This is a genomic window from Curvibacter lanceolatus ATCC 14669 (assembly GCF_000381265.1).
GTDB classification, from domain to species: Bacteria; Pseudomonadota; Gammaproteobacteria; order Burkholderiales; family Burkholderiaceae_C; genus Curvibacter; species Curvibacter lanceolatus.
The window spans coordinates 1-111,921 of sequence record NZ_KB906265.1 but is presented as its reverse complement, the minus strand read 5'-3'; the positions used below and the strand labels follow the sequence as shown (position 1 = coordinate 111,921).

Here is a 111,921-nt window from a genome sequence, read left to right as displayed (position 1 = left end):
ATCGAGCCATTGCCCGACGAGGCAAAGTTCAGCTTGCCCGGGTTGGCCTTGGCATAGGCGATCAGCTCCTTGAGGTTGTTCACCGGCAGCTTGGGGTTGATGGCGATCACCTGCGGGGCGCGCGTCATCATGGCCACGGGTGTGAAGTCCTTGATCGGGTCCCAGCCCGCCTGCTTGAACAGGTGCGGGTTGCCCACGTGGTAGCCGCTGTACGACACCAGCAGGGTGTAGCCGTCGGGCCGGGCCCGCGCCACGATCTGGTTGCCGATGTTGCCCGAGGCCCCGGGCTTGTTGTCGACGATCACCGGCTGGCCGAAGGCTCGGCTCAGGGGCTCGGTGATCAGCCGTGCCGTGAAGTCGGTGGTGCCGCCGGGGGCGGTGGGCACCACCAGGGTGATGGGGCGCTGCGGGAAGCGGCTCTGTGCCCAGGCCTCTGTGCCCAGGCCCGAGAGGGCCGACAGTGAAGTGAGTGAGGCGATCTGCCCCAGGACATGGCGTCTTTGCATGGTCTTGTCTCCGTTTTTGTTCTGTGTCGCTGCACTGGCCCCGTCAGGCCAGCTCTGAAATCTCGATCAGGTTCAGATCCGGGTCGCGCACATAGACCGAGCGGATCTTCTGGGTGGCGCCGGTGCGCATCACGGGGCCTTCGACGATGGGCCAGGCGGCGGCCTGCAGGCGTTCGATCACCTGGGCCAGCGGCACGGTGGCAATGAAGCACAGGTCCAGCGCGCCGGGCACCGGCAGGTGGGCCTTGGGCTCGAACTCGCGGCCCCGCACATGCAGGTTGATCTTCTGCTGGCCGAACTTGAAGGCCTTGCGTTCGACCGGCGGCGTGCCGCCGATGAAGCTCTCGAGCTGCATGCCCATCACACGGGTGTAGAAGTCGACGCAGGCGGCCTCGTCGTGGGTGGTCAGCACCAGGTGGTCCAGGTGGTCGATCATGCTCAGGCTCCTTGGTTGGTGTTGAAGTGTTGGCGCAGCTCGGCCACGCTAGGGGGGGCGGGGTGCAGGTCGGAAATGCGGCCGGCCTTGGCCACCTGGCCGGGCACCTCGTGGCCCACGATGGCGGGCATCTGGCGCGCCACGGCCAGCAGGCGCGGCAGGTCGATGCCGGTGTCGTAGCCCATGGCGTCCAGCATGTGGATCGCGTCCTCGCTGCTGATGTTGCCGCTGGCGCCCGGGGCGTAGGGGCAGCCCCCCAGGCCGCCCAGCGAGCCGTCAAACCGGGTGATGCCGCTTTGCACGGCGGCCAGCACATTGGCCAGCCCCATGCCGCGGGTGTTGTGGAAGTGCAGGGTCAGTTGCAGGTGGGCAAAGCGTGCCTGCAGGGCCTCGCACACCGCCTGCACCTGGGCCGGGTGGGCCATGCCGGTGGTGTCGCAGATCGTCAGACCCCGCACGCCCAGGTCGGCAAAGCGGTCGGCAAAGCGCAGCACCTCGGTCAGTGGCACCTCGCCCTCCATGGGGCAGCCGAAGCAGGTCGACAGCGACACATTGATCGGCGTGCGGCCGTCCACCCGCCGCACCACCTCGGCCAGTGCGGCAAAGCTGTGCTCGCGCGGCATGCGCAGGTTGGCCAGGTTGTGCGTCTCGGAGGTGGACATCACCAGGTTCAGCTCGTCCGCCCGCGATTCCAGCGCGCGCTCGGCGCCGCGCAGGTTGGGCACCAGCACGGTGTACTCCACCCCTGGCACGCGGCGGATGCGGCCCATCACCTCCTCGGCGTCGCGCAGCATGGGGATCGCCTTGGGCGAGGTGAACGAGGTCACTTCGATCTTGGCGTAGCCGCACTCGCTCAGCGCGTCCACCAGGGCCACCTTGGTGTCGGTGGGGATGAACTTGGGCTCGATCTGAAAACCGTCGCGCGTGGAGACTTCGTTGAAGTGGATGCGGGTCATGGGGCGTGTCATGTGGGTTCTCCGGCGACGATGCCCCGCTCTTTCAGGGCCTGGATCTGCTCGGCGCTCAGGCCGATGTCGCGCAGCACGGCGTCGGTGTCCTGTCCGATGCCCAGCGGCGCATTGCGGCGGTGCCCGCCCGGGGTGCGCGACAGCTTGGGGATGATGCCGGGCACGGCCAGGGTGCTGCCATCGTCCAGCCGCACCTGCTCGATCATGCCGCGTGCCTGGTAATGCGGGTCGGCGGCGATGTCGGCCACGGTGTAGATGCGGCCTGCCGGCACCGAGGCCCGGTCGAGCGCGGCCAGCACCTCGTCCACCGTCAGCTTCTCTGTCCAGGCACCGATGGCGGCATCGATCTCGGCCACCCGGGCCACGCGCCCGGCGTTGTCGCCCAGGGCCGGGTCCTGGCCCAGGTCGTCACGCCCCATCTCGTGCATCAGGCGCTTGAAGATGCTGTCGCCATTGCCCGCGATCAGGGCGTAACCCCCGTCGGCACAGCGGTAGGCGTTGCTGGGCGCGATGCCGGGCAGGGCGCTGCCGGCCGGGCCGCGCACCGCACCAAAGGCGCTGTACTCGGGCAGCAGGCTTTCCATGCAGTTGAACACTGCCTCGTACAGGGCCACGTCAATCACCTGGCCCTGGCCGCTGCGCTGGCGCTCCTGCAAGGCCATCAGGATGCCGATCACGCCATGCAACGAGGCCAGCGTGTCGCCGATCGACACCCCCACCCGCACCGGCACGCGGCCGGGCTCGGCGGTGAGGTGGCGCAGCCCGCTCATGGCCTCGGCCACCACGCCGAAGCCGGGCTTGTCGCGGTAGGGGCCGGTCTGGCCGTAGCCGCTGATGCGCAGCATCACCAGGCGCGGGTTCAAGGCCAGCAGCTCGTCAGGGCCCAGGCCCCAGCCTTCCATGGCGCCGGGGCGGAAGTTCTCGATCAGCACATCGGCCTCGGCGGCCAGCTGGCGCACGATGGCCTGGGCCTCGGCGGCCTTCAGGTCCAGGGCCAGCGAGCGCTTGTTGCGCGACTGCACCTGCCACCAGACCGAGGTGCCGTCCTTGAGCAGGCGCCATTTGCGCAGCGGGTCGCCACTGCCCAGGGGTTCGATCTTCACCACGTCGGCGCCGAAGTCGGCCAGGGTCTTGGCGGCAAAGGGGCCGGCAATCAGCTGGCCCAGCTCCAGCACCTTGAGGCCGGCGAGCGGGCCGGTGGCCGGGAGGAATTCAGAGGGGCTTGTCATGGCGCGCAGTGTGCCGCCGCCCGGGCGGCCCTGTCCATTTCTGTTGCTGCAAGCCCTGTTCGCGTTTTGCGAAGTCAGGGTATGTCTGGCGCCCCTGGGGCGCGCCGTCGGCCCAGGCGCCGGTCGGCCTTGGGGCGGTCGGGGTCCTGCGCCTGGTTCAGCGCCAGGGCCTGTTGCTGCAGGCGGGCCAGCGCCTGGTCCAGGGCGTCGACCTCGGGCGTGCTGAGCACCTGCAGCAACTGCGCGTTGAGCTGGTGCACCTGGGGCAGCAACTCGGTCACCAGGGCCTCGCCCGCCGGTGTGAGCCACAGCAGGGCGCGGCGGCGGTCGCCCGGGCGGGGCTCGCGCCGCACCAGCTGCTTGGCCAGCAACTGCCCCAGCGCCTTGGAGGTGCGGGCCCGGTCCAGCTGCACCCGGTCGGCCAGTTCGGACGGCCCCAGGCCCTGTTGCTGCCACAGCAGCGACAACACCGCCCACTCGCGCCGGGTGATGCCGTAGCGCCCCTCGCACAGGCGCACCACGGCCGCGCCGCCCACCGCCAGCAGGCGGCTCAGGCGAAACAGCAGCATGTCGTCGATGGCCTGGGGTTGGCGCAGGCGGGTGGGGGCGGGGGTGGGGGGAGTGGCAGGCATCAGCAGCGATTATTTCGGTTGCCGAAGCGAAAATCAGAAAACATACCGAGAACCTCACAAAATCAAAGACTTGTCGAGTGTTTCAGGGCGGGCCCCAAGGCGGGTTGGCCCGGCTGGCGCTGCAGTCTCAGGGTTTTCCGGGGCATGGATTGATTTCAACAACTGATGGGCGCCCTCCTACAGTACAGGCACCCCGCTCCGCGGCCCCGTGACCCCTGACGCCGAGTCTGCCCATGCCGAATTCTCAAGCCACCCCGCCCCACCTGGCGCTCAGCCGCCGACATCTGCTGGGGATGCTCCCGGCCTTGCCTTTTGCGGCGAGGGCTCAGGGCAGCGACTTCGCGTCTCGCCCCACCCGGGTGTTGGTCGGCATTCCGGCCGGCGGCACCCAGGACGTGCTGACACGGGCGCTGGCCCAGGCGGTGCGAGGCACCCTGGGCCCCTGGGTGCTGGAGAACAAGGCCGGGGCGGCCGGGCGCATTGCGGTCGAGACCGTGAAGAACGCCGAGCCCGATGGCCACACCCTGTTGCTGGGCACCGCAGGCCTCATGACCATGTTTCCCCATGCCTACCCCAAGCTGGCCTACGACCCCTTCAAGGATTTCGCGCCGCTGGTGAATGCCGCCAGCTTCGATCTGGCCATGGTGGTTCACCAATCCGTGCCGGCGAACACCGTGGCGGAGTTTGTGGCCTGGGCCAAGACCCAGGGCTCGCAGGGTGAGCAGCTGAGCTTTGCCTCATACGGGTCGGGCACACCCTCGCACTTCCTGGGCGAGATGCTGAACCGGGCGGCCGGTCTGCGCATGCTGCACGTGCCCTACAAAGGCTCGACGCCGGCCCGGCAAGACGTCATGGGGGGCACGGTGCCGGTCTATTTCGACACGGTGGGCGGTGCGCTGTCGATGCTGCCCTCTGGGCGTGTCAAGCTGCTGGCCACCAGCGGCAGTCGCCGCTCACCGGCCTTGCCCAGCGCACCGACCTTTGTCGAACTGGGCTACCCCGATGTGATTGCCTCGGCCTGGTTTGCCTATTACGCGCCGGCACGCACCCCTCAACCCGTGCTCGAGCTGCTGCGCCGAGAGCTGCTGAAGGCCGTCAACAGCCGCGAAGTGCGCCAGCAACTGCTGCCCAACGGCATGTACCCGGTGGGCGAAGGCCCCGAGGCCTTGCTGCAGACCATGCGCGACGACAGCGCCCGCTGGGGCCGTATCATGAAGTCGGTTGGCTTCGTGGCGGCCGATTGAGCGCCACCTGATCCACCCCAACCGAATGACCCCCTCCATGTCTGCTTCGTCCCAACGCCCCAACATCATCTTCATCGTCGCCGACGACCTCGGCTATGCCGACCTGGGCTGCTACGGCGGCCGCGAGCCCGTCTCGCCCGTGCTCGACGGCCTGGCCGCGCAGGGCCTGCGCTTCACCCAGGGCTACTCGAACTCGCCGGTGTGCTCGCCCACGCGCTTTGCCATGATCACGGCGCGCTACCAGTACCGGTTGCGCGGGGCGGCCGAAGAGCCCATCAACAGCAAGAGCCGCGGCAGCACCACCCTGGGCTTGCCCACCGAGCACCCCACGCTGCCCTCGCTGCTCAAGGCCAGCGGCTACAACACCGCGCTGATCGGCAAGTGGCACCTGGGCTACCCGCCGGTGTTCGGCCCGCTGCGCTCGGGCTATGACGAGTTCTTCGGGCCCATGTCGGGTGGCGTCGACTACTTCACCCACTGCGATTCGCGCGGCACGCACGACCTGTGGTTTGGCGAGGAGGAACACCAGCAGGAGGGCTACCTCACCGACCTGCTGTCCGACCGGGCGGTGGACTGGGTGAACCGCATGGCCCCGGCGGCCCAGGCCGGCCAGCCCTTCTTCCTGAGCCTGCACTACACGGCGCCGCACTGGCCTTGGGAGACGCGCGACGACGAGGCCCTGGCGCAAGAGGTCAAGGACAACCTGTTCCACCTGCATGGCGGCAACATCCACACCTACCGCCGCATGATCCACCACATGGACGAAGGCATCGGCCGCGTGATGGCCGCGCTGCGCGCGCAGGGGCTGGCGGACAACACCCTGGTGGTCTTCACCAGCGACAACGGCGGCGAGCGCTTCTCCGACAACTGGCCCTTGGTGGGCGGCAAGATGGACCTCACCGAGGGCGGCATCCGCGTGCCCTGGATCGCCCACTGGCCCGCCGCCATCGCCCCGGGCCGCGTCAGCGAGCAGCATTGCCTGACCATGGACTGGTCGGCCACGATGCTGGCCGCGGCCGGCGTGGCGGCCCACCCGAGTTACCCGCTCGATGGCGTCTCCCTGCTGCCCGTGCTGCAGGGCGACGGGGGCGAGTTCGAGCGCCCCATGTTCTGGCGCATGAACCACCGCGGCCAACGCGCCGCCCGCCTGGGCGACTGGAAATACCTGCGGGTGGATGGGCACGACTACCTGTTCAACATCCCGGCCGACGAGCGCGAACGCGCCAACCACGCCAGCCGCCAGCCCGAGCGCCTGGCCGAGCTGCGCGCCGCCTGGGAGGCCTGGGAGGCCACCATGCCCCCCATCCCCGAAGACGCCACCGTCAGCCTGGGTTACGGCGCCAAGGACATGCCCCAGCGCTGAGCGGCTGACCCGCGTTTCAGGCTGGGGTTTTCTCTGCAGTGAGGGCCGCCAGCACGCGCTCCAGCCCCGTCAGCGCCTGTTCCACGGCCGCGCCGCCGGTCTGGGCCCGCACGATGGCCCCGTCCGCCGCCAGCCCGGCCGCCTCGGCCAGGGCGCGGGCCTCGGGCTGGCCCGGCAGCAGGGCTTCGATGGCGCCCACCATGTCCTGCTTGTGGGCCGCTGAAATCGCCAGAGCATCGCCCAGGCCCCCACCCAGTTCCGCCACCGCATTGATGAAGGCGCAACCCCGGAAACCCGGCTCACGCAGCCACTCGCTCAGCGCGCCGGCCAGCGGCTGCAGGGGCTGGCGCTGGCGTTCGCCGGTGCTCTGGGCGGCCTGGTGCCGGGCCAGGGCGGCCTGGAACCAGGCCATCCAGCGTTCGTGGCGGTAGGCCAGAAAGGCGCGGATCAGCTCGTCCTTGGCCGGAAAGTGCCGGTAGAACGTGACCTTGGTGACCCCGGCCGCCGCAATCACCCGGTCCACGCCGGTGGCGCGCAGACCCTCTCGATAGAACAGCTCATGAGCCGCCAGCAGAATCCGCTCGCGGGCCGGCAGGCTGGGGTCGAGCACAAAGGGGGTGAAAAAAAGGGCGTCGGTCATGGAGGTGATTGTAGACAGATCTGTCTACATGGCTTAGAGTGCGCGTAGACAGATCTGTCTACATGCAGGATTTCCTGCCTGACCTTTCCACCGACGGAGCCCTTTCATGGAAACCAAGCCCCCACTGCCCCCCTTCACGGCCGAGACCGCGGCCCAGAAAGTCCGCCTGGCCGAAGACGCCTGGAACTCCCGCGACCCGGCCCGTGTGGCCCAGGTCTACACCGAAGACACGGTGTGGCGCAACCGCGCCGAGTTCCCGGTGGGGCGCGAGCAGGCCCGCCAGTTCCTGGAGCGCAAATGGGCCCGCGAACTGGACTACCGCCTGATCAAGGAGCTGTGGGCCTTCACCGGCGAGCGCCTGGCCGTGCGTTTTGCCTACGAGTGGCGCGACGATTCGGGCCAGTGGTATCGCAGCTATGGCAATGAAAACTGGGAGTTCAACCCCCAGGGCCTGATGCAGCGGCGCTTTGCCAGCATCAACGACCTGCCGATCCGGGCGGATCAACGCCTGTTCCACTGGCCGCTGGGCCGCCGGCCTGACGATCACCCCGGCCTGAGCGAACTGGGGCTCTGAGCCGGAACGCCGGCGGGTGACCATGCACCAGATTGGCACAGGCGTTGCTTGATGCCGTGGCATGGTCGCCCGCTTCAACATCCCCCCCGGTACCGATGCCTTGTGGCAGCAGCGCCTGAGCCTGCTGCTGGATTCGACCGACGAAGGCATGTTCGGCATCGATCTGCAGGGCGACTGCGTCTTCATCAACCGCCCCGGGGCCAGCCTGATCGGCTACGAGCCGGCCGAGCTGCTGGGGCGCAACATGCACGCGCTGACCCACCACAGCCACCCCGGCGGCCGCCCTTACCTCGACAGCGACTGCCCCATCTTCAATGCCTTTCGCCAGGGCCTGCCCTGCCGCATCGACTCCGAGGTGTTCTGGCGCCGCGACGGCAGCAGCTTCCCGGTGGAGTACTCCAGCCAGCCCATCCTCGACGGGACCGAGGTGCGTGGCGCCGTCATCACCTTTGTCGACATCACCGAGCGGCGCCGGGCCGCCGAGGCGCTGCAGCGCGCCCACGACGCCCTGCAGCGCAGCAACGATGTGCTGGAGCAGCGCGTGCAAGAGCGCACCCTGGCGCTGAGCGAGGCCCTGGGCCGCCTGCGTGAACTCTCGGCCTACTCCGAACGCGTGCGGGAGGACGAGCGCACCCGCATCGCCCGCGAGGTGCACGACGAACTCGGCAGCCTGCTGGTGGCCCTGAAGATGGACGTCAACTGGCTGCACAAGCGCCTGGGCGAACAGGCCGCCCGCGAGCCCGAGGCGGCGCAGGACATGCGCGGCCAGATGCGCTGCAAGTGCCAGAACATGAGCCGCCTGATCGAGAACGCGGTCGACAACGTGGGCCGCATCATCACCGACCTGCGCCCCAGCATCCTGGACCACCAGGGCCTGTGGGCGGCCCTGGAGTGGCAGGCCCATGAGTTTGCCCAGTCGGCCGAGCTGGCGCTGGAGTGGTGCATGAGCGTGCCCGAAACGCTGAGCCTGCCCGAGCCGGCCGCGATGGCGGTGTTCCGCATCTTCCAGGAGATGCTGAGCAACGTGGGCCGCCACGCCCGGGCCAGCGCCATCGACGTGCTGATCGAGCTGCGCGACGCCCAGCTGCACCTGCGCGTGCAGGACAACGGCGTGGGCGCCAGCCCGCAGGCCCTGGAGGCGCCCACCGCCTATGGCGTCATGGGCATGCGCGAGCGGGCGCGCCACCTGGGCGGCGTGTTGTCGATCCAGAGCGCGCCAGGCGAGGGCTCGTGTTTCCACCTGCAGATTCCTCTGGAGACCCCATGAACCCGGCTGCGACCGTTCCCGCCCCGATCCGCGTGCTGCTGGCCGATGACCACCTGATCGTGCGCCAGGGCCTCAAGCAGGTGCTGGGTGACCCGGCCAATGGTCAGCCCGAGATCACCGTGCTGGCCGAGGCCGCCAGCGGGCCCGAGGCCCTGGCCCAGGTCGAGTCGCTGCAGGGCCCGGCCGGGCTGGACCTGGTGCTGCTGGACATCGCCATGCCCGGGCTGGACGGGCTGGAGGTGCTGCAGCAATTGCGCCGCCTGTGGCCCGCCTTGCCGGTGCTGATGCTCAGCACCTACCCCGAGAAGCAGTACGCCGTGCGCTGCATCAAGCTGGGCGCGGCCGGCTACCTCAACAAGAGTGCCGACCCCGACGACATGGTGGCGGCCGTGCGCAAGGTGGCCGCCGGCGGGCGCTACCTCAGCGAGGCCACGGCCGAGGCCCTGGCCGGCGCCTTGTCGCGCACCACCTTGGCGCCCAGCACGCCGGCGGCGGTGATGGCGGCCATCGACGCCCTGTCGCACCGCGAACACCAGGTGTTCCGCCTGCTCACCAGCGGCCATTCGGTGAGCGAAATTGGTGCACAGCTCAAGCTCGCGCCCAACACCGTGAGCACTTACCGGGCGCGCATCCTCGAAAAGACCGGGGCACGCAACGATGTCGAGCTGGCCTTGCTGGCGCGCAGCGCCTCGGGCAGCTGAAAACAGGGCCGGCATCACCTCCTGTGTAGGGCTGCCCCTACACGGTGTCGACATGCCGGGCACGAAATGCGGCCTGACGCTGTACTGGGCGCTTCCAGGCGCCAAGCTGGCCCGCGCTTTGCGTGGTGGCTGGCGTCCTGATCAACGAGGTGTGCCATGTCCGAATTCTTTTCGCCCTACGATGCCGACCGCCCCCTGATGCTCAAGTGCAGCTGCGGGCGCGAGCACAGCGCGGCCGACCACCAGGCCGAGCTCAGCGCCGAGGCCGCAGCTGCCACGCTGCGCCAGCGCAGCCTGAGCAGCGAGTTCGAGGCCTACAGCAACGAGTTCATCGAAGCCACCCTGGTCAAGGCCTTGTTTCCGCAAGACGCGCTGCGCCGGCGCTTTCTGCGCGCGGTGGGCAAGGGCACGGCCATGGCGGCCATCAGCAGCGTGCTGCCGGTGGCCAGCCTGCAGGCCATGGCCCAGGAGGCCGGCAAGGGCGGCACCAACCTTGAGAAGAAAGACCTGAAGATCGGCTTCATCCCGATCACCTGCGCCACCCCGCTGATCATGGCTCACCCCCTGGGCTTCTACAAACAGCAGGGCCTGAATGTGGAGGTCACCAAGACCGCGGGCTGGGCGCTGATCCGCGACAAGATCATCAACAAGGAATACGACGCCACCCACTTCCTCAGCCCCATGCCCCTGGCCATGTCGCTGGGCCTGGGCTCCAACGCCACGCCCATGAACGTGGCCACCATCCAGAACATCAATGGCCAGGCCATCACCCTGGCCCTGAAGCACAAGGACAACCGCGACCCCAAGAACTGGAAGGGCTTCAAGTTCGCCATTCCCTTCGAGTTCAGCATGCACAACTTCCTGCTGCGCTACTACCTGGCCGAGGCCGGCCTCAACCCCGACACCGATGTGCAGCTGCGCGTGGTGCCGCCGGCCGAGATGGTGGCCAATCTGCGCGCCGGCAACATCGACGGCTTTCTGGGCCCCGACCCGTTCAACCAGCGCGCCGTGTACGAAGAGGCCGGCTTCATCCACCTGCTGACCAAGGATCTCTGGAACGGCCACCCCTGCTGTGCCTTCGGCACCAGCGCCGAGTTCATCCAGAAGAACCCGAACACCTTTGCCGCCCTGTACCGCGCCGTGCTCACCTCGGCGGCCATGGCCCGCGACCCCAAGAACCGCGAGCTGATCGCCAAGGTGATCGCCCCGCAGGCCTACCTGAACCAGCCCGAGGTGGTGCTGCAGCAGGTGCTGACCGGCAAGTTCGCCGACGGCCTGGGCAACATCCGCAACGTGCCTGACCGGGCCGACTTCGACCCCATGCCCTGGCAGAGCATGGCCGTCTGGATGCTGACCCAGATGCAGCGCTGGGGCTACATCAAGGGGGCGGTCAACTACAAGCAGATCGCCGAGAAGGTGTTCCTGCTGACCGACGCCAAAAAGCAGATGAAGGCCCTGGACCAGAAGGTGCCCGAAGGCAGCGCCTACCCCAAGTTCAACATCATGGGCAAAGAGTTCGACGCCGCCAAGGCCGAGGCCTACGCCAAGAGCTTTGCCATCAGCAAGGGGGCGTGAGCCATGAGCCCTTTCAAATCCCTGGGCTTTCGGGCCGGTGTGCTGTCGGTGCTGATGCTGGTGGTGTTGCTGGCGGTCTGGCGCACGGCCACCTTGCCCGATGCGCCGGCGCCAGCCCCCGCCAAGACCCTCAGCGCCGAGCAGATCGAGTACCTCAAGATGATGGGCAAGGACCCCGGCGCGCCGGCCCCGGCCGAGGCCGGGGGCAGCACCAGGTCGGGTGGCTTTCCGACCCCGCTGCAGACCGCCACCGCGGCCTGGCAGCATCTGCGTGACCCGTTCTACGACAAGGGCCCGAACGACAAGGGCATCGGCATCCAGCTGGCCTATTCGCTGGCGCGGGTCGGCCTGGGCTTTGGCCTGGCCTGTCTGGTGGCCATCCCGCTGGGCTTTGTGATCGGCATGTCGCCCCTGCTGCGCCGGGCCTTCGACCCCTTCATCCAGGTGCTCAAGCCCATCAGCCCCCTGGCCTGGATGCCGCTGGCGCTCTACACCATCAAGGACTCGTCGATCTCGGGCATCTTCGTGATCTTCATCTGCTCGATCTGGCCCATGCTGGTCAACACCGCCTTCGGCGTGGCCTCGGTCAAGCGCGAGTGGCTCAATGTGTCGGCCACGCTCGAGGTCAACCCGCTGCGCCGCGCCCTGCTGGTGATCCTGCCGGCCGCGGCGCCCACCATCCTCACCGGCATGCGCATCAGCATGGGCATCGCCTGGCTGGTGATCGTGGCGGCCGAGATGCTGGTGGGCGGCACCGGCATCGGCTACTTCGTCTGGAACGAGTGGAACAACCTGTCGCTCACCAGCGTGATCTTTGCGGTGCTGGTCATCGGCGTGGTCGGCATGTTGCTGGACCTGGCCTTTGGCCGCTTGCAGAAGGCGGTGACCTATGTGGAGTGATTCCGGCAGCCGTGCCGCGACCGCGGCGCTGGCCATCCCCCAGCCCTCTGAAAGGAACCCCAAGGTGGACGGATTTCTAAAAGTCGAAGCGCTGAGCAAGGCCTACGACCCGGCGCGCCCGGTGTTCTCGGACGTGTCCTTCTCGCTGGCGCGGGGTGAGTTTGTCTGCATCATCGGCCATTCGGGCTGTGGCAAGACCACCATCCTCAACGTGCTGGCCGGGCTGGACCAGGCCAGCTCAGGCTATGCCTACATGGATGGGCGCGAGATCGCCGGGCCCAGCCTGGAGCGTGGCGTGGTGTTCCAGAGCCACGCCCTGATGCCCTGGCTCACCGTGCGGCAGAACATCGCCTTTGCGGTCAAGTCGCGCTGGCCCGAATGGAACGCCGCCAAGGTCAATGTGCACCTGGAGAAGTTCGTCGAGATGGTGGGCCTGAGCGCCGCCATCGACAAGAAGCCCTCGGCCCTGTCGGGCGGCATGAAGCAGCGCGTGGGCATTGCCCGGGCCTTCAGCATCAGCCCCAAGATGCTGTTGCTGGACGAGCCCTTCGGCGCGCTGGATGCACTCACCCGCGGCACCATCCAGGACGAGCTGATGGGCATCGTGCGCCAGACCCAGCAGACCGTGTTCATGATCACCCACGATGTGGACGAAGCCATCCTGCTGGCCGACCGCATCCTGCTCATGAGCAATGGCAACGACACCCCGCAGGGCTACCGCCCGGGCGGCTTGGCCGAGGTGGTGGTCAACCCCTTGCCGCGCGAGCGCAACCGGGCCAGCCTGCACCACCTCGACGGCTACTACGAGCTGCGCAACCACGTGGTCGACTTTCTGGTCAGCCGCGCCAAGGCGCACTGATTTCCCTCGCCGACCAGCCCTTCAGACCGCCGCCCGCCGGGCTGCGGCCGGGGCGGGGCTCGGCCCCGATTTTTCAACCTGCTCACCCCGTTCTTTTCAAAGGAGCCAACATGAACCGCAATGACGTCACCGAGAAAATCATCGGCACCAAGGTGCAAAAAGGCATCAAGTGGGAGGCCGTGGCCAAGAAGCTGGGCCAGTCCAAGGAGTGGACCACCGCCCTGTGCCTGGGCCAGATGACCGCCACGCCCGAACAGGCCAAGGTGCTGGGCAAGATCTTCGGCCTCACCGCCGACGAACAGAAATGGCTGTGCGTGGTGCCCTACAAGGGCTCGCTGCCCACCCCCGTGCCCACCGACCCGCTGATCTACCGCTGGTACGAGATCGTGAGCGTCTACGGCAGCACCATCAAGGAGCTGATCCACGAAGAGTTCGGCGACGGCATCATGAGCGCCATCGACTTCAGCATGGACATCCAGCGCCAGGCCGACCCCAAGGGCGACCGTGTGAACGTGGTGCTGTCGGGCAAGTTCCTGCCCTACAAGACCTACTGAGCCCGCCCGCGGGGCGGGCGCAGGCGTTAAGCTCGGGGCCGTTTTCTTCTGAGGCCCCGGTTTTCTCCATGCGCATCGAATCCATCCGCCAGCAACTGCGCGCCCACGGCGCCGGCCCCGCCCACGAGCAGCGGGTGCTGCGCCTGTGGGCCCAGGCCAAGCCGCAGGACAGCGGCCGCCGGCGGCTGGAAGACTTCATGCCCGCCACGGTGCGCGATAGGCTGCCCGCCCTGAGCGCCGAGTTGGCCGGCCTGGCCACGCTGCGCTCGCAGCACCCGGGCGAAGACGGCTCGGCCCGCCTGCTGGTGGCGCTGGCCGACGGCCAGACCGTGGAGAGCGTGCTGCTGCCGCGCGACGGCCTGTGTGTGTCCACCCAGGTGGGTTGCGCCGTGGGCTGCGTGTTCTGCATGACCGGGCGCGAAGGCCTGTTGCGCCAGGTGGGCAGCGCCGAGATCGTGGCCCAGGTGGCCCTGGCCCGCACGCTGCGGCCGGTCAAGAAAGTGGTGTTCATGGGCATGGGCGAGCCGGCCCACAACCTGGACAACGTGCTCGAAGCCATCGAGCTGCTGGGCACGGTGGGCAACATCGGCCACAAGAACCTGGTGTTCTCGACCGTGGGCGACCCGCGCGTGTTCGAGCGCCTGCCGCAGGGGCGGGTCAAACCCGCGCTGGCCCTGTCGCTGCACACCACACGGGCCGAGCTGCGCGAGCAACTGCTGCCGCGCGCGCCCCGCATCAGCCCCGACGAGCTGGTGGCGCAGGGCGAGCACTATGCCCGCACCACCGGCTACCCCATCCAGTACCAGTGGACGCTGATCGAGGGCATCAACGACAGCGAGGAAGAGCTCGATGGCATCGTGCGCCTGCTGCAGGGCAAGTACGGCGTGCTCAACATGATCCCTTACAACAGCGTGCCCGATCTGGCCTTCAAACGCCCCAGTTGGGAGCGCGCCGCCGAGATCGCCCGCCAGCTGCACCGGCGCGGCGTGCTGACCAAGCTGCGCCAGTCGGCCGGGCAGGACGTGGACGGCGGCTGCGGCCAGCTGCGGGCGCGCAGCCAGGACGCGCCTGCCATTGAAGCGCCTGCCATTGACGTGCCAATTCATTGGGCACCCCGTGCCGGGGGCGCAGCGGGCCCCGGCTGAACCGATCTGGCGGAGCGCGGCCCGCGTTCAGTGGCGTGGCGCCTGCATCGGGTCCAGCCGCTCGCCGCGCAGCAGGGCCACCGGCGAGCGCCAGTAGATCTGCACGTTGTGGATCGGGTCGGTGATGATCTTGAAAGCCCAGGCCAGGCCCCAGGCCGGGCTGCGCAGCACGAACAGGTGCAGGGTGCGCAGCAGCAGCCCGGTGACCCCCAGAGCCAGCCACAGCAGGCCCACATCGTGGGCGTAGCCGGCCAAGCCGGCATCGGGGTGGATCAGCCCGAACAGGTCGCGGCGCCAGGCCAGCACGGCCGGCAGCGCCAGCCACACCCCGATCAGGATGGCCTTGCGGCGCATGTTGTAGCCCACCTTGATGGCCTCCTTGTGGGCGTCGGTGGCCTGGTTGACGCTGTCGTAGCCGCGCGGCTCGAAGAAGATATGGCCCGACTGGCGCGTCACCATGCCCACCAGCCAGCCCACCATCGCGGCGGCCGCCGGGTCGACGAACAGCAAGGCGTAGGCGCACAGAAAGCTGATGGCGCTGATCAGGTGCAGCGTCTGGTTGATGCGGCACTGGTGGTAGTAACGGTGGTCGTCCCAGCGCAGGGTGTCGACTTTCTGCAGGAAATCACGCACGGCAAACTCCTAGGTCATGAAAAAGGAATGACCGCAGCGTGACCGGCCCGCATGAAAGTGATTTGACAGCGGCGTGGCCGGGCCGTGTCACGGCGCTGTTCCTTGATCTGGATCGAATCCCGTGCGCGTTGGCCTTCAGTGCAGCGTCAGCGGGTGCGAGCTGGTCTTGACCCGCACCAGCGCCGGCCTGGCCTCGTAAGGCACGGCGGCCTGGCCCAGCAAGGCCGCTGCCAGGGTGCTGACCTGGCGGGCAATCGGCTCGATGTAACGGCTGGCCACCCCCTCGACGGTGATGCAGTCGCCCAGGGCGTGGATGCCGGGCTGGCTGGTGGCCAGTGTGGCCGGGTCCACCGCGATCCCATCGCGCCATTGCAGCCCGGCGCTGCGTGCCAGGCGGCCGGGGGTGTGCAGGCCGGCGGCCACCACCACCTGGTCCACCTCGTGGTGCTGGCCGCCCGCGGTGTGCACGTGGTAGCGCCCGCTGTCGGCCGAGCGTGTCACGCTGGCCACGGTCTGCCCCCCCTCGAAGGTGATGGCCAGGCCCTGCCAGGCGGCCAGCAACTGGGCCCCGGCTGCCTGGGCCTGCCAGCGGGCCAGGGGTTCGCTGGCGGTGTCCAGCAGGCGCACGCGGTGGCCGCCCAGGGCCAGGTCGTTGGCCAGTTCGCAACCGATCAGGCCGGCGCCCAGCACCAGCACGTCACGCGGGCTGTCGCCCAGGGCCTGGCGCAGGCGCTGGTAGGCCGCCAGGTGGTTGATGCGCCAGCACAGACCGGGCGCCAGCCCCGCCGGCAGCTCGGCCTCGGCCCCATGGGCCAGCACCAGCTGGCGGTAGCCCAGGTTGCCCCGGGTGGTGCGCAGTTGCCGCGTTTCGGCGCAGATGCGCACCGCCTGCGTGTGGGGCAGCAGGCGCAGGTTCAGGCGCCGGGCCGCATCGGGCCCGCTTTCCTTGACCAGGCCTTCGGGGGGCAGCTGGCGCGCCAGGGCGACCGAGAGCAGGGGCTTGTCGTAACGGTCGCCGGCGCAGGCGCTGACCAGGGTGATGGGCAGGTTGGCATCGTGCTGGCGCAGGGTTTCGGCGAGTTGCCAGCCCGCTTTGCCGGCGCCCACGATGACGATGCCCGCATCGCCCCGACGGGCACGGCCCTGGGGGGCAGGTGGCTGCGGCAGAGGCTGACGCAGGCGCTCCGGGCTGGGGGCGGTGTAGGGCGAAAAGTCGCTCTTGGTCACCCCGCACAGCGGGCAGGCCCAGTCGTCCGGGATGTCGGCGAAGCGGGTGCCTGGGGGCAGGCCGCTGTCCGGGTCGCCCAGCGCTTCGTCATACAGGTAACCGCAGGCGTGGCAGATGTAGGTCTGCCACGCCGGGGCCAGGGCCTCGATGGCCAGGCCCACGGGGCTGGGGCGGGCGTCGGGCCGGGGGGCGGTGGGGGCGGAGGGGCCGGTGGGGCCGGAGGGGATCATGCCGGCAGCTCCTCGGCGCTCAGCCGTGCGATTTCCTTGCGCAGGTGTTTGATGGCGGGCGTGACGATGGCCACGAAGTGCGATTCACGCACCCGGCGTTGCACCTCCGAGCTCATCAGGTAGCCGCGCGCGCCCTGGTGCATCAGGGCCGACTGGGCCGCACGCAGGCACAGTTCGGCCCCATGGGCGCGGGCATCCAGCACGTCGATGAAGAAGTCCTTGTCGGTGTTGTAGGGGGTGCGGGCCAGCTGCATGACACGCTGGCTCAGGCCGTCGAGCTCGGCCTGCAGCGCGTCGGGCCGGTCTTCCAGGTACTGGTTGACGTGGCCCAGCTGGGGTTCGACCTCCCACATGGAGTCGATGGCGCCCTGGGTGATGCCCACGGCCATGCCGCATTGCAGCATCACAAAGGCGGCCCGGATGCGGGCGATGAAAGGGCGTGCCGGGTCGGCCATGAGTTCGCCCTCGCCCACGAACAGGTCTTTCACGCGCAGCGCATAGGTGGCCGTGCCCTCCATGCCCGAGAACGAGGGGCACTCGCGCAGCGTCACTCCGGGCGCATCGCAGCGCAGCAGGAACATGATCTCGTGCGGCGCGGCGGCGGCGGCATCCCCGGTCTGTACCGCAGCGATGGCGCCGCAGTAGTGGTCTGGGCCCAGGTTGCTGACCCAGGGCAGGGTGCCGCTGACCCGGTAGCCGCCGGGCACCGGGGTGGCCTTGAGCAGCAGGCTTTCGATCTGCGCAAAGCTTTTCATGGGGTTGGACAGGGCGGTGCCACCCAGGCGCTTGCCGCTCACATGGGCCGCCAGCACCTCGCCGCTCAGTGCCGGCTGGCCCGACTGCTGCAGGTACAGGCCCGCCACAGCCTGGCACCACATCATGAAGCCGGTGGCGCCGCACACCCGCGACACCTCGGCCATGGCCTGGATGGCCAGCGCGTAGTCGCCGGGGCCCTGGTCGCTGTCCAGGTGGGCGCTCATGGCCCCGGCGGCGGCCAGGGCCTGCAGCAGTGCCTGCGGGTACAGGCCTTCGCGGTCGATGGCCTGGACCTGCTCGCGCAGCGGGCCCTGGGCCAGGACGCGGGTGGCTGCCAGCAGGTCGCCGGCTCGAACTTCGGGGGGCAGGTCAGCGGGGTTCATGCTCAAGTCCTTGGGTGGCTGGAGGGGTGGGGGCAGCGGATGGGCGCCGGCGGAGGGCGATCGCTCAATCAGCCAGGCTGATCGTGAACGGGATCGGGTTGCGCAAGGTGTTGGCCACCGGCGAGTAGAAGTTGGCGTGCTGCACGATCTCGTCCAGCACTTCACGCGGGGCGTCGCCTTCCACCACCACCTTCACGCGGATGGCCTGGAAGCCCATTTCGGGGGGTGTTTTTTCGAGCGCGCCGCCGGCTCCCCAGGCGGCCGGGTTGCCGATGTCGCCCTCCAGAAACACCTCCAGCTTGCTCAGCTTGACCTGCTTCCAGGTGGCCACGGCGGTGATGCCCACGGCCAGACAGCCGCCCAGTCCCGACAGCACGATCTCGCCCGGGGCGGGCGCGGTGTCCTGGCCGAACAGGTGCAGGGGCTCGTCCACCACCACCGGGGTGTGCTGGCCCACGGTGCTGAGCGAGCGGTACTGCCCCTCCATCACGGTGTGGACCTTGTTGGTGCCGCGGCTGGCGGGATTGGCCCGGCCCTTGGCGGCAAAGGCGGCGAGGCCTTCGCTGTCGATGGGGCGCAGGTAGGCCTTGACGGTGGTGGGGGTGTCGAGGGCGGAGGCTTCGGTCATGGTGCAGGTCCTTGGTGGGGGGGAAAGCGGAGGGCTGACAGCCCAGGCATGCCTGCTTCTTTGCAACCGCTGTGCCAGGCCTGGTCAAGCCTTGCCTGGCAGCGGCTGAATCGTCTGAGGGTATTGACGAGATTGGTAAGTTTGCTATCAATAGAGAAGCAAATGCAGGCGCGATACCTTGATTGACATTGCGCCTGTGTCGACCCAATGTCGACAATTTGTCGACCCTGGTTCAGCGCAAGCCGGCCTTGCGCAGGCGGTAGGCAAACTGGCGCAGGGTCAGGCCCAGGCTTTGGGCCGCGCGCGACTGGTTGCCGTGGTGCCGCTGCAGGGCCTCCTGCAACTGGGCCACCGGGTGGGCGTGGGTGCTCTGGTAGTCGCGCACCAATGGAGCGGGCGCGGCATCGTCGGCCGGCCTGCCGGGCCAGGCCCGTGCCGGGGCGAGGGCGGGGGTGTTGTCGGCCTGGGCCCCGCTCTGGCTTTGGCGCAGCAGGCGCAGCAACTGGGCCTGGCTCACCGAGCTGTGTCCGCTCAACAGCACCAGGCGTTCAATGAAATTGCCCAGCTCGCGGATGTTGCCGGGCCAGTCTTGTTGCGCCAGGGCTTGCAGTGCCTCGGGCGTGAGGTTCACGTTGCGCTGGTGGGCCTGGTTGGCGCGGCTCACGAAATGCAGGGCCAGGGCCTGGATGTCTTCGCGCCGCTCGCGCAACGAGGGCAAGCGGATCGGGATCACATTGAGCCGGTAATACAGATCCTGGCGGAAGCGGCCCGCCTGCACGTCCGCCGACAGGTCGCGGTGGGTGGCGGCCACCAGGCGCACGTCCACCCGCTGTTCGCGCCGTCCCCCCAGGCGCACCAGGGTGCCCTCCTGCAGCGTGCGCAGCAGTTTGGATTGCAGGCCCAGGGGCAGCTCGCCCACCTCGTCCAGGAACAGGGTGCCGCCATCGGCCTGCTCGAACCAGCCCGGGCGCGCCGCCACGGCGCCGGTGAAGGCGCCTTTCTCGTGTCCGAACAGCTCGGATTCGAACAGCGTCTCGGGGATGGCGGCGCAGTTCACCTTGATGAAGGGCTGGTCACGCCGCCCGCTGGCCAGGTGCACGGCGCGGGCGAACAGCTCCTTGCCGGTGCCCGATTCACCCAGCAGCAGCACGCTCACGCTGGCCTGCGAGACCTGCTCAAGCTCACCCAGCGCCTGCAGCAGGGCGGGTGAACTGCCGATCAGGCCGTAGCGTGCCGCCTGGGTTTGCAGGGCGCGCGCCAGCTGGGTGTTGCGGGCTTCGAGCTGGCGCGTCTGCTCGCTCACCAGTTGCTGCAACTGCAGCAGCTGCCCGGCCAGGGTGGCCAGCACGCGCAGCAGCGCCAGGTCATCGTTCAGGTGGCGCTGGCGGCTGCGGAGCCGGTGGCAGGCCAGCACGCCCAGGGTCTGGCCGTTGGCCGTGATCGGCAAGGCGATGAAGGCCACGGTTTCGGGGGGCAGTTCGGCGCGTTGCACCGAGCGGAACAGGAACAAGGGCTCATGGTCGATGTCCTGCACGATGGCGGCTTGCCCGCTGGCCAGCACCCGCCCGGTGATGCCTTCGCCCAGCGCATATTGGCCGCGCTGACATTCGGCGGCTGTCAGGCCGTAGGCATGCTGGATGCTGGCCTGAGTCGATTCGGGCTCGCGCAGCACGATGCGGCCCCGGTTCAGGCCCAGCAGCTCGCTCATCAGGTGCAGCATCTCGCGCAGCACGGTCTCGGGGCTGAGGCTGCGGCCTACCAGGCGCATCACCTCGTGCATCAGCAGCAGTTCCTGGGCGTGCCAGTCGGTGGCCGTTGCCCGGCTGGAAGGAGGGGGCGGTTGGGGAGGCTGGGCCATGCCGGTCGCCATGCAGTTGCCGTGCCAGCCCGCAGAGGTTCAACGCCGCCGGGTGGGCTCAGAGCGCGATGTCGCTGCTGCCCGGGCACAGCAGGCGCGGAAACTCGCGCATGGGTTGCCAGTGGGCGGTGTGCTCCGGGCTGTGCCAGGGGCGCTGCTCGCTGAGTTTGACCGGCAATTCAAACTCACGGTAATGCCCCTGACCCAGGTAGATGGCCCAGCGCCCGCCGATGGGCCGGTCTGTTTCAAGCCCCCCGGGGCCGGGTGGCGGGCGCAGCCAGACGCGGTCGCCCGGCACGGCAAAGCCGCTGGGCAGGGGGGCGTCCGGGCTGCCGATCTGGCGCATCAGCGCCTGGTGGAAATCGCAATCGCGCACCGGTCGATGCTGGAAGCGGGTCTGCAGGCGGCTGTACAGCGCCGGGTGGTGGCGCCGGGTTTCTTCGGCCAGGCCCAGCAGCAGCACGTACTCCGAGGCGCGGTAGGGTGACAGCGCAAACCCCGGGCCCTGGGCGGGCTGCAGCAGGGCCTGCAGGGCGGCCGTCAAGGGGCGCTCGGGGCGCAGCAGAGGGGGGCGGCCCGGCTGCAGCAGCCAATCCTCGGCGGGATGGCGCGGCCCGGTCGGGTCGGGGTGGAGCCGGGTGTCGCGTGCCGCCTGCACGATGCCCTGGCGCACCCGCACGGCAGCCGCCCACTCGGCATGGCTGGGAAATGCGAAGGCCACCGGGCTGGCCAGCAAGGCCACGATGATCTCGCGCGCCAAGTCGTCGGCGTGCCGGGTGTCCAGCGCCAGGGTTCTGGACAGGGCCCGGGTGTCATGGCCCGGGGCCCAGTGCTCGATCAGGGTGGGTTGCAGCGCCACCTGGAGTGCGGGCGCCGTGGTGGCGTCGGCAGGCAGCAATTGAACGTCGACCAGGCTGGCCAGGCCCAGCTGCTGCAGCTGTTCCATCAACTGCCAGTGGCCCTGCTGCAAGGCGGCCTTGCTGCCCCCTTGAAACACCACGCCGCAGGCCCCGGGCGGCAAAGCACCGGACGGCTCAGGGGCCAGTGGGGTGAGGGGGGCAGGGGCGCTCAACATGCTTTCAGTATCGGCAGGCAGGTCGCCGCCGTACAACCGTGAAAACCCGCCGCCGAGCGCGGACAAACCCGGGGGGCGTGTTCAGCGCTCGAACACACGCTCAGGCGTGGGTGATCCAGCTGGCGTGGTCGGGGTGGTCCAGGTGGGGCAGGGTGTTGTAGGTGACCAACGAATGCCGCTTGGGATTGAAGTGGAATTCGGTCACCGAACTGTTGCGGATGCGCAGGTTGAGCTCGATCGTGGCCTCCGGTGTGGTGCCCAGGATGTGGCCCACCGCGGTCGAGATGGGCCCGCCGCTGGAGACCAGCAGCACGTTGCCCTCGCAGTTCTGGCGCACGTGGTCCAGGGCACTGCTCACGCCGTGCACGAAGTCGTTGTAGCTGGGCATGCCGCGCGGGCTGACCACGCCGGCCATCCATTGCGTCAGGCCATCGCGCAACAGGCGGAAGTGGTGCCGGTACAACTCAGGCGTGTCCGGCTTGGGCAGGGGCATGGGGTGGATGGCGTGGATCACCGCCTCGCTGTCGTACTCGTTGAGGCCGGGCCAGAGCACGGGCTGGGCCTGCCAGTCCAGGCCGCGGGCGATGCCGGCAAAGGTTTCCTGGTGGCGGCGCAAGGTGCCGGTGATGACGGCCTGGAATTCCAGACCCTTGCCTTTGAAGTACTCGCCCAGGCGTTCGCTTTGGCGGTGACCGAGCTCGCTGAGGCGGTCGTAATCGTCGGCACCAAACGAGGCCTGGCCATGGCGCACAAGGTAGAGGGTTCCCATGGGCGGATTCTGTCAAGCGCCCTCAGACCGCACAGTCGCCGCGGCGACCGATTCGTCGGAAAACCGTCACCTGGGTGACGGCACTGGGTGGGACTACGCGTGGGCCGGGTGCACCCCAGGTGGGAACGCCGTGGCCTTCAACTGTTGTGCCGACAGGGTTTCAACGCCCAGGGTGCGTTCGCTGGCGTCGAAGAACTCCACCTCGTAGGCCACGCCCTGGCCATGCACATGGATCACTACCCCCAAAGCGCCTGCAGGCAGGCCCAGGTGGGGCAGTGGGCTGGACAGGGCAACCTGACTGTGTTCCTTGAACATGGATGGCTCCTGTTGGGCTTAGCTGGGGTAAGCCGTGATGAGTTTGGCCCAGTGCTGGCTGTGTTCACGCATCCAGACGGCGGTCAGCAAGGGGGGCGGCACACGTCCGATGGGTGTCAGCAGTGGACCGCTAAGAATGTAGCGTTCCCCATACGGCCCGGCAAGCACGTCGATCAGGGTGGCTGATTCGGCATGCATCAACAAGGCCTGCTGCAGTGCAGGCCAGTTTTCCAGACTGAAGCCCATCCGCTGGAAGAAGGCCGCTTTGCCCTGGCTGTTGCTGGGGTGGAGCAGGTACCCGGTCAGTTTCGAGGGGGCGATCCTGCGTTCCTGTGGCAAGTGGATGGGCCGTTGTGACATGCCCAGCACTGCAACATGGCCAAAGCCCCTTTTCGGGAGGTGGCCCTTGGTCGGCCGATCTCCGGCTGACTCGGCGTGACTGACGCTGGTCTCAAGCGCTGCCCAACACCCCAGCCATGACACCGGCATCGACATTGCCTCCCGACAGGGCCAGGCCCGCGGTCTGGCCGCGCAGGGTGCTGCGTTCTTGCAGGGCAGCGGCCAGGGCCGCGGCGCCGGCGCCTTCGGCCACGTTGTGGGTGTCGGTGAACAGGGCCCGCATGGCCTGGGCCACTTCGGCATCCGTGACCTGCACCAGGTGGTCCAGGCCGGGAGCCAGCACGGCCAGGGCGGCGGCATCGGCCACGCGGCAGGCCATGCCGTCGGCCAGCACGGTGCTGACCGGGGCTTCGACCACCCGGCCGGCCGCCAGCGAGTCGGCATAGGTGGTGGCGTGGGCGCTCACCACACCGACGATGCGCACCGGGTGGCCCAGGGCCTGTTTGGCGGCGATGGCCGAGCAGGCGCCCGAGCCCTGGCCGATGGGCACATAGACCACATCCAGGGTGGGCACGGCGCGCAAGAACTCCCACCAATAGGTGCTGACGCCGCGCAGCAGATCGGGGTGGAAGCTGGGCACCATGTGGGCCCCGCGGGTTTGCGCCAGGGCGATGGCGTGTTCGCGCGCGGCCTGGAAGTCGTCACCGTGCTCGATCAGGTTCACCCCCAGGCAGCGCATGGCGGCGTTCTTTTCGGTCGAGTTGCCATGCGGCACGACGATGGTGCAGGGCACGCCATGGGCGCGGGCGGCCCAGCCGATGCTCTGCCCGTGGTTGCCTCGGGTGGCGCTGATCACCTCGTGCGGCAGTTCGCCGCGCCGGGCGAGCTGGTCGAAGTAGGTCAGGCCGCCCCGTATCTTGAAGGCGCCCACCGGCGTGTGGTTCTCGTGCTTGAGCCAGCAGGCAGTGCCCAGGCGCTCGCTCAGCAGGCCCCACTGATATTGGGGCGTGGCGGGGAAGGCGCGGTACACGACCTCGGCGGCCGCTTCGATGTCGGCCAGGCTGGGCAACCCGGTGGGGTGCAGGGCGGTGCTCACAGGTCCACCGTGCCTTCGATGCAGGTCACGCTGGCGCCGCCGACCCAGACCTGTTGCTGGTCGTCGCAGTCGATGTGCACCCGGCCGGCGCGGTCCAGGCAGGTGCCCTGGGCGGCCACGTAGTGGCGCGGGGCATGGCCGTCGGCGATCAGCCACTGGGCCAGGCTGGCGTTCAGGCTGCCGGTGACGGGGTCTTCCAGGATGCCGATGGGGGCGGCAAAGGCACGCACTTCCAGCGTGGGCGCGGTGGCATCACCGGCGGGGGCCGGGCTGCTGCGCGGGGTGGCGCCAAAGGCCCGGGCTTCGCGGTTGGAGCGGGCGATCAGGCCGGTGCGCACCTCGGGGTGGTCGATGGCCACCACCCCCACCTTCTGGCCCAGGGCCTTGAGTTCGAGGTGGTCGGGCTGCAGGCCCAGCACGGTCTGCGGGTGGTCCAGCAACAGGCCCATCCAGACCGGGCCGTTGTCCAGCACCTGGGCCGCCAACACCTGCTGGGGCTTCAGGCCCAGGGCCCGGGCCACCTGGGACAGCACGGTGGGGCTGGGGTCGCTGCGGCGCAACGTGGGGGCGGCAAAGGCCAGGCGCTGCTCGGCGCCGCTGCCTTCGCGCCGGATGCGTACCAGGCCAACACGGCATTCCTGCACCACGTGGGCCGCCGAGCGCGGCTGGCCGCCGGCGCGCAGCCAGGCGTGGCAGCTGCCCAGCGTGGGGTGGCCGGCAAAGGGCAGTTCACCGCCGGGGGTGAAGATGCGCACCTGGTAGTCGGCCCCCTGGGCGCGGCCCGCCTCGGTGGGGGGCAACAGAAAGGTGGTCTCGGACAGATTGGTCCAGCGCGCAAAACGCTGCATGGCTTCGTCGTCCAGGCCGCGGGCATCCAGCACCACGGCCAGCGGGTTGCCGTAACCGGCGGTTTGGGTGAAGACGTCGACTTGTTGGAAAGGGCGTTGACTCATGGGGCACTCGGGGATTCTTGGGGTGAGAAGGTGCCTGCCTCGGGGCAGGGGCTTCATCCCCGAGGCCAGGTGGTCACGTCAGCCCAGCGCCTGGCGCAGGGTCTTGGCGAGGGCGGCGACGCCGATGTTGATCTGCTCGACGCTGGCGGTCACGAAGGACAGTCGCATCGTGCGCGGGTCACCGTGGTCGGCATAGAAGGGGGCGCCGGGCACGAAGGCCACGTTGTTCTCCACCGCCAGGGGCAGCAGCTTCACGCTGTCCAGCCCTTCGGGCAGGCGCAACCACAGGAACATGCCACCCACCGGGCGGTTCCACTGCACGCCCAGGCCGGCGAACTCGCGGTCCAGGGCGGCCAGCATGGCTTCGCACTGGGCCTTGTAGAGGGCGCGGATCTTGGGCACGTGGGTGTCCAGGAAACCGTCCTTGATCACCTCGGCCACCATGCGCTGGTTGAAGGTGGGCGTGTGCAGGTCGGCTGCCTGCTTGGCCTGCAGCAGCTTGGGGTAGATGGCCTTGGGCGCCACGATGTAGCCCAGGCGCAGGCCCGGGGCCAGCACCTTGGAGAACGAGCCCAGGTAGATGGTGTTGTCGGGGTTGCGGGCGGCCAGGGGCAGGGCCGGTGGGGCGTCGAACCACAGGTCGCCGTAGGGGTTGTCCTCGACGATGGGCAGGCCGATCTCGGCGGCCTTGGCGGCCAGGGCGGCGCGGCGCTCTTCGGTCATGGTGCGGCCGGTGGGGTTCTGGAAGTTGGGCAGCAGGTAGACAAAGCGGGCGCGGTCGGCCGCGCTGCCGTCACCGAGGGCCTGGCGGGCCAGGTCTTCGGGGTCTGGGCCTTGATCGTCGCAGGCCACGTTGGCCACCCGGGGCTCCATGGGCGTGAAGGCTTGCAGTGCACCCAGGTAGGTGGGGGTTTCGACCAGGATGCGGCTGCCGGTGTCGATCAGGATCTTGGCCACCAGGTCCAGGCCCTGCTGGCTGCCGGTGGTGATCAGCACCTGGTCGGGGTCGACGTTCCAGGGCAGGTGGTCGGCGATGAACTGGCGCAGTACGGGCAGGCCTTCGCTGGAGGCGTATTGCAGCGCGGCGGCGCCATCTTCGCGCAAGACCTTGGCGCTGGCGGCGGCAAAGGCTTCGATCGGGAAGGTCTTGGGCGACGGCAGCCCACCCGCAAAGCTGATGATGCCGGGCTTTTCCGTGACCTTCAGGATTTCACGGATGGCCGAGGGATTCATCTTTTGGGCGCGTGTGGACAGCGTCCAGCTGGGGGTGCTCATGAGGCGTTTCCTTTCGTTGGCAGGGAGCTCAAAACGTGATTGTCGGTGTTTGTGGGCGCGTTCACCGGCGACTTGCGCCCCAGGAACACGGTCAGCACCACGGCGGCGGCGAACAGCGCGGTGCCCAGGTCCAGCCGCTCGCCCAGCAAAGGCACGGCAAACAGCATGGACAAAAAGGGTTGCAGCAGCTGCACCTGGCTCACGCGCACCGTGCCGCCCAGGGCCAGGCCGCGGTACCAGGCGAAAAAGCCCAGCCACATCGAAAACAGGGCCACGTAGCCGAAGGCCAGCCAGGCCGAGGTGGGCAGGGCCTGCTCGGGCCGGCTGCCCCAGGCCAGCGGCAGCGTCAGGGGCAGGCCCAGCAGCAGGGCCCAGCAGATCACATGCTCGGCCGGCATCTGGCGCGACAGCCGCCCGCCATAGGCATAGCCCACGGCGGCGCAGGCCATGGCCAGCAGCAGCAGGCCGTCGGCCGGGCTCAGGCCCAGGCCGGATCCCCCGGCATGGGTGAGCGCGAACACCACCACCAGGGCACTGCCCAGGCCGGCCCAGGCCCAGAACTGCCACGAAGGGCGCTGCCGGTGCAGCACGGCGCCCACGGCGGCCGTGGCCAGGGGCAGCAGGCCCACGATCACGCTGGCGTGCACGGCCTGCACATGGCGCATGGCCAGCGAGGTGAACAGGGGGAAGCCGAACACCACGCCCAGCGCCGTCAGCAGCAGGGGCACGCGTTGTGCGGCGGTGGGCCAGCGCGCCCGGGTGGCCAGCAGGTACAGGGCCGACAGCGCGGCCGCCACCACGGCGCGGCCCATGGCCACGAACAGGCCGGACATCAGGGGCGCCTCGGGGCTGCCCACGGCCAGCCGGGTCATGGGCAGGGTGAGGGCGAAGATGGCCACGCCCAGGGCGCCCAGCCAGAGGCCGCGGCGCAAGGCCAGATCAGGTTGGGCGGTGGGGCTGCTCACAGCGCGCTCCAGAGCAGCCAGGCCGCCGTGCCCGCCAGGGCCGTGGCCATGATGCGGTTGAACACCAGCAGGCGCTGGCCCTGGGCCAGCCAGTGCCGCAGCATCGAGCCCACCAGGGCGTAGGCCAGGTTGCTGAAGAAGGCAAAGCACAGCATCACCGGCAGGATCAGGAAAAAGCGCTGCAGCGGCTGCGCCTGGCCGGCCACAAAACCCGCCACGATGGACAGGGCCAGCATCCAGGCCTTGATGTTGAGGAACTGCAGCATCACGCCCTGGCCGAAGGTGACCTGCAGGCGCGAGGCGTCGGCCTGGGTCAGCTGGCGGCTGTTCATCAGGCGCGAGGCCAGCCACAGCAGGTAGGCCACACCGGTGGCCAGGATGGCCCAGCGCAAGGCCGGCAGGGCCAGGATCACGGCGCCCACCCCGGCCGAGCACAGTGCCAGCAGCAGCGACCAGCCCACCGGAACAGCCAGCACGAAGCGCATGGCCCGGCGCAGGCCGAAGTTGGCGGCCAGGGCGGTCGACAGCGTGGTGTTGGGCCCGGGGGTGAAGCTGCTGGCGGTGGCCAGCAGCAGCAATGCGGAAAATTCTTGCCAGCTCATGTCGGTCACTTTATAGTTTTTGACCAACACAGACCCAATACAGTTTTGCTGACATTTTCACAATCTGTATTGGTCAAACCTTCAATACAGTTTTGCCCATGCTGACGCGCCACGCCCAACAATCCCTGACCGAACAACTGGTCGAGCGCTTTGCCGAGCGCATCCGCGCCCGCCTGCTGGCGCCCGGGGCACGCCTGCCTTCGGTGCGCGAATGTGCCCGCCAGCAGGGTGTCAGTGCCTACACCGTGGTGGCCGCTTACGACCAGCTGCTGGCCCAGGGCCTGGTGGAGGCGCGGCGCCAGCGCGGCTTCTTTGTGCGCGATCTGGTCAGCCCCGAGCCGCCGGGCCCGACGCCGCAGCGCAGTGTGGCCGCCGGGGTGCTGGGTGAGGGGGTGCAGGCCTTGCCTTCGGGCTCGCATGTGAATGCGGCGGCGCTGATCCGCGGCATGTTCCACCAGGCCTCGAACAAGCCCCAGCCGGGCTCGGGCGTGCTGCCGCCGGACTGGCTGGAGACCACTTTCATGCCGGCGGCCGTGCGCAAGGTGACCAGCACGCGCGCGCTGCAGGAGAGTTCGCTGCGCTACGGCGACCCGATGGGCGATGCCGAGCTGCGCCGGGTGCTGGCGCAGCGACTGGCCGCGCTCAACATCCGGGTGCTGCCGCAGCAGATCATCACCACGGTGGGGGCCACGCACGCACTCGACATCGTGAGCCGCACCCTGCTCAAGGCAGGCGACCCGGTGATGGTGGAAGAGCCGGGCTGGTCGGTCGAGTTTGCCCGGCTCGATGCCCTGGGCATGCGCATCCTGCCCGTGCCGCGCCTGGCCGATGGCCCCGACCTGGCGGTGATGCAGCGCTACTGCGAGGTGCACGCGCCCAAGCTGTTCGTGAGTGTGAGCGTGTTCCACAACCCGACCGGCCACTGCCTGACCCCGGGCAGCGCGCACCGGGTGCTGCAGCTGGCCACCCAGCATGATTTCCACATCGTCGAAGACGACACCTATGGCCACATTGCACCCGACCATGCCACCCGGCTCACGGTGCTCGATGGCTTGCAGCGCAGCATCTACGTGAGCGGCTTTGCCAAGATCCTGGCACCCAACTGGCGGGTGGGTTTTCTGGCCGCGCCGCCGGATCTGGTGGAGCGCCTGCTGGATACCAAGCTGCTGGCCACGCTGACCACGCCTTCGCTGCTGGAGAAGGCGCTGGCCCTGTGCATCGAGCAGGGGCAATTGCGCCGCCATGCCGAGCGCATCCGCACCCGGCTGGATGCGGCCCGGGCCCGCACGGTGAAGCTCGCGCTGCAGGCCGGCTGCACTTTTGTGGCCGAGCCGGCCGGCATGTTCGGCTGGGTGGACACGGGGGTGGACACCGACGTGCTGGCGCAGCGCATGCTGGACGAGGGCTACCTGCTGGCACCGGGGGCGCTGTTCCACGCCAGCCGCAAGTCGGGCACACTGATGCGCATCAACTTTGCCACGGCGCAGGACGCGGCGTTCTGGAAGGTGTTTGCCCGCGTGGTGGGTGAGAGCCGCTGACGCGCTGAGGCGCTGAGGCCTCAGGTGCGGGTGGCGGCGTTGGCCGGCACGTGCTGGCTCAGCAAGGTGTGCAGCAGGGCTCGGTTCAGGTCTTCGGTGTCGAGTTCATGGGCGTGGCGCAGCGCGCGCACGGTGGCCGTGTCGGCGCTGTCCATGGCGCGCGCCAGGTCGAGCGCCGGCTGGTAGGGGCCCGACTGGGTGACATTGGCCGCGTAGATGCGATCGGACAGCGGCAGCCGGTGCAAGATGGTGCCCAGGGGCTCGTTCATCAGCACGTCGAGCTGCGAGAACAGGCCGCACAGGTAGACCTCGCGGCGCAGGTCTTCTTCGATGCCCGCATCCAGGATGTGTTCCATCAGGCGGGCCCGCAGCACCATGCCCTGGCGCACGGGTTGCAGGTTGAGGTCGGTGCCGGCGTGGGGCAACTGGCCGACCAGCCATTTTTCCAGCTGGGTGTAGCCCATCATCATCAGCCCCCGGCGCAGCGAGTCGATGCCGGTGCGCAGGCCCAGAGCGGCCGAGTTGGTCAGGGTCAGGAAGCGGTAGCTCAGGATGGGTTCTTCGCTCAGGATGTCTTCGATGACGTCCATGGACTGGTCTTGCCCGATGGCGCGCAACAGGCGCTCGATGATGCTGCGCGCGGGGGCCAGTTCACGCCCGCGGTGGCCGTACAGCACGTCGTCGTCGGGCCAGCCCAGCAGGGCCAGACCGTGCTTCTGGTCCAGGCAGTGGTCGATCAGGGCGGCGCTGGCGATGTTCTCGTAGTAATGCCCGGGCTGCACCGGGCTGCGCAAAAAAGCCGTGGACGGCGCGTTGGGCTGGCGCTTTTGCTGCAGCGCGGCTTGCAGGGCGGCGGCGGCGTCTTCGGGTTGCAGGCTCAGCAGGCAGCGGTGCACGGGGCGGTCGGGGGCCGGCGGCGGCATGTGGCGCACATCGCCGCGCCAGATCACGCGCAGCCCGCGGCGGTGGGCCTGTACCACGCGGGTCTGCAGGCCTGCATCGGCCTCCAGCCAGTCGCCCGACACCTCGATCTGGGGCGACTGGGCGTCGCCGTGTTCCAGCAGGCCCGCCAGCAGGGCCGGGGTTTCGGCGCTCAGCAGCAGGGGCGGGGCGTCGGCGCTCCAGAGTTCGTCGAGGGTGCGCAGCAGGTGCGGCGCATCGACCGGCATGGCCGGCTCGGGCGCCACGCGCAGCTGCACGCCCGCCAGCTCGCGGTTGCGGCCCCACAGGGGTCGGTAGCCGAGGGTGATGCTGCCGAGGACGGATTGGACCATTCGGTGTGTTACTTCAGAAAATCAAACAAGGACATGCTCTGGATTTGCGCATACGACTTCAGCGCCGCCTGGTAGCCGGTGGTCTGGTTCTGGAAATCCGAGATGCCCTGAAGCATATCGAGATCTTCGGCCCTTGAGCGGTCCCCTTCCAACTGCACCGCCTTGGTCTGCTGGTTCGAGTCGATCACATCGGCCTGGTTCAGGTAGTCGCCGGCCAGGCCTCGAGCGGCCTGCACGGCCACATAGGCGTTGTCGAGCGAGGCCAGCGAGCCGCTGACCGAGGCCTGGGCGCTGGTGCCGCTGCTGGCGTGCTTGATGCCGGCGATGGCGCTGTCCATGACGTCGAAGATCGAGGCCTTGGGCTTGACCGTGAAGCTGTCGCCGGCCGCCGGCGTCCCGGTCAGGGTCATCTGCTGATCAGCATTGCCTGCCCCGCCAAAGGTCACGGTGCTGCCTGACATGGTCAAGCTGCCGGAGGTGGTAGGGGGGCTGGTCGACAGGTTGGTGACGGTGTAGTTGGTACCGGAGGTGAAATTGATCTGGTAGCTGTTGCCGGCCAGCACATTGGGCGAGGTGGGGAGCAGGATGGTGCCGGCGCTGGCCGTGGCGGTACCGGTGTTGCCGGACTGCGCGCTGATGGCAAAGGCGCCTGTGGTGGGCGTGACGTTGGCAAAAGCGGCCTGGCCATCGATGGTGTTGGGGATGGTCAGGTCCGTGCCGTTGGTCTGCCCGCCCAGGCCCGCAAACACCACGCCGGCCGTGGCGTTGGGTTCGATGAAGGGGGTGCTGGTGCTGCCCAGCCCGCCGAACAGGGCCTGGCCGTTGGCGTCGGTGCTGTTGGCGTAGGTGAGCAGCTGGTTGCGCAGCGTGGTCAGCTGCGAGGTGATGGTGCCCAGGTCGCTGGCGGTGTTGGCACCGTTGCCGGCCTGCACCAGCAGTTCGCGGAAGGACTGGATCGCATCGCTGGCCTGGCCGAGCACGGTTTCGGCCTGCGACATATTGTCTTTTTGCAACGACAGGGCCCGTTGCTGGATCGTCACCTGGGCTGAGCGGGTGATGGCGCGCTCGGCCTGGGCGGCGGCCGTGGGGTCGTCGCTGGGCTTGAGCACGCGCTTGCCGGCCGTCAGGTTGCCTTGCAGTTGCGTCAGGCGAGATTGGCGCCCGCCGATGTTGTTGATGGCGGATGCGTAGGCGTCGGCAGATCCGACGCGGGCGAAGAAGTTGGACATGGTGTCTGCCTTTCAGCCACTCAGTGGGTTGGGTCAGCGCATGACCTGCAACAGGGTGTCGAAAATGCTCTGGGCGGTCGACACGATCTTGGCCGAAGCCTGGTAGGCCTGCTGGTATTGAAGCAGGTGGGCGGCCTCTTCGTCCAGATTGACGCCCGAGACCGAGGTGCGCGCGGCTTCGGCGTTGGCTGCGATCGAGCCTGACACATCGGCCGCGTACTGGGCGCTTTGCGCCCGAACGCCGATCTGGGCCATCAGGCCGGCGTACAGGTCCGACATCGGCGTCTTGTCGGCCGTGACGCTGCGCGAGGACAGCCCCAGCATGGACTTGGCGTTGCCGCCGTCATTCTTTTGGATGCCCGTGGTGGGCTGCTTCACCGTGACGCTGTCGCCGGTCTGCGGCGTGCCGTTGAGGGTCAGGTTCCAGCCGTTCCAGCTGATGGGCTGGCCCGGCGTGTAGCTGGCACCCGTGGCCAGGGTGGTGCTGGTGGTGGTGTCCACCACGTTGTACTGGTTGGCACTGGTGAAGGTGATCTGCACCGTGTCGTTCAGGTTGGCGTTGTTGCTGTAGTAGCTGGCCGGACTGCCCGTCTGCAAGGCCCAGCTGGCGGGCGATGCCGGAGAGGCCGCGATCGTCTTGACAGACAGCGTGCCCTGGTTGGCCGCTGCCGGTGTGGCCACGACCGGGTTGGACACCGCCAGCGATGCGGGGGACGACAGGGCCACGCTCATGGCGCTGGCGGCCGTGTCATAGGGGCGCAGCAGGAAGGTGTCGCCGGCGGCACCACCGGCGCTGCTGGGCAGGGCATTGATGGACAGGCCGCCCACGGTGTAGGAGGGCGGTGGCCCCGCGGTGGTGACCATGCTGCTGGTGACGTCGATGGGGCCGTTGGCCGTGTTGGCAATCACTTTGGCGATGGTCGGGCTGCCGCCGGAGGGGGCCCCCAGCGTGATGGAGTAGGTGGCAACGTCCAGGGTCTGGTCGTTGGCCACATAGGCGCCCAGTGCCGCCGCAGGCGCGCTGTTGTTGGCGCCCGCGATGGCGGTCATGGTGATCGGGGCAAACAAGGCCTTGCCGGTGTTGCCGTTCAGGTCCACACCGGCAAAGTGCTGCTCGTTCATGTCGGTGGTCACCGCCACTGCCATGCGACCCAGCAGGTTGCGCGCCTCCGCCAGGTCGGTGTTGTGGAAGCGCAGCAGGCCCACGGCCTCGCCACCGCCCAGGGTGTTCTCGTCGACCTCGGTGGTCTGACCGTTGCCAGCCTGGGTGATCTTGAGCTTGAGTGTGTTGCCATCGCCCGGGAATTCATTGGGCTGGGTGAAGTTCACCGTCGCGGCCTGGGCCCCCAGTACCAGGGGCTGGTTGGCCAGGAAGATGCTGAGGGTGCCGTCGTTCACCTTGACGGTGGTGGTCTGCACCTTCTGGTTGAGCTGGGTGAGCAGGTTGTCGCGCTTGTCCAGCAGGTCGTTGGGCGGCTGGCCCGAGCTTTGGGCGAAGGAGATCTGCGCGTTCAGGCTGGCCAGCTGCTGAGCCAGCGAGTTGATCACGGTCTGGTCATCCTTGAGCTGCAGCTGGGTGTTCTGCTGCAGGTCGCTGAGCTGGGTGCTGGCGCTCTGGAAGCGCGAAGCCATTTCCTGGGCCTGGGTGATGGCCACGGTGCGGGCAGTCAGGTCGGTGGGCGCGTTGGCCACGTCAGAGAAGGCGTTGATCGTGTTGTTGATGGCCTGCCCGAGGCCATTGGTGCCACCCAGGAAGATGTTCTCCATCTGCGACACCTTGTCGGCCCGTGCGGCGTCCAGCGACTTGATGGAGGCGGTGGCGGTGGCCTGCTTGGTCAGGAACTCGTCGTACACACGCTGCACGGTCGAGACTTCGACGCCCTTGCCGATGTAGCCGCTGCCGGTGAAGTCGCCTTGCACCGCGCTCATCACCGCGGTCTGGCGTGAGTAGCCGGCCGTGTTGACGTTGGAGATGTTGTTGCCGGTGACCTGCAGGGCCACCTGGTTGGACATCAGGGCGCGTGCGCCCAGGTTGAGCAGGCCGCCACTCATGCGACACCTCGCCAGGGTTGGTTGCGCTGCAGTTGCTGCGTGGTGTTGATGGCCTTGCTGAGCTTGCTGGCGTAGGACGGATCGGTGGCGTAGCCGGCGCGCTGCAGTTCGTTGGCAAAGGCGACCACCGAGCCGGTCTGCTGGCGGGCGTTGGCGTAGCGCGGGCTCTGGTTGATCAGCTTCGCGTAGTCCTGGAACGATTGCTCGTAATTGTCGTAGGCGCGGAACTTGGCGGTGGTCTTGCGGGCCTCGCCGTTCACGTACTCGGTGGTGGTCACGGTGGCCACTTTGCCGGTCCAGCCCGGCCCGGCCTTGATGCCGAACAGGTTGTACGAGGGGCTGCCGTTGGCGTTCTTGATCTCGTGCTTGCCCCAGCCGGTCTCGTGGCCGGCCTGGCCCAGCATGTAGCTGGCCGGAATGCCGCTTTGCTGCTCCACCTTGGCGGCGGCACCCTGCAGGCGTTGCACGAAGGCGGCCTGGCTGGCGGTGGTCTTGACCGGGGTCGTTGACGTGGCCGAGGCCGGGGCGGCGCCCTGCGACTTGCCGGGCAGCACGCCGCTCATGCGGTTGCCCAGCGACAGCGTGCTGGGGGTCTCGAAGGCCGGGGTTTCGGGCACGCCCATCTGGCGCGACAACTGCTTGGCAATCAGGTCGGACAGGCCGCCGGGCTTGCCCGACATTTGCACCGAGAACTGCTGGTCGAGCATGTCGGTGCCCATGTTCTCCTGGGCGCTGTCGAGCATGCCTGACTTCATCGTGGCCTCGCGCATGCTCTTGAGCATCTCTCGCATGAACAGCGATTCGAACTGCTTGGCCGCCTCCTGGATCGCGGCAGGATCTTTTTGCCCGGCCTGGAGCTTGAGGTTGTCGAGCGACCTCGAGTCCGTGGCGAGCTGGTTGTTGACCAGCGGCGAGAGTGCCATGTCAGATCACCTCCAGCTCCGCGTTCAGGGCCCCTGCGGCCTTGATGGCTTGCAAAATGGCCAGCAGGTCCTGCGGGGTGGCGCCCAACGCGTTGAGGGCGCGCACCACATCGGCCAGTTGCGGCGAGGCCGGCAGGTTCATGATGATGCCCGGATCCTGCTTGATCTGGATATCGGCTTTCTGGGCCACCACGGTCTGGCCGCCCGACAGGGCATTGGGCTGGCTGATCACCGGGGTCGAGCTGATGGTGACCGACAGGTTGCCGTGCGCGATGGCGCAAGGGCCCAGGGTCACGGCCTGGTTGAGCACGATGGAGCCGGTGCGCGTGTTCATCACCACCTTGGCGGCGGGCACCATGGATTCGATCGACAGCTCTTCCAGATCGGCGATGAAGTTCACCCGGGCATTGGGGTCGTTGGGCGCCTTGACCTGCACGGTGCGGCCGTCCAGGGCGCGGGCGATGCCATTGCCCAGCTTGTTGTTGATGGCCGCGGCCACGTGGCGGGCGGTCTGGAAGTCGGAGGCGTTCAGGCCCAGGCTGATGGTGTCGCCATCCTGCAGCGGGGTGGGCACCGAGCGTTCGACCTGGGCGCCGCCCGGGATGCGACCCGCGCTCAGGTGGTTGATCTGCACTTTGCTGCCGCCGGCCGAGGCGCCAGCGCCGCCCACCACCAGGTTGCCCTGGGCCAGGGCGTAGATCTCGCCGTCCACACCGCGCAGCGGGGTGGTGACCAGGGTGCCGCCCTTGAGCGACTTGGCGTTGCCGATGGAAGAGACGTTGATGTCAATGGTCTGGCCGGGCTGGGCAAAGGCCGGCAGCTGGGCGGTGACGATCACCGCGGCCACGTTCTTGAGTTGCAACTGGGCCGAGCCGGCGGGCAGGGTGATGCCCAGTTGCTGCATGTAGTTGGACAGGCTCTGGGTGGTGTAGGGCATCTGGGTGGTCTGGTCACCCGTGCCATCCAGCCCCACCACCAGGCCATAGCCGGTCAGCGAGTTGCTGCGCACGCCCTGGATGGCCGCCACTTCCTTGATGCGCACCGCCTGGGCGGGCAGGCCGGTCAGGGCCAGGGCGATCAGAACCAGGGTCGCCAAGCCGCGGACCCAGGGGCGGGCGTCTGGCCTGGCGCTTGTGAATGCGAGCATGGAGTTCATGCTTCACATTCTGGGAGCTTTCAGAACGGGCTAAGCGTCGAAAAGAATCGGGACAACCAGCCAATTGTCTGGGCTTCGTCGGCGCCGCCGCGGCCCCGCGAGTGGATGCGCACATTGGCCACCTGGGTGGAGGCCACGATGGAGCCCGGCTGCAGCGAGCGCGGATCGACCGTGCCCGAGAACTTCATCACGTCGACCGTCTGGTTCAGGCCGATCTGCTTTTCGCCACTGACCACCAGGTGGCCGTTGGGCAGCACGTCGATGACGGTGGTGGTGATGGTGCCGGTGAAGGTGTTGGCGGCTTCGACATCGCCCTTGCCGGAGAAGGTGTTGTCGGTGGTGGCGCCCAGGTTGAGCTTGCCGGCCGTGGAACTGGACAGGAACGGGAAGGCCGAGATTCCCGACGAGGTGTTGGACTTGCGCGCCGTGTCGGTGGACACCTTGGTGCTGGCCGTCACGCTCTCGACGATCTGGACGGTGACCACATCGCCCACCAGACGGGCGCGCCGGTCTTCGAAGGCGGGGCGGTAGGCCGAGGTGCGGAACAGGCTGCCGGCCGAGGCGGGTGCCGCGTGGGCCATGGGGGCCAGGTCGGGTGGGGTGGTGGGCAGCACATCGACCTTGGGCACGGGCGCCAGGGTTTCGCAGGCGGTGCACAGGGCGGCCACGCAGGCGAGCAGGGTCAGGCGCAGGGTGGGCCGGCGGGCCAGGGCGGAAAGGGGGGTGTTCATGGCAGTCCTTCAGGCGGGGCAGAGGGCTTGGCGCAGGCTCAGACTCAGATCTGGCTGAGCTTTTGCAGCATCTGGTCGGTGGTCTGCACCGCCTTGGAGTTCATTTCGTAGGCGCGCTGGGTCTGGATCATGTTGACCAGCTCTTGCACGATGTTCACGTTCGAGGTTTCGACAAAGCCCTGCATCACGGTGCCCAGGCCGTTGGCGCCCGGGGTGCCGGTGGCGGGCTGGCCCGAGGCGGCCGTCTCGGCATACAGGTTGCCGCCCTTGGGCTCCAGGCCGGCGGGGTTGACGAAGTTGGCCAGGGCAATGGTGCCCATGGGTTGGGGCGCCGTGTTGCCGGGGATGGTGGCGGTGACCACGCCGTCGGCGCTGATGGACACGCTTTGGGCTGTGGCCGGGATGGTGATGCCGTTGGCGATGGGCAGGCCGGCCGAGGTGACCAGGCGGCCTTGCGAATCCAGCTGGAACGAGCCGTCTCGCGTGTAGCCGATGGTGCCGTCGGGCATGGTGACCTGGAAGAAGCCATTGCCCTTGACGGCCACATCGAGCGAATTGCCCGACTGCTGCATGCTGCCCTGGGCAAAGGAGCGGGCGGTGGCCACGGTGCGCACCCCCAGGCCGACTTGCAGGCCGGTGGGCAGTTGCGATTGTTCGGTGCTGTTGGAGCCGACCTGGCGCAGGTTCTGGTACATCAGGTCTTCGAACACGGCGTTGGCGCGCTTGAAACCGTTGGTGGAGACGTTGGCCAGGTTGTTGGAAATCACGTCCAGCTGGGTTTGCTGGGCTTCCATGCCGGTCTTTGAAATCCAGAGCGAATTGATCATGAGGGTTCTCCTGGTGCGCTGTCGGCTCAACCTTGCACGTTGAGCAACTGGCTGGCGGCCTTGTCGTTGCTCTCTGCACTGGTCAGCAATTTCATGTTGTTTTCGAACTGGCGGGCGGCCTGGATCAGGCCGACCATGGCTTCGACCGAGTTCACGTTGGAGCCTTCGAGGGCGCCGGTCTGCAGTTTGGCGGTGGCGTCGGCGTTCAGCGGGTTGCCGGAGGCGGCACGGAACAGGCCGTCCGCGCCGCGGCGCAAGGGGTCGTCCGCCGTGGGCGTGACCAGCTTGAGCCGACCCAGGGTGTTGGGCGGCTGTCCGGCGGTCTTGGCCGAGATGGTGCCGTCGTTGCCGATTGACAGTTCGGCATTCGGCGGTACGTCGATGGGGGCCCCCCCGTCTGACAGGATGGGCAGGCCGGCGGTGTTGACCAGGGTGCCGGTGGACGAGATCTGCATGGCGCCGTTGCGCGTGTAGGCCTCGGTGCCATCGAGCCCTTGAACCGAGAACCATGAGTTGCCCTGGGTCATGGCATCCATGGTGTTGTTGGTGCGCTGGGCTGGGCCGGCGCTGTTCTTGTAACCGGTGGTGGTTTCCAGGGCGAACACCCGGGTGCTGGCCCCCGAACCTTCCAGAGGCACCGAGCGGTACGCCGTCATCTCGGCCCGAAAGCCGTTGGTGGAGGCGTTGGCCAGGTTGTTGGACAGCACGCTGGTCAACTGCGTGGCCGCGTTGGCGCCCGTCATCGCGGTGTAGATCAAACGGTCCATGGTGGGCTCTCAGGGGGGCGGGGTGGCAGCGCTGACGTCAGGATCAGCGCAGGTTGACCAGGGTGTTCATGATCTGGTCTTCGGTCTTGATGGTCTGGGCGTTGGCCTGGTACGAGCGCTGCGCCGTCATCATGTTGACCAGCTCCTGGGTCAGGTCGACGTTGGACTCTTCCAGGGCGCCGGCCTGCAGGGCACCGAAGTTGCCACTGCCAGGGGTGCCCTGGGTGGGTGGGCCGGAGGCGAAGGTTTCCTTCCAGTCGCCGCCATTGACCTGCATCAGGCCCTGGTTGTTGCGGAAGCTGGCCAGGGCCAGTTGACCGGCCGACTGGGTGGTGCCGTTGGAATAGCTGGCCGTCAGGGTGCCGTCGGCACCGATCTTCACGCCCGTGAGCTTGCCGTCGGCATAGCCGGTCTGGGCCACGTTGTTGGTGGCGAAAGCCGAGGCGAACTGGGTGGTGCCCGTCAGATCCAGGGTGAACTGCACCTGGTTGGCCCCATCGGCCGGGGTGGCCGGGCCGCTGATGGCGATCTGGCCGTTGCCCGCCACCGTGGTGTCCAGCGCGCCGCTGGCGGTGAACTTCAGGGTGGCCGGGGTGGCGGCGGTGATCGCGCCGGTGTCGGTCTTGGTGTAGACGTTCCAGGTGCCGGCCGTGGCGGTCTTCTGGAAGTAGACGGAGACCGGCACCGTGTTGCCCAGCGAGTCGTAGGCATTGAAGGTGGTGCTGTACTGGCCCAGCAGGGGGTCGGCTGCGGTCAGCGTGGTGTCCACCGTGGCGTTGGCCGGCAGGTTGAACTTGGCCGTGGCGCCGTAGGTGGTGGGCGAGGTGCTGGTGTCGTCGGCCGTGGCCTTGGCTGCGATCGAGCCTGAGGTGGGCAGGGTCAGCGGGGTGGGGCTGGTGCTCAGGGGCTTGCCGGTGGTGGGGTTGGTCTGGTAGCCCAGCACCTTGGCACCGTTGTTGGTGACGATGTAGCCGTTCTTGTCGAGTTTGAAGTTGCCGGCCCGCGTATAGCCGGCAGAACCATCGGCCTCCTGCAACTGGAAGAAACCATTGCCGTTGATGGCGGCATCGAGGTTGTTGCCGGTGATGTTCAGCGTGCCCTGCGAGAACTGCTGCGACACGGCGCCCACGGTGACGCCGATGCCTGCGTTGTCGCCGCCCGACACCCCGATGGCCGAAGAGACAAGCTCCGAAAATTCGGCGCGCGAGGCCTTCATGCCGTAGGTGTTGGCGTTGGCGATGTTGTTGCCGATGACGTCAAGGCCCTTGGAAGAGGCGTTGAGTCCCGAGAGTCCTGCTTGAAAGCCCATGTTGTGCTCCTTGGATGCGAGAGGGGGGACGTGGATCAATAGACCGAAACGATCTTGTCGTAGCTCACCGTGCCGCCGTTTTGCAGCGAGATGGCCAGGGCGCCGTTGCTGGTGCCCACTGAGCTGACCACGTCGTGCGAGTAGGTGGTGGGGGTGACGCTGGCGCTGCCGTTCTTGGCCGTGACCGAGAACTTCAACGGACCGGTGCCCTTGTAGGAAGAGGCATCCCAGGTCACGTCGTGGCGACCGGCGCTCTGGGTGCCCATGGGCACCGTGGCCACCAGCGAGCCACTGGCGTCGGTGATCTGCACTTTCACATCGGCGGCATTGCTGGGCAGATCGAAGGTGCCGGTGGCGGTGGCCTTGCCTGCGCTTGTGCCTGTGCCGGCGGTGATCGTCATGGTGTCGCCTGCCGTGAGCACCTCATGGCCGATCAGGCCACCCCCCTGCATCAGCTGCATGGACGAGAACTGGCTGGCCATGGTCTGCATGGTGGTGTTGAGCTGCTGGATGCCGGTGACGGTGTTGATCTGTGCGATCTGCGAGGTCATCTGGGCGTTGTCCACCGGGTTCATCGGGTCCTGGTGGGTCATCTGGGCCACCAGCAGCTTCAGGAAGCGGTCTTGCTGGTCGGCCGCGCTGGTGGTGTTGATGCCATTGGCACTGGTGCTGCTCGACGTTCCGCTGGTGGCCTTGGCCCCGGTGCTGGTGGCGTACGAGTAGCCGTTGGTGGCGTCAAAGGAGATGGTCATGGTGAAAGTCCTGTTGGCCGGTGTTTAGGAACCCATTTGCAGGGTCTTGAGCAGCAATGACTTGGCGGTGTTCATCACTTCCACGTTGTTCTGGTAGCCGCGCGAGGCCGAGATCATGTTGACCATCTCTTCCACCGGGTTCACGTTGGAGTGCGCGACAAAGCCCTCGGCATCGGCCATCGGGTGGTAGGGGTCGAAATCCTTGCGGCCCGGGGTGTTGTTTTCGGTGATGGAGGTGACCTTGACCCCGGCGGTGGTGCCGTTGTCGGCCATGGGCACGGTCTGGAACACCACCTGTCTGGCCTTGTAGGTCTGGCCATCGGGTCCGGCCACGGCATCGGCGTTGGCCAGGTTGCTGGCCACCACGTTGAGGCGCTGCGACTGCGCGCTGATGGCGCTGCCGGAGACGTTGAAGATCGAGAACATCGACATGGTGGTCTTTCCTGTTCAGTTCAGCCGTTCACTGGCCCTGGATGGCGCTCAGAATGGTCTTGGTGTAGCCATTGATGAAACGCAGCGTGGCCTCGTAGCGGACCGAGTTGTCGACAAAGTTGGCGCGTTCGCGGTCCAGGTCCACCGTGTTGTTGTCCATGGCGGGTTGCGAGGCCACGGTGTATCCCTGTTGCAGCGAGGTGGTCGACAACACAGGCAGCGGGATGTGCCCGGGCTGGCTCATGCCGGCCGCGGCGGCGGCGCTGCCGGCACTGGCTGCGGCGTCGCCCGACGGGCTCATCTTCAGCGTCAGGTCCGACATGGCGTTGATGTCACGCATGGCATCGGCGAACTTGAAGTCACGGGCCACGTAGCCGGGGGTGTCCGCGTTGGCGATGTTGCTCGCGATCGTCCGTTGACGTTCGGAGCGCAGGGACAGTGCCTTGGCCTGAAAGTCGATGGGTTGGGTGATCTTGTTGAGCATGTCGGGTCTCGCGGGGTTGGCGGTCTGGGTGGCGGTGGGTTCTCCGGGTTGCTGTCGATTATGGAAATCCGGCCTGTTGCCGATCAGCCGATGAAGCCGCGGAAAGGCCTGTTGTTTGATCGATCCGTGCCGGGGCCGCGCCCTACAGTTGCCGTGTCAAAAGGCCGTCAGGCCGTGTCCGGAGAACGCCATGAACCCATCCCCAGCCCTCAGCCCCCGAGTCACCCGCAGCTGTCTGCAACGGCTGGCCGCCTGTGTGCTGCCCCTGGCCGGCCTGCTGCTGGGGGCCTGGAGTGCCCCGGCCGGGGCGCAGGCCAATCTGGACAGCGAGGCCACCCGCCTGACCCAGCAATGGATCGACCAGGAACTGGCGCGCAGCCAGTCCACCCAGGCCATGCCTTTGCGCATGGAGGTGGTGGTGGGCTCGCTCGATGAACGTCTGCGCCTGGCGCCCTGCGCCAAGGTGGAGCCCTATCTGCCGGCGGGGCAGCGCCTGTGGGGGCGAACCCGCCTGGGTTTGCGCTGCACCGATGGGGCTGTGCGCTGGAATGTGTTCCTGCCGGTGCAGGTCAAGGCTTACGGGCCGGGCTGGGTTCTCAAGGGCAATGTGGCTTCGGGCGCCGTGCTCAACCCCGGTGACGCGATGGAGGCTGAGGTCGACTGGGCGGCCGAGAACGCCGCCATCGTGTCCGACCCTGCGCAGTGGGTGGGTCAGGTGGCTGCTCGCATGCTGCTGCCAGGGCAGGCGTTGCGCCAGTCCATGGTCAAGCCGCCGCAGGCCTTCGCTGCGGGCACCCAGGTGCGCGTGGTGGCCCAAGGCCCGGGGTTTCAGGTCACGGCCGATGGCCAGGCCCTGGGTGCAGGGGTGGTGGGGCAGTTGGTCCGCGTTCGCATGGAGAACGGCCGTATCATGAATGGCACGGTGTTGGATCGAAACACCGTTCAGGTTGAGATCTGAAGGTCTTCTGCACTCTTTTTTCAGGCGATTTTGACAATTGGGCTAAAGTTTCTCTGCCGCAGGTCGAAGAAAAGGCCACGGTACTCCATCAATAGGGGTCTTGGAGAGAACGATGAAAATTGGTCAAACGCCAGACATCCCTGTTGCACTCACATCAACAGGGACGCAAGTCACAGGTCAGGGGTCGGCGGCCCCTCCGGTCAAGAAGCCCAGCAACTCGACCACGGGAACCTCGGTTTCGGTGTCCAGCCTGGCTCAGACACTGGGGTCGGGTTCGACCGACGGTGACATCGACATGGACAAGGTCAACGCAGTGCGCTCGGCCATCGACAACGGCACCTACAAGGTGAACGCCGGTGCGATCGCAGACAAACTGTTGTCCAACGCGCAGGAAGTCCTGCAGCGTGGAGCTTCTCAGTAAGCACATGCTTACTTAACTTGAATTGGAATCGCGGTGACGAATCGGCTTGCGTTTGACGCCTTGCTCTCCGGTGTGGAGGTGCAGCTGGACGCGATCGCCCAAGCCTTGGGTGGGCAAGACCCTGATCAGCTGGAGGCCAGTTCGCAGGCCTTGCGTGATGTCACCCTGCAGTTGACCCGGATTGCTCTGCCCACGGCGCAGGACAGAAGCCCGGAGCTGAACCAGCGCATGCAAGCCATCAGCGCTCGATTGGCCGTGCTGCGGGAGAGTCTGCAGCGTTTGGCGGTGCATGCAGAACGGGCTGTGACCACGCTGCTGCCCCGTGCGGGCGACGGGGCCACCTACGGCAAATCCCTGGGTCGGGGCCCTGCGGGCCTGACCAAAGCCTATAAATCCTGAGAATTCGATGACGCGCGGGCTGTTGTGAGCCCGCTCAGGCCAGGCCTGATGCGTCGTTGCGCCACGCGCGTGGCCTGAAAGAGGGCTGGGTGCCGCCTCAGTGGCTGCGCATCTTGGCGCGCAGCCGGGCGATCGACTGGCTGTGCAACTGGCACACGCGCGATTCGGTGATGCCCAGCACGGCGGCGATTTCCTTGAGGTTCATGTCCTGCTCGTAGTACATGCTCATGATGTACTGCTCGCGCTCGGGCAGGCCTTCGATGGCGCTGACCAGGGACTGGCGCAGGCGCTGGTTGCGCAGCAGTTCAAGCGGGTTGGCGTCTTCGTCGGCCACGTGGCGGTCGAGAAAGCTGTCGTCGTCGTCGTGTCCGCCGGTCATGTCTTCGATGTAGACCAACTGCGTGCCACGCACCTTGCCGAGCAGGCTCTGGTAGTCGCCCAGGCTCATGTCAAGCTCGGCGGCGATTTCGGATTCGATCGGGCTGCGGCCCAGCTTCTGCTCCAGCCGGTGCACGGCGTGCTCGATGTCCTTCTGGCTTTTGCGCGAACCGCGCGACATCCAGTCGCCTTCGCGCAGCTCATCGAGCATGGCGCCGCGGATGCGCTGGGTGGCAAAGGTCTCGAACTGCACGCCCTGGCTGGCCTGGTAGCGTGTCAGGGCCTCGGTCAGACCGATCATGCCAACCTGGATCAGGTCGTCCACCTCCACGTTGGGGGGCAGCTTGGCAATCATGTGGTGCGCCAGTCGGCGCACCAGGGGCACGTACTGCTTGAGCAGGGCGTCCCGGTTGAGCTGACCTTTTGCCGTGTACATCAGTGGCTCCGAACCAATTGAACCTCTTCGTCTGCGGGGCGGTGAAGCAGGGAGGCCGGGGCTGCGCCAAGGGGAATCGCATTCTCCATCAGTCGCAGGGCCAGCATCTGGATGTCGCGCCCTGCCACCTCATCGTCAGTGAAAGACTTTACTGTCATTGAATCGAGGTAGCAACCCATGTGACGGGTGAAGCAATTCTGCAGTGTTTTGCGGGCCTGCAAGGCGCGCATCACCATGTTTTGTGTGGGTTCCGTCACCATGACGGCCACCGACGGCATCAGCAAGGCCTGCTCCATCAACACTTTCATCGCCTGGTAGGCGCTGAGCATGTGGCGCGGCTCGGGGGCGACGGGCACCAGGGGGCGCACGCCCGTGCTGGCCAGCGCCGGGCCCAGCCGGGCGGCGCTGCCATAGACCAGCAGCATGCCGAAGGGGCTGAAGTGCTCGCCCAGGCTTGCGCGAGCGTGGGCATCGAGCTGGCCGCTGCGCGTCAGCTCATGCCAGCCCAGGGCTGCGGGCACGATGGTCCAGGGCAGTTCCAGGTCGGCCACTTCAGAGGGGCTGCACTGGTCGACGAGGATCTGCTGCAGGCCCGGTGCCTCTTCGGTTTCGAGGCTGTCCGTGTCCAGCACCGCCACCGACAGGCCTTGTTCGACGAAGCCCTGGCAGAGCTGCCACAGCAGCCGCAGTTCGGCCTCGCCGCTGCTGTGCCGGATCACCGGGACCAGACGCAGCACCGGCTGGGGCATCTGCCGGCGCAGGCCGGCGCTTTGGTCAAGACCCGCTTCAAACATGGGCACTCTCCGAAACGGCCATGTTGCTGTTCGAGAAGAAGTAGTTCAGGTCGACGGCCTTGGGGTCGAAGGCCGACTTGCCCGGGGTGCGCATGGAGGCGCGCACCAGCTTGCCGGCGTCGGCGGCTTCCCAGTCTTCAGGCACGCGCTGGCCATTGGTGACCCCGCGCAGCACCACCTGGTGGCGGATCAGGGCGTCGAGCGCCGGGCCCAGTTTCACGGCCTCGTCCACCTTCGAGAGAATGGTCTGTTGCACGCCGGTGGTCTTGAAGCACGACAGGGTGTCATCGATGGTGTCGCCGTGGCTGCCGGCGTTGACCACCAGCAGCTTCTGGATGCCGGGCAGATCGAGCACGTCGAGCATCTCGCGCTTGCGCGGATCGCGCGGGGCCAGGCCGGTGGTGTCGATCAGCACCATCTTCTTGTTGCCCAGCAGGCCCAGCAGGTCTTGCAGAGCGGCGCGGTCGTGGGCCAGGTGGGCCACCACGCCGAGCATGCGGCCGTAGGTGCGCAGCTGTTCGTGTGCGGCGATGCGGTAGGTGTCGAGCGTGATCAGGCCCACGCTGCCGGGGCCATGCACACGGGCGCACAGGGCGGCCAGCTTGGCGGCGGTGGTGGTCTTGCCCACACCGGTGGCGCCCACCAGGGCAAAGATGCCGCCTTCTTCGTACAGCGGGTAGCTGTCGGCGTCGGTCTTGAGGTTGCGCTCCAGCACCTCCATCAGCCAGCGCACGGCTTCAGCCGGGCCGGTCTCGGCGGGCAGGCGCTCCAGGATGGCACGGGCCAGGGCGGGCGAGTAGCCGGCGCGGATCATCTTGAGCATCAGGTTGGACTGGATCGGGTCCTGCTTGGCCTGGCCCAGCCAGGCCAGGGTGTTGAAGCGCTCTTCGATCAGCTCCTTCATGGCCTGCAGCTCGTTGACGATGCCTTGCTGGTTCACGGCCGGGGCTGCGGCCTGGGCCACCGGGGCCTTGGCACGGGACGGGGTGACGTCTTCGAACACCGGACGGGTGACGGCGGGGCGCGGGGCCGGGGCCTTCTTGAAGGCGATCGGCTGGATGTCCTTGGGGGCCGGGGCGGGCATCTCGCGCTGGGTGCGCGGGGCCATGGGGGCATTGTCTTCGGCGGCCATGGCCTCCTGACGACGGCGCAGCATGCGTTCGCGCACATAGTCCTGGAAGGACAGGGTGCTCATGGCCAGTTCGGCGGTGTCTTCGCGCACGCCGCGCGGGCCCAGCTCGGGCGGGTTCATGGTCGCCAGCTTGCGGCTCAGGCTGGAGCCGGGCACCTGGGTCAGGCCGTGGCCTTGCGAGGGGCCGCCTTCGGTGTGCTGTTCCAGGGCCGACAGGGCGTCTTCGCCGGTGGCCATCACCTCGACGCCATTGGCGGTGGGGCGGTTGGACAGGATCAGCGTGCCCTCACCAAAAGCCATTCGTGCCTTGGCCAGTGCTTCGCGGGACGTTGCGGCGTGAAAGCGCTTGATGTTCATGATGCGGCACCTCTCAGGATGGGACCAATGCGGATCGTGTGTGTTTCAGGGATTTCGCTGTGCGCCAGGACTTGCATGCGGGGCGCCAGTCGGCGCACCAGGCGAGCCATCGCACCGCGGATCTGATCGGGGACCAGCAAGCAGGCGGGCAGGCCCATTTCTTCTTGCTTGTTGGCGATTTCGGCGGCGCTGCGGGTCAGCGCGTCGGCCACGCCCGGGTCGAGGGCGGTGCCGTTGTTGTTGCCCAGGGCCTGCACCAGCAGGCGCTCCAGGCCGGGTTCGATGGCGATGACGTTGAGTTCACGCGCCGGGCCATAGATCTGTTGCACGATGGCCGGCGACAGGGCAATGCGCACGCGGCGGGCCAGCTCGACCGGGTCGGTGATGGTGCCGGCGTACTCGGCCAGGGTTTCGATGATGGTGCGGATGTCCCGGATGTGCACAGCCTCTTCCAGCAGCAGCTGCAGCACTTTCTGGAAGTTGGCGATGGTGACCATTTTGGGGACGACTTCTTCAATCAGTTTCGGGGCCAGTTTGCCCACATGCTCGACCAGTTGCTGGGTCTCCGTGCGGCTCAACAACCTGGCGGCCTGTGTTTGCATCAAGTGTGACAAATGAGTGGCCACCACGGTTTCTGAATCAACCACGGTAAAACCGGCCATTTGCGCCGCTTCCTTCTGGCGATCGTCGATCCAGTGTGCTGGGAGGCCAAAGGCCGGGTCGGTGGTGGCGGTGCCGATCAAGGGGGTGGTGATGCCGCCCGGGTTGATGGCCAGGAACATGCCGGGGAAGGCTTCGCCTTCGCCCACCATCACGCCGCGCAGGGTGATGCGGTAGGCGCTGGGCTTGAGTTCGAGGTTGTCGCGCACGTGCACGGCCGGGGGCAGAAAGCCCACTTCCTGGGCGAACTTGCGGCGCACGCCCTTGATGCGGGTCAGCAGGTCGCCCTGGCGCTTCTTGTCCACCAGGGAGATCAGGCGGTAACCCAGCTCCAGCCCCAGCAGGTCGATGGGCTGCAGATCGTCCCAGCTGGCCTCGCCATCGTTGGTGGCGGGTGGCGGGGGCGGGGGCACGTTCTTTTCGCGCTCCAGTCGGCGCGACAGGCGCCAGGCGCCGTAGCCGATGGCCGAGCCCATGCTGAGAAACACCACATGGGGCATGCCCGGCACGATGCCCAGCAGCATCAGGATGGCGGCGGTGATGCCCAGCACACGGGGCGAGCCCAGCATCTGGCTCATGATCTGATTGCTGACGTCGTGTTCCTTGCCCACACGCGAGACCACCATGGCTGCGGCCACCGAGATCAGCAGGCCCGGGATCTGCGCCACCAGCGCATCACCGACGGCCAGCAGGATGTACGAATTGGCAGCCTGGCCGGCGCTCAGGTCGTGCTGCACCATGCCGACCGTGAAACCCCCGACGATGTTGATCAGCAGGATCAGGATGCCTGCCATGGCGTCGCCACGCACAAACTTGGAGGCACCGTCCATGGCGCCGAAGAAGTTGGCTTCTTCGCCCACTTCGAGGCGGCGGCGGCGCGCTTCGGCTTCGTCGATCAGGCCGGCATTGAGGTCGGCGTCCACCGCCATCTGCTTGCCGGGCATGGCGTCCAGGGTGAAGCGGGCCGACACTTCGGCAATCCGCTCGGCACCCTTGGTCACCACCACGAAGTTGATCACCACCAGGATGGCAAACACGATCAGACCGACCGCAAAGTTGCCGCCGATCAGGAAGTGGCCAAAGGCCTCGATCACGGCGCCGGCCGCGCCTGCACCGGTGTGGCCCTCCAGCAGCACCACCCGGGTGGAGGCCACGTTGAGCGACAGGCGCATCAGCGTGGTCAGCAGCAGCACCGAGGGGAAGGCCATGAAGTCGAGCGGGCGCACCATGTAGGCCGCCACCATCATCACCATCAGCGCCACCGCGATGTTCAGCGTGAAGAAGGTGTCCAGCAGCCAGGCCGGCATGGGCAACACCATCATCGACAGGATCATCACCACCAGCAGCGGGGCCGACAGGCCCTGGATCAGGTGGGCGTGCGGGCCCAGGCGTTGTTGCAGGTTTTTGAGCAGTTCGTTCATGCGTCAGCTCCGGCCCGGGTGGGCTTGTTGAGCGGATCGAGTTCAGGCGGCACGTGCGGATCGGGCTGCTGAGGCATCGGGCCCTGGCCCCGCATGGCGGCCTTGAGGCGGTAGACATAGGCCAGCACCTGGGCCACGGCGGCATACAGGCTGGAGGGGATGGTCTGGTCCAGCTCGGCATGGGCGTACAGGGCGCGCGCCAGCATGGGCGACTGCAGCACCGGCACCGAGTGGCTGTTGGCCACTTCGCGGATCTTGAAGGCCAGCAGGTCGGCACCCTTGGCGATCACTTGCGGTGCGGCCATGGTGGCTTCGTCGTACTTCAGGGCCACGGCAAAGTGGGTCGGGTTCATCACCACGAAGTCGGCCTTGGGTACGTTGGAGATGCTGCGGCGATGCGATATTTCGCGTTGCTTGGCGCGCAGCTTGCTCTTGACCTGGGGGTTGCCCTCGGCGTCCTTGTTTTCGCGCTTGACTTCGTCGTGCGACATCTTCAGCTTGTCCATGAAGAAGTGCTTTTGCAGCGGGACATCGATCACGGCCGCGGCGAACACGATCAGCAGCAGCAGCGACAGGCCCTTGACGATCCAGTTGACCAGGTGCATCACGGCGGCGGCGGAGGGTTGCATCAGCAAAGAGGCGATTTCCTGGAAGCTGTTGGACAGGTAGTGCCAGCCGGTCCAGCCCATGATGGTCGACAGCAGCGTCAGCTTGAGGATGTTGACGACCTGCTGTTTGGAGAAGAGGTTGCCCATGCCCGAGATCGGGTTGAGGCGGCTCAGGTCGGGCATCATGGGCTTGAAGCTCATGACCCAGCCGCCCGAGGCCACTTCACTGGCGATGGCTGCACAGGCGATGACAGCCGCAAACAAGAGCGATGCCCCGACAGCGATGGCCGTCATGTGCTGCAGCTGGTTGATCATGTTGGCCGGCCGCAGCAGGGTCTCGGCATTGAAGGTCAGTTGCTGGATCAGGGCCTGCTTGAGGTGTTGCACCAGCGGAGGGGTCATGACCCACAGGGCGGCGGCACCGGCACCCAACACCACCATGTGGGACAGGTCCTTGGAGCGCGAGGCCTGACCATCACCACGCGCTTGGCTGAGCTTGCGCTGGGAGGCGGGTAGGGGGCGGTCTTGGTTGTCCATGGTGACGGTACGAGGCTGTAACCGTCATTCTGAAAGCCCGCAGAAAAATCTAAAGTCTGAAAAGCAGGGACATTCTGGCTTGTTCCCTGCAGGGCGGGCTGCTGTTCGTGCCCGTGGCTTTGGCTGGCAAAAATGACACCCCCGCTCACCGGGGGTGGCCCTGTGTCCGGCGGGCCCCTGAAAGTTCAGAAGCCCAGGCTGGCCAGCAGATCGTCTACCTGCGATTGGTCGGTGACGATGTCGGCTGTGTGCTCGGGGTCGACCACCGGCCCGGCCAGATGTTCACGCGGCGCAGCGACCGGTGTTTGCAGGGCCACCGAGTTGGGGGCTGTCTGTATCACCAGTTGCACCAATTGCTCTTCGATGGTGGCCGCCAGGCTGACCACGCGGGCAATCACCTGTCCGGTCAGATCGTGAAAGTCCTGGGCCATCATGATTTCGGTCAGATGGCTGTCGGCTACACGGGTGCGCTTTTCCACATCCGCCAGGTAGTTGAGCAGGCGCCCGCTGGCCACGGCCCGAACCGGGTCCTTGATCAGGGCGGCCTTCACGGCCTGGGTATCGCTGGCCAGCTCATCCTGTTCGCTCTTGGCCAGCTCCACCCGGTTGAGCACCTTTTCGGCGGCCTCACCGGTGAGGCGGGCGATGTAAGGCAGTCGGCTTTTGGCGTCCGGCAGTTCACCCATGGTGCCCCGCAGGCGCTCGGTGTAACCCAACTCGTTGAGCGCGTTGTGCAGCTGCCGGGTCAGGTGGCCGATTTTTTGATGGACGTCTGTGACGTCGCCATGGCTCGCAGACTGGGTGGAGTCGCTGGTATCCATGGTGATCTCACAGGCCCATTTTCTTGAGGATGTTGGCCACCTTCTCTTCGAGAGTGGCTTTCGTGAAGGGCTTCACGATGTAACCGGCCGCCCCGCCTTGGGCCGCTGCCACGATGTCTTCCTTGCGGGCTTCTGCCGTCACCATCAGCACCGGCAGGTGCTTGAGTTTTTCATCCGACTTGATCTCGGCCAACAACTGGAAACCGTTCATGTTCGGCATGTTGATGTCCGTGACCACAAAGTCAAAACGACTGTTGCGCAATTTGTTCAGTGCCGCGACGCCGTCTTCGGCCTCGTCAGCTTCGGTGTACCCGCTTTCTTTGAGCAGGTTCCGCACGATTCTTCGCATCGTCGAGAAGTCGTCGACGATGAGAAAGCGAAGGGTGTTTGCCACAGGTGACCCTTTCGATCTTGAAATTCTGTGTAAAAAGTCTTTGGGAGCGCTACCGGGATGTTAAGGTTTTTTTCCGCTCAAAACCTCAGTTTCTTTCCCGTTCTCGGTTTCTGTTGTGTTGGGAGGCACTTTTATTGAACTCAACAGTCGTTCTTCAGCCTCTCGCGTCATCACTGTGATGCTGATGCGCCGGTTGACCGGCGCCCTAGGGTTGTTCTTGTCCATCAGGTCGACGGCGGCCAAGCCGACCACCCGGGCCAGTTTGTCGTCCGGCATGCCTGCTGACACCAATTCGCGGCGCGAGGCGTTGGCCCGGTCGGCCGAGAGTTCCCAATTGCTGTAGCCCCGTTCGCCATTGCCATAGGGTGCGGCATCGGTGTGGCCGGCCAGGCTGATGCGGTTCTCCACCCCGTTGAGGGCATTGCCGATCTCGCGCAGGATGTCGCGCATATAAGGTTTGACCAGCGCGCTGCCGCTGTCGAACATGGGGCGGTTCTGGTCATCGACGATCTGGATCTGCAGCCCGTCGGGGGTGATCTCGAGTTTGATCTGCGACTTGTACTCGTTGAGTTTGACACTGTCCGTGATCAGCGCCTCAATTTTGTTCTTCAGGTTGGCCATGCGCTTGGCATCTTGCTTGGCCAGTTCGGCGCGGACAGCCTCAGGATGGTTCTTGGCGGCCGATTTGGCATCGGCGGCTTGGTCGGCTTTCATCACCTGGCCCACCGATTTGCTCAGGTCGGTGCCCCCGCCCGGGATGATGCTGGAGCTGTTGCCCGCCCCGGAGCCACCCGCCATGGCCACCTTCATGGGGGAGGCAAAGTAGGAGGCGATGCCCTGCAACTCGCCCTTGGCTGTCGAGCCCAGCAGCCACATCAGCAGGAAGAACGCCATCATGGCCGTCACAAAGTCGGCGTAGGCGATCTTCCAGGCGCCCCCGTGCGCAGCGTGGCCACCCTTCTTGACCCGCTTGATGATGATCGGCTGTAGCTTTTTGGCGTCTGCCATGGGAGAACGGTTGCCTGCCTGTTATTTATTTCTTGCCGCGCACGTGGGATTCCAGCTCGGAGAAGCTGGGCCGGTCGGTCGAGAACAGCACCTTGCGCCCGAATTCGATCGCGGTGGTCGGGTTGTACCCCTGCATGCTGGCCAACAAGGTGGTCTTGATGCACTGCAGTTCCTTGGCCGCATCTTCCATCTTCTGCTCCAGCAGGCCGCCCAAGGGCTCCATCACGCCATAGGCCAGCAAAATGCCCAGGAAGGTACCGACCAGTGCCGAGCCGATCATGCCTCCCAGAACCGCTGGCGGCTGGCCCACCGAGCCCATGGTGTTCACCACCCCCAGCACGGCTGCCACAATCCCGAAGGCCGGCAGGGCGCCCGCCAAGCGACCCAGTGCCGCCACCGGGGCATGGGCTTCTGCGTGGTGGGTGTCGATTTCGGAGTCCATCAGGGCTTCGATCTCGTGGGCATTCAGGTTGCCCGACACCATCATGCGCAGGTAGTCGGTGGTGAATTCGATCACATGGTGGTCATGGCCCACCACCGGGAATTTGCTGAAGATGGGCGAGTCGTGCGGCGATTCGACGTCTTTTTCGATCGCCATCAGCCCCTCTTTGCGCGCCTTCTGAAGAATTTCATAGAGCATGGTCAGCAACTCCATGTAGCGCGCCTTGGTGTACTTCGAGCCCTTGAGCGCATCGGGCAGCGCCTTCATGGTGGCTTTGAGCACCTTGGGTTGGTTGTTCACCACAAAGGCGCCCAGGGCGCCGCCAAAGATGGTGATCATCTCGAAGGGCAGGGCATGCAAGATCACGCCGATATTGCCGCCGTGGGCAATGTAGACGCCAAAGATGCAGCCTAGGCAGACGACGTAGCCGATGATGACGAACATGCGGGGTCAGGTGTTTTTGCGGCTGGGCAGGGCCGGTTGGTCGGGTTGGTGCCAACCGCTGCAGAGCGGATGGCACCATTGACAGCGCTAAATGTATCGGATTGCTGCGGGGCTAAGGGGGGCAACAGAGGCCGGAACGGGGCCTTTCTCCTCTTCGTTGATCCCGTTCAGGCCTGTTGCACCCGCTGTGGGGCGATGCAGTACAGAACCGTCTCTTCCTGGTGGATGGTGTAGTGGTCCACGTAGAGCTGGTAGAAGGGGTAGGTCTGCTGGATGTGGAGAACGAGCTCGAACAGGTCGTCGGGCTTGTGGTACAGGGAAATCCCCAGTTTGGGCTGAAAGCGCAGGATGCTCTCGTGGGCACCTCGCAAGGCATCCATCTCGGAGCCTTCGATGTCCATCTTGATGTAGTCGACACGAGGGATGCCTCCCGACTTCACCAGGCTGTCGATGCTTCGCAAAGGCACTTGCTGCTGATCGACGCGGAAACCCGGCGAGTACTTGTTCACGACGATGGGGGCGCAATCGACGTCGATGTTGGCCAGGCCGTAGGGCATCAGTTCCACGTTGGCGATCGGAAACTGCTGGCGGTTGTGCTCCATCAATTCCAGGTGCTCGGCCACCGGGTCGAAAGCGAAGACCTTGCCCGTGGGCCCCACCGCGTTGGAGAACACCAGGGCCGTGTCTCCGGTGCAGGCGCCACCGTCGATGACGTAATCCCCTGTTTGGGGAGCCACCACGATGCCATTTTTGTCGTAGAAGTACTGGCGGCGGAACAAATAATATTCAAGCCCCAGACAGTCGATCTTGTATGGATGCCCTTCATACTGAAAGTCGAAATGCTTCAGTTTGCCAAACATGCCGGTCAAGGCGAGCTGGCTTTCAGATCCTTGTTCAAGCGCTTGATAGGCTGCATATTCCTGAGGCTTGAAGAGAAAATCCACCGGTATTTTGACGCTGTGGTGACCCGCCAGACGGTAACCGATCAAAAATAAATACAGGAGTTTGGAGTCGTCGTTGCCCAAGGCGGCATACGCCCTGAACAAATCATCGTGGTGCCGGAAGAACCAATCGAAATAAAAAGTGCGCTGACCGACTTCAAAAACGCCCGATCGATCAACCCCATCCGAGTTGTAGCGCTGTTTGTCGAAGTTATCGAAATAGGTGTTCATCTTCAAAGCCTGGATGGAGGCCGAGAGGATGGAGACGTAAAAATCCTGGCTGGTACTGGGAAGGGCATTGAACATGGGGGCTGCTCCTGTTGAGGCCGTTGCCTTGGGGAAACGCCAAGGCTTGACACTAATGTATCGAGAGAGCCTCACGGGTGATGTGCACAACAGCCGGGTCAATCCCAGTCTTTACAACCCTTGTCTTGGTCGGAGTGGGGTAATTTCACAGCCTGTCACCCTCGAGCGGGATGGCATGGTGGTTTGCAGGGACGGCAGATGTGCGCCCCGTTGAGTCAGTGTCTGATGGGCCGCAGGAGCCAGAAGCCAAGGGCTTGAAAACACGACCAGACTCATTCTTCCTGAGTACTCGGCATGGATTGCCAAGGGCAATCACTTCGTCGGGAATGTCGTTGTACACCGCGGATTGCATTCCAATCACAACGCCTTTTCCAATGACGGTTCTCTCTTTGACTGCGCAGTTCAGCCCAATGAATGAGCAGGTGCCAATCTTTGCAGCACCACCGAGCACCGTGCAACTGGATATGACGGAGTGGCTGCCGATCACAATGTCGTGGCCCACAATGGTGTTGATCTCCAGCATCACATTCTCTTCGAGAATCGTGTTGCTGGAGACAAAAGAGCCTGGTCCAACAATACACCCAGGTCCGATTTTGGCCGTGGGTGAAATGCGTGCGCTGGGGTCAATAAGGGTCGCCAAGGTGAAGTTTTTTTGGCTCAGTCGTTGATGCATTTCCAAGCGAAATTGTGGTTCGCCAATCGCAATAACGCACTCGAAAGATGCTGGCCAAGCGTTCAAGTCTGTCATTTTAAGAACGCCAAGGCCATAATGCTCCTGATCCTGGCGCAGATCATCCAGAAAATGAAGGGTGCCCCATCTGTTTTCTGAGCGGTTGATCAGTTGCGCCATGTCGGCGATCTCTCGCCCGGTGCTGCCCGAGCCGTAGATCATCAGGTCCATGTTGAATGACTTCAGTGGTTCTGGTGCCAGGGAAAGGCAATGCCTTTGACGTCCTTGAGTTCGCTGGGCGGCGGAAACTGCTTGTCACGCTCGAGCATCCTCTTGATCAGTTCGGACAAGGTCAACTCGCCTTCTCCAACGCAAACGGCCTGGATGTTGTTGTTCAGAAGAACGTCTTCGGCCGCAATGGTGGGGTGGGGGCCGCCAGCGATGATGGGAACGGCCGAGTCGAACTCTCGAACGGCTTTGACCACGGACACGAAGAAGTTCTTGTAATACGACATGGTCCGAACACAAATGAGGTCGGGTTTGAAGTCGGCAAGAAGGGTCTTCAGGCCTTCATCGCTGTCGAAGTCAACATAGGATTTGATGATCTTGCCGTTGACTTTGTCGCCAAAGTCCCGGTCGATGTACGACTGGAGTGCCAGCATGCCCAGGGGCGCTTCGACAATCTTCAGTTCGGCGTTGTCGTCTTTGGAGTAAAACTGCGTGGCATCAATGAACAGCACGTTCAGTGCGTCGGGCTTTTTCTCGACAGGCGCGCCCTGCATGGTTTCATAATCAATCCTAGAGGGGTTCGGGCTGGGTTGAACCGAAAAATCGATTTCTGAGCGATCGATTTTGGCCAGCCGCAGGATGTCATCCATCGTGTTGATCTGGCTTGGAAAATACGATTGATACTTGAAGATCAACTCTTCTTCGTTGAACGTCGACAATTGCTTCTGGATGATGTACTTCAGGCGGTCCTTGTTGAGAACGTAATTCCTTACCAGGTCCAGTCGCAGCTTCATCGAAAATGCCGGGTCGAAATGCATCGTTGTCGGCATCAGGTGGTAGGGAATGGTCAGTGACTCATTGATTTGCTCAGGGGTCACGCCATTCTCGAGGGCCACCTTTTCCAACAAGGAACCAGGAAATATTCTGACATTGTGGAAGCCGATGAAGTGCAGCCACTTGATGTCCTTGATGAAGTCAACCGTGGAGCGGGCCTCTTCCTCGGTTTCGGTCGGGAAGCCATGCATCGCATTCAAACCGAGAACAACATGGGGGTACTGTGTGGCGATGTATTGAAGATTTTTCAGGAACTTGTCAATGTTCAAAAATTTCTTCATCATCTTCTGAAGACGCGGAGAAGCACTCTCCAAAGAGATGTTCACGCTTTTGACGCCGCCTTCCACCATGGCGTCGGCAGCCGACGCATCCAGTGCATCCCCACGCAATCCGCTTTGAAAGTAGAAATTCATGTTCAAGCGGTTGTCTTTCACCATCTTGAAGAAATTGATGAATTCCTTTTTGTTGATGTTGAAGATGTCATCCACAAATTCAATGTCACGCACGCCGAGTGATGCCAGGTGCTCAACTTCGGCGTAGATGTTTTCGGAAGTCCTGCGGTACAAATTCGGCGTCAGCTTCTGCACATCGCAGTAAAAGCAGCGGTAGGGACAACCACGACCGCCTTGGATCGTCATGCAGTTTCGAATGCCACTTTGCCCGATGAATTGATGGTATTTTTTGTAATCAATCAATGACCGGTCGATCAATGGCAGGGTGTCCAGGTCTTCAATCTGTTCGCGCTGATCCGTGAAACAAATTCCGTTGGCAGTCACCTTGTGCTTGACGTGCTGTTTGATGTGCTGCGTCGAAGGGTTGTGGAAGATGATCTGTGGGGAAATTTGTTGAAGCATGACGGATCTCCGTGGCGGCGAGGTTGTTCGGGCGTGGGTTGTTTATGGATTCAACGGCTGAGAAAAATATTCATGCATTCCGGGCCCATCGTTGTGGGGCGCTGCTGAGCCAGTGTCGCCAGAGTCACCGGCCTGCCAGCGTACTCACTCGGACGCCTTGGGCCAAGTCAGTATCGACGATGGCTTGGATGTCAAAAGGGGCAAATTGGGGGGGGAACGGCTGGCTGTTCGTGGGTAAAGCGGCGTTTGTGCGCCAGATGCTACGCCGGATCTCGGAGGGCAGGAACCCTGGCCGAATGCCTCTTTGGTCCGGAGTCTTGAGTGGCGTGCCCGATGCGACTGTCTGGCGTGGGGTGTTTGTGCCGTGCAGGGTTGGTTGCGCCCCAATCTCCATCCTTGATGCCGTGGCCCGTTTGAGAGTGCGGCACCTCGGTTTTCGTGCCGGCCTTTCAGGCGTTCTTTCTGGCTTTAATTGCGACGCAAATCGGTGTCATTACGGCTCTTAGGGGCCTGAGCGCTCTGCTAGCATCCATGCGATCAAGTCGGGGCGATTCCGGGCGCCAATGCAGCGATCGCGTGGCTTTCAAATGAAACGAGGTGGACGATGTCCAACAAAGAACGGTACGACCAAGTGTTCGAGAAGTGCTTTTCTGTCCAGCCGGGTGTGCTGGATGAGAAGTTTGTCTACAACTGCATTCCCGCCTGGGACTCGGTCGGCCACATGGGCCTGATCGCGGCGCTCGAAGAAGAGTTCGACATCATGATGGACACGGAAGACATCATCGAGTTCGGCTCCTACACCGTGGGCATCGAGAAGCTGAAGAAGTACGGCGTCGACATTTCGGCATGAACCTGCTTTGCCCCCGCTTTCCGCAGCGGCCAGCGCTGGTGCTGGACGGGGGGGCAGTGCTGAGCTACTCGCAGCTGCAGCAGGCCGTGCAATCGTTCAAGTTGCACTGGCAAGCCCGAGAGCTGGTTTTTCTGCTGCTGGACAACGACCTGAGCTCCATGGTGAGCTATTTGTCTGCCTTGGCCGCCGGGGCGGTGCCCTTGTTGCTGGCGGCGGGCTTGCCTGAGCATGCGTTGCGCAGCCTGCTTGACCGGTACCAGCCTGAGTGCGTTTGGCTTGCGGCCTCTCGGCAGGCCGAACTGCCAGGCTTCGACGCCGTGTTGTCGCAGGGCGGCTATGGCTTGTGGCGGCGGCGCCAGCCCATGTCACCCCCACCGGGGCCGCTCCACCCCGATCTGGCGCTGTTGCTGGCCACCTCGGGATCGACCGGCACCCCCAAGCTGGTCCGGCTTTCGGCGCAGAACCTGCTGTCGAACGCGGACTCGATCGCGCAATACCTTCAGCTGGATGAGCATGACCGGGCGATCACCACCCTGCCGTTCAATTATTCCTATGGGCTGTCCGTGATCCACAGCCACCTGCGCGTGGGGGCCTGTGTGGTGTTGACACGCCTGGGCTTGTTCGATGGGGCGTTCTGGCCCTTGCTGAGGCAGCAGCAGGTGACCCGTTTCCAAGGCGTGCCCTTCACCTACGAGATGCTGCTCAAGTTGCGGCTGGACCGGCTCGACATGGGCTCTGTGCGCAGCATGACCGTGGCCGGTGGCCGGCTGGCGCCCGAGCGGGTGTTGCAGGTCCATCAAAGCTGTCAGGCCAAGGGCATCGATTTTTACGTGATGTACGGGCAGACCGAGGCCACGGCGCGCATGGCCTACCTGCCGCCGGCGCAGGTCGGGCTCAAGCCCGACAGCATCGGACGCGCCATTCCCGGTGGCCAGCTGGGTTTGATCGATGAACAGGGCGAGGCGGTGTCGGAGGCGGGCAAGACGGGGGAGCTGATCTACCAGGGGCCCAATGTCAGTCTGGGCTACGCCGAATCCAGGGCGGATCTTCAGTTGGGCGACACCCACCAGGGTGTTTTGCGAACGGGCGACCTGGCTCGCTTTGACGCAGAAGGTTGCTTCTACATCGAAGGCCGCCTGCATCGTTTTCTGAAGATCCATGGGGTGCGTGTGTCGCTGGCGGCTGTTGAACAGTTGCTGGAGCAGCGTGGGCTGGCCGCGGCGGCCTGGGGTGTGGATGATCGCCTTTGCATTTCGGTTCAAGCCCCCGATGCCGCCGGGCTGCCGGTGCTGCGTGATGAGCTGGCCGGCCTGTTGAATGTGAATCGCTCGACCTTGTCGCTGCACGCGCTGCCCGCGTTGCCACGCCTGGACTCGGGAAAAATCGACTATCCACGCCTGAGTGCGGCAGTTTGATGGACCTGTCCTCAATCCCACCCTATGGCTTGGCCTCGGCGGCCAAGCGCGAGTTCCTGGGCGGGCAACTGCAGCAGTTGCTCGACTGGCACCGTGCGCACTGCGAGCCCTACGCCAGGGTGCTCGACCGGCTGTGGTCACCGTCTCCCGTCGCTCCAAGCCTGGAGGATCTGCCTTTCCTGCCGGTTCGACTGTTCAAGGAAATGGAGCTTCTGAGCGTGCCGCACAGCGACATCGTCAAGACCATGACCTCGTCGGGCACGGGGGGGAAGTTGTCCAGGATCTTTCTGGACAAGGCGACGGCCGCCTTGCAAATCAAGGTGCTGGCCAAGATCATGGCCGACTTCATCGGCCCCCAGCGCCTGCCCATGCTGGTGATCGACAGCCGCTCCACCGTGTCGGACCGGCTCAAGTTCTCGGCGCGCACTGCCGGCATCCTGGGCTTTTCCATGTTCGGCCGCGAGGTGGAGTTTGCGCTCGACGACGACATGCAGCTGAATCTGCCGCGGGTGATGCGCTTTCTCGAGAAGTACCCGGACGGCCCGATCCTGCTGTTCGGCTTCACCTTCATGGTCTGGCAGCACCTGGTGCTGGCGCTGGAGGACCAGGCACAGCATCTGCCGCTGGAGCGTGGGGTGTTGATCCATGGCGGGGGGTGGAAGCAAATGCTCGCCCAGGCCGTCGATGCGCCTGTCTTCAAGGCCCGGCTGGCCCAGGTCGCCGGGCTGCGTCGGGTTCACAACTACTACGGCATGGTCGAGCAGACCGGCTCGATCTTCATGGAGTGTGAGGCCGGGCAACTGCATGCTTCGTCGTACTCCGAGCTCATCATTCGCGACCCGCATGATTTTTCAGCGCTGGGCCCGGGCAAGACGGGGCTGATTGAAGTGCTGTCGGTGATCCCCCGCAGCTACCCCGGCCACATCCTGCTGAGCGAAGACCTGGGCGAGTGGGGCGGTGAGGACGATTGCCCCTGCGGCCGCATGGGGCGTCATTTCAAGGTTCATGGCCGCATCCAGCAGGCCGAAGTCAGGGGTTGCAGTGACACCTATACCCGCTGAATTGCGTGCCCGGATCGATTTTCTGGTCGGGCAGCCCGACAGCCTGTGTGAGCTGCCGGTGCCCGTGTTCGATCCGGCGCGGCTGGCGTTTCTGGCCGACCTGTCGAGCCAGTTGATGCAGGACGTGCGCCATCTCGATCTGCCGGATGTGGTCACCTTTGCCTTCTGGTGCCGCAAAGCGAATCTGGCGCGCCTGGCTTTGGCGGCGCAGGACGATCGTTTGCGCGTCGGGCTGGGCCTTGTCTTTCACATCTGTCCGTCCAACGTGCCGGTGAACACGGCCTTTTCGCTGGCCTTCGGGCTGCTCAGCGGCAACAGCTGTGTGTTGCGCCTGCCCTCGGCCGCAAGCCCGACGCTGGATGTGTTGCTGGCGGCGATCGCCACCACCTTGGCCCGCCCCGAGCATGAGTCGGTGCGCTCGGCCGTGGCGCTGTTGCGTTACGCCCATGACGATGACATCAATGCCTGGTGGTTGTCCCAGGCCGACGGCCGCGTGATCTGGGGGGGCGATGCCACGGTGGCGCACATGCGCAGCTTCCCCACCCCGGCACGCTCACGCGAGGTCGCCTTCGCCGACCGGTACTCGTTTTGCGCGCTGGGGGCGCCGGCATTGAACGCCTTGCCCGAGGCCGAGCTGAAGGGGCTGTGCTCGCGCCTGTTCAACGACCTGTACCTGATGGACCAGAACGCCTGCTCGTCGCCGCACCTGCTGGCCTGGGTGGGCACGGCTTCCGAGGTCGAGGCGGCCCAGGCGCGCCTGTGGGCCGCGTTTGAGCGCGAGGCACTGGCGCGCTACACCCTGGCACCGATTGCGGCGATGGACAAGTTTGTCGAGGCCTGCGCCCGCAGTGTCCAGGATGAGGAGGTGCTGCGCATCCATCGTCATGGCAATGGCCTGTATCGGTTGGCGCTCAGCGGCCTTCACTCTTCACCCACCACGCGCCGGGGGCACCACGGCATGGTGTACGAGGTGGCGGTGGATTCGATTGACGCGGTGGCCCCGTGGGTGGATCCGCGCTTTCAGACGCTCACCTACTTCGGCCTGGACGTCGCACTGCTGAGGTCGTTTGTCGTGCGCCATCGGCTGCGGGGCATCGACCGGGTGGTTCCCGTCGGGCGGGCCCTGGACATGGGCATGCATTGGGATGGCTACGACCTGATGTCGTCCCTGTCCCGATGGGTCGATATTCAATGAATGAAATGAGGTTTTCCGTGGAGAAATTCAGTCTTGATTGCGTGCAGCTGCAGGCCTACCAGCCCAACCGCTATCCGTTCCTGATGATCGACCATGTCGACGAGGTGGTGCCGGGTCAGTACGCCCGCGGCTACAAGAACCTGAGCCTCAACGAGTGGTATTTCCCCGTGCATTTTCCGGGCGCGCCCAACATGCCGGGGGCCTTGCAACTCGAGGCCCTGGCCCAGATGTTGACGGTGGCGATCACCACCTTGCCGGGCTTGCAAGGCAAGGTGACCCATGCCCTGTCGCACACGGTGCGTTACCGCAAGGAAGTCCTGCCCGGCAAGAAGTTTGAAATCCACACCGAGGTGTTGTCCTGGAAGCGCGGCATCTGCAAGGGCAAGGGCGTGGCCTATGTCGACCAGGAGGTGGCCTGCGAAGCCGAGATGATGATCACCATCCCGGACATCCTCAAACAGTACCTGCCGACTCGACCGGCTTGAGGCTGCGTGGTGCAAGAGGCGGACGTTCTGATCATCGGCTCCGGCGCCTGCGGGGCCGCCGCCGCCTGGCGCTTGAGCCAGGGGACGGCCTTGCGCATCGTCTGCCTGGAGCAGGGGGCTGCGTCGGTGCCCGAGCGCTACCCTTCGCACACCGCGAGCTGGGAGCTGAGCCGACAAGCTGATTTCAGCCCCAATCCCAACGTGCGGCAGCGGCCTGGCGACTACCCCGTCGATGATTCGCAATCGCCCATTTCGCTGGCCAATTTCAATGGTTTTGGCGGCAGCACGATCCTGTACTCGGGGCACTTCCCGCGATTTCATCCTTCTGATTTCAAAGTCCGTTCGCTGGACGGTGTGGCCGACGATTGGCCGCTGAGCTACGAGCAACTGCGGCCGTACTTTGCGGAGAACGAGCGGCAGATGGGTGTGGCGGGGCTGGTGGGTGATCCGGCCTATCCCGACTACGAGTCCCTGTTGCCACCTGTGCCGCTGGGCGAGATGGGGCGGGCGCTGGCCCGGGGCTTCAATCAACTGGGTTGGCATTGGTGGCCGGCCTACAGCGCCATCAACACCCACCGGCATCTGAACCGGGCCCCGTGTGTCAACCTGGGGCCCTGCAACACGGGTTGCGCCCAGGGCGCCAAATCCAGTGTCGATGTCACCTACTGGCCTCAGGCTCTGCGCCAGGGGGTGGAGGTCCGCACGGGTTGCCGTGTCGTCGAGATCTGCCTGGACAGCACGGGCGCCGCCAACGGGGCGCTGTATCTGGATGAGCAAGGCGCCTTGCACCGGCTTCGGGCCCGTGTGGTCGTCGTGGCCGCCAGCGGTCTGGGCACCCCCCGCTTGTTGCTCAATTCGGTGTCCACGGCCTTCCCGGACGGCCTGCTCAATGAGCAAGGCCTGGTGGGCACGCATCTGATGCTGCACCCGCTGGCCTATGTCGAGGGGGTGTTCGAGCAGGACCTGCGTTCCAGCATCGGCCCGCATGGTTGCTGTCTGCTGAGTCAGCAGTTTTATGAAACCGACGCCCAGCGCGGCTTTGTGCGGGGTTACACCTTGCAGGCTTTGCGGGGGGCCCCGCCTGTGGAGACCGCGGTCAACGGGTATTTCATGCGCCGCATTCCGCTGGGCCCGGACCATCACCGCGAGTTCATGCGCACCTACAACCACACCGCCGGGCTGGCCGTGATCACAGAAGACCTGCCCGAGGCGCACAACCGCATCGTGCTGGACCCCGAGCACCGCGACAGCAGCGGCATGCCGGGGGTCAAGGTGCACTACACCCTCAGCGACAATACGCGCAGCATGCTCAAGCACGGCGTGGAAGCCAGCAAGCAGTTGCTGACGGCTGCCGGGGCCCGGATCAGCGCTTCGTTTGCGCCCATCAGGCATGCGGGTTGGCACATCATGGGCACGGCACGCATGGGGCAGGATGCCGCCACCTCGGTGGTCAACCCCTGCGGGCAGGCGCATGCCGTCAAGAACCTCTTCATTGTGGACAGCAGCATTTTCGTCACCGCCGCCGCCGTGAATCCGGTGGCCACCTCGCAGGCGCTCACCTTGTACCTGTGCGATCACATCAAACGGCAACTCCACGAATTGGGTTAACGATCATGTTGAATCTGGTTCTTGACACCTTGCTGCCAGGCGACGAGGCGCTCCATGCACCGCCTGCGTCGTCGATCGACTTTGCGGCCTACCAGCAGCGCTTCGGCATCGAGCAGCAGGTGGCCGATTTTCTGCAGGGCCTGAGTGATCTGGCGCAGCAGCACCATGCACAGCGGTTTGAAGCGCTGGACATGGAACAGCGCCTGAAGCTGGTCGATGCACTGCGTCGGCAGGACCTGCGCTTGTTCACCAGTGTGGTCACCCATTGCCTGCGCGCCTATTATTCGAGCGAGCGGGTGTTGCGCGGCCTACCGTCCGGTGCCGTGCCCCCGTTTCCCGAGGGCAACCCCATGCCTGAGGATGACTGGTCTTTGTTGGAACCGGTCTATTTGCGTGGCCCCATTGACCGTCCTGTGGACACCCCATTGAAATGAACACCCTTCTGCTGCAAGGAAAAGTGGCCGTCGTGACCGGTGCCAATCGGGGCATCGGCCGCGCCATCCTGACGTGTTTTCGCGCCCATGGATGCAGTGTCTATGCCTGTGCGCGTCAATTGGATGCGCTGCCCGACATCCCGGTCGACCCGCCGTTGGGTGCCGACGCCGGGTTCCTCGAATGGGTGGCGCTCGATCTGGCTTCGGAGGCGTCGATCCGTGAGGCCTCCCGGCGCATCCTGGCCGACAAGCGAAAGATCGATGTGCTGGTGAACAATGCCGGCACCGCCAGCGGCGCTTTGTTCCAGATGACCACGATGGCCGAAATGCGGCGGACCTTCGAGGTCAACCTGTTCGGCCCCTTGCAGTTCAGCCAGGGGCTGGCTCGCTGGATGGCGCGCCAGGGCGGCGGCTCCATCATCAACCTGGCATCGACGGCGGCCTTCGTGGCCGATGCGGGCACGCTGGCCTATGGCAGCAGCAAGGCCGCGCTGGCCCGCGCCACCCAGAGCATGGCCACGGAACTGGGGGCTTCGGGCGTGCGGGTGAATGCCATCGCGCCAGGCCTCACGACAACCGACATGTACGAGCAGATGGACCCCGCTGCCCGCGAGGCGCTGCTGGCGGCCAGTGCCCTGAAGCGCCCCGCCTCGCCCGAAGAAATTGCCCATGTGGCCTTGTTTTTGGCTTCCGATCTGTCCTCGTACGTGACCGGCCAGGTCATCCGTGCGGACGGGGGCCTGGTTTGACCCTGGAAAGCTTATGAGTACCGAGCACATCGAGCAGATGGCCCGCCTGATGCGGCGCAAGATCCTGGACATCAGCCACAGCTGCAACCTGAGCGCCCATCTGGGCGGCGGGCTGTCGATGGTGGACATCATGGCCACCCTGTACGGATCGGTGTTGCGCGTCGACCCGGCCCAGCCCCGGTGGCCCGAGCGCGACCGTTTCATCCTGAGCAAGGGGCATGGGGTGCTGGGGTTTTTCAGTGCGCTGCTGGCCGCCGGTTTCATCACCGAGGCGCAGTTCCAGTCCTTTCAGACCAACGAGAGTGACCTCATCGCCCACCCGGTGATGAACCTCGATCTGGGCATCGAATCGTCCAACGGCAGCCTGGGGCAGGGCCTGTCCATGGGCGTTGGCCTCGCGCTGGCGGGGCGCAAGAAGGGGCTGGGTTACAAGACCTACGTCATGCTGGGCGACGGCGAATGCAACGAAGGCTCGGTCTGGGAGGCGGTCATGTCGGCCGCGCAACTGCGTCTGGACACGCTGGTGGCCATCGTTGACTACAACAAGCTGCAAAGCGACGGCGACAGCCGGGTGATTCTTGACCTGCAGGACCTGGCTGCCAAGTTCCGCAGCTTTGGCTGGCATGCCCTGGAGGTCGACGGCCACGATGTGCCTGCCTTGCAGGCCGCGTTTGCTGCGCCCACGCCGCCCGGCCTTCCCAAGGTCCTGGTCGCGCACACCGTGAAAGGCAAAGGGGTTTCCTTCATGGAAAACAACAATGAGTGGCACCACAACCGATTGACCAAGGCCAATTACGAGCGTGCCCTGGCCGAACTGGAGGAGGGCGGACATGCTTGAAATCACTCCCAGCAATGCCCGGCAGTGGTCTCGCCTGGGTTCCCGTGGCGTGTTCGGCCAAGCCATCCTGTCTTTGGGGGCGGATCACCCCGATCTGATGGTGATGTCGGCCGATCTGGGCAACTCCTCGGGTCTGGACCGTTTCAAGGCCTCCTACCCGGATCAGTTCCTCAACATCGGCATCGCCGAGCAGAACCTGGTCGGGGTGGCCGGCGGTCTGGCCAAGGAGGGCTACAACGTGTTTGTGACCTCGTTTGCGCCCTTCATCTCGATGAGAGCTGCCGAACAGGTGCGTATGAACCTGGGCTACATGGCATTGAACGTGAAGGCCGTCGCCATCGGCAGCGGTCTGGCCATGGCCTTTCTGGGCAACTCCCATTACGGCATCGAAGATGCGGCCGTCATGCGCGCGATTCCGAACCTGACCGTGGTGTGCCCGGCGGATTGTGCAGAGATCGTCAAGACGGTGCAGGCGGCAGCCCACTTTCAGGGCCCGATGTACATCCGGCTCACCGGCGCGGTCAACAACCCGGTGGTCTATTCGGAAGACTACGAATTCACCATCGGCAAGGCGATCTGGTTGCGGGAGGGGCGCGATGTCACCTTGATCGCCCACGGCACCATGGTCTACGAGTCGCTGGAGGCGGCCAAGCTGCTGGAGGCCGAGGGGGTGTCGGCCGCCGTACTCAACATGCACACCCTCAAGCCTTTGGACACCGAGGCGCTGGACAAGGCCCTGGCGGGTTCGCGTGCCATCGTGACGGTGGAAGAACATTCGCTCATCGGTGGCCTGGGCGCCGCCGTGGCCCAGCACAAGGCCCCGCTTCGCCAAAGCCCGCCCCAGTTGGCATTGGGTCTTCCGGATGAGTTCGTGGCGGCTGCCGACTATCGCTTCATGCTGGAAAGGCACGGCCTGGTCGGCGCATCCATCGCGGCGCGGGTGCGTGAGTTTCTGGCCTGAACCTGGGTGCGCGCCTGGCCAAGCGTTCAGGCTTGCGTGATGATCCCGGCGATGGTTTCTACCTCGGCATCGCTGAGATCCGGGTAGATCGGCAGGCACAGGATCTGGCTGGCCATTCTGCGGGCCACGGGCAGAAGATGGGGTTGCGCCGAGGGCAGCCCTTTGTACATGGGAAAGTCGCTGATCAAGGGGTAGAAGTAGCGCCGGGCGTGGATGCCGCGACTGGCCAGAAGGTCATACAGCGCGTCGCGGCTGATCGGGAAATCGCTGCCGACCAGGATGGGGAAGTAGGCATAGTTGGCGGTCTCGCCGGCCACCCCGTCGACACACTGGATGCCTGGGCAACGATTCAGCAGTTCTCGATAGCGTTGATCGATGGCCTGCCGGCGCTCGATGGCCTGCTCGACATACTTCAGTTGCAAAAGGCCGAGCGCGGCATTGAACTCACTCATCTTGCCGTTGATGCCGGTGGCCACCACGGTGGTTTCGTTGGCGAAGCCAAAGTTCTTCAGGTGGTTGATGCGCTCCTTGGTCTTGGCATCCGGGCAGACGATGGCTCCACCCTCAAAGGTATTGAAAACCTTGGTGGCATGAAAACTCAAGACAGACAGGTCGCCGTGTTTGAGCACACTGCCGGTTCCGGTTTTCACGCCGAAAGCATGGGCGGCGTCGTAAATCACCTTGAGGTTGTAGTCATCGGCAATTTTCTGGATGCTTTCAACGTCGCAGGGGTGCCCGTAGCAGTGCACGGGCAAGATGGCCGTGGTCTGGGGGGTGATGGCGGCTTCGATTTTGCTCGGGTCCAGGTTCAGCGTTTTTTCGTCGATGTCCACGAACACCGGCTTGATCCCGTTCCAGAGCAGCGAATGCGCTGTGGCCACAAAGGAGTACGGGGTGGTGATCACCTCCCCGGTGATGCGCAGCGATTGCAGCGCGGTGACCAGGCCAATGGTTGCGTTGGCGAACAGCGCCACATGGGGAACGCCCAGATACCGGGCCAGTTCAGCCTCCAGTTGCTGGTGATACGGGCCGCCATTCGTGAGTTGGCCGCTCGCCCAGATTTGCTGCAGGTGCGGAATCAACTCCTCCAGCGGCGGCAGAAAGGGGCGGGTGACGTAAATCTTATGGTTGCTCATCGTCAAACCTTGTAGGTGTCGCCTGCCTTCTGGCCTGCTTTTGGAATATCGGTATCCAGCTTATAACTTCTGGATCAATCCACGCAATTCTTCCAGATGCGCTTGGGGTGTCACAAGAGGGCGACCCCGGTCGGCCAAATCAAATATCAAGGTACTCAGCGCCTCATAGGTGCATTGCAGCAGTTCTTTGGCAATCGGGCGCAATTCCCGGCCCAGTTCACTCGACTGGAGCATGGTCAATACCGCCTGAATGACGCCCATGTCGCTGAGCAGGCGCCCCGTGCAGTTGGCCTTGCTCAGGTAGCGCTGGGGTTTTGTGAAGAAGGTGTGCTCGTCAAAGATGAAGTCGTAGGTGCGCACGGTCTCTTCAGCCCGTCTGGACAGCCCCACCGTCTGCGCGGTGCTGCTGGAGCCATGGATGCGGTAGACGCCCTGGGACTCGTTCAGCACATAGCCTGCCGAGCGGGCTGCCAGCCGGGCAAAGATATACAGGTCCACATACCCGTAAGCCGGCTCTCCGACGAGTTCATTGCGGGCGATGTGGCGCAGCAGGCCTCCCACCTCGTCAAAGGTCGAGCGCCGGATCACGGCAAACGAGGTGATGATCCAGTTGGTGATGCACAGGGAGTTGACCAACTGGTGCGGGCCGGTGGGCAGATCCGGTCGATAGACCCCCATGTCGGGCAAGATCTGACCGTTCTGGAACCGATCGTAGAGGCTGTAACCGAAGCCACATTCAGGGTGCTGCATCATGCCGTTCAGCACCAGTCGTTCCAGAAACTGAGGCTTGATCACGTCGTCGTGGTTCAGCCACACGACATATTCGGCCTGCGTCTGGGCGTAGATTTTCTGCAGGCTGCGCACGGCGCCGATGTTTTTCTCGTTCTGGGTGAAGTCGATGGGGAGGCCCAGTCCGCGCCATTTGTCGATCACGGCTTGCACAGGGTTGCCCGGGCTGTCATCCACCACATGGACTCTGAAGTCTTGCCAGGTTTGACGGGCGACGGATTCGAGGCACTCGTCCAGGTATTCCGGCTGGTAGTAGGAGGTGATGAGGATGTCGACGGCGTGTGTCATGGTGCGGCTCGTTCTCTAAGTCGTGGCGCTGCGGGGCTCAGTTGAGCCACCCGTCTGTGTTGAATTGACCAAAGCGGATCGGATCGGTTTGCAGCAGGCGTAAGCGGGGGTGTACCCCCTCCAATGCGATGGCATCACTGGCGCTGCTCAGCAGCACCGTGTGGGCCGGGGCCAGCAGGGGGCGCAGTCGGCTGCGCAGCAGGCCCGGGTGGGCCGGGCACAGGAAGTTGTCGGGCTGGTTGAACTTCTCGGGCTCGTCCAGCAGCACCAGACAGGGCAGGCTAGGCAGGTGTTGGGCCAGCGCAGCCAGCAGGGCCTGGGCCAGCGGCAGGTGGATGCCGTGGATCAGCACCCGCTCCGGGGCGGCACGCAACACGTCCATCAGCCACTCGGCCAGCGGCCCGGGCTGGGCACCGATCTCGAAGCGGCTGAGCTGGGCGTCGTTGGCACCACGCAAACTCTGCTGCACGCGGTGCACGACCGACAGCGGGCCGGCGGCCGGGCCGACCAGCAGCCAGCGCTGGCGCCGGGTGTGCGTGCGCACCCAGTGGGCCTGGCGAGCGGTCTCGGGCAGGCCAGGCTGGCTCAGGCTCAGCTGGCGGTGGTGGTTTGGGTCCTCGGCCAGGGCGCGCAAGGGCAATGCCGGCCAGACGGGCGGCGTCTGGTTCAAGGTGGCCGATTCGGTGGGGGCACGCGGATGCTGCAGCACCACCGAGTGCGGGGTCCAGACCACAAGCCTGTTCTGGGCCCGCAGGCGCAGACCCAGCTCGATCCAGGCCGCACGCTCGGGCAGCGCTTCGTTGAGCCAGGGCTGGCCGGCCAGGGCCGAACGCTTGACCAGCAGCACCGAGGCATTCACGGCCAGAGCGCTTTGCTCGCACAGGGCCCGCTCATGCAGGCCCGGCGCGTCCAGCGCCAGGTCGCGGAAAGCGGGGCCGGCCAGGCCTTGCAGGCCGCCCACCCAGTAGCTTTCTATGAGCAGTGAGTTGGCCGGGTTGACCAGTCGGGGGGGCCACCGCACCGACTTCGGGGCGTTGGGCGATGCCCAGCAGGCGCTCCAGGCAGTCGGCCTGGATCAGGTGGCTGCGCACATCCAGGCACAGCAGGTGTTCGGCGCTGCTGTGGCGCAGGCCCAGGTTCAGCGCCTGGGCAGGGTTCAGGCCGCGCGCGTCCAGCCGGTGCACGCGGCCTTGCCAGAACGCGTCTTGTGCCAGGCTGTCCAGGTAGGCCTTTTCATCGGGGTCTTCGCAGCCCAGGTCCAGCAGCAGGATCGTCGTGCGGTCGTCAGGCCGCAGTTGTTGCCAACTGGCCAGCAAAGGTTGCAGGTATTGGCGGTCGTGGCGCACCGCGATCAGGGCGGTGAGGTCACTGGCCTCGGGTGCGGCATACCGCACCTGGTGGGTGTGGGGGCTCAGGCCGGGTAACACCTCGGCAGCGAGGCGCTGGCGGGCCAGATGCTCGGCCAGGTCGGTGCGCTCGGCCTGTCCGTCGCCGTGGCGGCTCTCGGCACTGGGCCACAGCCACAACAGCTCGCTCAAATGACCGATGGCAGCAGCGCCCGCCTGGTCGTGCAGGCGCAAGGCCAGGTCATAGGCCGTGGCGCCGGCCTGGGCGCCCAGACCGCCACAGGCGAGCAAGGCCTGCTTTTCCACGAAGACGGCGCGCCCGATGTAGGCGCTGGAGCGCAGCAGGTCCAGGTTGAAGTCGGGCTTGAAGTGCGGGTCGGGCGAGTGGCCCGCCTGCTGTACCGCGTCGTCGCCATAGACCAGACGCCAGGCGGGCTGGGCATTGAGCTGGTCGGCCAGCACCTGCAGGGATTGCGGCTCGGCCAGGGTCACCCCCGCGGGCAACAGGCCCAGCCAGTCGGCTGGCGAGGCCTCGGCCAGGGCCTGCAGCACGATGGGGGCGGAGCTGGCCTCGCGCAGGCACAGCCATTGCAGGCGCGGGTTGGCGGCGATGGCGCCGGGCGCATCGGCGGTGCTCAGCACCGTCAGGATCCATTCGGGGTAGAGCTGGGCATCCAGGCTGGCCAGCAAGGCCTGCACCGCGTTCTGCTCGTTGGGCGTGCTGTTCAGCAGCAGGTGAAAACGGGGTTTGTGCGGCCAGTCCACCATCATGCGTTCGGCCAGCGCCTGGGCCGTGAACTCATTGAGTGACTGGGCCTGGCGCCATTGGACAAAGGCCACGTCGGCGGCGCTGGGCTGGTAGACCGCAGCTTGAGGCGCAGGCTCGATCAGCGGCAGGGCCTGGCTGTCGCGGATGAACTGCTGCAGCTTGACCCAGAACGCTTCCTCCAGCCGCTGGTACGTGGCCTGCATCTGGCCCACGGTGCGGCGGGCATAGTCGATTTCTTCGGGCGCATCGCTGAAGGCCATGCCTTCGCGGCCCAGTTCCGCCGAACTGATGGCGTTTCCGTCAAACAGTGGCGAGCGCAGTACCACGGCGGGGCACCCGCACAGCACGGCCTCCAGGGCGATGGCGGTGGACTCGAAGCAGTACAGCATTTCGCTGCGCCGCATCAGGGCCGCCAACTCGCTGCGGCTGGCGGGCCAGGTCGAGGTGATCACCGTGCCGTGGGCCAGCTCGGGGTGCTCCTTGAGCGCATTCAGATGGCGGCCAGGGTAGACCAGAATGCCCTGGCGCTGTGCGTCCAGCGGGTTGTCGCGGTTGTTGAACAGACTGGAGTCCACCGAGGGGAAGAACAGCACGTTGTCCGGCGGTGCGTTGGCGGGCAGCAGGTTCTGGCCGTAGGCGTAGATCAGCTCGGTGTCGGCAAAGGTCTTGTCGCCCCCGATCAGCCCGGGCACATTGAGCACGTAGCGCACCACCGACTTGGCGCGGCGTGGGTTGCCGCTGACGATTTCGGGGTAGACCACGATGGGTTCGCGCCCGGCCTGCAGGTGGCGCCGCACCACGTCTTCGGTCACGGTGGGGGTGTTCAGATCGGGGTTCACCTCCGAGGTGAAGACATAGGCCTCCTCGCCCAGGCGATTGAGCACGTGGCAGAGCATGTGCATGACGCGGATGCCGGCCGAGGAGCGCCGATACGGCGGCGTCTCGATGTAATAAGGGCGGCGCAGCGATTCGTACAGTTGGGGCATGGTCAGTCCTGGGCGAGTGGCTGGCTGGGGTCGGCCGTGCCCGCGATGGCCTGGGCCAGCGGGGTCCAGACGTCCAGCTGCAGCTCCTGACGGGCACGTTTGATGGAGGGCACGTAGCAAGAGCGAAGGGGGTTGTCGACGGGCTGGCGCGCCAGTGTGACGGCCTGGTCGGGGCTGAGCTGGCGGTTCACCTGGCGGGCCAGTTGTTCGATGGTGATGGCCTGGTCCGAGCCGACGTTGTAGGCCCGGCCGTGCTCGCCGCGCAGCAGCAGTTGCAGCAGCCACACGGCCAAATCGGCGCCATACAGGTAGCTGCGCACCGGCGTGCCGTCGCCTTGCACCCGCACGCCTTGGCCGGCCAGGCCGTCGCGGATGAAGTTGCCGATCGCGAAGTGCCCGTCCAGATCCAGGCCCGCGCCCACAAAGGCAAAGCAGCGCGCCACCGGGATGCACAGGCCATGGGCCGCACCGAAATGCTGGCTCCACAGCTCGGCCGTGGCCTTGGCTTCGCCATAGGGGTCGGGCTGCTCCAGGCTGCGCTGCAAGGGCGTGGTCTCGGGGGTGTGGCTGGCGGCACGCGCGGCCGGGCCGTAGACCGCGCCAGAGCTGACAAACAAGGCCCGCTTGACGCCCTGGGCCAGGGCCTGCTCCAGGGTGTTGCGGGTGCCCAGCAGCACATCGTCCATGATGGCCAGCGGCCGGGTGTGGGCCTGGGTGTGGGTGTCCGTGGCGGCGTGGATCAGCAAGTCGGCCTGGCGCTGGTCCGTGAAGTGACGCGCGTCACCGGTGACGAAGTCGACCCAGGGCTGGCCGGCAAAGAAGGGTGCCACGGCCTGGAAGCGCCCCGGGTTGCGCGACAGCAGGCGCACCTGAAAGCGATGGCCACCTTGCTGCAACAGGTCCAGCAGGCTGAGCAGCCAGTAGCCAAAAAAGCCGGTGCCGCCCGTGATGAACAGGGTTTTACCCTCCAGCGCCGAGGCGTCCAGGTGCGGCAGCAATTGGGTCAGCCGCCCCTGGATGGCGGGCAGCCCGGGGGCGGGGTAGGGCTTGCTCACAGGGCGCTCGACGTCTGGCGTCAGAGGCCTCGGTCGTAGATGGCCTGGCGCAGCGATTCGTGCTGGGCGTAGGGGCTGTCCACGTCGTCGATGGTCAGGGCCGAGTCGCGTGCGACGGGGCGGGTCAGTTTCAGGCCGTTCATGGTTTCGCGGCAGGACAGCTGGCCTTTTTGCAGCGGGATGGCGAGGTAGAAGTCTTCGTCATTGCCCGGGTGCTTGAACTCGTAACCTGCCGGCAGGTCGCGCTTGACGTAGACGCCGCGCACCAGCCCGTCGAGGTACTCGGTTTCCTTCTTCTTGGGCAGGCGCTTGGATTGGCCCGAACCGCCGCACATGGCCACAGCCTTGTGGTAGGCCTTGAACCAGGCGTCGATCTGGTGCGGCAGCGAGCAATAGGGCGAGACCGGGATGCCGCCTTCCTCGATGTCGATGTGGCGTTCCCAGGTGCGCGCACCCTTGGCATAAGACAGCAGCATGGACGAGGTCCAGTCGGTGTACTCGTGGGTGGAGAAGCCGATCACGTTCTTGGGGTAGAGCTTCTTGAGGTAGTCGATCTGGTTGATCTCCAGTTCGTCGTCCTCGCTGGGGTAAAGCGACACGCAGTGGTTGATGGCCAGCGGAATGTTTCGATTGGCGAAGAAGGTCACCATGTCGTCGATGTCCTTCTGGCTGGAGCCGCCGGTGGAGACGATCACGGGCTTCTTGGTCTCGGCGATGCGCTCGATCAGGAACCAGTCGTTGATGTCCGAACTGGCGATCTTGATCAGGGGCAGGTCCAGCTCTTCGCACAGATCGACCGAGCGCTCGTCAAAGGCCGTGGCCATGGGGATGCAGCCACGTTCCTTGATGGTGCGGGTCAGGGTCTTGTACTCGGCCTTGCTGAGCTTGGTGACCTCGGTCTTCTTGATGTAGCGGATGTCTTCGCGGCCGCGGAAATCCTTGTGGATGAAATGGTCCACTTCGCGAAACTGCAGCTTGATGGCGGCACGCACATTGTTGAAGCGCACCACCTGGGAAAAGTCATTCACGATGCGCAGGCCCCGGTCCAGCCGCCCCCAGTGGTTGTTGGCAAGCTCCAGAATGAAGAGGTCTTCGAAAATGCTGTTGGGATGGGTGTTAATAGGCATAAAAAACCCCGTCAAATGAGTTTCTGGAATGGCTGCGGTACGCTAGCTTGTAGTCGAAGGCCAGTGCGGCCACAAAAGCCGGTATACGCCACATATCATCCCAGCGATGGTAGGCAGCGATGGCCAAAATAGGCCGGCTTTTCAGGATCAAATCCCGGCCCCCGTGAAGCGTGGGGATTTCTTGACCTTCGACATCGAGCTTCAGATAGTCGATGGTCACGTTTTGCAGGCAGTCGTCGAGGCGCACCACCTGGATGATGCTGTCACCGTCTTCCTTGACGGCACTGGCTTCACCTTGTCCGGTGGAAAAGCGCAGTTGTTCGTTTCGTCCTGAGAGGCCGCAGGGGTAGTTGGTGGCACGGAGCCCCAGTTGCCTGGTTCGTTGGGTCAGCAGCTCATAGTTGCCCAAGTCGGGCTCAAAAGCATAGGTCTGCTGGAACGGCAACTGGCTCAGCGCGGCTTCCAGTGTGTCGCCGTTGTAGGCGCCACCGTCCAGAAAAGCCTGCGCACCGCGCTCGCGCGCCCGGCAGGCCGCCACGGCAAAATCCGGAAAGTAGTGCACTACCCCGGCGTCGGGCAAGGGCGCAGCCAAGGTCTGCCCCAGCCGAAAGGCCAAGGTTTGTGCCATGGCTTGCCGGCTTGGCTCATCAGCCAATTGATCAAATGCGGCGCGCAAATCGCTTGCGTGGGCTGCGTAATCTGCTCTGGGCGTGAGCCAATAGCGCCACCCCAGCGCGTCAGCGACCACCTCAAAATAGTGCTGAGGAAATTGCGCTGCAAATCCCGCCGCGCGACAGGTCTGATCAATCAGTGGGTAGTCTGAGTGGGCGAGGTGGTTGTAGACGCCGACCCACAGCGGCTTGTCCTTGTAGGCCTCGGGCAATTGGCTGAGCTGCCAGACCGGCAGTGCGCTGCGGGCAGCGGGAGGAACCCCAGAAACGACAAAGCCCAGGACAGGTATTGCGTTTTTCTGCGCTGCCGCAGCCAGATCATGGGCGAACGAGCCATATCCGAAAATGAGGAGACCCTGTCTTTGCACGGTCTCCAAGTCCACCTGACCCACGGCTTCCAGGGATGGGAATGAGGTCGTTTTCATGGGTCAGTGCCCTCCATGAGAAACGAGGCGGGCGGCCTCGGCGCGTACCGCCGCGACTTCCTCTGCGGGCAGGAAGGGGAACATGTCGTCCAGCTCGGGGGTGGCAAACCCCCCCTCGGGCAGGGCGCGCGACTTGATGCGGGGCTCGAAGCCGGGCTCCGGGTCCACCGTCACGGCCAGCAATTGCGGGCCGTTCTGCTGCAAGGCTGCGTCCAGGGCCGGCAGGTCGGCACTGCTGCGCACGTCGACCGTGCGCAGGCCGAAGGCCGTGGCCAGGCGGGCGAAGTCGGGAAAGGCCACGCCCGAGGCCGGTGTGGCGCCCACGATGCGGCCGAAGAAGTTGTCGTGCGTGAGCCGGATCGACAGGTAGCCGCCGTTGTCGATCACCACCACCAGCACATTCAGACCCAGGCTCTTGAGGCTTTGCAGTTCTTGCAGGTTCATCTGCAGGCTGCCGTCGCCAGCAAAGCAGATCACGCGGCGCTGGGGGGCTGCGGTGGCGGCCCCCAGGGCTGCGGGCAGGTCGTAGCCCATGGAGGCCGAGCCCGAGTTGCTGAACAGGCGCTGGCCTTTTTTGAGCGGGGCGAGCTGGAAGGGCAGGATGCAGGCCGAGGCATTGCCGCAGACCAGGATGTCGTCCTCGCGCAATTGGGCGCAAACCCGCTCGACCAGCGCATACGGGTGGATGGCGGGGCCCTTGGGCTCAGGTGCTGCGAGACCGTAACGCCGACGAATGTCCTGGCACCAGGCGACCCAGGCCGCATAGCTGGGCAAGCCGCCTTGGCAGCGCTCGCGCAGGGTTTGCAGGAAGACGCGCGCGTCGGCCGTGATTTTCAGATCGGCCTGCACCAGGGGCTTGGTCAGCTCGGCGGGGTCCACGTCGACCTGCACCACGTAGGCGTTTTTGGCGAAGGTGTCCCAGTTGTAGCTGACCTGGCGGATGTTCAGGCGTGAGCCGATCACGATCACGAGGTCGGCCGCCTGCAGGCAGAAGTTGCCGGGTCGGGTGCCGATGGTGCCGGGGCGGCCGGCAAACAGGGGGTGGTCGCTGGCGATCAGGTCGTGCGTCCAGGCGGTGGCCACGGGAATGCCGTGGGCTTCGGCAAAGGCCAGCAGGTCTTGTTCGGCCTGGGCCAGGCGTACGCCTGTGCCGGCCAGGATCAGCGGGCGCTGGGCGGTGGCCAGGCGTTGGGCGATCTGATCGCCATCGGCCTCCAGGGTGGCCGGCGTCAGCGGCGGGGTGAAGACAGGGGCTGGAATGGGGCCGCATTCGGCCGACTGCACATCCAGGGGAATGTCCAGCCAGACCGGGCCGGGGCGCCCCCCCACGGCGGTGGCCAGGGCTTGCGGCAGCAGGGTCATCAAGGCCTCGGGGCTGCCCACGCCTTCGGCCAGCTTGGTCACCGGGCGGGCCATCTGCAGCACCGGGCCTTCCTGGTCACCGAGTTGGCGCAGACCGGGCACCGGGGTGTAGTCCAGGCAGGTGGCGCGCTTGACCTGGCCGCTGATGACCAGCATGGGAATCGAGTCGGTGTAGGCCCCGAACACACCGTTGAGCGCATTGATGCCGCCAGGCCCGGTGGTCACCATCACCACCGCCGGCTTGCCGGCGATGCGGGCGTAGCCCTCGGCGGCCATGGCGCAGGCCTGTTCGTGGTGCAGGTAGGTGCATTGCAGGCCCGGGTGGGAGCCCAGGGCCTGGTTCAGGTACATGGCGCCGCCGCCCGTGACGGCAAAGACCTGGGTGATGCCTTGCTGGACCAGCCAGTCGGCGATGCGTTCGGAGAGGTTCATAGCGGGTCGCTCAGAAAGTGGAGTCGTTGCCGGGCCCCGGGATCCAAGGCGTCGAGGGCAGTGGCAATTTGCTGCGGGTCGATGGCCACGCAGACCAGGATGGCCGCCTGCGGGTGCTGTTGCAGGCCCAGCGCAGGAGGCACGATGGGCAGGCCGTCGAGTTGCAGACCTTGTTTGTTGGGGTCGTTGTCGAGAAACGCCACCAGGCGATCGCGCGGCAACTGGCCCTGGCCCAGCAGGCGCTGGGCCCAGGAGCCCGCACCCCAGGCCAGCACCGGGCCTTGGGCGGGCAGGGGCGGCTGGGGCACGAGGGTGGCACCCTGGGCGCAGTCGGCCAGGTAGCGCTGAACCGCATGCACGGTCGAGGGCTGAGGGGGCAGTGCTGGCGTGGCCCCCCGGCCGGCCACCACGGCCAGCGCCGGGTAGTGGCCACCGTCGGACAGGGTCAGGCTCACCGCCTCGGCACTGTGCAACTGCAGCCCCGCCGGGGCCAGCAGCCGGGCCAGGGCCTGGGCGCTGAAGTGGTTGATGTGTTCGCTGTCGAAGTAGTAGTAGGGCGGGCGCTCGCCGCAGGCGTAGCCCACCGGGTGGGGGACCTCGATGTAGAGCTTGCCCTCAGGCGTCAGCAGCCGGGCCAGGCCCGGCAGGCCCTGGAGGTCGCGCAGGTGTTCGGCCACATGTGAGAGCACGATCAGGTCGTAGCGCTCGCCGACGCAGCGCGTGGCGGCTTCGTGGATCAGGCCTTCGCGCAGGCGCAGGCCGCGGGCCTGCGCCGCTTGCACGGCACTGGGGTCGGGGTCCAGGCCTTCGACCTGAAACAGGCCTCGCGCCTGCAGAACCGCCAACAGACCGCCCGCACCGCAGCCCAGGTCCAGCACGCGGGCTTGGGGCCGAGGCAGGCAGCTCAGCAGCCGATCGGCCAATTGCTCCAGCCGGGCCTGGTCGGCAGGGTGCAGGCCGGCGCCGGTGCCGGTGGGGCCGCCGTACTTGGCGCAGCGCTGGTAGTAGAGGTCGTAGGCAGATTGCGGCGCCGGCGTCTCGGCAAACACCAGATCGCAAGCGTGGCAGGCCATCAGCCGGTAGCCGCCGGGCAGTGGCGAGCCCGAAGGCTGGGGCAGGGAGAGCGTTTTGAGGGCTTGCGCCTCGGTGCTGCCACAGACCGGACAGGGTCGCAGGCAGGCCCGGTCCTCACCAGGAAGGCCTGGCCCTGTTGCGGTCGGGGCGCTGTCGAGGGTGGACATGACCTGGTGCTCAGAAGTTGAGGCCCAGCACCTGCCGGAGCTGGCTCACCATGTAGTCGAGCTGGGCCCGGCTCAGCCCGGGCCAGACACCGATCCAGAAGGTGTCGTTCATGATCTGGTCGGCGGCCTTCAGCGAGCCCACGACGCGGAAGTTCCGGTCTTGCATGTAGGGCTGGTGGATCAGGTTGCCGGCAAACAGCAAACGCGTGCCGATGCGGTGCTCGTCCAGGTACTGCAGCAGGTATTGGCGGTTGAGCCCGGCCTCGGGGCGCAGGGTGATCGGGAAGCCGAACCACGACGGGTCGCTGCCCGGGGTGGCCTCGGGCAGCACCAGCAGGTCGGCGCAGTCTTTCAGTTGCTCGCTCAGGTAGGCGAAATTGTCCTTGCGCGCCTGCACAAAGCCCTCCAGGCGATCCAGCTGGGCCAGGCCGCAGGCGGCCTGCATGTCGGTGATCTTGAGGTTGTAGCCCAGGTGGCTGTAGGTGTACTTGTGGTCGTAACCGGCCGGCAGGCTGCCCAGTTGCCAATTGAAGCGCTTGCCGCAGGTGTTGTCGCAGCCGGGCTTGCACCAGCAGTCGCGGCCCCAGTCGCGGAACGATTCTGCAATCTGGCGCAGCTCCGGGTCGCTGGTCAGCACCGCGCCGCCTTCGCCCATGGTGATGTGGTGGGCGGGGTAGAACGACAGGGTGGCCAGGTGTCCGAAAGTACCCACCTTGCGGCCCTTCCAGGTCGAGCCCAGGGCATCGCAGCAGTCTTCCACCAGCCACAGGCCATGGGCTTGGGCAAAGGCGCACACGGCATCCAGATCGAAGGGGTTGCCCAGGGTGTGGGCAATCATGATGGCCTTGGTGCGGGGCGACAGGGCCGCCTCCAGCTGCGACACGTCGATGTTGTAGGTGGGCAGCACGGCATCGACGAACACCGGCACGGCACCGTTCTGGATGATGGGGTTGACGGTGGTCGGAAAGCCGGCGGCCACGGTGATCACCTCGTCGCCGGGGCGGATGGCGCGGATGCCCAGGCGTGGCGAGGTCAGGGTGGAGAAGGCCACCAGATTGGCCGAGGAGCCCGAGTTGACGGTCAGCGCGTGCTTGACGCCGACAAAATCGGCCAGGCGTTTCTCGAAGGCGTCGTTGAATCGGCCCGTGGTCAGCCAGGCGTCGAGCGCGGCATCGATCATGGCGTTTTTTTCGGGATCGCCCACCACCTTGCCCGAGGGCGGGATGGCGTCGATGCCGGCGCGCCAGGCCGGGGCTGTGGCTGCGGCGCGGGCCGGGCGCACGATGATTTCGAGCTCCTGGCCGGCCAGTTCCGGCAGGTTGAGGTGGACCTGGCCATCGGCGGCGGCGGTCAGCTGGTGTCGGGTCAGGCTCATGCGGCGCTTTCGAATTCGGTGATTTGGTCCAGGGTCTGCTGGCGCATGTCGGCGCCGGCCTGCCAGGCGCGGTGCCAGTCCAGGGTGCGTTGCAAGGCGGTGTCGGCGCGCCAGCGGGGTTGCCAGCCCAGGCGGCTGTGGGCCTTGCTGCAGTCCAGCTTCAGGGTGTGGGCTTCATGGGGCTGGGCCTGGGTCTCCGTTTGCCAGCGCGCATCCGGGCCCCAGCGGCGTGCCAGCTCCTGCACCACCCAGCCCACGGTGCGGGCGTCGGATTCGTGCGGGCCGAAGTTCCAGCCTTCGGCCCAGGCCATGCCTTGCTCGTGCAGGCGTTGGGCCAGGGCCAGGTAGCCGCTCAGGGGCTCCAGCACATGCTGCCAGGGCCGGATCGCACCCGGCTGGCGCAGGGTGACGGCCTGTTGCGCCGAGAAGGCCGCCAGCACGTCGGGCACCAGGCGGGTGGGCGTCCAGTCGCCTCCGCCAATCACATTGCCGGCGCGGGCACTGGCCACCGGCACGTTGGCCGCGTTCAGGAAGGAGCGCCGGTACGAGGCCACCACCAATTCGGTGCAGCCTTTGCTGGCCGAGTAAGGGTCGTACCCGCCCATGGGGTCGGTTTCACGGTAGCCCCACACCCACTCCTGGTTTTCGTAGCACTTGTCGCTGCTGATGGCCACCACCGCGCGCACGCCGGGGGTGCGGCGCACGGCTTCCAGCACGTTGGCGGTGCCCATCACATTGGTGGCAAAGGTGTCCAGGGGCTGCTCGTACGACAGGGGCACCAGCGCCTGGGCGGCCAGGTGCAGCACCACGTCCGGTCGGGCCTGGGCCATGGCTTGGCTCAGCGCATCGAGGTCGCGGATGTCGCCGAAGCGGGACTGCATGCCCTGGGCCACTGAGGCCAGCTCGAACAGGTTGATGGGGGTGCCGGGCGGCAGGGCAAAGCCCCAGACTTCGGCCCCCAGGGCCTGCAGCCACAGGCTCAGCCAGCTGCCCTTGAAGCCCGTGTGACCGGTCAGAAAGACGCGCTTGCCGGCCCAGAAGCGGCGGTTCACCAGTTCTTCCACGGCGCGGCTCCGCTGGCCCAGAGTTCTTCGAGGTAGGTCTTGTCGCGCAAGGTGTCCATGGGGCGCCAGAAGCCGGTGTGCTGGTAGGCGGCGAGCTGCTGCTGGTGCACCAGGGCGTGCACGGGCTTGTCTTCCCAGATGCTGTCATCGCCCTCGATCAGGTCCAGCACCTGGGGCGACAGCACAAAAAAGCCGCCATTGATCAGGTTGCCATCGCCCAGGGGCTTTTCGGTGAAGGCCTGCACTTGACTATCGGCGATCTCCAGCGTGCCGAAGCGACCCGGAGGCGCCACAGCGGCCACCGTGGCCAGCTTGCCGTGGCTGCGGTGAAAGGCGATCTCGGCGCTGATGTCGATGTCGGACACCCCGTCGCCGTAGGTCATGCAAAAGAAGGGCTCGTTCTCGACATAGCGGCGGATGCGCCGGATACGTCCCCCGGTCTGGGTGCTGTCGCCGGTGTCCACCAGGGTCACGCGCCAAGGTTCGGCATGGTGCTCGTGGATCTCCATCTGGTTGGTCGTCATGTCGAAGGTGACGTCCGAGGTGTGCAGGAAGTAGTTGGCGAAGTACTCCTTGATCACATAACCCATGTAGCCGCAGCAGATCACGAAGTCGTTGATGCCATGGCTGGAGTACATCTTCATGATGTGCCAGAGGATGGGTTTGCCGCCAATGCTGATCATCGGCTTGGGGCGGGTCAGGGTTTCCTCGCTGATGCGGGTGCCCAACCCGCCGGCCAGGATGACTGCTTTCATGTCGGATGCTCCAGGCAGATGGAAATTGATGTGCGCCGTCAGCACAGCGCTTTGATCAATTCTAGGGGCCCCGTCCTGACTTCGCTCCGAATGGAAGGGCTGATTCCCGGTGCAAATGGGTCAATCAAAAATGGCTGAAAACCATTTGTCCGTGTTCTTGGACAAGTAGAAGTTGTCGCTGACCCACTGATTCAATTGCCGACCCATCTGATGGCGCAAGGTGCTGTCGTCGATCAGGCGCCGCACCGATTCGATCCAGGCCTCTTTTTCGTTGGGCACGTGCATCACCGGCGGGTTCTCGGTGCGGAAGGGGTACACGTCCGAGCACACCACCGGCCAGCCCATGGCGCCGTACTCCAGCAGGCGCAGATTGCTCTTGCAGCGGTTGAAGGGGTTGTCCTCCAGCGGGGCGATGGCAATGTCGAGGTCCAGCGAGGCCAGTTTGGCCGGGTAGTCCACATACGACACGAAGGGGTGGTATTCCTTGATGTAGGGGCGCAGGCTGTCGGGGCACATGCCCATGAAGATCCAGTCGACCTCGTCCTTGAAGCGGGCCACCACCTCGCCGATCATCTCCAGATCGCCCAGGTGCTGCGCTGCGCCGGCCCAGCCCACGCGCAGGCGTGACCGAGGCGTTGGTGCCTTGTAGAACTGGCCCCAGACCCGGTCATCGAGGCAGTTGGGCATCACGCGAACGTCGCGGCAGTAGTCACCATAGACGTCGACCAGGGGCTGGGTGGAGACGATCACGCGGTCGCACAGGCTCATGGCCTCGCGCATGCGCACATAGCCTTCACGCTGATGGTAGTTGTGCAGGTGGTGCTTCTGCGGCAGGTCGTGGAACAGGTCGTCAACCGTCTGGATGGTGAACAGGTTCGGGTTGGTCTTGCGGTAGTCGCGCAGCAGTTGCAGGTGGGCGTCGCCGATCGAGTGCTGCACGATCATGCGGTCCGGATTGACCCGCGTGATCTCGAGTGCTGTCGGTGTGCGGTACAGGCTGTGGGTGACCGGGAACACAATGCAGGACTGCGCCAAGCCGGCGTGCTGCAGTGCGTTCAAGGGCTCGACCACGCGGTACTGGCCCGAGCCGCTCGAGATGGGGAAGGCCATGGCCCGCGGCCGGTCCTTGCGCGAGCTCATCCAGTCGACCACCAGATCGGCTTCGACGTCGTAGGGGGTCTGCAGCGACAGGTGCCGGTTGTAGCCTCGGTCGTGGGCAATGTGCTGGACCCAGCGGGTCAGGAAGGACTGCTTTTCGCGCAGCGCTGCCGACTTGATCTCGTAGGCTCGGCCGGCTTCGCGGCCCAGGGCCTCCACCGTCTTGCCGCCCTGGTGCAGCACGTTGCTGACCGGGGTCCAGATGTGCCGGCGCCCGGCCTGGCTGGCGCGGATGCAGAAATCATGCACCGTGGTGAAGGTGTGGCAGTCGTCGGTGTTGAAGCCGCCGATTTGCTGCCAAAGAGAGCGTTGCAGCAGGAAGAAATGCCCCGCCACGGTGGACACGTCCTGCGATGTCTGCAGGCGTGAGAAGACGCCTTGCTCGTCGAGCAGCCGGCGCTCGCCGTTGTAGCTGGCCGCCCAATCCCCGATGCCCAGGGTCATGGGACCGCTTTGCAAGGTGGGTTTGTCGCCCACCTGCAGCACCAGACGCGGGGCCACACAACCCACGTCGGCTTGATCCAGGTAAGCGGTGAGGCTGCTCAGCCAGGTGCGCTGGATGGCCTCGGTGTCGTCGTCGGCGAACAGCAGCACGTCGCCGGTGGCCACTGCGGCCCCGGTGTTCAGGGCCAGGCCGTGTTGGTAGGGGCCGGCCGGGGTGGACACGATGTGCAGCGGAACCGGCAAGGTGACGGAGGTGGCCGCGTTGTGTGCGGCGGCCTCGTGTTCAGGCTGGGTGACCAGGATGATCTCGTGCAACTCGGGCTCGGCAAAGAGCTGCAGCGAGCTCAGCAGGCAGCGCAGGTAGCCGAGTTGGTAGCCCGTCGGGATGATCACCGAGACGCGCCGTGCTTGGGCGCCCTGGTAATCGAGTTGCCGGCAACCGGCAATCTTCTGGGCCTGCACACGGGCGGGCAAGGCACGGCTGTTCAGGTGCGCCTGAAGTTGCTGCAGCTCTGCCAGCTCACGGGCCGGGGACACATGGCCGTCGCTCTTGAAAAGCACCGTGTCGACATGGTGGATGCTGCCTCTGTTCTGCGACAGGTTCAGCGCCAGGCCGTAGAGGCGGTCGAAATCCAGCGTCAGGCCCTGTTGACGCCAATCCGCCGTGCGCACGGCCACGGCCGAGCCCAGGTAGTTGGTGCTGCGCAGCCACTCGATGTTGAGGTCGGGCTTGAAATGAGGGGTTTCCTGGCCATGGGCTGCGATGAAGGCCTCGTCGGCATACACCAGTCGGGCCTCCGGGTTTTTGGCGGCCAGGGCGAATTCGACCAGGGCCTGGGTGGCCAGCGTGGTGCCTGACTCGATCAGCAGCAGCCATTGCGGCAGGGTGTGCGCAAAGGGATCCTGCGCGGTGGGCAGGGTGTGCCAAACGCACTGGGGGCCCAACTCAGCCGGGTTGATCGGGCAGTCGAAGCCCGCCAGGATGTGCAACTGGCTGGCTTGGTAGAGGTTCTGCTCCAGGCTGTCCAGCGTCTGGGCCAGGCCATCGAGGTCACCTTCGCGAACGTAAACATAGACTGCCAAAGCGGGCAGATCACCGCGGGCCACATGTTCGCCGTAGATCTCGCCATCGATTTCCCGCAGGGTGCTGCGTTTGCTCCAGGTTTGAAACTGTCGCTGCAGTCGGGTGTATTTCGCCTGATCCGCGTGGGAGGCCAGGTCTTTGCCATCGATCACGAGCTCGCCCATCAGCGTGACGGACTCGTGGGACCAGGCGTCTTCGAAGGGCATGTCCCTGAGTGCACGCTGGGTGGCTTCAATGAACTGGTCCAGTTCGGCCGCGCTGTCGCGGAAATTGGCGAGGTGCTGTTGCTGGTAGCTCGGGAGTTCGCTGCGGGCTTTGGCCAACTCGGCCGGGTCGTCGCCCCAGGCCGTGGCCAGGCTCAGCCAGGGCGATGCCGCAGGCAGGGCCAAGGTGCGGTCATTCTGGATGTAGACCACTGGGCAGCCGCACAGCAAGGCCTCGGCGGTGATGACACCCGCCTCATAGCAGTAGATCAGGCTGGCCGAGCGCAAGGCCTCGGCACGGTCTTCGGCCTTGGTGAAGGCGTTGGACGGCGCGCCCAGGTTCACCAGGTCGGCATGGCTGGCTTGCAGGCTGCCGCCGGCCTTCAGGTATTTGTCGGCGTAGACCAAGGCTGGGCCGTCGGGTCGGGTCGCCGCAGGGCTGAAGACGGTGCTGTCCACCCAGGGCAGGGCCAGGGGCAGGCTGAGGCTGGCGGCCTTGTCGCCTTGGGCCAATTCGATCCGCCCCTTGCCCATCTGCGATTTGTCACTGGCATGGATTTCGGGGCTGTAGGCCAGTGTCCGGTGGGATTGCTGGCGCAGTACCCCGTCGAGGGCAAGATGGATCCAGACCGGCTTTTTGCCCGCCTTGTAGTGTGCGGCTCGCTGCTCCAGCGACAGCTGGGGTGTCCACAAGTGGCCATTGAGGGTTCTCGCGCCCCAGACAAAGGCTTCGAAGCCTCGGGTGTTCAGCTCATGGCACAACTGATGCAGTTGCCGGACGTGGATCTGGCGGCCGTCGTAATCAGCAGTGGCAATGTAATAGGGGTGCTTCTCGGCGGCGGTGCGTGAGGTTCCGTGCGCATGCATGGTGGGTGAACACTTTCTGCTTGAGCCCATGGGCAGCCTGGGCAAGGAGTTCGTCGAGGCAAGGGGCGGACATCCATGAGACCGTGAGCCGGTCCGCGGGTGACCTGGCCATACTCGCAGCTTCAGCTGGTGAGTTTAAGCCTGCCTTCAGACCGCGGCAGTCAGTCAGGGGTGTGGCGTAGGGTGTTCTGGACAGGGCTGGGCGGATCCTGTGGATCCAGGTTTCAATCACCCAGAGGGTGATTGATCCTCAGCCCTTCAGCAGCGACAGAACCTGCTGCGGCAACTGGTTGGCCTGGGCAATCATCGCAGTGCCGGCCTGTTGCAGGATCTGGGCGCGGCTCAGGTTCGAGGTTTCCGTCGCGAAGTCGGCGTCCAGGATTCGGCCCTTGGCAGCCGTCTGGTTTTCCACTGCACTTTGCAGGAAGGTGATGGTGTTCTGGAAGCGGCTCTGGGCAGCACCGAGTTGGGCGCGGCTGTCGTTGATGGTCTGCAGGGCCTTGTCGATGGCGTCGATGTTGGCGGCGTTGGAACTGTTGCTGCCAGCGGCCGTGGTCAGGGCGCTGGTGGTGCCCCCGAAGACGGCCGACACGTTACCAGCCTGGTCGAGGTTGAGGGTGCCCGACGCCACGGTGATGGTCTGACCCGAGTTGGCGCCCACCTGGAAGTCGTAGCTGGCGGTGGTGGTCAGCACCGAGGTGCCGTTGAACTGCACGGCGCTGATGGTACGACCGATTTCCGAAGCCAGCTGGGTGTATTCCTGGTTCAGCGAGGCGACGTCGGACGAGGTGTTGGTCGAGTTGGTGGCCTGCACGGCCAGTTCACGCATGCGCTGCAGCATGTCGGAGACGGTCTGCATGCCGCTTTCTGCGGTCTGCAACATCGAGATGCCGTCGTTGGCATTGCGAATGGCCACGCCCATGCCGCGGGCCTGGGCGTCCATGCGGGTGGCGATGGCCAGGCCGGCGGCATCGTCCTTGGCGCTGTTCACGCGCAGGCCGGAGGACAGGCGCTGGATCGAGGTGGACAGGCTCATCTGGGTGGCCTGCGCATTGCGCTGGGCGTTCAGTGAGTTGATGTTGGTGTTGATGGTCATTGCCATGGGACGGCTCCTTCAATGAATGCAAGATGAACGATCCACACGGTGCGATGTCTGTACGAAATACAGCGACCGATCCCAGCCGAGTGTTAGGAAAATTATTCGGCTTGGGAGAAAAACAGAAGCTTGGAAAAGCGGGCTTCTGGCCGCTCAGTTCAGGACTTTTGCCGAATATCGGCGTCTGCTGAGGGCACGGCCTGTGTATCGCCCGGGGCAGATCGGGCGATGGGGCTGAAGAAGCGAGGCGCAGGCGGGCTGTTGCCGCCTTGGCTGAAAAAGGAAGGCTGAGCCAGGGTCAGGCGGACGATTTGTTCCAGGTGGTGATCTGCTGGTTCACCAGGCTGCTGAGGCTGTTGAGGCTGGTCAGGTTGGTGTCCAGCGAGTTGTACTGCTTGTAGAGGCGGGCCTGGATCACCGCGATACGGTCTTGCATCTTGGTGACATCGGTGTTGTTTCGAGTCAACGAAGTTTGCAATGCGCTTGTCCGATTGGAGACCGTTCCGCCCACGTTGTTGGCTGCCATGGCGAAGTCTCGGATGCGGCGGGCGATTCCATTGGTGGCGCTGCTGCCCCCATTGGCGTCAAAAAGGGACTCGAGATTGCTGGGGTTGGTGGTGATGGCGGTGCTCAACTTGGAACTGGTGACCGATAGCGTGCCGTCTTGCTGCATGGAGATGCCCACGGCGCTCAGGCTGCTGTAGCTGCTGCTGGCGGGGCCATTGCCCACCACCAGCTGACGCAGCGCATTCTGCAAGCCGATGGCGGTGCTGTCGCCCTGCAGGGGCGAAGCTGTCTTGGTGCCTGGATCGTACTTGGTGAGGTTGCGCATGGTCGCGATCGCCTGGTTGTAGGCGGTCACGAAAGCGTTGACTTTGTTGGTGGTTGTGGTGGTGTCTGCCGTCACGCTCATGGTGACGGGCGATGTGGTGACCTGCTGCAAATTGAGGGTGAGCCCGGTGACCGCGCCCGTGATCTGGTTGTTGGCCGAACTCACGGCCACGCCATCGACCGTGGCGGCTGAATTCTTGGCGGCCTGCGACAGGCCCATGCCGACAATGGCACTGCCGGTGCTGGCATAAGCCAGCTTGCCCGTGCCCGTGCTGCCATCGGTGATGGCCGTGCCACCGCTGTCGAAGGCCTGAATCTGGAAGCCATTGCTCTCACCGGTGTTGGCGCCGCGCACCACCAGCTTGTCCTGACCACCCGAGGTGACGACCGAGGCGCTGACGCCCGAGTTGGAGCCATTGATGCGGGTGGCGATGTCGCTGAGGGTGTCGGTGGCGTTCACCGCAACGCTCACCGTGGAGCCGCTGCCCTGGGTGAAAGTGTTGCCACTCCAGGTTCCGACCTGGATGTCCAGGCGCCCGTCCGAGCCGAAGGTACTGCCGGAGGTGATGCCGCTGGACAGCGTGGTTTGCGATTGCGCCAGTTGGGTCACCGACACGCTGTAGTTGCCGGCCAGTGCGCCTGTGGTCACGGACCCGGTCACGGCGCTGCTGTTGCTGGAGCTGACCGTGCGCGATGCCCAGGTGGCCTTGTCCAGCAAGGCCGAGGCGGCATCCTGGATGGCCGAAAGTTGTGATTTGACCGAGCCCCAGGTCGAAATCGTGCTCTGGATCTTGGTTCCCTTTTGCTGCAGCAGGGTGACAGGCTGACTCTCAACCGCCACGAGCTTGGTGACAATCGAATTGACGTCAAGGCCGTTGCTGCCAATGCCGGGTGAAGAAATGGTCATGTTGGTATCCCCTGGTGCAGACAGAGAGCCTGCGCTCTTCTACTCTAGCAAGCGAACCTCCAAATGAAAAGCCACAACTCCAGTAGAAAACCCCGGCTTATGCCGGGGTTTGAAGGTTCAACTTGAAGCGGGCGATGGCTTAACGCAGCAGAGACAGCACACCCTGCGGCAACTGGTTGGCCTGGGCGATCATCGCGGTGCCAGCCTGCTGCAGGATCTGGGCGCGGCTCAGGTTGGCCGTTTCAGAGGCGAAGTCAGCATCCATGATGCGGCCCTTGGCAGCCGTCTGGTTTTCCACGGCGCTCTGCAGGAAGTTCACCGTGTTCTGGAAGCGGCTCTGGGCAGCACCGAGTTGGGCGCGGCTGTCGTTGATGGTTTGCAGGGCCTTGTCGATGGCGTCGATGTTGGCGGCGTTGGAGCTGTTGCTGCCGGCAGCCGTGGTCAGGGCGCTGGTGGCTCCACCCACGACGGCCGACACGTTGGAGCTTTGATCCAGGTTCAGCGTGCCCGAGGCGATGGTGATGGTCTGGCCGGAGTTGGCACCCACCTGGAAGTCGAAGCCGGCGGTGGTGGTCAGCACCGAGGTGCCGTTGAACTGCACGGCGCTGATGGTGCGGCCGATTTCCGAAGCCAGCTGGGTGTATTCCTGGTTCAGCGAGGCGACGTCGGACGAGGTGTTGGTCGAGTTGGTGGCCTGCACGGCCAGTTCACGCATGCGCTGCAGCATGTCGGAGACGGTCTGCATGCCGCTTTCAGCAGTCTGCAGCATGGACACCCCGTCGTTGGCGTTGCGGATGGCCACGGTCATGCCGCGGGCCTGGGCATCCATGCGGGTGGCGATGGCCAGGCCGGCAGCGTCGTCCTTGGCGCTGTTGACGCGCAGACCCGAAGACAGACGTGCGATGGAGGTGGACAGGCTCGACTGATTGGTGGCTGCGTTGCGTTGCGCCGTCAGCGAGTTGACGTTGGTGTTGATGGTCATTGCCATTTTGAAGCTCCTTCAAGTTAAAAATCAGCCTATCGCTGATGTCAAACCTGCGGTGTCGCAGGCTTGGCAACGAACCCTTCTTGAAGCCCGTTGCATTGTTTTTCGGGTCGGGCGCAGAAAACTTTAGGTTTACTTGTGAGCGAGAGTGCAAACAAGTTGGCAATCGGGGTGCAGGCGGGTCTCGCCCAGGGGGGCGTGTGGGATCCGGGGAGTTCTTGATCCTTCTATATAGAGCGTGAATCCGGCTTGTTCCAGGGTTTGCGGGTGCCTCTGGGAATAGCCTGCCAAATGTCTTGCTATTGAGGCCTTCAGAACCGGGCTGGGCTGCCGATACACCATTTGTACCGTGCGACAATTTGCGAGGCCAAAAGAATGTTTACACCCGTGAGTACCCGAGCTGCATCTGCCTATCAACGTGTTGGCGTCGAAACCAGTATCACTGGTGCGGATCCGCATCAGTTGGTGGTGCTGTTGTTTGATGGCTTGCTGGACAGCCTCACCAAGGTGGCGGGTGCCATGAGCCGCGGCGATATCCAGGAGAAATCCCGGTATCTCAACAAGTCCATCCAGATCCTCGAAGACGGTCTTCGGGCTGTTCTCAATGAAAAGGAAGGTGGCGATGTGGCCAAGAACCTCGATTCGCTCTACAGCTACGCGGTGTTTGAACTGACCAAGGCCAATTTGAGCAACAGTCCCGAGGCTGTCCAATCCGTGATCGAACTGATCCGACCCGTCGCTGAGGCCTGGAAGGCCATCAGACCTCAAACACGTTGAATAGCAAGGGGGCATAACGTGCAGCAACAATCTCTGCTTGATTACTACAAGGCCATCGAGGGCGCCAGCCAGCGCATGTTGATGGCCGCACAGCGTGAAGACTGGGAGCAGGTGATGCAACTCGAGGGTGCCTGTGCGGTGCTGATCGAGCAATTGCACCACCAGTCCCAGGTGGAGCCTCTGGCCAGCGAGGATCGCAGCGAGAAGGGCAAGATCATGTTGCGCATCCTGCGCAATGACGCCCTGATCCGCAATCTGGCCGAGCCTCGGCTTTCTGACATTCAGCGCCTGCTGGATGGCGGTTCCCGACTGCTCCACTGATGGGGTGGGCCTGCTTCGGCGGGCTCCATCGATGCTTCTGGGGCCTGAAACCGGGCCCTCGATGACAAAAAGCCCGCTTCGGTCAACGAAGCGGGCTTTTTGCTTGGGGGGTGGGCTGGGCCGGCGTGCTCAGACCTGCATGTTCATGATGTCGGTGTAGGCCTGAACCATGCGGTTGCGCACGTGCATGGTGGCCTGAAAGCCGATCTGGGCCTTCTGGATGGCGATCATGGTGTCTTCCAGGCTGACGTTGGGGTTCTCCATCTGCACTTCCTGCTGCATCTGGGTGGCTTTGTTCTGGGCGGCGCTCACGGATTTGAGGGCGTTGCTCAACTCACCCGAAAAGCCGGCGCTGCCGGTGGACGAGGTTTGGCCTGCCGTGCCGGTGGCTGCCTTGCCGACTTGCGGCGTACGGGGGCTGAGTGGGCTGAGGGTGGCGGTTGAGGGGAATCGCAGATCCATGGCGCTTCTCCGGTGAGATCATTGGCGCCGATGTTAGGGGCTCGGCCAGGAGGCAGACCTTTGAATTGAGGTCCAAAGAGCTGGTTTATCCTGGCGATGGCGTGGCGGTCTGGCTGAATAATCGTCTCCAACCTGAGGTGTATTGCCACCCCTTTGACCTGGAAACAAGATGTCTGCCGTCGCTGAAATTACCGCTACCCCAGTGGCCCCATCGTGGACACAAAAGCTCGCCGAGCTGGATCGGTCGCAGAAGATCAAGCTGGCGCTGGGCATTGCCTTGCTGGTGGTGGTCGCCCTGGCGGGCACCTTCATGACGCGCCAGGCCGACTGGAAGGTGCTTTACGCCAACCTCAGCGACAAGGATGGCGGTGCGGTGGTGGCGCAACTGGCCCAGATGAATGTGCCCTACAAGTATTCCGAGGGCGGTGGTGCCATCATGGTGCCGTCAGACCGCGTGCATGACCTGCGCCTGCGCCTGGCCTCCCAGGGTCTGCCCAAGGGGTCGGTGACTGGCTTTGAGTTGATGGAGGGCAACCGCTTTGGCGTGACCCAGTTCCAGGAGCGCTTGAATTTCCAGCGTGGCCTGGAAGGCGAGTTGACCCGCTCCATCCAGGCGGTGGCGGCCATCCAGAGCGCCCGGGTGCACCTGGCACTGCCCAATCAGAATGGTTTTTTCCGTGAGCAGCTCAAGCCTTCGGCGTCGGTGCTGGTCACCCTGTACCCAGGCCGCATCCTGGACCGTGCGCAATTGGCGGGCATTGTGCATCTCGTGGCGTCCAGCGTGCCAGATCTGAACCCGGCAGCCGTGAGCGTGATCGACGACAACGGCAAGCTGCTGTCGGCCACCCCTGAGGCCGCCGGCGCTGGTGGAGATGTTCAACAGCTTCAATATGTGCAGCAGATCGAGCAGCTCTACAGCAAGCGCATCATCGACATCCTCGAGCCGGTGGTGGGGCGGCAGAACGTCAAGGCGCAGGTGACGGCTGAAGTTGATTTTTCGCAGACCGAATCGACTTCGGAGTTGCACAAGCCCAACCAGACCCCTGACACGGCGGCCGTGCGCAGCCAGCAGGTGGTGGAAAGCGGTGGCGGCAGTGCCGCCACCCCGCCCACCGGTGTGCCTGGCGCCACCAGCAACCAGCCGGCTGCCCAGGCCAATGCCCCCATCAACGGGGCCGCCCCGACCCTTTCGGCCGGCGCCGCAGGCACCGGCAGCGGCACCCCCAGCAAGAAGGAGTCGGTCACCAACTACGAGGTGGACAAGACGGTCAAGGTGGTCAAGGGCGGCACGGGGGCGGTCAAGCGCCTGAGCGCGGCCGTGGTGGTCAATTACCAGAGCGGCCCGGAAGAGAAGGGCAAGCCCGTGAACAAGCCCTTGACACCCGAGCAGCTGGAGCAGATGACGGCGCTGGTGCGCGACACCATCGGCTTCAGCAAGGAGCGCGGCGACTCGGTCAACCTGATGAACACCCCCTTCATGGCCATGGCCACGGACAACACACCGGTGCCGCTGTGGAAGCAGCCCGAGATGCTGGAGTTGGCCAAGAGCTTTGCCTGGCCCGTGGGCATGGTCTTGTTTGGGCTGATTGTGCTGATGGGCATGGTGCGCCCGGCTGTGAAGGCCATGAACGCGCCCAAGGTCGAACCCGTGGTGCCTGCCGTGGCGGGCACCCAGCTCGATGCCATCGAGTCCGAGACCCCCAACCGGCCTGACTTGCTGCCCGCTCCGGTTGCAGACAATTCGCCGGTACCGCCGACCAAAGAGCAGCTGCGTCTTGAGGATGCACGCCAATTGGCCAAGCAGAACCCGATTGCGGTGGCTAATATCATCAAGACCTGGGTCAACGGCGAAGCGCCGGCATGATCAGGCACTCTCCGGAGAGATGATATGGACGAACAAGGTCTGAACGACGCAGCGATTTTTCTGATGTCGCTGGGTGAGGAAGAGGCGGCCGAGGTGTTCAAGCACCTGTCGCCCAAAGAGGTGCAAAAGCTCGGCGAGACCATTGCCCGCACCCGGTCCGTCTCGCGCGACCGTGTGGACGACGTGGTCAACAAGTTCACCGAGGCCGCAGCCCAGCAAAGCCTGCTGGTGTCTGACACGGGTGACTATGTCAAGGCGGTGCTGCGCCGCGCCCTGGGTGACGACAAGGCCTCGCTGCTGATCGATCGCATTTTGCAAGGGGGCGATGTCTCCGGCATCGAAAGCCTGAAGTGGATGGACCCCTTGTCGGTGGCCGAGTTGCTGCGCAACGAACACCCGCAGATCGTGGCGGCCATCCTGGTTCACCTGGATTACGAACAAGCCGCGGCCGTGCTGTCCCAATTGACCGAGCGCCAGCGCGGTGAAGTGCTGTTGCGCATCGCCACCCTGGAGGGCATCCAGCCGACGGCGTTGAAAGACCTCAACGAGGTGCTGTTCAAGGTGCTGGCTGGCGGCGACAAGATCCGCAAGACCTCGCTGGGCGGCATCAAGACGGCGGCCGAAATCATCAACCTGATGGGCAGCAACATCGAAGGCACCGTGCTCGAGTCGATCCGGGGCTACGACCCCGACCTGGCGCAGAAGATCATGGACAAGATGTTCGTGTTCGACGACGTCATGAAGCTCGACGACAAGGCCATCCAGATGGTGCTCAAGGAAGTGGCCTCGGAGACCCTCATCGTGGCCCTCAAGGGCGCGGCGCCCGAGCTCAAGGAGCGTTTCCTGTCGAACATGTCCTCGCGGGCTGCTGAAACGCTGCGTGAAGACCTGGAGTCCCGTGGCCCGATGCGGCTGTCCGAGGTCGAAGCCCAGCAGAAGGAAATCCTCAAGACCGTGCGACGTCTGGCCGACGAAGGCCAGATTGTGATCGGAGGCGGCGGTGACGACCAACTCGTCTAATCGCTCCCGTCAGTACGCCCGCTTCATCCCAAGCGAGGAGATTGGCGACGTCGCCCAATGGCAGTTCACCGAGGTGGATGAAAACCGGCGCGTCGCCGCCATGCTGGCCGCCCAGACCCCTGCCGAGCCCGTGATCAGCCCGGCCATGCTGGAGGCCTCGCGCCAGGAGGGCTTTCAGCAGGGCCTGGAGCAGGGCCGGCTGGAAGCCTCGCTGGAAGGGCAGCGCCGGCTCGATGAATACATCGCCCAACAGGGGGCCGAGGCGCGTCAGCGCGTCGAGGCCTTGCTGACCTCGCTGGAGCAGCGCTTTGCCGATGCTGAGCAGGTGGTGGCGCAGGGCGTGCTGGACGTGGCCTGTGAACTGGCCCGCCAGGTGGTGCGGCGCGAACTGGCCCAGGATGCCGAGGCTTTGCGCCCGGTGATCCGGGAAGCCCTGGGGTTGTTGTCGGTGGACGCCCGCACCGCGGTTGTCCGGCTCAACCCGGCAGACCACGAGGTGTTGGCGAATGCCCCGGCGGGCGAGTTCGGCAGTGTCGAGATCAAGTGGGTGGCCGACCCTGCGGTCGAGCCCGGTGGTTGTTTGCTGGAGGCCGCCGGGGCCCAGGTGGATGGCAGCCTGTCGCGTCGCTGGGCCCGTGCCGTGGCGAATCTGGGTTTGGACCGACCCTGGGTCGATGATGCGGAGGTGGCCGATGTCGACTGAGCACGACAGCCTGCCGCGCTGGGACGTTTACATGCAGGACCTGCGTCAGCGGGTCTCGCGGGGCATGGCGCTGGAAAGCCGCGGCACGCTGACCCGCTTGACCGGCCTGGTGCTGGAGGCCACGGGCATCCGCGTGCCGGTGGGCTCGCAGTGCTGGATCACCCAGAAAGATTCGGAGCCCGTGCTGGCCGAGGTGGTGGGTTTTTCGGGCGAGCGGGCATTCCTGATGCCGGCCGGCGATATCCACGGCTTGTCCAGCGGTGCGGTGGTGACACCGGCCTTGCCCTTTGTGCCTGTGCCTCGCCTGGGCGACGAGCCCTTGCCCGCCTCCGCCTTGTCGCTGGGGGTGTTGCGCTTGCCACTGGGCGATGGTCTGCTGGGGCGCGTGGTGGATGCCTCGGGTCAACCCCTGGATCACCAAGGGCCGGTGCTCGATGTGGTGGCCGAACCCCCGGGCCGGCGCCAGATCAACGCCATGGACCGCGATCCCGTGCGTGAGCCGCTGGACACCGGTGTGCGCGCCATCAATGCCTTGCTGACCGTGGGCCGTGGTCAGCGCTTGGGCCTGTTTGCGGGCTCTGGCGTGGGCAAGAGCGTGTTGCTGGGCATGATGGCCCGCTATACGCAGGCCGACGTCATCGTGGTGGGCCTGATCGGTGAGCGCGGTCGCGAAGTGAAAGAGTTCATCGAGGACATCCTGGGCGACGATGGGCGCGCCCGCTCGGTGGTGGTGGCGGCCCCGGCCGACGCGCCGCCTTTGCTGCGCATGCAGGGGGCCGCCTACGCCACCGCGGTAGCGGAACACTTTCGCGACAAGGGCAAGCATGTGCTGTTGTTGATGGATTCGCTCACCCGCTATGCCATGGCGCAGCGCGAGATCGCACTCGCCATTGGCGAGCCGCCGGCCACCAAGGGCTACCCGCCCTCCTGTTTTGCCAAGTTGCCCCAGTTGGTGGAGCGCAGTGGCAATGGCCTCAATGGGGTGGGGTCGATCACGGCCTTCTACACGGTTCTGTCCGAAGGGGATGACCAGCAGGACCCGATCGCCGACGCGGCCCGGGCCATTCTGGATGGCCACATTGTGTTGTCACGCACCTTGGCCGAGGCCGGACATTACCCGGCCATCGACATCGAACAGTCGGCCTCCCGCGTGATGCACAACGTGGTCAGCCCGATCCACATCGAGGTGGCCCGGCGCTTCAAGGCCATGTATTCGCGCTATCAGAAGAGCCGCGATCTGATCCAGGTCGGCGCCTATGTACAGGGCAGCGACCCCGATCTGGATGAAGCCATTCAGTTGCAGCGGGGCATGGCCAGCTTTTTGCAGCAGGACATGCACGATGCCGTCAACCTGCAACAGGCGCTGGACCAGATGGCAGCCAGCCTGGGCCTGCAGATCAACCCCTGACCCAGGAGCACCACGATGGCAGCGTCTCACGGATTGCAAGTGGCCATGGAGCATGCGACACGGCTGCGCGATGCGGCTGTCCAGCGCCTGGCCCAGGCCCGCCTGAACCGCCAGCGGGCGCAGCAGCAAATGGACCAGTTGACCGGCTATTCTGGCGAGACCGAGCAGCGGTGGCTGATCCGGGGGCAGTTGGGCATCGCTCCAGAGGTGATGTTCCATCACCGCCAGTTCATGGACCGCCTGGACCAGACGATTGAATTGCAGAAGACCCAGATGGCGCGCCATGACCAGTTGGTGCAAGACGCCGAGCGCGAGCTGACCCAGGCGGAACTGCGCCTGGTGAGCCTGCGCCAGGTGGTGCAGCGTCGCCAGCACGATGCGGCGGTGGTTTTGCAGCGCCGCGAACAGAAAGAGGTGGACGAGCTGGCAGCATCGCGCCACCGCCTGAAGATTCAGCCCACAGCCTGACGAGGTAGACCATGGTAGAACAAGTCAAATCCAGCAGCACATCGGCCCCTGCGTCGGCATCCGCAACCCATGCCAGGGGGCATGGCAAGCTTGCGGCAGGCGCTGGCGCCGGATTCACCGGACTGCTGGACGATTTTTCGACGGCCTTGGCCGACGGCTCCGACGCTTCGACAGCCTTGGGGGCCGACGGGCTGGGCGACCTGGGGGCGCTGCTGCCGGGCGGGCAAGGTCAGGCCCGACGCAAGCCGGGGGTGCAGGTGCCGGGCGACGACGGCGATGCCTTGACTCTGGGGGATGGGGCCTTGCCCACAGACTTGGTCTCTCAAATGGCCTTGTTGGCCGAATCGGCGCGCCAGGCTGCGGCGGTGGCAACGGCAGACACGAAGGAGCCAGCCACCGGAACGTCCGCGGGCGCCGGGCTGCCTGCGGGCGTGGCGGATGTGACCAAGGCCACGACCGACCCGGCCGTGTTGGCGCAAATGGCTGCTGCGGCACAGAAGGACGCTGGCGCGGGCGCTGTTTCGGCGGCAGGCCCCGGTGTGCCGGGTGACGCGGGCCGGGTTTCGCTGGAGTCGGGCGCCATGGCGCGCAAGGGCCATCGCGATTTGCTGGCGCAATTGCAGGCGCAGGCCGCTGGCGGCACCGAGGTCGGCAAGGCTGCCTTGACCTCGGATACCGGCGCTGCAGGTCAGTTGGTGCCCTTGGCCAAGGCCGACGTCGATTTCAAGGACATGGCCACCCGAGTGCTTGACAACACCCCTTTGGCCGCCGCCGCTGAGGAGGCCGGCAAACTGCTGGGCCGCCTGGCTGGTGCGGATTCAAGCTCATCCAGTGAGCACAAGTCTTTGCAGGCGCAGGATGATCGGCAAAGTGTCAGCCTGCAGCCGCTTTCGGACGGGCAGGACCGAAGCCAGAGCCTGGGCGTGAGCGCGGCCACGCCCGGTGCGGCGGGCGGAGGTCTGAACGACTCCAACGCGCGCAGTTCGGAGGAGGTGGTGGCTGAGCAGGTCAGCTACTGGATCCACCAGAAGCGCCAGGCCGCCGAGCTGACCCTCGATGGTGGCAATGGACAGCCGGTGGCGGTGAGCATTTCCATGAACGGCAATGAGGCCAGCGTGGCCTTTCGCTCCGATCAGGCCGCTACCCGCGACATGCTCAACGGGGCCTTGCCTGAGCTGAAGACCCTGCTGCAGGGCGAGGGCCTGGTCCTGGCCGGGGTGTCTGTGGGCGCTGGCAACGGACAGTCAGACAGTTCGTCCTCGTCTCGCCCGGGGAGCGATGCTGCCTCGGGCATCCGTCGGGTGGGCGCGCGGGCCTCGGCGGCACAGGATTCCGACGCGCCAGCCACTGTGGTGCGGCGTGCGGTCAGTACCAACCGCACGCTCGATCTGTTTGTCTGAGCTCGGTGGGCCGTTTGGCCCGCAGCGGCTTGGATCGCCCGCCCTGACCCAGGGGCTTGAGCCTGTTTAACCCCGTTTTAGGGCTTCTATTCTGGCTATTATTGGGCTCGATTGACCCAATAATCACCAACATGCATCTACTGCCAGCCGTCCCGGCATGCAGCAGGGTGATCGCCAGAAGGAAACAACGTGTCTGATGCTCCCGCAGCCGATGCCAAGGAAAAGCCCAAAAGCAAAAAGATGCTCATCATCATCGTCGCGGCCGTGTTGTTGCTGGGCGGTGGCGGTGCGGGCTACTTTTTTCTGATGAAAAAGAATGCCGACGAGGACGGTGATGAAAAGCCGGCCGCAGCGGCATCGCATGACGCTAAGAAAACGCCGCCCACCTACCTGCCGCTGGAGAACATGGTGGTCAACCTGGCCGATCAGGGGGGCGACCGGTTTGCCCAGATCGGCGTGACCTTCGAGATCGAGGATGCGCATGCGGCCGATCAGGTCAAGGCCTACCTGCCCAAGATCCGCGACATGATTCTTCGCCAGTCCTCCCAGCGCACCTCGGAAGAGTTGTTGACCACTGACGGCAAGGAAAAACTGGCCGGCGAGATCCTCAAGGAGTCTTCGCGCATTCTGGGCTACGAAGTCGAAGAAGAGGAAGAGGCGCCCAAAGCCAAGAAAAAGAAGAAGGTCAAACGAGCTGAAAGCCCGCTCACGGCGGTGCTGTTTTCCAACTTCATCGTCCAGTAAGGAGCCCTCATGAGCGAATCCTTTCTCTCCCAGGAAGAAGTCGATGCGCTTCTGGAGGGGGTCACGGGCGAGAGTCAGAAGATTGTTGAGGACATCCCCGAGGCGGGGGCGGTTCGCAGCTACGACATTTCCAGCCAGGAGCGGATTGTTCGCGGGCGCATGCCGACGATGGAAATCGTCAACGAGCGCTTTGCCCGCAACTTCCGCATCGGCCTGTTCAACTTCATCCGCCGCAGCCCTGAGATCTCGGTGGGCACCGTGGCCGTGCAGCGATACAGCGCCTTCTTGCGTGAACTGGCCGTGCCGACCAACTTCAATATTGTGGCCATCCGCCCCTTGCGTGGCAGTGGCTTGATCGTGTGCGAGCCTGCGCTGGTGTTCGGCATCATCGACACCTTGTATGGGGGTGTCGGCAAGTTCCAGACCCGCATCGAAGGGCGTGATTTCTCCCCGACCGAGCGGCGCGTGATCAACCGACTGGTGGACGTGATCTGCACCGAATACAAGAAAGCCTGGCAGGGCATCTACCCGCTGGAGCTGGAGTATCAGCGCTCGGAAATGCAGCCTCAGTTTGCCAACATCGCCACGCCCAGTGAGATCGTGGTGTCCACCGCGTTCCAGCTGGAAATCGGCGAGTTGTCGGGCGCCATCCACCTGTGCATGCCGTATGCCACTCTGGAGCCGATCCGCGATGTGCTGTATTCCTCCACCCAGGGGGATTCGATCGAGGTCGATCGCCGCTGGGTGAAGGTGCTGACGCGTGAAATCCAGGCGGCCGAAGTGACGCTGGTGGCCGAGCTGGCACGTGCTGATGCCACCGTGGAACAATTGTTGGCCATGAAGCCCGGTGACTTCATCGAGCTGGACCGTCAGCCCCGCATCCGCGCTTCGATCGGCGGCGTGCCGATTTTCGAGTGCCAATACGGGACTCACAACTCAAAGTATGCGATCCGGATCGAGGAATGCCTGCGCAGCCACGATCTGAACTGGATTGGAGATAAGAATGTCGTCTGAAGAAAACCAGGATCCAGCTGACGATCCCATGGCGGGTTGGGCCGAGGCGCTGGAAGAGCAGAAGCGGGCTGATGAAGGTCCGATGCATGAGCCCGGAGGCCCCTTGTCGGGCGGCGAGCCATCGCGATCGTCCTACGGCGGCTCGCCTGGAGGCGATGGTTCGCTCAACGACATCAACATGGTGCTGGACATTCCGGTGCAGTTGTCGGTGGAGTTGGGGCGTACCAAAGTGCCGATCAAGTACATCCTGCAACTGGCCCAAGGCTCGGTTGTTGAGCTCGATGCACTGGCGGGTGAGCCCATGGATGTGTTGGTCAACGGCTACCTGATTGCGCAGGGCGAGGTGGTGGTAGTGAACGACAAGTTCGGTATCCGGCTGACCGACGTGGTCACGCCGTCAGAGCGCCTGCGTCGTGTGAGCAAGGGGTAAACGCATGTGGCAATCCATCGGGCCGTTGGCCCTGCTGGTGGGGCTGCTGGCCCTGTTGCCCTGGGGCCTGCGCTGGTTGCAGCGCCTGCAGCGTGGCAAGGCGGGCGGGGTCTGGCTGTCTTCGGACCTGATCTCCAGTGTGGCCGTGGGCCCGCAGCAGCGTGTGGTGACGGTCGAGGTCGGCCCACCCCATGCGCGGACCTGGCTGGTGCTGGGGGTGACGGCGCAGCAAGTCACCTGTCTGCAGAGTTTCCCGGTGGTCGCCGCAGGGGCGGCATCGCCGGATGCGGCGCCTGTGAGTTTTGCCGCGGCACTGGCCGCCTCTCCTGCTGGATCGGTGAACGATGGGCGTTGATTTGAGGGGCTTTGCCCGTGCGCTGTGGCTGCGTGGCTCATTTTCGAGCCGGGCGGGGGTGTTGACGAGCGCTGCGCTGGCATTGATCGGCTTGTTGCCCTGGTGCGCGCAGGCGCAACCGGCCGGGCAATTGCCGCTGCTGGTGGGTTCGGGTACCGGCGGCACCAGTTTTTCAGTGCCCATCCAGACGCTGCTTTTCTTCACGGCGCTGTCGTTTCTGCCAGCCATTTTGCTGATGATGACGGGTTTCACGCGCATCGTGATCGTGTTGTCGCTGCTGCGCCAGGCTCTGGGAACGCAATCAGCGCCCCCGAACCAGGTGGTGGTGGGCTTGTCGCTGTTCCTGACCTTTTTTGTGATGGGGCCGACGTTTGACCGCATCTACGAAGACGCCTATCTGCCCTACAGCACCAATGCCATCAGTTTTGAGCAGGCGATGGCCAAGGCTGATCCGCCGATCCGACAGTTCATGCTGAAGCAGACCCGTCAGTCCGACTTTGCGCTGTTCGCCCGCTTGGCCAAGCTGGATCCGAGCGTGACGGCAGAGACGGCTCCCTTGCGCATCCTGGTGCCGGCGTTTGCCACCAGTGAGCTGAAGACCGCGTTCCAGATCGGCTTCATGATCTTCATCCCGTTTCTGGTGATCGACATGGTGGTCTCCAGCATCCTGATGTCTCTGGGCATGATGATGCTGTCACCGGTGTTGGTGGCCTTGCCATTCAAATTGATGCTGTTCGTGCTGGCCGATGGCTGGAACCTCATGATTGGCTCGCTCGCAGCCAGCTTTGCGAACTGAGAGAAGGACAGGACTGCCATGAATCCTCAAATGGTGCTGACCATCGGGCGCGAAGCGATGGAGTTGATGCTGCTGGTGTCACTGCCCATCTTGCTGGTGGTGATGGTGGTGGGCCTGGTGGTGAGCGTGTTCCAGGCCATCACGCAGATCCATGAGACCACCCTGACCTTTGTGCCCAAGCTGTTGGCTGCGGTGGCGGTGTTCCTGGTGGGTGGGCCATGGATGTTGACCACCCTGGTGGACTATCTGCGGCGCATGATCGAGTCGATCCCGACCATGGCGGGCTAGGCGTGGTCTCGTTTTCCGAGGCGCAAATCGTCGCCTGGATGTCGCCCATCCTGTGGCCTTTTTTGCGTGTGCTGGCCATGTTCTCGGTGGCGCCGGTCTATTCGGTTCGATCGATCCCGATGCGCGCCAAGATCGGTCTGGCCTTTTTGGTGGCTTTGTCGGCCCAGGCCGTGCTGGTCGATCAGCCCATGATCTCGGTCAACAGCACCCAGGCTCTGGGCGCGGTGCTGCAGCAAGTGGGTGTGGGTTTGGCCATCGGGTTTGCGGCGCGGCTGGTGTTCGGCAGTGTCGAGTTGGCGGGTGAGTTGATCGGTCTGCAGATGGGACTGAGCTTCGCGTCTTTCTTTGACCCCATGACCAATCGGCAATCCAGTGCGGTGTCCTCTTTCATGGGCAACATCGCCACCTTGCTGTTTGTGGTCATCAACGGCCACCTGATGCTGCTGATGGCCGTGATCAAAAGCTTTGATGCATTTCCGGCCGATGGCAATTTCCTGGAGGCCCTGGCGCAGTTGAAGTTGTATCAGCTGGGGGCCGATCTGTTTTCGAGCGCCTTGTGGATCGCCTTGCCGGTGATCGGGTTGCTGTTGTTCGTCAACCTCATGCTGGGGGTGATCTCGCGCGTGGCCCCGCAGATGAACATCTTCTCGGTGGGGTTTCCCGTCACGCTCAGCATTGGCTTGCTGGGCGTATCGCTCATCACCCCGATGCTGGATCAACCGGTCTTGGCCTTGCTGGAGCGCGTCATGGACCTGTTTGGGGTGCACTAGGGTCGCTTGAGCCCCGCGTGTTCACACCAGGTTGTTGCGTATCGCGTAGACCGTGAGTTCGGCATTGTTGCTGAGGCTCAGCTTTTCCAGCACCCGGGTCCGGTAGACGCTGACGGTCTTGGGGCTCAGCATCAGTTCTTCAGCAATGTCGGACAGGCGCTTGCCCGAGGCGATCTTCAGCAGGGTTTGCAGTTCACGCTCGGACAGCGTGGCGTGCGGCGCCTCGTGGGCGGGGCGGGACAGGCTGTCGGCCAGCAACTGCGCCACTTCGGGCGTGAGGTGTTTGCGGCCCTCCATCACGGTTCGCACAGCCTTGATCAGGTCTTCGGGGTCGCCCGCCTTGTTCAGGTAGCCCTGGGCGCCCGCCTTGAGGCATCGCAAGGCGTATTGGTCCTCGGGGTACATCGAGACGATCAACACCTTGATGTCAGGGTGGGTCTCTTTCAGGCTGGCGAGCACTTCGAGGCCACCACGGCCAGGCATGTTCAGGTCGAGCAGGAGTACGTCACACGGCGAGTTGCGCAGCGCTTCGCGCAATTCGGGGTAGCTGCCCGCTTCGGCCGTGACCTGGATGTCCACCGCCTCTGCCAGCGTATCGCGGATGCCGCGGCGCAGCATGGCATGGTCATCGCAAAGCATCACGCGGATCATGGGGTGTCCTCTTCGTTGGGGGTCAGGTCGGGCGAATCGCCCATGGGCACGGTGAGTGTGATCGCGGTGCCGCGACCGGGCTGGCTGCTGATGTCCAGCCAGCCACCCGCCATCCTGGCACGCTCCTGCAGGCCTTTGAGTCCGAAGGACTTGGGCTTTTCGAGTTCGTCGCCATGGATGCCTCGCCCATTGTCCGAGACTTCCAGGGTCAAGGCGGCCCGGTCTTCTGCAATATCGATGTCGACCCGGCTGCACTGCGCGTATTTGGTGATGTTGGTCAAGGATTCTTGGGCGGTGCGGTAGGCCACCAGTTGAACATCGCGGGACGCCCTGCTGCAGCCTCCCTCCAGTCTCGCTTGCAGGCGTGCGGGAATGCCCGTGCGTCGGGTGAAGCTGTCGGCCAGCCATTGCAGGGCAGGCAGCAGCCCCTGATCCAGGATGGGCGGGCGAAGGTTCAGCATGATGCGCTGGCTGGCGCCCAGGGCGTGCTGCAGCATGTCCGAAGCCGCTCTGATATGACCGTCCATGGGCTCGCCAGTGCTGTGTCGGCTCAGCCAGGCCAGGTCGAACTTCACCGCGGTGAGCGCGCCGCCAATGTCGTCATGGATCTCGCGGGCGATCGCGCTGCGCTCCTGTTCGATCGAACTTTGCAGGTGTTCGGCCAGTTCGGCCAGCCTTTGCTGGGATGCCGCCAGTTCACGCGCTGCGTGTTCGCGCTCGCGGTGGGCTTGGTGGATCTCGAGCGCGCGGGTGATGGTGTGGGCCAGCTTGCCGATGCTGTCCTTGAGCAGGTAGTCGCTGATGCCTTGCTGAATGGCCTGGACCGCCGCTGTTTCGCCGATGGCGCCAGACAGCAAGATCACCGGCATCTGACTGGCGAGGCCTGCTTCTTGCACGTGTTGCCACGCGTCCAGCGCGTTGAAGCCGGGCAATTGATAGTCGGCCAGCACGATGTCCGGGCACGAGGCCAGGGCTCGGTCAAAGTCTTCCAGGGTGTCCACCCGCTCAATGGAAAACTGCAGCCCTGCGCGCTGCAGGGCCAGGCGGGCCAGTTCGTGGTCGACCGGGGAGTCTTCCAGATGGAGGATGTGCAGGGCTTGGCCGGTCGATTCGTGAGACATGGTCAATATGATAGAGCACGCATGAACGCCTTCATGGGTGTATGTCCGGGGGGCAGTTTGCGCAGCTTTTTTGCAAAATCAGGGCGGTCCCCTGGCTTTTTTGTGGACTTGCTCAGGCGTGCGTCACCTGCCTATTGCAAAATGCTTCCACAGTAACGGTGAATTGCAAACGCTAAAGAGTGTGTTCATGGCGACGGAGAAAAAATGCAACCAGCGCTAGAAAATTCCAATGAACCGGCTGTTCACCTCCCCGTCATGGCGGTGGCCGAGATACAGGATTCATTGTTGGTCGTGATGCATGACCTGCACCGCCTTGAAGGCTTGCTCAACCACGCGGCGGACAACCTGTTGGACCGCTTCGGCGTGGCCAATCAAGGCCTGTTGGGGCTGGATGTGGAAAGCTCGGAATCGATACGTCAGGTGCGGGACGCGCTCAAGAGCGCCGTCACTGAGCTGCAGTTTCATGACATGGCAACCCAGTTGATCACGCACACCACCAAGATCTTGCAAGGTTGCGCCTTCCGACTGGCCTCCGAATCCATGGGCAACGACGAGGGCGAAGAAGCAGCCCCCTATGCCGATCAGATGCCGGAGCGGCCCAATCCCGTCACTCAGAGCGAAATGGACGCAGGGTCGATCGACCTTTTCTGACGCCCGCGCCTGTTACCCCTAACCAAGCTGATAAATATTGTTGCTGGAGCCCTAAATGCAATCGATTCTCGCCGTTGATGACTCTCCGTCCATGCGCAAGATGGTGTCGTTCACTTTGACTGGCGCCGGGTACAACGTGGTGGAGGCCGTGGATGGCCAAGATGCTTTCGAGAAGGCTCAAACCCATCACATCGACCTGGTTCTGGCTGATCAGAACATGCCCCGTCTCGATGGCATCGGCCTCACCCGCAAATTGCGTGAGCACCCCAAGTTCAAGACCATCCCGATCTTGATTCTCACCACCGAGTCCAGCGACCAGATGAAGCAGGCCGGGCGCAGTGCGGGAGCCACCGGCTGGCTGGTCAAACCGTTCGACCTCAATCGCTTGATTGAAGTCATCCAGAAAGTCATTCGATGAGCCGACACTTTCTTCAGTTGACGTTTTCAGGAGCAAGGCATGGCTGAAGTGCATGACGGTGGAAGTTCTGGTGCAGACTTCGATCTGAGTCAGTTTTATCAAATTTTCTTTGAGGAAGCGGGTGAGAATCTCGACTTGATGGAGCAGATGCTTCTGGAGTTGGATCTGGCCAGCGCCGACGACGAAGAGCTCAACGGCATCTTCCGATGCGCTCACTCCATCAAGGGGGGAGCCGCGACGTTTGGTTTCTCTGATGTGGCCGAGTTGACTCACCACATGGAGTCTTTGCTCGACAAGCTGCGGCGTCGGGAACTCAAGCCCATTCCCCAGATGGTGGATGTGCTGCTGGAGTCGGCGGATGCCTCTCGCGGGCTGTTGGCCGTGCATCAGGCCGGTGGCGAAGGAACCCCTCCGTCGACCGAAGATCTGGTGCGGCGCATCAGTGAGCTGGCTTCGGGCGGTGTGCCTGCGGCACCTGCTCCCGCCCCGGCGGCCGCTGTGGCCCCCGCGCCCGCTCCCGTGGCTGCCCCCGCACCGGCTGCGGCACCTGCCGCCGTGGCTGCAGGAGGGATCCGTTCGCTCGAAATCGTGATCGGTCCTCTGGGTCGGCCAGAGCAGGCCGATGCCATTCCCGAGTTGTTCCGCGACATCCCCGGGTTGGGAACCATCGAGGCTCGCCCCAGCGATCAGGCTGATCTGCGCGTGTTTGCCGTGGAAACCGCCTCGTCGGACGACGAACTGCTGGATCTGTTTGTCTTCCACGTGGCCAAGGACCAGGTCAAGATCCGCGATCTGGCTGCCGCCCCTGCGGCCGCACCAGCGCCTGAAATCCCTGGTTTTGGTTTGTTCGATCCGGTCGAGGCGCCAGCCGTGGCGCCGTCTGCTTCGGCTGCGCCCGCGTCCGGCTTCGGTTTTTTTGCTGGAGCACCCGGTGTTCCCGATGCACCTGCCGCCCCTGCTGCGAAGGCGGTCGAGGCTGAAGCCACCAAGGCCGTCGTGCCAGCCAAGGCTGCTGAACCCAAGGCGCACACGCAGGCTCAGCTGGAGGCTGCAACGATCCGCGTGGCTGTCAACAAGGTGGATCAGTTGATCAACCTGGTCGGCGAATTGGTGATCACCCAGGCGATGCTGGCACAGAACAGCCGCAGCCTGGATCCTGCGCTGAACCAGCAGTTGCTGGCGGGTTTGGCTGATCTGGACCGCAACACCCGTGACCTGCAGGAATCGGTGATGTCGATCCGCATGATCCCGATGTCCATCGTCTTCAGCCGCTTCCCGCGCATGCTGCGTGATCTGGCCAACAAGCTGGGCAAGAAGGTGGATCTCATCACCCAGGGTGAGGCCACCGAGTTGGACAAGGGCTTGGTTGAAAAGATCACCGACCCGCTGACCCACTTGGTTCGCAACAGTTGTGATCACGGCATCGAGTTGCCCGAGGATCGCCTGGCCAAGGGCAAGTCGGCGCAGGGCACCATCACGCTGTCTGCTGCTCACCAGGGCGGCTCGATCGTGATCGAAGTGCGCGATGACGGGCGTGGACTGTCGCGCGAGAAGATTTTGGGCAAGGCGCGTGAGCGTGGCCTGGATGTGTCAGACCAGATGAGCGACGCCGAGGTCTGGCAGCTGATTTTTGCCCCAGGTTTCTCGACAGCCGAGGTCGTGACCGATGTGTCCGGTCGAGGTGTGGGCATGGATGTGGTCAAGAAGAACATCCTGGCCTTGAACGGGACGGTCGAGATCGACTCTGCTGAAGGCTACGGCATGAAGGTGTCGGTGCGGCTGCCGCTGACCCTGGCCATCATGGATGGGATGTCGGTGGGTGTGGGCGATGAGGTCTACATCCTGCCCTTGTCGTCGGTGGTGGAATCCTTCCAGGTCAATGACGACTCCGTCAGTACCGTGGCGCAGGGCTCGCAACTGGTCAAGGTGCGCGATGAGTACATGCCGGTGATTGAACTGGAGAAGGTGTTCCAGGTGCCGCGCTTCGACTTCGAGAAGAGCAGCAGCATCATGGTGGTGGTCGAGGCCGAGGGCAGCCGTGTGGCGCTGCTGGTGGATGAGTTGCTGGGCCAGCATCAGGTGGTGGTGAAGAACCTGGAAACCAATTACCGCAAGGTTCCGAATGTGTCGGGCGCCACGATCCTGGGCGACGGCAAGGTGGCCTTGATCCTGGATACGGCGGGCCTCGTGCGGCGCGCGCGTCATTGAGTCTGAGAGTCTTTGAAGGAGAACATCATGAGTGTGATCGGTAAAACTTCTGAAGGTGCCCCGGCCGGTGCTCGTGAGTACCTGACATTTCGCCTGGATCAGGAGGAGTACGGGATCGACATCCTGAAGGTGCAGGAAATCCGTGGCTATGAGCCCCCGACACGCATTGCCAATGCGCCTGAATTCATCAAGGGCGTTGTGAACCTGCGCGGCACGATCGTGCCTATCGTGGACATGCGTCTGAAGTTCAACTGCGCCAATGCCGAATACAACAACTTCACTGTTGTCATCATCCTGAACCTGCGCACCCGTGTCGTGGGCATCGTGGTGGATTCGGTGAGCGATGTGATGGAGCTGTCCCCTGACAACATCAAGGCCGCACCCGACATCGAAAGCGTCATCGACAACGGCTGCATTTTGGGTCTGGGTTCGGTGGGCGAGCGCATGTTGATCCTGCTGGACATCGAAAAGCTGATGTCGGGTGTGGACATGGGCCTGGTGGCTGCCATTTGAACTTTTTTTCGTTCTCGATTGAGACTGCCGCGCAGAGCCATGGTCCCGTCCGGGCTGTGCTCACAGAGAAGGATCGCCCATGATGTCCAGCATGCACCGAGCTGATGCCGGCAGTTCACCTGTCAAAGACAGGGCGCCCGCTGTGCCCGTTTCCAATGGCCCGGTCATGCAGGGGCGTGAGTTCGTCTGGACCGATGCCGACTTTTCCCGGGTGCAGTCGTTGATCTACCAGCGTGCTGGTATCAACCTGCATGACGGCAAGCACGCGATGGTCTATAGCCGTCTGTCGCGGCGCTTGCGTGAGACGGGGCACACCAGCTTTCGTGACTACCTGAGTTGGCTGGAAACGCATGACGGCCCCGAGTGGCAGGAGTTCGTCAACGCCTTGACGACCAACTTGACGGCCTTCTTCCGTGAGCAGCACCATTTTGAGATCTTTGCTGCGCACCTCAAGTCGCGTCCGGCAGGTTCACCTTGGAAAGTCTGGTGCAACGCGGCGTCAACCGGGGAAGAGCCTTACTCGATTGTCATGACGGCTTTCGAGACCTTGGGCAACAACGCGCCCTTCAAGCTGACTGCGAGCGACATTGATTCCAAGGTTTTGGCCTCTGCGGCTCAGGGTGTGTACCGACTGGACAACCTCAAGGGGCTGACACAGGATCGGTTGCAACGCTTTTTCATGCGAGGCAAGGATTCCAACGCGGGCCTGATCCGGGTGAAGCCCGAGTTGCGCAAGGCCATCGAGTTCTTGAGCGTCAACCTGATCCGCGATGACTGGCCTTTCAAGGAGCCCTTTGACGTGGTTTTTTGCCGCAACGTGATGATCTACTTTGATGCACCAACCCAGCGCAAGGTGCTGGAGCGGATCCACCGAGTGCTCAAGCCCGGTGGCATGTTGTTTGTCGGTCACGCCGAGAACTTCAGTGAGTCGCGTGACCTGTTTACCTTGCGTGGCAAGACGGTCTATGAGCGTCGTTGACGCCAACCTATTGATGATTTGTCGATCATGACACTTACGCCAAACAACCCGTTTTCATCGCCTCGCGGCACGCCTTTGCCGGCCGGCGTTGATCGGCGGCAGGCGCCACGCATTCAGCCTGTGTCTCCCAACGCCTACAACACGGCGGGGGCCATGGGAGCGCGGACGTCGACGTTGGACGAGCTGAAGCAAAAGTCCCGCAAAGCCGGGGAGGCCAGCTTTTTCTACTTCGACCACCATTTCCAGTACAACGCCGTGAAAGTCTTGCCTGGTGAGTATTTCGTGGCGGATGAGAATCTGGTGATCATGACGGTGCTGGGGTCGTGCATTGCCGCCTGCATCTGGGACAGCCGTTCCCTGGTCGGGGGGATGAACCACTTCATGCTGCCTGAGGGCGAAGGTGGGGATTCCTCTGGGCGTTATGGTTCTTATGCGATGGAATTGTTGATCAACGAGTTGATGAAGCAAGGTGCCCGTCGTGAAACCATGCAGGCCAAGATCTTTGGCGGTGGCGCGGTGATGGCCAACTTCACGACCATGAATGTCGGTGAGCGCAACACCAAGTTCGTGCGCGACTATTTGCAGACTGAGCGCATTCCGGTGGTGTCCGAGGATGTTTTGGACATCTATCCACGCAAGGTCTGTTTCTTTCCGGTGACTGGCAAGGCCATGGTCAAGAGGCTGGCCCATGCCCATCCCGAAACCATGGCACAGGAAAAGCGTGGCAGCGTGGCGACCGTCGTGCAGACGACGGCGGGTGGTTCTGTGGACCTGTTCTGATTTCGATGGAATAGAAGAGAAAATGGGGATGTCAAAAAAAATCCGGGTGGTGGTGGTCGATGACTCAGCGCTGGTACGCAGCCTGCTTTCTGAGATCATCAATCGCCAGCGCGACATGGAGTGTGTAGGCACCGCCAACGATCCCCTGATCGCACGCGAGATGATTCGTGAGCTGAATCCGGACGTGATCACCCTGGATGTCGAAATGCCGCGCATGGACGGCATCGACTTCTTGGGGCGACTGATGCGTTTGCGGCCCACGCCCGTGGTGATGATTTCGACGCTGACTGAAAAGGGCGCCGAAGTGACGCTTCGGGCGCTTGAACTGGGCGCTGTGGATTTCGTGGCGAAGCCGCGTGTCGGCCTGGCCAACGGCATCAATGAACTGGCCAATCAGATCGTCGACAAGATCCGTGTGGCGTCCGTGGCACATGTTCATCGGGGACGCCAGGATCTGCACGTGGCGGGGGCTGCGAATGCACCTTCTGGCGGGGGGGGCACTGCGACGCCGGCTCGCCCGACGCCGACATTACTCGGCCGTCTCTCCACAGAAAAGATTATTTTTATCGGAGCCTCCACAGGGGGAACCGAGGCCATCAAGGAGATTCTGGTACGCATGCCGGCGGACTCTCCGGCCATTGTGATCACGCAGCACATGCCGCCAGGCTTCACCACCAGTTTTGCCGCGCGGCTCAACGGGCTCTGCCAGATCACGGTCAAGGAAGCTTCAAATGGCGAGCGTATTCTGCCTGGCCACGCCTACATCGCCCCGGGCGGGCGCCAGTTCCGAATCGATCGCAGTGGCGCCAACTACGTCGCGGTGGTTGAGGACACGGAGCCGGTGAACCGGCACAAGCCTTCGGTTGAGGTTTTGTTCAAGTCGGCCGCCTCGGTGGTGGGGCGCAATGCCTTCGGCATCATGTTGACTGGCATGGGCAATGATGGAGCCAAGGCCATGCGTGAGATGAAGGATGCTGGCAGCTACAACTATGTGCAGGACGAAGCCAGCTGCATCGTGTTTGGCATGCCTCGTGAAGCCATTGCCCATGGTGCTGCCGATGAGGTTCTGCCACTGGACAAGATTGCAGGGGCATTGCTGGCCCGATTGGGTGGGACCACCGACCGCCTGCACCACCGCATCTGAGGGGTGTGTGGGGGCCCCCGGCGTGAACTGCAGTCCAGTCACGCCGCGGGGACTCTGGCTCTGGTTCAATTCGACAGCGTTTCCCAACGCTCAAGTGCATTCATCAGAGCTTCTTCGATCTCTGTGTTGCGCTGGGTAAGTTGCATGGCCTTGCCAGGGTCGTTTGCATAAAGCTGCCCGTCAGCCAGGGCCGCGAGCAGGGCGGACTGTTCCGTCTCCAATTGCTCGATCAAAGCGGGCAGCGCATCAAGTTCTCTTTGTTCCTTGTAGCTGAGTTTGCGGCGTGTCGTGGCCTGTGGCGCGGTCGCACTGCTCGTCGGCGCTTCAGCAACTGCAGGTTCATTTTTTGCTGTAGCCACTTTGCCAGCCTCTTTGTTCGCGCTGGCGAGGATCTGGCGCGACCTTTGGGACTGAATCAGCCAGTCTTGCACGCTGCCTTCGTACTCTCGCCACTGACCTTCGCCTTCCCAGGCAATGGTGCTGGTGACCACGTTGTCGAGGAAAGTGCGGTCGTGGCTGACGAGAAACACGGTGCCATCGAAGTTCTGGAGCAGGTCTTCCAGCAATTCCAGCGTGTCGATGTCCAAGTCGTTGGTGGGTTCGTCAAGAACCAACACATTGGTTGGCCGGGCAAACAAGCGGGCTAGCAACAAGCGGTTGCGCTCGCCGCCGGAGAGGGTTCGCACCGGAGAATTGGCTCGGGCTGGTGAAAACAGGAAGTCGCCCAGGTAGCTCTTGACGTGTTTTCGCTGTTGGCCAATCTCGATCCATTCGCTACCTGGGCTGATGAAGTCGGCCAAGGTGGCGTCCAGGTCAATGGCCCGACGCATTTGATCGTAGTACGCGACCTGAAGATTGGCGCCCTGGCGAACCCCGCCCGAGTCGGGCTGCAGTTCGCCCAGAATCATCTTCAACAAGGTGGACTTGCCGGCCCCATTGGGGCCAATGAGCCCGACTTTGTCGCCTCGCAAAATCGTGCCGGTGAAATCACGCACGACGGTGCGGTCACCGAATGATTTGCTGACATGGGTGAGCTCGGCAACGATCTTGCCGGATGGCAGGCCGGAGGCGACGTCCATTCGAACGCTGCCCAATGCTTCGCGGCGAGCGCTGCGCTGAGCGCGCAGCTTTTCAAGCCGTCCAATACGACTTTGGCTGCGAGTGCGTCGGGCTTCAACGCCTTTGCGAATCCAGACCTCCTCCTGGGCCAGCAACTTGTCTGCTTTCGCTGCGATGACCGCTTCCTGGGCAAGCTGCTCCTCTTTCTGTATGAGGTACTGGCCAAAATTGCCAGGATAGGAGCGCAGGTGACCTCGATCCAGTTCAACGATACGGGTTGCCACTTGGTCGAGGAACGTCCGGTCGTGCGTGATGGTGATGACGCTGCCCTTGAACTCTTTCAGAAGTCCTTCCAGCCACTCGATGGAGTCCAGGTCCAGATGGTTGGTGGGTTCGTCCAGCAGCAACACATCGGGCTTGGCGACCAGCGCTTGCGCCAGAGCAACACGCTTTTTGGTGCCCCCCGACAGGGTGCCGACCTTGGCATCGGGCGCCAGGTGCAAGCGGTCCAGCGTCTCCGAGACGCGTTGCTCCCAATTCCAGGCGTCATACGCTTCAATCTGGGATTGCAGTGCGTCGAGGTCAACGCCCTCCGCCCCAGACAGATATTGGTCTCGAAGTGCGATCACGGGCGAGAGCCCTACGCTGGCTGCTTCAAAAACGGTGTGATCGGGCTCGAGAAGCGGCTCTTGCGCCACATAGGCGATCCGCAAACCTTGCTGTATCTGTAGCAAGCCGTCGTCGGGCTTTTCGAGCCCTCCCAAGATCTTCAGCAATGAAGACTTGCCGGCGCCATTGCGACCGATCAAACCGACACGTTCGGTCGACTCAAGTGAAAAGGTGGCGCCATCGAGCAAAGCGACGTGCCCAAACGCCAGATGGGCGTCAAGTAAGGTTAGGAGTGCCATTGGGCACAGATTATCGGTGGGCTTGCTGTTGCGTGCCTCTCCACCATGGGCAGCTTCTGCCACGAAGCACAAAAGATGATCCGGGAAGCTTCTCTTGTTTGTGGTCTGAATTTCTGTGTATACTAGCGGGCTCGACTGCACAGAACGGTGCTCTACGAGTGGCAGGGGTGAGAAGCCTCTGGTGCTTGGTTGGGTTGGTTGTTGTGAGTGGTTTGAGAAGTTTTCTGGTTTTGAGTTTGCTGCTGTAAAAAGCGATGTATAATTCGAGGCTCTGCAGAAAGCGGTGCTGCCAAGTTGGTAGTGCTGCTGAGGTAGAAAAGAAAAAAAGTTTTGCCAGTTACTTAAAAACTGTGCTAAGATAGAGGGCTTCGCTGATCGCAGCGAGCTGAGGCGAAAAGAAGAGATTCTGAGTAGTTTGATCCTTAAAAATATACAGCCGATAAGCGTGGGTGTTTGAAGGCG

111 protein-coding genes (1 of these 111 only partly in view) are annotated in these 111,921 nt (G+C 64.8%); 47 read left to right on the top strand and 64 right to left on the bottom strand.

Translation table 11 applies throughout. The features are described 5' to 3' along the window. The 5 genes from F624_RS0120980 to F624_RS0120960 all read right to left on the bottom strand — a co-directional run. A protein-coding gene (locus tag F624_RS0120980; protein ID WP_019576319.1) for a Bug family tripartite tricarboxylate transporter substrate binding protein crosses the window boundary here: on the bottom strand, positions 1-506 show its 5' portion. The gene continues 484 nt to the left of window position 1, outside the view; the window shows 506 of its 990 coding nt (coding positions 1-506); the start codon lies at positions 504-506; its stop codon lies beyond the left edge, outside the window. A gap of 43 nt (positions 507-549) precedes the next feature. Continuing rightward, positions 550-942, bottom strand: a complete 393-nt coding sequence (locus F624_RS0120975) for a VOC family protein (protein WP_019576318.1) — start codon at positions 940-942, stop codon at positions 550-552. A 2-nt stretch (positions 943-944) separates the two neighbouring features. Beyond that, positions 945-1,898, bottom strand: a complete 954-nt coding sequence (locus F624_RS0120970) for a hydroxymethylglutaryl-CoA lyase (RefSeq protein WP_019576317.1) — start codon at positions 1,896-1,898, stop codon at positions 945-947. Between the two features lie 8 nt (positions 1,899-1,906). Continuing rightward, entirely contained in the window at positions 1,907-3,139 is a 1,233-nt protein-coding gene (locus tag F624_RS0120965) for a CaiB/BaiF CoA transferase family protein (protein WP_019576316.1), read from the bottom strand. A 74-nt stretch (positions 3,140-3,213) separates the two neighbouring features. After that, a complete protein-coding gene (locus F624_RS0120960) occupies positions 3,214-3,771 on the bottom strand; it encodes a MarR family winged helix-turn-helix transcriptional regulator (protein ID WP_019576315.1) in 558 nt (185 codons plus the stop codon). Between the two features lie 233 nt (positions 3,772-4,004). Between F624_RS0120960 and F624_RS0120955 the strand changes: the two genes are divergently transcribed. Continuing rightward, complete coding sequence (locus F624_RS0120955) at positions 4,005-5,015, top strand: Bug family tripartite tricarboxylate transporter substrate binding protein (protein ID WP_043329586.1); 1,011 nt, start codon at positions 4,005-4,007, stop codon at positions 5,013-5,015. Between the two features lie 37 nt (positions 5,016-5,052). Next, positions 5,053-6,378: a sulfatase family protein gene (locus F624_RS0120950; protein WP_245573693.1), complete on the top strand. Its 1,326-nt coding sequence runs from the start codon at positions 5,053-5,055 to the stop codon at positions 6,376-6,378. A gap of 16 nt (positions 6,379-6,394) precedes the next feature. Here the strand turns inward: F624_RS0120950 and F624_RS0120945 are convergent, their stop codons facing one another. Beyond that, entirely contained in the window at positions 6,395-7,018 is a 624-nt protein-coding gene (locus F624_RS0120945; protein ID WP_019576312.1) for a TetR/AcrR family transcriptional regulator, read from the bottom strand. Positions 7,019-7,124: 106 nt separating this feature from the next. Between F624_RS0120945 and F624_RS0120940 the strand changes: the two genes are divergently transcribed. The 8 genes from F624_RS0120940 (at position 7,125) to F624_RS0120905 (ending at position 14,593) form a co-directional block, all read left to right on the top strand. Beyond that, positions 7,125-7,592, top strand: a complete 468-nt coding sequence (locus tag F624_RS0120940) for a nuclear transport factor 2 family protein (protein ID WP_019576311.1) — start codon at positions 7,125-7,127, stop codon at positions 7,590-7,592. A 61-nt stretch (positions 7,593-7,653) separates the two neighbouring features. Further along, the gene (locus F624_RS0120935) at positions 7,654-8,859 is read left to right on the top strand and encodes a sensor histidine kinase (protein ID WP_019576310.1); all 1,206 of its coding nucleotides are present in this window, start codon (positions 7,654-7,656) and stop codon (positions 8,857-8,859) included. Beyond that, positions 8,856-9,560 carry a response regulator gene (locus F624_RS0120930; protein ID WP_019576309.1) on the top strand — a complete coding sequence of 235 codons (705 nt, stop codon included), beginning with the start codon at positions 8,856-8,858 and terminating at the stop codon, positions 9,558-9,560. Before F624_RS0120935 ends, F624_RS0120930 begins: the two co-directional genes overlap by 4 nt. A 156-nt stretch (positions 9,561-9,716) precedes the next feature. Then, positions 9,717-11,135 (top strand): CmpA/NrtA family ABC transporter substrate-binding protein, encoded by a 1,419-nt coding sequence (locus tag F624_RS0120925; RefSeq protein ID WP_019576308.1) that lies wholly within the window; start codon positions 9,717-9,719, stop codon positions 11,133-11,135. Positions 11,136-11,138: 3 nt separating this feature from the next. After that, complete coding sequence (ntrB, locus tag F624_RS0120920) at positions 11,139-12,035, top strand: nitrate ABC transporter permease (RefSeq protein WP_019576307.1); 897 nt, start codon at positions 11,139-11,141, stop codon at positions 12,033-12,035. Beyond that, positions 12,025-12,894: an ABC transporter ATP-binding protein gene (locus F624_RS0120915; protein WP_019576306.1), complete on the top strand. Its 870-nt coding sequence runs from the start codon at positions 12,025-12,027 to the stop codon at positions 12,892-12,894. Before ntrB ends, F624_RS0120915 begins: the two co-directional genes overlap by 11 nt. Positions 12,895-13,004: 110 nt before the next feature. Then, positions 13,005-13,448 carry a cyanase gene (gene cynS / locus F624_RS0120910; RefSeq protein ID WP_019576305.1) on the top strand — a complete coding sequence of 148 codons (444 nt, stop codon included), beginning with the start codon at positions 13,005-13,007 and terminating at the stop codon, positions 13,446-13,448. 68 nt (positions 13,449-13,516) lie between these two features. After that, entirely contained in the window at positions 13,517-14,593 is a 1,077-nt protein-coding gene (locus F624_RS0120905) for an RNA methyltransferase (RefSeq protein WP_019576304.1), read from the top strand. A 27-nt stretch (positions 14,594-14,620) separates the two neighbouring features. Here the strand turns inward: F624_RS0120905 and F624_RS0120900 are convergent, their stop codons facing one another. The 14 genes from F624_RS0120900 to F624_RS0120835 form a co-directional block, all read right to left on the bottom strand. After that, entirely contained in the window at positions 14,621-15,226 is a 606-nt protein-coding gene (locus tag F624_RS0120900; protein WP_019576303.1) for a hypothetical protein, read from the bottom strand. A 135-nt stretch (positions 15,227-15,361) separates the two neighbouring features. Next, on the bottom strand, positions 15,362-16,684 hold the full coding sequence (locus F624_RS0120895; protein ID WP_019576302.1) for an FAD-dependent oxidoreductase: 1,323 nt from the start codon (positions 16,682-16,684) through the stop codon (positions 15,362-15,364). Further along, on the bottom strand, positions 16,681-17,823 hold the full coding sequence (locus F624_RS0120890) for an acyl-CoA dehydrogenase family protein (RefSeq protein WP_019576301.1): 1,143 nt from the start codon (positions 17,821-17,823) through the stop codon (positions 16,681-16,683). Before F624_RS0120890 ends, F624_RS0120895 begins: the two co-directional genes overlap by 4 nt. A gap of 64 nt (positions 17,824-17,887) precedes the next feature. Continuing rightward, entirely contained in the window at positions 17,888-18,451 is a 564-nt protein-coding gene (locus F624_RS0120885; protein WP_019576300.1) for an OsmC family protein, read from the bottom strand. A 232-nt stretch (positions 18,452-18,683) separates the two neighbouring features. After that, a complete protein-coding gene (locus F624_RS0120880) occupies positions 18,684-20,309 on the bottom strand; it encodes a sigma-54-dependent Fis family transcriptional regulator (protein ID WP_031255746.1) in 1,626 nt (541 codons plus the stop codon). Positions 20,310-20,367: 58 nt separating this feature from the next. Then, positions 20,368-21,384 (bottom strand): hypothetical protein, encoded by a 1,017-nt coding sequence (locus F624_RS35545; protein ID WP_157443549.1) that lies wholly within the window; start codon positions 21,382-21,384, stop codon positions 20,368-20,370. Between the two features lie 100 nt (positions 21,385-21,484). Then, a complete protein-coding gene (locus F624_RS0120870; protein WP_019576297.1) occupies positions 21,485-22,153 on the bottom strand; it encodes a histidine phosphatase family protein in 669 nt (222 codons plus the stop codon). 93 nt (positions 22,154-22,246) lie between these two features. After that, entirely contained in the window at positions 22,247-22,468 is a 222-nt protein-coding gene (locus F624_RS0120865; RefSeq protein ID WP_019576296.1) for a DUF4926 domain-containing protein, read from the bottom strand. Positions 22,469-22,486: 18 nt separating this feature from the next. Next, positions 22,487-22,807 (bottom strand): DUF6883 domain-containing protein, encoded by a 321-nt coding sequence (locus tag F624_RS32705; protein WP_157443548.1) that lies wholly within the window; start codon positions 22,805-22,807, stop codon positions 22,487-22,489. A 112-nt stretch (positions 22,808-22,919) separates the two neighbouring features. Further along, complete coding sequence (locus F624_RS0120855) at positions 22,920-23,903, bottom strand: threonine dehydratase (protein WP_019576294.1); 984 nt, start codon at positions 23,901-23,903, stop codon at positions 22,920-22,922. Further along, a complete protein-coding gene (locus F624_RS0120850; RefSeq protein ID WP_019576293.1) occupies positions 23,900-24,856 on the bottom strand; it encodes a PhzF family phenazine biosynthesis protein in 957 nt (318 codons plus the stop codon). Before F624_RS0120850 ends, F624_RS0120855 begins: the two co-directional genes overlap by 4 nt. Positions 24,857-24,934: 78 nt before the next feature. Further along, complete coding sequence (locus F624_RS0120845) at positions 24,935-26,131, bottom strand: aminotransferase-like domain-containing protein (protein WP_019576292.1); 1,197 nt, start codon at positions 26,129-26,131, stop codon at positions 24,935-24,937. After that, a complete protein-coding gene (locus tag F624_RS0120840) occupies positions 26,128-27,096 on the bottom strand; it encodes a DMT family transporter (RefSeq protein ID WP_019576291.1) in 969 nt (322 codons plus the stop codon). Before F624_RS0120840 ends, F624_RS0120845 begins: the two co-directional genes overlap by 4 nt. Next, positions 27,093-27,698 carry a LysE family translocator gene (locus F624_RS0120835; RefSeq protein ID WP_019576290.1) on the bottom strand — a complete coding sequence of 202 codons (606 nt, stop codon included), beginning with the start codon at positions 27,696-27,698 and terminating at the stop codon, positions 27,093-27,095. The genes F624_RS0120840 and F624_RS0120835 overlap by 4 nt, the downstream gene beginning before the upstream one ends. A 98-nt stretch (positions 27,699-27,796) precedes the next feature. On the opposite strand from F624_RS0120835, the gene F624_RS0120830 reads away from it, so the two are divergent. Next, positions 27,797-29,236, top strand: coding sequence for an aminotransferase-like domain-containing protein (locus F624_RS0120830; protein ID WP_019576289.1), 1,440 nt, complete (start codon positions 27,797-27,799; stop codon positions 29,234-29,236). A 20-nt stretch (positions 29,237-29,256) separates the two neighbouring features. Here F624_RS0120830 and F624_RS0120825 read toward each other — a convergent pair whose 3' ends face one another. The 12 genes from F624_RS0120825 to flgB are packed head-to-tail and all read right to left on the bottom strand — an operon-like array spanning position 29,257 to position 41,172. Further along, positions 29,257-30,510: an HDOD domain-containing protein gene (locus tag F624_RS0120825; protein WP_019576288.1), complete on the bottom strand. Its 1,254-nt coding sequence runs from the start codon at positions 30,508-30,510 to the stop codon at positions 29,257-29,259. An 8-nt stretch (positions 30,511-30,518) separates the two neighbouring features. Beyond that, positions 30,519-31,739: a flagellar hook-associated protein FlgL gene (gene flgL, locus F624_RS0120820; RefSeq protein ID WP_019576287.1), complete on the bottom strand. Its 1,221-nt coding sequence runs from the start codon at positions 31,737-31,739 to the stop codon at positions 30,519-30,521. 33 nt (positions 31,740-31,772) lie between these two features. Continuing rightward, positions 31,773-33,791 carry a flagellar hook-associated protein FlgK gene (gene flgK, locus F624_RS0120815; RefSeq protein ID WP_019576286.1) on the bottom strand — a complete coding sequence of 673 codons (2,019 nt, stop codon included), beginning with the start codon at positions 33,789-33,791 and terminating at the stop codon, positions 31,773-31,775. Beyond that, a complete protein-coding gene (flgJ, locus tag F624_RS0120810) occupies positions 33,788-34,714 on the bottom strand; it encodes a flagellar assembly peptidoglycan hydrolase FlgJ (protein ID WP_019576285.1) in 927 nt (308 codons plus the stop codon). The genes flgK and flgJ overlap by 4 nt, the downstream gene beginning before the upstream one ends. Position 34,715: 1 nt before the next feature. Continuing rightward, positions 34,716-35,870, bottom strand: a complete 1,155-nt coding sequence (locus tag F624_RS0120805; protein WP_019576284.1) for a flagellar basal body P-ring protein FlgI — start codon at positions 35,868-35,870, stop codon at positions 34,716-34,718. A gap of 20 nt (positions 35,871-35,890) precedes the next feature. Then, positions 35,891-36,601 carry a flagellar basal body L-ring protein FlgH gene (locus F624_RS0120800; RefSeq protein ID WP_019576283.1) on the bottom strand — a complete coding sequence of 237 codons (711 nt, stop codon included), beginning with the start codon at positions 36,599-36,601 and terminating at the stop codon, positions 35,891-35,893. Positions 36,602-36,645: 44 nt separating this feature from the next. Continuing rightward, positions 36,646-37,428 carry a flagellar basal-body rod protein FlgG gene (gene flgG / locus F624_RS0120795; protein ID WP_027476397.1) on the bottom strand — a complete coding sequence of 261 codons (783 nt, stop codon included), beginning with the start codon at positions 37,426-37,428 and terminating at the stop codon, positions 36,646-36,648. 26 nt (positions 37,429-37,454) lie between these two features. Continuing rightward, complete coding sequence (locus F624_RS0120790) at positions 37,455-38,195, bottom strand: flagellar basal body rod protein FlgF (protein WP_031255738.1); 741 nt, start codon at positions 38,193-38,195, stop codon at positions 37,455-37,457. 43 nt (positions 38,196-38,238) lie between these two features. Then, positions 38,239-39,504, bottom strand: coding sequence for a flagellar hook protein FlgE (flgE, locus tag F624_RS0120785; protein ID WP_019576280.1), 1,266 nt, complete (start codon positions 39,502-39,504; stop codon positions 38,239-38,241). A gap of 35 nt (positions 39,505-39,539) precedes the next feature. Further along, positions 39,540-40,256: a flagellar hook assembly protein FlgD gene (locus tag F624_RS0120780; protein WP_019576279.1), complete on the bottom strand. Its 717-nt coding sequence runs from the start codon at positions 40,254-40,256 to the stop codon at positions 39,540-39,542. A gap of 24 nt (positions 40,257-40,280) precedes the next feature. Then, a complete protein-coding gene (flgC, locus tag F624_RS0120775) occupies positions 40,281-40,688 on the bottom strand; it encodes a flagellar basal body rod protein FlgC (protein ID WP_019576278.1) in 408 nt (135 codons plus the stop codon). Positions 40,689-40,716: 28 nt separating this feature from the next. Next, the gene (flgB, locus tag F624_RS0120770; protein ID WP_019576277.1) at positions 40,717-41,172 is read right to left on the bottom strand and encodes a flagellar basal body rod protein FlgB; all 456 of its coding nucleotides are present in this window, start codon (positions 41,170-41,172) and stop codon (positions 40,717-40,719) included. Between the two features lie 190 nt (positions 41,173-41,362). Between flgB and flgA the strand changes: the two genes are divergently transcribed. The 3 genes from flgA (at position 41,363) to F624_RS0120755 (ending at position 42,950) form a co-directional block, all read left to right on the top strand. Next, on the top strand, positions 41,363-42,130 hold the full coding sequence (flgA, locus tag F624_RS0120765) for a flagellar basal body P-ring formation chaperone FlgA (protein ID WP_031255736.1): 768 nt from the start codon (positions 41,363-41,365) through the stop codon (positions 42,128-42,130). A gap of 112 nt (positions 42,131-42,242) precedes the next feature. Further along, the gene (gene flgM, locus F624_RS0120760; protein WP_031255734.1) at positions 42,243-42,551 is read left to right on the top strand and encodes a flagellar biosynthesis anti-sigma factor FlgM; all 309 of its coding nucleotides are present in this window, start codon (positions 42,243-42,245) and stop codon (positions 42,549-42,551) included. 33 nt (positions 42,552-42,584) lie between these two features. Then, complete coding sequence (locus F624_RS0120755; protein ID WP_031255731.1) at positions 42,585-42,950, top strand: hypothetical protein; 366 nt, start codon at positions 42,585-42,587, stop codon at positions 42,948-42,950. 97 nt (positions 42,951-43,047) lie between these two features. Here F624_RS0120755 and F624_RS0120750 read toward each other — a convergent pair whose 3' ends face one another. The 12 genes from F624_RS0120750 to F624_RS0120695 form a co-directional block, all read right to left on the bottom strand. Further along, positions 43,048-43,764 (bottom strand): RNA polymerase sigma factor FliA, encoded by a 717-nt coding sequence (locus F624_RS0120750; RefSeq protein WP_019576273.1) that lies wholly within the window; start codon positions 43,762-43,764, stop codon positions 43,048-43,050. Then, the gene (locus tag F624_RS0120745) at positions 43,764-44,558 is read right to left on the bottom strand and encodes a hypothetical protein (protein WP_019576272.1); all 795 of its coding nucleotides are present in this window, start codon (positions 44,556-44,558) and stop codon (positions 43,764-43,766) included. Before F624_RS0120745 ends, F624_RS0120750 begins: the two co-directional genes overlap by 1 nt. Beyond that, positions 44,551-46,047, bottom strand: a complete 1,497-nt coding sequence (gene flhF, locus F624_RS0120740) for a flagellar biosynthesis GTPase FlhF (RefSeq protein ID WP_019576271.1) — start codon at positions 46,045-46,047, stop codon at positions 44,551-44,553. The genes F624_RS0120745 and flhF overlap by 8 nt, the downstream gene beginning before the upstream one ends. Beyond that, positions 46,044-48,128 (bottom strand): flagellar biosynthesis protein FlhA, encoded by a 2,085-nt coding sequence (gene flhA, locus F624_RS0120735; RefSeq protein WP_019576270.1) that lies wholly within the window; start codon positions 48,126-48,128, stop codon positions 46,044-46,046. The genes flhF and flhA overlap by 4 nt, the downstream gene beginning before the upstream one ends. Further along, positions 48,125-49,273: an EscU/YscU/HrcU family type III secretion system export apparatus switch protein gene (locus F624_RS0120730; protein WP_019576269.1), complete on the bottom strand. Its 1,149-nt coding sequence runs from the start codon at positions 49,271-49,273 to the stop codon at positions 48,125-48,127. Before F624_RS0120730 ends, flhA begins: the two co-directional genes overlap by 4 nt. Before the next feature lie 185 nt (positions 49,274-49,458). Then, complete coding sequence (locus F624_RS0120725) at positions 49,459-50,094, bottom strand: protein phosphatase CheZ (protein WP_019576268.1); 636 nt, start codon at positions 50,092-50,094, stop codon at positions 49,459-49,461. 7 nt (positions 50,095-50,101) lie between these two features. Beyond that, entirely contained in the window at positions 50,102-50,488 is a 387-nt protein-coding gene (gene cheY / locus F624_RS0120720) for a chemotaxis response regulator CheY (protein ID WP_019576267.1), read from the bottom strand. Positions 50,489-50,548: 60 nt separating this feature from the next. Further along, on the bottom strand, positions 50,549-51,496 hold the full coding sequence (gene motB, locus F624_RS0120715; protein WP_019576266.1) for a flagellar motor protein MotB: 948 nt from the start codon (positions 51,494-51,496) through the stop codon (positions 50,549-50,551). A 25-nt stretch (positions 51,497-51,521) separates the two neighbouring features. After that, complete coding sequence (motA, locus tag F624_RS0120710; RefSeq protein ID WP_019576265.1) at positions 51,522-52,382, bottom strand: flagellar motor stator protein MotA; 861 nt, start codon at positions 52,380-52,382, stop codon at positions 51,522-51,524. A gap of 167 nt (positions 52,383-52,549) precedes the next feature. Next, entirely contained in the window at positions 52,550-53,629 is a 1,080-nt protein-coding gene (locus F624_RS0120705; RefSeq protein ID WP_019576264.1) for an FkbM family methyltransferase, read from the bottom strand. Positions 53,630-53,774: 145 nt separating this feature from the next. Beyond that, positions 53,775-54,530, bottom strand: coding sequence for an acetyltransferase (locus tag F624_RS0120700; protein ID WP_019576263.1), 756 nt, complete (start codon positions 54,528-54,530; stop codon positions 53,775-53,777). Between the two features lie 11 nt (positions 54,531-54,541). Continuing rightward, on the bottom strand, positions 54,542-56,215 hold the full coding sequence (locus F624_RS0120695; RefSeq protein ID WP_019576262.1) for a B12-binding domain-containing radical SAM protein: 1,674 nt from the start codon (positions 56,213-56,215) through the stop codon (positions 54,542-54,544). Between the two features lie 604 nt (positions 56,216-56,819). On the opposite strand from F624_RS0120695, the gene F624_RS0120690 reads away from it, so the two are divergent. From F624_RS0120690 to F624_RS0120645, 10 genes are read left to right on the top strand one after another with little or no spacing between them, the layout of a single operon-like run. Beyond that, positions 56,820-57,065, top strand: coding sequence for an acyl carrier protein (locus F624_RS0120690; protein ID WP_019576261.1), 246 nt, complete (start codon positions 56,820-56,822; stop codon positions 57,063-57,065). Further along, a complete protein-coding gene (locus F624_RS0120685; protein WP_019576260.1) occupies positions 57,062-58,480 on the top strand; it encodes an AMP-binding protein in 1,419 nt (472 codons plus the stop codon). The genes F624_RS0120690 and F624_RS0120685 overlap by 4 nt, the downstream gene beginning before the upstream one ends. Then, the gene (locus F624_RS0120680) at positions 58,480-59,541 is read left to right on the top strand and encodes a LuxE/PaaK family acyltransferase (protein WP_084679578.1); all 1,062 of its coding nucleotides are present in this window, start codon (positions 58,480-58,482) and stop codon (positions 59,539-59,541) included. Before F624_RS0120685 ends, F624_RS0120680 begins: the two co-directional genes overlap by 1 nt. Then, on the top strand, positions 59,522-60,736 hold the full coding sequence (locus tag F624_RS0120675; RefSeq protein WP_043426372.1) for an acyl-CoA reductase: 1,215 nt from the start codon (positions 59,522-59,524) through the stop codon (positions 60,734-60,736). Before F624_RS0120680 ends, F624_RS0120675 begins: the two co-directional genes overlap by 20 nt. A gap of 17 nt (positions 60,737-60,753) precedes the next feature. Continuing rightward, positions 60,754-61,221, top strand: coding sequence for a 3-hydroxyacyl-ACP dehydratase FabZ (fabZ, locus tag F624_RS0120670; RefSeq protein WP_031255723.1), 468 nt, complete (start codon positions 60,754-60,756; stop codon positions 61,219-61,221). A 9-nt stretch (positions 61,222-61,230) separates the two neighbouring features. Further along, entirely contained in the window at positions 61,231-62,829 is a 1,599-nt protein-coding gene (locus F624_RS0120665; protein WP_245573692.1) for a GMC family oxidoreductase, read from the top strand. A 5-nt stretch (positions 62,830-62,834) separates the two neighbouring features. Beyond that, positions 62,835-63,263, top strand: coding sequence for a gluconate 2-dehydrogenase subunit 3 family protein (locus tag F624_RS0120660; protein WP_019576255.1), 429 nt, complete (start codon positions 62,835-62,837; stop codon positions 63,261-63,263). Next, positions 63,260-64,012 (top strand): SDR family NAD(P)-dependent oxidoreductase, encoded by a 753-nt coding sequence (locus tag F624_RS0120655; protein WP_019576254.1) that lies wholly within the window; start codon positions 63,260-63,262, stop codon positions 64,010-64,012. Before F624_RS0120660 ends, F624_RS0120655 begins: the two co-directional genes overlap by 4 nt. A gap of 13 nt (positions 64,013-64,025) precedes the next feature. Then, positions 64,026-64,850 (top strand): transketolase, encoded by an 825-nt coding sequence (locus tag F624_RS0120650; RefSeq protein WP_019576253.1) that lies wholly within the window; start codon positions 64,026-64,028, stop codon positions 64,848-64,850. Then, a complete protein-coding gene (locus F624_RS0120645; protein WP_019576252.1) occupies positions 64,843-65,811 on the top strand; it encodes a transketolase family protein in 969 nt (322 codons plus the stop codon). The genes F624_RS0120650 and F624_RS0120645 overlap by 8 nt, the downstream gene beginning before the upstream one ends. 26 nt (positions 65,812-65,837) lie before the next feature. On the opposite strand, the gene F624_RS0120640 is transcribed toward F624_RS0120645, so the two are convergent. The 14 genes from F624_RS0120640 to F624_RS0120570 all read right to left on the bottom strand — a co-directional run bounded on the left by F624_RS0120640 (position 65,838) and on the right by F624_RS0120570 (position 85,490). Next, positions 65,838-66,947, bottom strand: coding sequence for a DegT/DnrJ/EryC1/StrS family aminotransferase (locus F624_RS0120640; RefSeq protein ID WP_019576251.1), 1,110 nt, complete (start codon positions 66,945-66,947; stop codon positions 65,838-65,840). A gap of 60 nt (positions 66,948-67,007) precedes the next feature. After that, complete coding sequence (locus tag F624_RS0120635; RefSeq protein ID WP_019576250.1) at positions 67,008-68,024, bottom strand: glycosyltransferase family 2 protein; 1,017 nt, start codon at positions 68,022-68,024, stop codon at positions 67,008-67,010. 37 nt (positions 68,025-68,061) lie between these two features. Then, positions 68,062-68,985 (bottom strand): hypothetical protein, encoded by a 924-nt coding sequence (locus F624_RS0120630; RefSeq protein WP_019576249.1) that lies wholly within the window; start codon positions 68,983-68,985, stop codon positions 68,062-68,064. Further along, positions 68,915-71,125, bottom strand: coding sequence for a glycosyltransferase family 2 protein (locus F624_RS0120625; RefSeq protein WP_051107473.1), 2,211 nt, complete (start codon positions 71,123-71,125; stop codon positions 68,915-68,917). The genes F624_RS0120630 and F624_RS0120625 overlap by 71 nt, the downstream gene beginning before the upstream one ends. A 2-nt stretch (positions 71,126-71,127) precedes the next feature. Further along, a complete protein-coding gene (locus tag F624_RS0120620) occupies positions 71,128-72,180 on the bottom strand; it encodes an NAD-dependent epimerase/dehydratase family protein (RefSeq protein WP_019576248.1) in 1,053 nt (350 codons plus the stop codon). Positions 72,181-72,200: 20 nt separating this feature from the next. Continuing rightward, positions 72,201-73,307, bottom strand: a complete 1,107-nt coding sequence (locus tag F624_RS0120615) for an N-acetylneuraminate synthase family protein (protein WP_019576247.1) — start codon at positions 73,305-73,307, stop codon at positions 72,201-72,203. Continuing rightward, positions 73,297-74,403: an FkbM family methyltransferase gene (locus F624_RS34160; RefSeq protein ID WP_084679576.1), complete on the bottom strand. Its 1,107-nt coding sequence runs from the start codon at positions 74,401-74,403 to the stop codon at positions 73,297-73,299. Before F624_RS34160 ends, F624_RS0120615 begins: the two co-directional genes overlap by 11 nt. A gap of 3 nt (positions 74,404-74,406) precedes the next feature. After that, a complete protein-coding gene (locus F624_RS0120600) occupies positions 74,407-76,197 on the bottom strand; it encodes a thiamine pyrophosphate-binding protein (protein ID WP_019576244.1) in 1,791 nt (596 codons plus the stop codon). Beyond that, positions 76,194-77,438 carry a methyltransferase domain-containing protein gene (locus tag F624_RS0120595; RefSeq protein WP_031255718.1) on the bottom strand — a complete coding sequence of 415 codons (1,245 nt, stop codon included), beginning with the start codon at positions 77,436-77,438 and terminating at the stop codon, positions 76,194-76,196. Before F624_RS0120595 ends, F624_RS0120600 begins: the two co-directional genes overlap by 4 nt. A gap of 10 nt (positions 77,439-77,448) precedes the next feature. Continuing rightward, positions 77,449-78,813, bottom strand: coding sequence for a lipopolysaccharide biosynthesis protein RfbH (rfbH, locus tag F624_RS0120590; RefSeq protein ID WP_019576242.1), 1,365 nt, complete (start codon positions 78,811-78,813; stop codon positions 77,449-77,451). Next, a complete protein-coding gene (rfbG, locus tag F624_RS0120585; protein WP_019576241.1) occupies positions 78,810-79,877 on the bottom strand; it encodes a CDP-glucose 4,6-dehydratase in 1,068 nt (355 codons plus the stop codon). The genes rfbH and rfbG overlap by 4 nt, the downstream gene beginning before the upstream one ends. Then, positions 79,862-80,632 carry a glucose-1-phosphate cytidylyltransferase gene (rfbF, locus tag F624_RS0120580; RefSeq protein ID WP_019576240.1) on the bottom strand — a complete coding sequence of 257 codons (771 nt, stop codon included), beginning with the start codon at positions 80,630-80,632 and terminating at the stop codon, positions 79,862-79,864. The genes rfbG and rfbF overlap by 16 nt, the downstream gene beginning before the upstream one ends. Positions 80,633-80,752: 120 nt before the next feature. Then, entirely contained in the window at positions 80,753-84,388 is a 3,636-nt protein-coding gene (locus F624_RS0120575; RefSeq protein WP_019576239.1) for a glycosyltransferase, read from the bottom strand. 250 nt (positions 84,389-84,638) lie between these two features. Continuing rightward, positions 84,639-85,490, bottom strand: coding sequence for a flagellin N-terminal helical domain-containing protein (locus F624_RS0120570; protein WP_031255716.1), 852 nt, complete (start codon positions 85,488-85,490; stop codon positions 84,639-84,641). Positions 85,491-85,516: 26 nt separating this feature from the next. Between F624_RS0120570 and F624_RS34930 the strand changes: the two genes are divergently transcribed. Beyond that, a complete protein-coding gene (locus tag F624_RS34930) occupies positions 85,517-85,675 on the top strand; it encodes a hypothetical protein (protein ID WP_157443545.1) in 159 nt (52 codons plus the stop codon). A 107-nt stretch (positions 85,676-85,782) separates the two neighbouring features. Here the strand turns inward: F624_RS34930 and fliD are convergent, their stop codons facing one another. Both fliD and F624_RS0120560 read right to left on the bottom strand, forming a co-directional pair. After that, positions 85,783-87,222 (bottom strand): flagellar filament capping protein FliD, encoded by a 1,440-nt coding sequence (gene fliD / locus F624_RS0120565; RefSeq protein WP_019576237.1) that lies wholly within the window; start codon positions 87,220-87,222, stop codon positions 85,783-85,785. A 139-nt stretch (positions 87,223-87,361) separates the two neighbouring features. Then, positions 87,362-88,210: a flagellin N-terminal helical domain-containing protein gene (locus tag F624_RS0120560; protein ID WP_031255714.1), complete on the bottom strand. Its 849-nt coding sequence runs from the start codon at positions 88,208-88,210 to the stop codon at positions 87,362-87,364. Positions 88,211-88,594: 384 nt separating this feature from the next. Here F624_RS0120560 and fliS point away from each other — a divergent pair, with 384 nt between their 5' ends. Together fliS and F624_RS0120550 are read left to right on the top strand one after the other, a co-directional pair. Next, a complete protein-coding gene (gene fliS / locus F624_RS0120555; protein ID WP_245573691.1) occupies positions 88,595-88,984 on the top strand; it encodes a flagellar export chaperone FliS in 390 nt (129 codons plus the stop codon). 18 nt (positions 88,985-89,002) lie between these two features. After that, positions 89,003-89,305 carry a flagellar protein FliT gene (locus F624_RS0120550; protein WP_019576234.1) on the top strand — a complete coding sequence of 101 codons (303 nt, stop codon included), beginning with the start codon at positions 89,003-89,005 and terminating at the stop codon, positions 89,303-89,305. 129 nt (positions 89,306-89,434) lie between these two features. Here the strand turns inward: F624_RS0120550 and fliE are convergent, their stop codons facing one another. Further along, the gene (gene fliE, locus F624_RS0120545) at positions 89,435-89,767 is read right to left on the bottom strand and encodes a flagellar hook-basal body complex protein FliE (protein WP_019576233.1); all 333 of its coding nucleotides are present in this window, start codon (positions 89,765-89,767) and stop codon (positions 89,435-89,437) included. A gap of 169 nt (positions 89,768-89,936) precedes the next feature. Between fliE and fliF the strand changes: the two genes are divergently transcribed. From fliF to fliR, 13 genes are all read left to right on the top strand, one after another. Further along, positions 89,937-91,631: a flagellar basal-body MS-ring/collar protein FliF gene (gene fliF / locus F624_RS0120540; protein ID WP_031255710.1), complete on the top strand. Its 1,695-nt coding sequence runs from the start codon at positions 89,937-89,939 to the stop codon at positions 91,629-91,631. Between the two features lie 24 nt (positions 91,632-91,655). Further along, entirely contained in the window at positions 91,656-92,651 is a 996-nt protein-coding gene (gene fliG / locus F624_RS0120535) for a flagellar motor switch protein FliG (protein WP_019576231.1), read from the top strand. Then, positions 92,632-93,354: a FliH/SctL family protein gene (locus F624_RS0120530; RefSeq protein WP_019576230.1), complete on the top strand. Its 723-nt coding sequence runs from the start codon at positions 92,632-92,634 to the stop codon at positions 93,352-93,354. Before fliG ends, F624_RS0120530 begins: the two co-directional genes overlap by 20 nt. A gap of 31 nt (positions 93,355-93,385) precedes the next feature. Continuing rightward, positions 93,386-94,762: a flagellar protein export ATPase FliI gene (fliI, locus tag F624_RS0120525; RefSeq protein WP_211224169.1), complete on the top strand. Its 1,377-nt coding sequence runs from the start codon at positions 93,386-93,388 to the stop codon at positions 94,760-94,762. Positions 94,763-94,777: 15 nt separating this feature from the next. Next, entirely contained in the window at positions 94,778-95,230 is a 453-nt protein-coding gene (gene fliJ, locus F624_RS0120520) for a flagellar export protein FliJ (protein WP_031255707.1), read from the top strand. 11 nt (positions 95,231-95,241) lie between these two features. Next, entirely contained in the window at positions 95,242-96,630 is a 1,389-nt protein-coding gene (locus tag F624_RS33565; RefSeq protein ID WP_157443544.1) for a flagellar hook-length control protein FliK, read from the top strand. A 189-nt stretch (positions 96,631-96,819) separates the two neighbouring features. Next, the gene (locus F624_RS0120510) at positions 96,820-97,374 is read left to right on the top strand and encodes a flagellar basal body-associated FliL family protein (protein WP_019576226.1); all 555 of its coding nucleotides are present in this window, start codon (positions 96,820-96,822) and stop codon (positions 97,372-97,374) included. 9 nt (positions 97,375-97,383) lie between these two features. Then, complete coding sequence (gene fliM, locus F624_RS0120505) at positions 97,384-98,388, top strand: flagellar motor switch protein FliM (RefSeq protein WP_019576225.1); 1,005 nt, start codon at positions 97,384-97,386, stop codon at positions 98,386-98,388. After that, entirely contained in the window at positions 98,378-98,818 is a 441-nt protein-coding gene (gene fliN, locus F624_RS0120500; protein ID WP_019576224.1) for a flagellar motor switch protein FliN, read from the top strand. The genes fliM and fliN overlap by 11 nt, the downstream gene beginning before the upstream one ends. Positions 98,819-98,822: 4 nt before the next feature. Then, positions 98,823-99,173: a flagellar biosynthetic protein FliO gene (locus F624_RS0120495; RefSeq protein ID WP_019576223.1), complete on the top strand. Its 351-nt coding sequence runs from the start codon at positions 98,823-98,825 to the stop codon at positions 99,171-99,173. Further along, on the top strand, positions 99,163-99,969 hold the full coding sequence (gene fliP, locus F624_RS0120490) for a flagellar type III secretion system pore protein FliP (RefSeq protein ID WP_084679575.1): 807 nt from the start codon (positions 99,163-99,165) through the stop codon (positions 99,967-99,969). The genes F624_RS0120495 and fliP overlap by 11 nt, the downstream gene beginning before the upstream one ends. 18 nt (positions 99,970-99,987) lie before the next feature. Beyond that, positions 99,988-100,257: a flagellar biosynthesis protein FliQ gene (gene fliQ / locus F624_RS0120485; RefSeq protein WP_027476353.1), complete on the top strand. Its 270-nt coding sequence runs from the start codon at positions 99,988-99,990 to the stop codon at positions 100,255-100,257. 2 nt (positions 100,258-100,259) lie between these two features. Continuing rightward, on the top strand, positions 100,260-101,027 hold the full coding sequence (gene fliR, locus F624_RS0120480; protein WP_031255701.1) for a flagellar biosynthetic protein FliR: 768 nt from the start codon (positions 100,260-100,262) through the stop codon (positions 101,025-101,027). A 21-nt stretch (positions 101,028-101,048) separates the two neighbouring features. Here the strand turns inward: fliR and F624_RS0120475 are convergent, their stop codons facing one another. Next, positions 101,049-101,678: a response regulator gene (locus tag F624_RS0120475; protein WP_019576219.1), complete on the bottom strand. Its 630-nt coding sequence runs from the start codon at positions 101,676-101,678 to the stop codon at positions 101,049-101,051. After that, the gene (locus F624_RS0120470; protein WP_019576218.1) at positions 101,675-102,799 is read right to left on the bottom strand and encodes a hybrid sensor histidine kinase/response regulator; all 1,125 of its coding nucleotides are present in this window, start codon (positions 102,797-102,799) and stop codon (positions 101,675-101,677) included. The genes F624_RS0120475 and F624_RS0120470 overlap by 4 nt, the downstream gene beginning before the upstream one ends. A 204-nt stretch (positions 102,800-103,003) precedes the next feature. On the opposite strand from F624_RS0120470, the gene F624_RS0120465 reads away from it, so the two are divergent. The 7 genes from F624_RS0120465 to F624_RS0120435 all read left to right on the top strand — a co-directional run bounded on the left by F624_RS0120465 (position 103,004) and on the right by F624_RS0120435 (position 109,492). Next, positions 103,004-103,450: a hypothetical protein gene (locus tag F624_RS0120465; RefSeq protein ID WP_031255697.1), complete on the top strand. Its 447-nt coding sequence runs from the start codon at positions 103,004-103,006 to the stop codon at positions 103,448-103,450. Between the two features lie 55 nt (positions 103,451-103,505). Next, entirely contained in the window at positions 103,506-103,868 is a 363-nt protein-coding gene (locus tag F624_RS0120460) for a response regulator (protein ID WP_031255695.1), read from the top strand. 39 nt (positions 103,869-103,907) lie between these two features. Then, entirely contained in the window at positions 103,908-106,076 is a 2,169-nt protein-coding gene (locus F624_RS0120455) for a chemotaxis protein CheW (protein WP_019576215.1), read from the top strand. A 27-nt stretch (positions 106,077-106,103) separates the two neighbouring features. Then, positions 106,104-106,589 (top strand): chemotaxis protein CheW, encoded by a 486-nt coding sequence (locus F624_RS0120450; protein WP_027476347.1) that lies wholly within the window; start codon positions 106,104-106,106, stop codon positions 106,587-106,589. Between the two features lie 91 nt (positions 106,590-106,680). Then, positions 106,681-107,568 (top strand): CheR family methyltransferase, encoded by an 888-nt coding sequence (locus tag F624_RS0120445; protein WP_027476346.1) that lies wholly within the window; start codon positions 106,681-106,683, stop codon positions 107,566-107,568. Between the two features lie 27 nt (positions 107,569-107,595). Then, positions 107,596-108,348, top strand: coding sequence for a chemoreceptor glutamine deamidase CheD (gene cheD, locus F624_RS0120440; protein WP_031255692.1), 753 nt, complete (start codon positions 107,596-107,598; stop codon positions 108,346-108,348). A 28-nt stretch (positions 108,349-108,376) separates the two neighbouring features. Next, on the top strand, positions 108,377-109,492 hold the full coding sequence (locus tag F624_RS0120435; protein WP_019576211.1) for a protein-glutamate methylesterase/protein-glutamine glutaminase: 1,116 nt from the start codon (positions 108,377-108,379) through the stop codon (positions 109,490-109,492). A gap of 65 nt (positions 109,493-109,557) precedes the next feature. Here F624_RS0120435 and F624_RS0120430 read toward each other — a convergent pair whose 3' ends face one another. Then, complete coding sequence (locus tag F624_RS0120430) at positions 109,558-111,459, bottom strand: ABC-F family ATP-binding cassette domain-containing protein (protein WP_019576210.1); 1,902 nt, start codon at positions 111,457-111,459, stop codon at positions 109,558-109,560. Positions 111,460-111,921 lie beyond the last annotated feature (462 nt).

Bases quoted from the DNA above. Each gene is read 5' to 3' on its own strand.
- F624_RS0120975 (WP_019576318.1), bottom strand. From the start codon at position 942: ATGATCGACCACCTGGACCACCTGGTGCTGACCACCCACGACGAGGCC.
- F624_RS0120970 (WP_019576317.1), bottom strand. From the start codon at position 1,898: ATGACCCGCATCCACTTCAACGAAGTCTCCACGCGCGACGGTTTTCAG.
- F624_RS0120965 (WP_019576316.1), bottom strand. From the start codon at position 3,139: ATGACAAGCCCCTCTGAATTCCTCCCGGCCACCGGCCCGCTCGCCGGC.
- F624_RS0120960 (WP_019576315.1), bottom strand. From the start codon at position 3,771: ATGCCTGCCACTCCCCCCACCCCCGCCCCCACCCGCCTGCGCCAACCC.
- F624_RS0120955 (WP_043329586.1), top strand. From the start codon at position 4,005: ATGCCGAATTCTCAAGCCACCCCGCCCCACCTGGCGCTCAGCCGCCGA.
- F624_RS0120950 (WP_245573693.1), top strand. From the start codon at position 5,053: ATGTCTGCTTCGTCCCAACGCCCCAACATCATCTTCATCGTCGCCGAC.
- F624_RS0120945 (WP_019576312.1), bottom strand. From the start codon at position 7,018: ATGACCGACGCCCTTTTTTTCACCCCCTTTGTGCTCGACCCCAGCCTG.
- F624_RS0120940 (WP_019576311.1), top strand. From the start codon at position 7,125: ATGGAAACCAAGCCCCCACTGCCCCCCTTCACGGCCGAGACCGCGGCC.
- F624_RS0120935 (WP_019576310.1), top strand. From the start codon at position 7,654: ATGGTCGCCCGCTTCAACATCCCCCCCGGTACCGATGCCTTGTGGCAG.
- F624_RS0120930 (WP_019576309.1), top strand. From the start codon at position 8,856: ATGAACCCGGCTGCGACCGTTCCCGCCCCGATCCGCGTGCTGCTGGCC.
- F624_RS0120925 (WP_019576308.1), top strand. From the start codon at position 9,717: ATGTCCGAATTCTTTTCGCCCTACGATGCCGACCGCCCCCTGATGCTC.
- ntrB (WP_019576307.1), top strand. From the start codon at position 11,139: ATGAGCCCTTTCAAATCCCTGGGCTTTCGGGCCGGTGTGCTGTCGGTG.
- F624_RS0120915 (WP_019576306.1), top strand. From the start codon at position 12,025: ATGTGGAGTGATTCCGGCAGCCGTGCCGCGACCGCGGCGCTGGCCATC.
- cynS (WP_019576305.1), top strand. From the start codon at position 13,005: ATGAACCGCAATGACGTCACCGAGAAAATCATCGGCACCAAGGTGCAA.
- F624_RS0120905 (WP_019576304.1), top strand. From the start codon at position 13,517: ATGCGCATCGAATCCATCCGCCAGCAACTGCGCGCCCACGGCGCCGGC.
- F624_RS0120895 (WP_019576302.1), bottom strand. From the start codon at position 16,684: ATGATCCCCTCCGGCCCCACCGGCCCCTCCGCCCCCACCGCCCCCCGG.
- F624_RS0120890 (WP_019576301.1), bottom strand. From the start codon at position 17,823: ATGAACCCCGCTGACCTGCCCCCCGAAGTTCGAGCCGGCGACCTGCTG.
- F624_RS0120885 (WP_019576300.1), bottom strand. From the start codon at position 18,451: ATGACCGAAGCCTCCGCCCTCGACACCCCCACCACCGTCAAGGCCTAC.
- F624_RS0120880 (WP_031255746.1), bottom strand. From the start codon at position 20,309: ATGGCCCAGCCTCCCCAACCGCCCCCTCCTTCCAGCCGGGCAACGGCC.
- F624_RS35545 (WP_157443549.1), bottom strand. From the start codon at position 21,384: ATGTTGAGCGCCCCTGCCCCCCTCACCCCACTGGCCCCTGAGCCGTCC.
- F624_RS0120870 (WP_019576297.1), bottom strand. From the start codon at position 22,153: ATGGGAACCCTCTACCTTGTGCGCCATGGCCAGGCCTCGTTTGGTGCC.
- F624_RS0120865 (WP_019576296.1), bottom strand. From the start codon at position 22,468: ATGTTCAAGGAACACAGTCAGGTTGCCCTGTCCAGCCCACTGCCCCAC.
- F624_RS0120850 (WP_019576293.1), bottom strand. From the start codon at position 24,856: ATGAGTCAACGCCCTTTCCAACAAGTCGACGTCTTCACCCAAACCGCC.
- F624_RS0120845 (WP_019576292.1), bottom strand. From the start codon at position 26,131: ATGAGCACCCCCAGCTGGACGCTGTCCACACGCGCCCAAAAGATGAAT.
- F624_RS0120835 (WP_019576290.1), bottom strand. From the start codon at position 27,698: ATGAGCTGGCAAGAATTTTCCGCATTGCTGCTGCTGGCCACCGCCAGC.
- F624_RS0120830 (WP_019576289.1), top strand. From the start codon at position 27,797: ATGCTGACGCGCCACGCCCAACAATCCCTGACCGAACAACTGGTCGAG.
- F624_RS0120825 (WP_019576288.1), bottom strand. From the start codon at position 30,510: ATGGTCCAATCCGTCCTCGGCAGCATCACCCTCGGCTACCGACCCCTG.
- flgL (WP_019576287.1), bottom strand. From the start codon at position 31,739: ATGTCCAACTTCTTCGCCCGCGTCGGATCTGCCGACGCCTACGCATCC.
- flgK (WP_019576286.1), bottom strand. From the start codon at position 33,791: ATGAGTGGCGGCCTGCTCAACCTGGGCGCACGCGCCCTGATGTCCAAC.
- flgJ (WP_019576285.1), bottom strand. From the start codon at position 34,714: ATGGCACTCTCGCCGCTGGTCAACAACCAGCTCGCCACGGACTCGAGG.
- F624_RS0120805 (WP_019576284.1), bottom strand. From the start codon at position 35,870: ATGAACTCCATGCTCGCATTCACAAGCGCCAGGCCAGACGCCCGCCCC.
- F624_RS0120800 (WP_019576283.1), bottom strand. From the start codon at position 36,601: ATGAACACCCCCCTTTCCGCCCTGGCCCGCCGGCCCACCCTGCGCCTG.
- flgG (WP_027476397.1), bottom strand. From the start codon at position 37,428: ATGATCAATTCGCTCTGGATTTCAAAGACCGGCATGGAAGCCCAGCAA.
- F624_RS0120790 (WP_031255738.1), bottom strand. From the start codon at position 38,195: ATGGACCGTTTGATCTACACCGCGATGACGGGCGCCAACGCGGCCACG.
- flgE (WP_019576280.1), bottom strand. From the start codon at position 39,504: ATGGGCTTTCAAGCAGGACTCTCGGGACTCAACGCCTCTTCCAAGGGC.
- F624_RS0120780 (WP_019576279.1), bottom strand. From the start codon at position 40,256: ATGACCATCTCCTTTGACGCCACCAACGGCTACTCGTACGCCACCAGC.
- flgC (WP_019576278.1), bottom strand. From the start codon at position 40,688: ATGTCGATGTTCTCGATCTTCAACGTCTCCGGCAGCGCCATCAGCGCG.
- flgB (WP_019576277.1), bottom strand. From the start codon at position 41,172: ATGCTCAACAAGATCACCCAACCCATCGACTTTCAGGCCAAGGCACTG.
- flgA (WP_031255736.1), top strand. From the start codon at position 41,363: ATGAACCCATCCCCAGCCCTCAGCCCCCGAGTCACCCGCAGCTGTCTG.
- flgM (WP_031255734.1), top strand. From the start codon at position 42,243: ATGAAAATTGGTCAAACGCCAGACATCCCTGTTGCACTCACATCAACA.
- F624_RS0120750 (WP_019576273.1), bottom strand. From the start codon at position 43,764: ATGTACACGGCAAAAGGTCAGCTCAACCGGGACGCCCTGCTCAAGCAG.
- F624_RS0120745 (WP_019576272.1), bottom strand. From the start codon at position 44,558: ATGTTTGAAGCGGGTCTTGACCAAAGCGCCGGCCTGCGCCGGCAGATG.
- flhF (WP_019576271.1), bottom strand. From the start codon at position 46,047: ATGAACATCAAGCGCTTTCACGCCGCAACGTCCCGCGAAGCACTGGCC.
- flhA (WP_019576270.1), bottom strand. From the start codon at position 48,128: ATGAACGAACTGCTCAAAAACCTGCAACAACGCCTGGGCCCGCACGCC.
- F624_RS0120730 (WP_019576269.1), bottom strand. From the start codon at position 49,273: ATGGACAACCAAGACCGCCCCCTACCCGCCTCCCAGCGCAAGCTCAGC.
- F624_RS0120725 (WP_019576268.1), bottom strand. From the start codon at position 50,094: ATGGATACCAGCGACTCCACCCAGTCTGCGAGCCATGGCGACGTCACA.
- motB (WP_019576266.1), bottom strand. From the start codon at position 51,496: ATGGCAGACGCCAAAAAGCTACAGCCGATCATCATCAAGCGGGTCAAG.
- motA (WP_019576265.1), bottom strand. From the start codon at position 52,382: ATGTTCGTCATCATCGGCTACGTCGTCTGCCTAGGCTGCATCTTTGGC.
- F624_RS0120705 (WP_019576264.1), bottom strand. From the start codon at position 53,629: ATGTTCAATGCCCTTCCCAGTACCAGCCAGGATTTTTACGTCTCCATC.
- F624_RS0120700 (WP_019576263.1), bottom strand. From the start codon at position 54,530: ATGGACCTGATGATCTACGGCTCGGGCAGCACCGGGCGAGAGATCGCC.
- F624_RS0120695 (WP_019576262.1), bottom strand. From the start codon at position 56,215: ATGCTTCAACAAATTTCCCCACAGATCATCTTCCACAACCCTTCGACG.
- F624_RS0120690 (WP_019576261.1), top strand. From the start codon at position 56,820: ATGTCCAACAAAGAACGGTACGACCAAGTGTTCGAGAAGTGCTTTTCT.
- F624_RS0120685 (WP_019576260.1), top strand. From the start codon at position 57,062: ATGAACCTGCTTTGCCCCCGCTTTCCGCAGCGGCCAGCGCTGGTGCTG.
- F624_RS0120680 (WP_084679578.1), top strand. From the start codon at position 58,480: ATGGACCTGTCCTCAATCCCACCCTATGGCTTGGCCTCGGCGGCCAAG.
- F624_RS0120660 (WP_019576255.1), top strand. From the start codon at position 62,835: ATGTTGAATCTGGTTCTTGACACCTTGCTGCCAGGCGACGAGGCGCTC.
- F624_RS0120655 (WP_019576254.1), top strand. From the start codon at position 63,260: ATGAACACCCTTCTGCTGCAAGGAAAAGTGGCCGTCGTGACCGGTGCC.
- F624_RS0120650 (WP_019576253.1), top strand. From the start codon at position 64,026: ATGAGTACCGAGCACATCGAGCAGATGGCCCGCCTGATGCGGCGCAAG.
- F624_RS0120645 (WP_019576252.1), top strand. From the start codon at position 64,843: ATGCTTGAAATCACTCCCAGCAATGCCCGGCAGTGGTCTCGCCTGGGT.
- F624_RS0120640 (WP_019576251.1), bottom strand. From the start codon at position 66,947: ATGAGCAACCATAAGATTTACGTCACCCGCCCCTTTCTGCCGCCGCTG.
- F624_RS0120635 (WP_019576250.1), bottom strand. From the start codon at position 68,024: ATGACACACGCCGTCGACATCCTCATCACCTCCTACTACCAGCCGGAA.
- F624_RS0120625 (WP_051107473.1), bottom strand. From the start codon at position 71,125: ATGCCCCAACTGTACGAATCGCTGCGCCGCCCTTATTACATCGAGACG.
- F624_RS0120615 (WP_019576247.1), bottom strand. From the start codon at position 73,307: ATGCCTATTAACACCCATCCCAACAGCATTTTCGAAGACCTCTTCATT.
- F624_RS34160 (WP_084679576.1), bottom strand. From the start codon at position 74,403: ATGAAAACGACCTCATTCCCATCCCTGGAAGCCGTGGGTCAGGTGGAC.
- F624_RS0120600 (WP_019576244.1), bottom strand. From the start codon at position 76,197: ATGAACCTCTCCGAACGCATCGCCGACTGGCTGGTCCAGCAAGGCATC.
- F624_RS0120595 (WP_031255718.1), bottom strand. From the start codon at position 77,438: ATGTCCACCCTCGACAGCGCCCCGACCGCAACAGGGCCAGGCCTTCCT.
- rfbH (WP_019576242.1), bottom strand. From the start codon at position 78,813: ATGAGCCTGACCCGACACCAGCTGACCGCCGCCGCCGATGGCCAGGTC.
- rfbF (WP_019576240.1), bottom strand. From the start codon at position 80,632: ATGAAAGCAGTCATCCTGGCCGGCGGGTTGGGCACCCGCATCAGCGAG.
- F624_RS0120575 (WP_019576239.1), bottom strand. From the start codon at position 84,388: ATGCATGCGCACGGAACCTCACGCACCGCCGCCGAGAAGCACCCCTAT.
- F624_RS0120570 (WP_031255716.1), bottom strand. From the start codon at position 85,490: ATGGCAATGACCATCAACACCAACATCAACTCACTGAACGCCCAGCGC.
- F624_RS34930 (WP_157443545.1), top strand. From the start codon at position 85,517: ATGAACGATCCACACGGTGCGATGTCTGTACGAAATACAGCGACCGAT.
- fliD (WP_019576237.1), bottom strand. From the start codon at position 87,222: ATGACCATTTCTTCACCCGGCATTGGCAGCAACGGCCTTGACGTCAAT.
- F624_RS0120560 (WP_031255714.1), bottom strand. From the start codon at position 88,210: ATGGCAATGACCATCAACACCAACGTCAACTCGCTGACGGCGCAACGC.
- fliE (WP_019576233.1), bottom strand. From the start codon at position 89,767: ATGGATCTGCGATTCCCCTCAACCGCCACCCTCAGCCCACTCAGCCCC.
- fliF (WP_031255710.1), top strand. From the start codon at position 89,937: ATGTCTGCCGTCGCTGAAATTACCGCTACCCCAGTGGCCCCATCGTGG.
- fliG (WP_019576231.1), top strand. From the start codon at position 91,656: ATGGACGAACAAGGTCTGAACGACGCAGCGATTTTTCTGATGTCGCTG.
- fliI (WP_211224169.1), top strand. From the start codon at position 93,386: ATGCAGGACCTGCGTCAGCGGGTCTCGCGGGGCATGGCGCTGGAAAGC.
- fliJ (WP_031255707.1), top strand. From the start codon at position 94,778: ATGGCAGCGTCTCACGGATTGCAAGTGGCCATGGAGCATGCGACACGG.
- F624_RS33565 (WP_157443544.1), top strand. From the start codon at position 95,242: ATGGTAGAACAAGTCAAATCCAGCAGCACATCGGCCCCTGCGTCGGCA.
- fliM (WP_019576225.1), top strand. From the start codon at position 97,384: ATGAGCGAATCCTTTCTCTCCCAGGAAGAAGTCGATGCGCTTCTGGAG.
- fliN (WP_019576224.1), top strand. From the start codon at position 98,378: ATGTCGTCTGAAGAAAACCAGGATCCAGCTGACGATCCCATGGCGGGT.
- F624_RS0120495 (WP_019576223.1), top strand. From the start codon at position 98,823: ATGTGGCAATCCATCGGGCCGTTGGCCCTGCTGGTGGGGCTGCTGGCC.
- fliP (WP_084679575.1), top strand. From the start codon at position 99,163: ATGGGCGTTGATTTGAGGGGCTTTGCCCGTGCGCTGTGGCTGCGTGGC.
- fliQ (WP_027476353.1), top strand. From the start codon at position 99,988: ATGAATCCTCAAATGGTGCTGACCATCGGGCGCGAAGCGATGGAGTTG.
- F624_RS0120475 (WP_019576219.1), bottom strand. From the start codon at position 101,678: ATGATCCGCGTGATGCTTTGCGATGACCATGCCATGCTGCGCCGCGGC.
- F624_RS0120470 (WP_019576218.1), bottom strand. From the start codon at position 102,799: ATGTCTCACGAATCGACCGGCCAAGCCCTGCACATCCTCCATCTGGAA.
- F624_RS0120465 (WP_031255697.1), top strand. From the start codon at position 103,004: ATGCAACCAGCGCTAGAAAATTCCAATGAACCGGCTGTTCACCTCCCC.
- F624_RS0120460 (WP_031255695.1), top strand. From the start codon at position 103,506: ATGCAATCGATTCTCGCCGTTGATGACTCTCCGTCCATGCGCAAGATG.
- F624_RS0120455 (WP_019576215.1), top strand. From the start codon at position 103,908: ATGGCTGAAGTGCATGACGGTGGAAGTTCTGGTGCAGACTTCGATCTG.
- F624_RS0120450 (WP_027476347.1), top strand. From the start codon at position 106,104: ATGAGTGTGATCGGTAAAACTTCTGAAGGTGCCCCGGCCGGTGCTCGT.
- F624_RS0120445 (WP_027476346.1), top strand. From the start codon at position 106,681: ATGCACCGAGCTGATGCCGGCAGTTCACCTGTCAAAGACAGGGCGCCC.
- cheD (WP_031255692.1), top strand. From the start codon at position 107,596: ATGACACTTACGCCAAACAACCCGTTTTCATCGCCTCGCGGCACGCCT.
- F624_RS0120435 (WP_019576211.1), top strand. From the start codon at position 108,377: ATGTCAAAAAAAATCCGGGTGGTGGTGGTCGATGACTCAGCGCTGGTA.
- F624_RS0120430 (WP_019576210.1), bottom strand. From the start codon at position 111,459: ATGGCACTCCTAACCTTACTTGACGCCCATCTGGCGTTTGGGCACGTC.